General features: G+C 71.0%; 88 protein-coding genes. 40 read left to right on the top strand and 48 right to left on the bottom strand.

The window, feature by feature from the left end:
• Window positions 1-408 precede the first annotated feature (408 nt).
• Window positions 409-2160 (bottom strand): chromosomal replication initiator protein DnaA, encoded by a 1752-nt coding sequence (gene dnaA / locus C4T78_RS22400; RefSeq protein WP_093350831.1) that lies wholly within the window; start codon window positions 2158-2160, stop codon window positions 409-411.
• A 607-nt stretch (window positions 2161-2767) separates the two neighbouring features.
• On the opposite strand from dnaA, the gene rpmH reads away from it, so the two are divergent.
• From rpmH to C4T78_RS22440, 8 genes are all read left to right on the top strand, one after another.
• Window positions 2768-2911 (top strand): 50S ribosomal protein L34, encoded by a 144-nt coding sequence (gene rpmH / locus C4T78_RS22405; RefSeq protein ID WP_093150693.1) that lies wholly within the window; start codon window positions 2768-2770, stop codon window positions 2909-2911.
• A gap of 12 nt (window positions 2912-2923) precedes the next feature.
• Window positions 2924-3367, top strand: coding sequence for a ribonuclease P protein component (rnpA, locus tag C4T78_RS22410; protein WP_093350828.1), 444 nt, complete (start codon window positions 2924-2926; stop codon window positions 3365-3367).
• Entirely contained in the window at window positions 3367-3690 is a 324-nt protein-coding gene (gene yidD / locus C4T78_RS22415; RefSeq protein WP_093350825.1) for a membrane protein insertion efficiency factor YidD, read from the top strand. The genes rnpA and yidD overlap by 1 nt, the downstream gene beginning before the upstream one ends.
• A 5-nt stretch (window positions 3691-3695) precedes the next feature.
• Window positions 3696-4643, top strand: coding sequence for a membrane protein insertase YidC (gene yidC / locus C4T78_RS22420; RefSeq protein WP_093350823.1), 948 nt, complete (start codon window positions 3696-3698; stop codon window positions 4641-4643).
• Window positions 4644-4675: 32 nt separating this feature from the next.
• Entirely contained in the window at window positions 4676-5209 is a 534-nt protein-coding gene (locus C4T78_RS22425; protein ID WP_093150705.1) for a Jag family protein, read from the top strand.
• Window positions 5210-5564: 355 nt separating this feature from the next.
• Window positions 5565-6257: a 16S rRNA (guanine(527)-N(7))-methyltransferase RsmG gene (gene rsmG / locus C4T78_RS22430; protein WP_093351180.1), complete on the top strand. Its 693-nt coding sequence runs from the start codon at window positions 5565-5567 to the stop codon at window positions 6255-6257.
• 101 nt (window positions 6258-6358) lie between these two features.
• Entirely contained in the window at window positions 6359-7255 is an 897-nt protein-coding gene (locus C4T78_RS22435; protein WP_093150708.1) for a ParA family protein, read from the top strand.
• The gene (locus C4T78_RS22440; RefSeq protein ID WP_093350820.1) at window positions 7252-8247 is read left to right on the top strand and encodes a ParB/RepB/Spo0J family partition protein; all 996 of its coding nucleotides are present in this window, start codon (window positions 7252-7254) and stop codon (window positions 8245-8247) included. Before C4T78_RS22435 ends, C4T78_RS22440 begins: the two co-directional genes overlap by 4 nt.
• Before the next feature lie 211 nt (window positions 8248-8458).
• Here the strand turns inward: C4T78_RS22440 and C4T78_RS22445 are convergent, their stop codons facing one another.
• Together C4T78_RS22445 and C4T78_RS22450 are read right to left on the bottom strand one after the other, a co-directional pair.
• Window positions 8459-9409: a D-alanine--D-alanine ligase family protein gene (locus tag C4T78_RS22445; RefSeq protein ID WP_093350818.1), complete on the bottom strand. Its 951-nt coding sequence runs from the start codon at window positions 9407-9409 to the stop codon at window positions 8459-8461.
• A gap of 285 nt (window positions 9410-9694) precedes the next feature.
• Window positions 9695-11020: an aminotransferase-like domain-containing protein gene (locus tag C4T78_RS22450; protein ID WP_093350815.1), complete on the bottom strand. Its 1326-nt coding sequence runs from the start codon at window positions 11018-11020 to the stop codon at window positions 9695-9697.
• A 261-nt stretch (window positions 11021-11281) separates the two neighbouring features.
• Between C4T78_RS22450 and C4T78_RS22455 the strand changes: the two genes are divergently transcribed.
• Window positions 11282-11908 carry a GNAT family N-acetyltransferase gene (locus tag C4T78_RS22455; RefSeq protein WP_093350813.1) on the top strand — a complete coding sequence of 209 codons (627 nt, stop codon included), beginning with the start codon at window positions 11282-11284 and terminating at the stop codon, window positions 11906-11908.
• 115 nt (window positions 11909-12023) lie between these two features.
• On the opposite strand, the gene C4T78_RS22460 is transcribed toward C4T78_RS22455, so the two are convergent.
• The 9 genes from C4T78_RS22460 to C4T78_RS22500 all read right to left on the bottom strand — a co-directional run bounded on the left by C4T78_RS22460 (window position 12024) and on the right by C4T78_RS22500 (window position 23048).
• Window positions 12024-13172 (bottom strand): N-acetylmuramoyl-L-alanine amidase, encoded by a 1149-nt coding sequence (locus C4T78_RS22460; RefSeq protein ID WP_093350810.1) that lies wholly within the window; start codon window positions 13170-13172, stop codon window positions 12024-12026.
• 311 nt (window positions 13173-13483) lie between these two features.
• Window positions 13484-13810, bottom strand: a complete 327-nt coding sequence (gene trxA / locus C4T78_RS22465; RefSeq protein ID WP_093350808.1) for a thioredoxin — start codon at window positions 13808-13810, stop codon at window positions 13484-13486.
• Between the two features lie 30 nt (window positions 13811-13840).
• The gene (gene trxB, locus C4T78_RS22470; RefSeq protein WP_093350805.1) at window positions 13841-14827 is read right to left on the bottom strand and encodes a thioredoxin-disulfide reductase; all 987 of its coding nucleotides are present in this window, start codon (window positions 14825-14827) and stop codon (window positions 13841-13843) included.
• Window positions 14828-15035: 208 nt separating this feature from the next.
• Entirely contained in the window at window positions 15036-15824 is a 789-nt protein-coding gene (locus tag C4T78_RS22475; protein WP_177247530.1) for an anti-sigma factor family protein, read from the bottom strand.
• Window positions 15821-16429 (bottom strand): RNA polymerase sigma factor SigM, encoded by a 609-nt coding sequence (gene sigM, locus C4T78_RS22480; protein WP_093150732.1) that lies wholly within the window; start codon window positions 16427-16429, stop codon window positions 15821-15823. Before sigM ends, C4T78_RS22475 begins: the two co-directional genes overlap by 4 nt.
• A 231-nt stretch (window positions 16430-16660) precedes the next feature.
• A complete protein-coding gene (locus C4T78_RS22485; RefSeq protein ID WP_093350803.1) occupies window positions 16661-18232 on the bottom strand; it encodes a protein kinase family protein in 1572 nt (523 codons plus the stop codon).
• 99 nt (window positions 18233-18331) lie between these two features.
• On the bottom strand, window positions 18332-20176 hold the full coding sequence (gene murJ / locus C4T78_RS22490) for a murein biosynthesis integral membrane protein MurJ (RefSeq protein ID WP_235863444.1): 1845 nt from the start codon (window positions 20174-20176) through the stop codon (window positions 18332-18334).
• Between the two features lie 101 nt (window positions 20177-20277).
• A complete protein-coding gene (locus C4T78_RS22495) occupies window positions 20278-22494 on the bottom strand; it encodes a DUF6049 family protein (protein ID WP_177247529.1) in 2217 nt (738 codons plus the stop codon).
• Window positions 22491-23048, bottom strand: a complete 558-nt coding sequence (locus C4T78_RS22500) for an NUDIX hydrolase (RefSeq protein WP_093350795.1) — start codon at window positions 23046-23048, stop codon at window positions 22491-22493. The genes C4T78_RS22495 and C4T78_RS22500 overlap by 4 nt, the downstream gene beginning before the upstream one ends.
• A 224-nt stretch (window positions 23049-23272) precedes the next feature.
• Here C4T78_RS22500 and C4T78_RS22505 point away from each other — a divergent pair, with 224 nt between their 5' ends.
• The 3 genes from C4T78_RS22505 (at window position 23273) to C4T78_RS22515 (ending at window position 25865) form a co-directional block, all read left to right on the top strand.
• The gene (locus C4T78_RS22505; RefSeq protein WP_093350793.1) at window positions 23273-24763 is read left to right on the top strand and encodes a CCA tRNA nucleotidyltransferase; all 1491 of its coding nucleotides are present in this window, start codon (window positions 23273-23275) and stop codon (window positions 24761-24763) included.
• 161 nt (window positions 24764-24924) lie between these two features.
• On the top strand, window positions 24925-25497 hold the full coding sequence (locus C4T78_RS22510; RefSeq protein WP_093351175.1) for a YqgE/AlgH family protein: 573 nt from the start codon (window positions 24925-24927) through the stop codon (window positions 25495-25497).
• Window positions 25498-25508: 11 nt separating this feature from the next.
• Complete coding sequence (locus C4T78_RS22515; RefSeq protein WP_093350791.1) at window positions 25509-25865, top strand: VOC family protein; 357 nt, start codon at window positions 25509-25511, stop codon at window positions 25863-25865.
• A gap of 44 nt (window positions 25866-25909) precedes the next feature.
• Here C4T78_RS22515 and C4T78_RS22520 read toward each other — a convergent pair whose 3' ends face one another.
• The 3 genes from C4T78_RS22520 to C4T78_RS36145 form a co-directional block, all read right to left on the bottom strand.
• A complete protein-coding gene (locus C4T78_RS22520) occupies window positions 25910-26875 on the bottom strand; it encodes a magnesium and cobalt transport protein CorA (RefSeq protein ID WP_143185788.1) in 966 nt (321 codons plus the stop codon).
• Between the two features lie 231 nt (window positions 26876-27106).
• A complete protein-coding gene (locus C4T78_RS22525) occupies window positions 27107-27520 on the bottom strand; it encodes an SdpI family protein (protein WP_093350786.1) in 414 nt (137 codons plus the stop codon).
• Window positions 27521-27556: 36 nt separating this feature from the next.
• Window positions 27557-27781 carry a hypothetical protein gene (locus tag C4T78_RS36145; protein ID WP_143185787.1) on the bottom strand — a complete coding sequence of 75 codons (225 nt, stop codon included), beginning with the start codon at window positions 27779-27781 and terminating at the stop codon, window positions 27557-27559.
• A gap of 34 nt (window positions 27782-27815) precedes the next feature.
• On the opposite strand from C4T78_RS36145, the gene C4T78_RS22530 reads away from it, so the two are divergent.
• Window positions 27816-28883: an esterase-like activity of phytase family protein gene (locus C4T78_RS22530; RefSeq protein WP_093351173.1), complete on the top strand. Its 1068-nt coding sequence runs from the start codon at window positions 27816-27818 to the stop codon at window positions 28881-28883.
• A 220-nt stretch (window positions 28884-29103) separates the two neighbouring features.
• The gene (gene leuS, locus C4T78_RS22535; protein WP_093350783.1) at window positions 29104-31968 is read left to right on the top strand and encodes a leucine--tRNA ligase; all 2865 of its coding nucleotides are present in this window, start codon (window positions 29104-29106) and stop codon (window positions 31966-31968) included.
• Window positions 31969-32036: 68 nt separating this feature from the next.
• Here leuS and C4T78_RS22540 read toward each other — a convergent pair whose 3' ends face one another.
• Window positions 32037-33086, bottom strand: a complete 1050-nt coding sequence (locus tag C4T78_RS22540; protein WP_093350781.1) for a MerR family transcriptional regulator — start codon at window positions 33084-33086, stop codon at window positions 32037-32039.
• Between the two features lie 156 nt (window positions 33087-33242).
• On the opposite strand from C4T78_RS22540, the gene C4T78_RS22545 reads away from it, so the two are divergent.
• Complete coding sequence (locus tag C4T78_RS22545; RefSeq protein WP_093350778.1) at window positions 33243-35168, top strand: acyl-CoA dehydrogenase family protein; 1926 nt, start codon at window positions 33243-33245, stop codon at window positions 35166-35168.
• A 209-nt stretch (window positions 35169-35377) separates the two neighbouring features.
• On the opposite strand, the gene C4T78_RS22550 is transcribed toward C4T78_RS22545, so the two are convergent.
• Entirely contained in the window at window positions 35378-36205 is an 828-nt protein-coding gene (locus C4T78_RS22550) for an isocitrate lyase/PEP mutase family protein (protein WP_093351170.1), read from the bottom strand.
• Between the two features lie 153 nt (window positions 36206-36358).
• On the opposite strand from C4T78_RS22550, the gene C4T78_RS22555 reads away from it, so the two are divergent.
• Window positions 36359-37321 carry a hypothetical protein gene (locus tag C4T78_RS22555; protein WP_093350775.1) on the top strand — a complete coding sequence of 321 codons (963 nt, stop codon included), beginning with the start codon at window positions 36359-36361 and terminating at the stop codon, window positions 37319-37321.
• Window positions 37322-37369: 48 nt separating this feature from the next.
• Here the strand turns inward: C4T78_RS22555 and C4T78_RS22560 are convergent, their stop codons facing one another.
• The gene (locus C4T78_RS22560) at window positions 37370-38416 is read right to left on the bottom strand and encodes a methyltransferase domain-containing protein (protein ID WP_093350773.1); all 1047 of its coding nucleotides are present in this window, start codon (window positions 38414-38416) and stop codon (window positions 37370-37372) included.
• 319 nt (window positions 38417-38735) lie between these two features.
• Here C4T78_RS22560 and C4T78_RS22565 point away from each other — a divergent pair, with 319 nt between their 5' ends.
• Window positions 38736-39107: a helix-turn-helix domain-containing protein gene (locus tag C4T78_RS22565; RefSeq protein WP_235863442.1), complete on the top strand. Its 372-nt coding sequence runs from the start codon at window positions 38736-38738 to the stop codon at window positions 39105-39107.
• A gap of 35 nt (window positions 39108-39142) precedes the next feature.
• Complete coding sequence (locus C4T78_RS22570; protein ID WP_093351168.1) at window positions 39143-39553, top strand: VOC family protein; 411 nt, start codon at window positions 39143-39145, stop codon at window positions 39551-39553.
• Between the two features lie 63 nt (window positions 39554-39616).
• Here C4T78_RS22570 and C4T78_RS22575 read toward each other — a convergent pair whose 3' ends face one another.
• Both C4T78_RS22575 and C4T78_RS22580 read right to left on the bottom strand, forming a co-directional pair.
• Window positions 39617-40240, bottom strand: coding sequence for a GOLPH3/VPS74 family protein (locus C4T78_RS22575; protein ID WP_093350768.1), 624 nt, complete (start codon window positions 40238-40240; stop codon window positions 39617-39619).
• Between the two features lie 110 nt (window positions 40241-40350).
• Window positions 40351-41046: a TetR/AcrR family transcriptional regulator gene (locus C4T78_RS22580; RefSeq protein WP_309599290.1), complete on the bottom strand. Its 696-nt coding sequence runs from the start codon at window positions 41044-41046 to the stop codon at window positions 40351-40353.
• A gap of 196 nt (window positions 41047-41242) precedes the next feature.
• Between C4T78_RS22580 and C4T78_RS22585 the strand changes: the two genes are divergently transcribed.
• Entirely contained in the window at window positions 41243-41572 is a 330-nt protein-coding gene (locus C4T78_RS22585; RefSeq protein WP_093350763.1) for a glutaredoxin domain-containing protein, read from the top strand.
• Between the two features lie 274 nt (window positions 41573-41846).
• On the opposite strand, the gene C4T78_RS22590 is transcribed toward C4T78_RS22585, so the two are convergent.
• Window positions 41847-42107, bottom strand: a complete 261-nt coding sequence (locus C4T78_RS22590; RefSeq protein ID WP_093350761.1) for a hypothetical protein — start codon at window positions 42105-42107, stop codon at window positions 41847-41849.
• 281 nt (window positions 42108-42388) lie between these two features.
• On the opposite strand from C4T78_RS22590, the gene ptsP reads away from it, so the two are divergent.
• Entirely contained in the window at window positions 42389-44029 is a 1641-nt protein-coding gene (ptsP, locus tag C4T78_RS22595) for a phosphoenolpyruvate--protein phosphotransferase (RefSeq protein WP_093350758.1), read from the top strand.
• 284 nt (window positions 44030-44313) lie between these two features.
• On the opposite strand, the gene C4T78_RS22600 is transcribed toward ptsP, so the two are convergent.
• The 6 genes from C4T78_RS22600 to macS form a co-directional block, all read right to left on the bottom strand.
• Entirely contained in the window at window positions 44314-45081 is a 768-nt protein-coding gene (locus C4T78_RS22600) for an AfsR/SARP family transcriptional regulator (RefSeq protein ID WP_093350756.1), read from the bottom strand.
• 243 nt (window positions 45082-45324) lie between these two features.
• Window positions 45325-46689 (bottom strand): hypothetical protein, encoded by a 1365-nt coding sequence (locus C4T78_RS22605; protein WP_093350753.1) that lies wholly within the window; start codon window positions 46687-46689, stop codon window positions 45325-45327.
• A gap of 108 nt (window positions 46690-46797) precedes the next feature.
• Window positions 46798-46989 (bottom strand): hypothetical protein, encoded by a 192-nt coding sequence (locus tag C4T78_RS22610; RefSeq protein WP_093150808.1) that lies wholly within the window; start codon window positions 46987-46989, stop codon window positions 46798-46800.
• Window positions 46990-47075: 86 nt separating this feature from the next.
• The gene (locus C4T78_RS22615; RefSeq protein ID WP_093150811.1) at window positions 47076-47282 is read right to left on the bottom strand and encodes a hypothetical protein; all 207 of its coding nucleotides are present in this window, start codon (window positions 47280-47282) and stop codon (window positions 47076-47078) included.
• A 293-nt stretch (window positions 47283-47575) separates the two neighbouring features.
• Entirely contained in the window at window positions 47576-48235 is a 660-nt protein-coding gene (locus C4T78_RS22620; RefSeq protein WP_093350751.1) for a response regulator, read from the bottom strand.
• Entirely contained in the window at window positions 48232-49410 is a 1179-nt protein-coding gene (macS, locus tag C4T78_RS22625; RefSeq protein WP_235863440.1) for a MacS family sensor histidine kinase, read from the bottom strand. Before macS ends, C4T78_RS22620 begins: the two co-directional genes overlap by 4 nt.
• A 303-nt stretch (window positions 49411-49713) precedes the next feature.
• Between macS and C4T78_RS22630 the strand changes: the two genes are divergently transcribed.
• Window positions 49714-50910: a GGDEF domain-containing protein gene (locus C4T78_RS22630; RefSeq protein ID WP_093350746.1), complete on the top strand. Its 1197-nt coding sequence runs from the start codon at window positions 49714-49716 to the stop codon at window positions 50908-50910.
• A gap of 9 nt (window positions 50911-50919) precedes the next feature.
• Here C4T78_RS22630 and C4T78_RS22635 read toward each other — a convergent pair whose 3' ends face one another.
• The gene (locus C4T78_RS22635; protein ID WP_093350743.1) at window positions 50920-52083 is read right to left on the bottom strand and encodes an AI-2E family transporter; all 1164 of its coding nucleotides are present in this window, start codon (window positions 52081-52083) and stop codon (window positions 50920-50922) included.
• A 205-nt stretch (window positions 52084-52288) separates the two neighbouring features.
• On the opposite strand from C4T78_RS22635, the gene C4T78_RS22640 reads away from it, so the two are divergent.
• Both C4T78_RS22640 and C4T78_RS22645 read left to right on the top strand, forming a co-directional pair.
• Window positions 52289-53098 (top strand): hypothetical protein, encoded by an 810-nt coding sequence (locus C4T78_RS22640; RefSeq protein ID WP_093350740.1) that lies wholly within the window; start codon window positions 52289-52291, stop codon window positions 53096-53098.
• Between the two features lie 159 nt (window positions 53099-53257).
• Window positions 53258-54589 (top strand): hypothetical protein, encoded by a 1332-nt coding sequence (locus C4T78_RS22645; protein WP_093350738.1) that lies wholly within the window; start codon window positions 53258-53260, stop codon window positions 54587-54589.
• A gap of 156 nt (window positions 54590-54745) precedes the next feature.
• Here the strand turns inward: C4T78_RS22645 and C4T78_RS22650 are convergent, their stop codons facing one another.
• On the bottom strand, window positions 54746-56047 hold the full coding sequence (locus C4T78_RS22650) for a glycosyltransferase 87 family protein (RefSeq protein WP_093350735.1): 1302 nt from the start codon (window positions 56045-56047) through the stop codon (window positions 54746-54748).
• 298 nt (window positions 56048-56345) lie between these two features.
• Between C4T78_RS22650 and C4T78_RS22655 the strand changes: the two genes are divergently transcribed.
• Window positions 56346-57197 (top strand): sensor domain-containing diguanylate cyclase, encoded by an 852-nt coding sequence (locus C4T78_RS22655; RefSeq protein WP_093350733.1) that lies wholly within the window; start codon window positions 56346-56348, stop codon window positions 57195-57197.
• Between the two features lie 252 nt (window positions 57198-57449).
• Here C4T78_RS22655 and C4T78_RS22660 read toward each other — a convergent pair whose 3' ends face one another.
• Together C4T78_RS22660 and C4T78_RS22665 are read right to left on the bottom strand one after the other, a co-directional pair.
• A complete protein-coding gene (locus C4T78_RS22660) occupies window positions 57450-58547 on the bottom strand; it encodes an inositol-3-phosphate synthase (protein ID WP_093350730.1) in 1098 nt (365 codons plus the stop codon).
• 20 nt (window positions 58548-58567) lie between these two features.
• Complete coding sequence (locus C4T78_RS22665) at window positions 58568-59137, bottom strand: PadR family transcriptional regulator (protein WP_093350728.1); 570 nt, start codon at window positions 59135-59137, stop codon at window positions 58568-58570.
• 223 nt (window positions 59138-59360) lie between these two features.
• On the opposite strand from C4T78_RS22665, the gene C4T78_RS22670 reads away from it, so the two are divergent.
• The 4 genes from C4T78_RS22670 (at window position 59361) to C4T78_RS22685 (ending at window position 65122) form a co-directional block, all read left to right on the top strand.
• On the top strand, window positions 59361-59765 hold the full coding sequence (locus tag C4T78_RS22670) for a DUF5318 domain-containing protein (protein WP_218161557.1): 405 nt from the start codon (window positions 59361-59363) through the stop codon (window positions 59763-59765).
• Window positions 59766-60009: 244 nt separating this feature from the next.
• Complete coding sequence (locus tag C4T78_RS37330) at window positions 60010-63186, top strand: transglycosylase domain-containing protein (RefSeq protein ID WP_143185785.1); 3177 nt, start codon at window positions 60010-60012, stop codon at window positions 63184-63186.
• A 72-nt stretch (window positions 63187-63258) separates the two neighbouring features.
• Window positions 63259-64896, top strand: coding sequence for a glycosyltransferase family 87 protein (locus C4T78_RS22680; RefSeq protein ID WP_374703895.1), 1638 nt, complete (start codon window positions 63259-63261; stop codon window positions 64894-64896).
• 34 nt (window positions 64897-64930) lie between these two features.
• The gene (locus tag C4T78_RS22685; protein WP_177247527.1) at window positions 64931-65122 is read left to right on the top strand and encodes a PspC domain-containing protein; all 192 of its coding nucleotides are present in this window, start codon (window positions 64931-64933) and stop codon (window positions 65120-65122) included.
• 7 nt (window positions 65123-65129) lie between these two features.
• Here the strand turns inward: C4T78_RS22685 and C4T78_RS22690 are convergent, their stop codons facing one another.
• The 5 genes from C4T78_RS22690 to C4T78_RS22710 form a co-directional block, all read right to left on the bottom strand.
• Complete coding sequence (locus C4T78_RS22690; RefSeq protein WP_093350718.1) at window positions 65130-65777, bottom strand: hypothetical protein; 648 nt, start codon at window positions 65775-65777, stop codon at window positions 65130-65132.
• Window positions 65774-66589 carry an ABC transporter ATP-binding protein gene (locus C4T78_RS22695; RefSeq protein WP_235863437.1) on the bottom strand — a complete coding sequence of 272 codons (816 nt, stop codon included), beginning with the start codon at window positions 66587-66589 and terminating at the stop codon, window positions 65774-65776. Before C4T78_RS22695 ends, C4T78_RS22690 begins: the two co-directional genes overlap by 4 nt.
• A 285-nt stretch (window positions 66590-66874) precedes the next feature.
• Entirely contained in the window at window positions 66875-68290 is a 1416-nt protein-coding gene (locus C4T78_RS22700; RefSeq protein WP_093350715.1) for a M20/M25/M40 family metallo-hydrolase, read from the bottom strand.
• A 41-nt stretch (window positions 68291-68331) separates the two neighbouring features.
• Complete coding sequence (locus C4T78_RS22705; RefSeq protein WP_093350713.1) at window positions 68332-68979, bottom strand: GOLPH3/VPS74 family protein; 648 nt, start codon at window positions 68977-68979, stop codon at window positions 68332-68334.
• Window positions 68980-69037: 58 nt separating this feature from the next.
• On the bottom strand, window positions 69038-69697 hold the full coding sequence (locus tag C4T78_RS22710; RefSeq protein ID WP_177247526.1) for a GOLPH3/VPS74 family protein: 660 nt from the start codon (window positions 69695-69697) through the stop codon (window positions 69038-69040).
• 506 nt (window positions 69698-70203) lie between these two features.
• Here C4T78_RS22710 and pdhA point away from each other — a divergent pair.
• The 3 genes from pdhA (at window position 70204) to C4T78_RS22725 (ending at window position 73935) form a co-directional block, all read left to right on the top strand.
• Window positions 70204-71421, top strand: coding sequence for a pyruvate dehydrogenase (acetyl-transferring) E1 component subunit alpha (pdhA, locus tag C4T78_RS22715; protein WP_093350708.1), 1218 nt, complete (start codon window positions 70204-70206; stop codon window positions 71419-71421).
• Window positions 71421-72437, top strand: coding sequence for an alpha-ketoacid dehydrogenase subunit beta (locus tag C4T78_RS22720; protein ID WP_093350705.1), 1017 nt, complete (start codon window positions 71421-71423; stop codon window positions 72435-72437). The genes pdhA and C4T78_RS22720 overlap by 1 nt, the downstream gene beginning before the upstream one ends.
• Before the next feature lie 196 nt (window positions 72438-72633).
• The gene (locus C4T78_RS22725; RefSeq protein ID WP_093350703.1) at window positions 72634-73935 is read left to right on the top strand and encodes a dihydrolipoamide acetyltransferase family protein; all 1302 of its coding nucleotides are present in this window, start codon (window positions 72634-72636) and stop codon (window positions 73933-73935) included.
• A gap of 134 nt (window positions 73936-74069) precedes the next feature.
• Here the strand turns inward: C4T78_RS22725 and C4T78_RS22730 are convergent, their stop codons facing one another.
• A complete protein-coding gene (locus C4T78_RS22730; RefSeq protein WP_093350700.1) occupies window positions 74070-74546 on the bottom strand; it encodes a pyridoxamine 5'-phosphate oxidase family protein in 477 nt (158 codons plus the stop codon).
• A 138-nt stretch (window positions 74547-74684) separates the two neighbouring features.
• Window positions 74685-74921: a hypothetical protein gene (locus C4T78_RS22735; protein ID WP_093150912.1), complete on the bottom strand. Its 237-nt coding sequence runs from the start codon at window positions 74919-74921 to the stop codon at window positions 74685-74687.
• A 622-nt stretch (window positions 74922-75543) separates the two neighbouring features.
• On the opposite strand from C4T78_RS22735, the gene C4T78_RS22740 reads away from it, so the two are divergent.
• Together C4T78_RS22740 and C4T78_RS22745 are read left to right on the top strand one after the other, a co-directional pair.
• The gene (locus C4T78_RS22740) at window positions 75544-75789 is read left to right on the top strand and encodes a hypothetical protein (RefSeq protein ID WP_107916095.1); all 246 of its coding nucleotides are present in this window, start codon (window positions 75544-75546) and stop codon (window positions 75787-75789) included.
• A gap of 281 nt (window positions 75790-76070) precedes the next feature.
• Window positions 76071-76742: a hypothetical protein gene (locus C4T78_RS22745; RefSeq protein ID WP_093350695.1), complete on the top strand. Its 672-nt coding sequence runs from the start codon at window positions 76071-76073 to the stop codon at window positions 76740-76742.
• Window positions 76743-76784: 42 nt separating this feature from the next.
• Here the strand turns inward: C4T78_RS22745 and C4T78_RS22750 are convergent, their stop codons facing one another.
• Both C4T78_RS22750 and C4T78_RS22755 read right to left on the bottom strand, forming a co-directional pair.
• A complete protein-coding gene (locus C4T78_RS22750; RefSeq protein WP_093351163.1) occupies window positions 76785-77993 on the bottom strand; it encodes an acyl-CoA dehydrogenase family protein in 1209 nt (402 codons plus the stop codon).
• 122 nt (window positions 77994-78115) lie between these two features.
• The gene (locus C4T78_RS22755) at window positions 78116-78664 is read right to left on the bottom strand and encodes an SCP2 sterol-binding domain-containing protein (RefSeq protein ID WP_093350692.1); all 549 of its coding nucleotides are present in this window, start codon (window positions 78662-78664) and stop codon (window positions 78116-78118) included.
• A gap of 346 nt (window positions 78665-79010) precedes the next feature.
• On the opposite strand from C4T78_RS22755, the gene C4T78_RS22760 reads away from it, so the two are divergent.
• Window positions 79011-79658: a TetR/AcrR family transcriptional regulator gene (locus C4T78_RS22760; RefSeq protein ID WP_093350690.1), complete on the top strand. Its 648-nt coding sequence runs from the start codon at window positions 79011-79013 to the stop codon at window positions 79656-79658.
• A 222-nt stretch (window positions 79659-79880) separates the two neighbouring features.
• On the opposite strand, the gene C4T78_RS22765 is transcribed toward C4T78_RS22760, so the two are convergent.
• Entirely contained in the window at window positions 79881-80717 is an 837-nt protein-coding gene (locus tag C4T78_RS22765) for a MaoC/PaaZ C-terminal domain-containing protein (RefSeq protein ID WP_093350687.1), read from the bottom strand.
• A 14-nt stretch (window positions 80718-80731) separates the two neighbouring features.
• A complete protein-coding gene (locus C4T78_RS22770) occupies window positions 80732-82069 on the bottom strand; it encodes a 3-oxoacyl-ACP reductase (protein WP_093350684.1) in 1338 nt (445 codons plus the stop codon).
• 215 nt (window positions 82070-82284) lie between these two features.
• On the opposite strand from C4T78_RS22770, the gene C4T78_RS22775 reads away from it, so the two are divergent.
• Window positions 82285-83565 (top strand): acetyl-CoA C-acetyltransferase, encoded by a 1281-nt coding sequence (locus C4T78_RS22775; RefSeq protein ID WP_093350681.1) that lies wholly within the window; start codon window positions 82285-82287, stop codon window positions 83563-83565.
• Window positions 83566-83569: 4 nt separating this feature from the next.
• Here the strand turns inward: C4T78_RS22775 and C4T78_RS22780 are convergent, their stop codons facing one another.
• The 4 genes from C4T78_RS22780 to C4T78_RS22795 all read right to left on the bottom strand — a co-directional run bounded on the left by C4T78_RS22780 (window position 83570) and on the right by C4T78_RS22795 (window position 87057).
• Window positions 83570-84322 carry a class I SAM-dependent methyltransferase gene (locus C4T78_RS22780; RefSeq protein WP_093350679.1) on the bottom strand — a complete coding sequence of 251 codons (753 nt, stop codon included), beginning with the start codon at window positions 84320-84322 and terminating at the stop codon, window positions 83570-83572.
• Window positions 84323-84431: 109 nt separating this feature from the next.
• Window positions 84432-85718, bottom strand: a complete 1287-nt coding sequence (locus C4T78_RS22785) for a CoA transferase (protein WP_093350676.1) — start codon at window positions 85716-85718, stop codon at window positions 84432-84434.
• Window positions 85719-86005: 287 nt separating this feature from the next.
• Window positions 86006-86521, bottom strand: a complete 516-nt coding sequence (locus C4T78_RS22790; protein ID WP_093350674.1) for an SgcJ/EcaC family oxidoreductase — start codon at window positions 86519-86521, stop codon at window positions 86006-86008.
• Window positions 86518-87057: a MarR family winged helix-turn-helix transcriptional regulator gene (locus C4T78_RS22795; protein ID WP_093350671.1), complete on the bottom strand. Its 540-nt coding sequence runs from the start codon at window positions 87055-87057 to the stop codon at window positions 86518-86520. Before C4T78_RS22795 ends, C4T78_RS22790 begins: the two co-directional genes overlap by 4 nt.
• A 142-nt stretch (window positions 87058-87199) precedes the next feature.
• On the opposite strand from C4T78_RS22795, the gene C4T78_RS22800 reads away from it, so the two are divergent.
• Window positions 87200-88390: an ATP-binding protein gene (locus tag C4T78_RS22800; protein ID WP_093350669.1), complete on the top strand. Its 1191-nt coding sequence runs from the start codon at window positions 87200-87202 to the stop codon at window positions 88388-88390.
• On the opposite strand, the gene C4T78_RS22805 is transcribed toward C4T78_RS22800, so the two are convergent.
• Window positions 88377-88772, bottom strand: a complete 396-nt coding sequence (locus C4T78_RS22805) for a hypothetical protein (protein ID WP_093350667.1) — start codon at window positions 88770-88772, stop codon at window positions 88377-88379. The two genes, C4T78_RS22800 and C4T78_RS22805, sit on opposite strands and share 14 nt — an antisense overlap.
• Window positions 88773-89256: 484 nt before the next feature.
• On the opposite strand from C4T78_RS22805, the gene C4T78_RS22810 reads away from it, so the two are divergent.
• Together C4T78_RS22810 and C4T78_RS22815 are read left to right on the top strand one after the other, a co-directional pair.
• Window positions 89257-89637, top strand: coding sequence for a YunG family protein (locus C4T78_RS22810; protein ID WP_093351160.1), 381 nt, complete (start codon window positions 89257-89259; stop codon window positions 89635-89637).
• A gap of 137 nt (window positions 89638-89774) precedes the next feature.
• A complete protein-coding gene (locus C4T78_RS22815) occupies window positions 89775-90224 on the top strand; it encodes a hypothetical protein (protein ID WP_093350665.1) in 450 nt (149 codons plus the stop codon).
• 2473 nt (window positions 90225-92697) lie between these two features.
• On the opposite strand, the gene C4T78_RS22840 is transcribed toward C4T78_RS22815, so the two are convergent.
• On the bottom strand, window positions 92698-93186 hold the full coding sequence (locus C4T78_RS22840; RefSeq protein WP_309599287.1) for an HIT family protein: 489 nt from the start codon (window positions 93184-93186) through the stop codon (window positions 92698-92700).
• A gap of 101 nt (window positions 93187-93287) precedes the next feature.
• Here C4T78_RS22840 and C4T78_RS36500 point away from each other — a divergent pair, with 101 nt between their 5' ends.
• Together C4T78_RS36500 and C4T78_RS22845 are read left to right on the top strand one after the other, a co-directional pair.
• The gene (locus tag C4T78_RS36500; RefSeq protein WP_177247512.1) at window positions 93288-93440 is read left to right on the top strand and encodes a thioredoxin domain-containing protein; all 153 of its coding nucleotides are present in this window, start codon (window positions 93288-93290) and stop codon (window positions 93438-93440) included.
• Between the two features lie 10 nt (window positions 93441-93450).
• On the top strand, window positions 93451-93697 hold a 247-nt coding region (locus C4T78_RS22845; protein ID WP_146075834.1), incomplete at its 3' end, for a recombinase family protein.

A 93697-nucleotide genomic window follows, 5' to 3' on the forward strand; every position in this document is an offset into this window, starting at 1 on the left:
TCGATGCGGCCTACGGACGGCGCTCGCCTCGTGACCGGCCCACCTCCGGGCCGCGCGCATCCGCGCAGGAACTTTCTGCTGGAGGGGGTGCGCCGCGCGAAGGTGGCCGGGCAGAAAAGATCCGCGATGCGACCCGGGCGTCAGCACACCGGTCGGACGGGGAACGTCCGGCAGCGGCCGACCGTCATCCGGGGACGCTGAACGTCCGCACGTCGCGCGGCAGCGGCCGGGAGGTGCGGAGAGAGGTGAACGATCCGCTCGAGCCGTCGCGCGAACCGCGCGGGCGGGCAGATCAGGGAGGCGTCGTGGCGAGCGCGCGAACTAAGCCCAGCGGCGCACCTCGTGGAGTGGTCGGATCGGGGAGCACAGCGGTTCCACCGCGCGGACCAGCCGATGGGCAGCCAAGAACTACCTGGACTGCTGCTTGATCCTGGCGGTCAGCTCCTGCACGTGCTCGTACACGCGGCGCCGCTCGGCCATCTCCTTGCGGATCTTCTTGTCCGCGTACATCACCGTGGTGTGGTCGCGGCCGCCGAAGTACTGGCCGATCTTGGGCAGCGAGGAGTCGGTGAGCTCCCGGCACAGGTACATCGCGATCTGGCGCGCCTGCGCCAGCGCCTTGGTCTTGCCCGGGCCGCAGAGGTCGTCGATGGTCACGCCGAAGTAGTCCGCGGTGACCGCCATGATCGTCGGCGCGGTGATCTCCGGGGTCTGCGAGTCCGGGATCAGGTCGCGCAGCACGATCTCGGCGAGCTGCAGGTCGACCGGCTGCCGGTTCAGCGACGCGAACGCGGTGACCCGGATCAGCGCGCCCTCCAGCTCGCGGATGTTGCGCTCGATGCGGGAGGCGATGAACTCCAGCACGTCGGCCGGCGCGTTCATCCGGTCCTGGGCCGCCTTCTTGCGCAGGATCGCGATGCGGGTCTCCAGCTCGGGCGGCTGGATGTCGGTGATCAGGCCCCACTCGAAGCGGGTGCGCAGCCGGTCCTCCAGGGTGCGCAGGCCCTTGGGCGGCCGGTCGGAGGACACCACGATCTGCTTGTTCGAGTTGTGCAGCGTGTTGAAGGTGTGGAAGAACTCCTCCTGGGTTCCTTCCTTGCCCTCCAGGAACTGGATGTCGTCCACCAGCAGCACGTCGACGTCGCGGTATCGCCGCTGGAAGGCGACCTGGCGGTCGTCGCGCAGCGAGTTGATGAAGTCGTTGGTGAATTCCTCGGTCGAGACGTAGCGGACCCGCATCCCGGGGAACAGGCGCTGCGTGTAGTGCCCGACCGCGTGCAGCAGGTGCGTCTTGCCGAGACCCGACTCGCCCCAGATGAACAGCGGGTTGTAGGCGCGGGCGGGTGCCTCGGCCGCGGCCACCGCGGCGGCGTGCGCGAACCGGTTCGACGAGCCGATGACGAACGTGTCGAAGGTGTACTTCGCGTTCAGCCTGGTCTGCGAGGTCGGCGGGGCGTGCTTGGGCGCGGTGAACGGCTGGCCCTGCTGCGGCTCGGCCACCGGTTGCCCGGCGCGGCCGAAGGTCGGCCAGTTCTCCCCGCTCTTCTCCTCCGGGGTGGCTTCCTCGGCCTCCGGCTCGGCTTCCTCGGCTTCGCCGTCGGCCTCCAGCGGCTGCGGGATCTCGCCGCCGGGCCACTTGAACTCCGCGGTCGGGAAGTCGATCTCCGGCTTGGGCTCGGGGGCGGCGTGCCTGCCCTCCCCGACGCTGGGGATCGAGCCGGTGTGCGCGGTGTTGCCGAAGACCTCCGGCGGCCGGTAGCCCTCGGCGGCGCCGAAGTTCTCCGGCGCGCGGCCCAGGCCGGTCGTGGTGAAGAAGGGCTGTGCGGGCGGATCGCCGGTGCGACCGCTCCACTGATCAGCGGGAGCGGGTGCGGCGACCGGCCGGGTCGGTGCGGGAACCGCGGTGTCCACCTTCACCGCCAGCGACACGTCCCGGCCGAGGCGGCGGGACAGGGCGTCGGTGATGGGATCGCGCAGCGCGCGCTCGATGGCTTCCTTCGCGAAATCGCTCGGCGCGGCGAGCAGCGCAGTCCCGTCCAGCAGTCCGATCGGACGGGTCACGCGCATCCACGCGCGTTGCTGAGGTGAGAGCGTGCCGGAGGACAGCTCCTGCACCACCTCGCCCCAGACTCGAACGAGATCGGCCTGGTGGTCGGACACCGCCTTGCTCCCCTCCCCTCGCTCGCGCGGCCCCCGTTCGCGGTCCCGAAAGCCGGGCTCCCACAGTGCTCGGGTGCGGCGATGTCACGGGACGGTGGGGCCGAACCCCGGGGATCACCTGTTCGGGAAGATCTCCACAGAGTTGTCCACAACTTGTGTATGAAGGTACGGCAGACCACGGCGGTGTCGCCCCCAGGGTCCGTCGTACCGCTGCGATCGAGGTCAGAGCGCCCCGCGACAAGATCTCTCGGCTGCGGACTGCGCATCGCAGGGGGTGCACGCTAACAAGGTCGCGCGGCGGTCACAAGGTGAGTCCCGGGGATGCCGGCAAGATCGGGATGTGGCAGCCTGTTCGCCGGTACCGGGCGTGCGGTCGAGCTTATCCCGACCCCGGTAGTGCGAGCTCCGGAGGCACTGCGTACCCTCGTACAGTCCCCGCTTTCCTGAGCGGGCATGTCACTGCGCCGAGATTTCGGCGCCGTGCGCCGCTCGGTAACGCCGATCTTCGCACGGGTTGGCGACCGCGGCTCGGGAAGAACAGGGACACCTTGACCGAACCGTGGTTCACCGTGGCCATCGGTGCCTGTAGTAACCGGGAGATCCGACCGTGAGCAAGGGCAAGCGCACTTTCCAGCCGAACAACCGCCGTCGTGCCAGGAAGCACGGCTTCCGGCTGCGCATGCGCACTCGCGCCGGCCGGGCCATCGTGGCCTCGCGCCGTCGCCAGGGCCGCGCGCGTCTGACTGCCTGATCGCGTCCGGCCGTGCTTCCCGCGGCAGCCCGGCTGACCAAGAGCCAGGAGTTCCGCCTGGTGGTCCGTCGTGGTCGCCGGTCCGGGCGCTCCCGCCTGGTGGTCCACGTGTTGCGACCGGACCAGGCACCGGAGGCCGGGCGGTACCGCGGCGAGGCCTTACCGGAAGCCGAGGCGAATACGGCACCCACCCGGAAATCGACTGGTTCGACCCGGGTGGGTTTTGTCGTGAGCAAAGCCGTGGGCAGCGCTGTGATCCGGCACCGGGTCACGCGCCGCCTGCGCCATCTGATGCGTGACCGCTACCCGGTGCTGCCCGCTGGCACACTGGTGGTGGTCCGAGCCCTGCCTGCGGCGGGCGATGCCTCCAGTCGCGAACTCGGCGCGGACCTGGACGCGGCCTTCCGGAAGCTCCGCGTCCTCGACCCCGATGGTCCGGCGACAGGTTCCAGGTGATGGTTCAGGACCACCAGCACGATGAACGGCTCCGCGCGCCCGCTCGGCGCCCGAGCGCGTTCGCCTGGGTGCTGCTCGGTCCGGTGCACGCCTACCGCAAGGTGATCTCCCCGCTGCTGCCGCCGATGTGCCGGTTCTACCCGAGTTGCAGCACCTACGCGGTCGAGGCGTTGACCACGCACGGCCTGTTCCGCGGTGGTTGGCTCACCCTGCGCAGACTGCTGCGCTGCGGTCCCTGGCACTCTGGAGGGATCGACCCGGTGCCGCCCCCTCGTGAGCGCGCCGCCCCTGCCCGAGCACCCGAGAAACCTGCCGAGGAGTAGCCCGCGTGCTGGACTTCATCTACTACCCGGTGTCGGCCATCCTGTGGTTCTGGCACAAGGTGTTCGGCTTCCTGCTCGACCCGGCCAGCGGTTACGCCTGGGCGCTGTCGGTCATCTTCCTCGTCTTCACGCTGCGCGCGCTGCTGTTCAAGCCGTTCGTGCACCAGGTGCGCTCGATGAAGAAGATGCAGGAGTTCGCTCCGCAGATCCGCGAGCTGCAGGCCAAGTACGGCGACGACCGGCAGAAGCTCGCGATGGAGATGCAGAAGCTGCAGTCCGAGCAGGGCTTCAACCCGCTCAGCGGCTGCCTGCCGGTGCTGGTGCAGGTGCCGGTGTTCTTCGGCCTGTTCCACGTGCTCAACGGCTTCAAGCCGGGCGCACCGTCGAACTACATCTTCGACGCCAACGACGTGGCGTCCTTCGTGGCCGCGGACTTCTTCGGCGCCAAGCTGTCCAACACGATCAGCCAGTCCCCCGAGGTGCTGGCCTCCTTCGGCACCGACCGCATCGAGATGATGCTCGTGGGCGTGCCGCTGATGATCGCGGCCGCGATCGCCACGCACTTCACCGCGCGCCACTCCGTGCAGCGCCAGACGGCGGATGCCGCCGCTCAGCCGCAGACGGCCGTGATGAACCGGATGACGCTGTGGCTCTTCCCGACGTTCGCGATCATCGGTGGTCCGTTCCTGCCGCTGGCGATCCTGATCTACTGGCTGGCCAACAACTTCTGGACGCTGGCCCAGCAGCGCCTGGTGTTCAGCCGGATCGACCGCGAGGAGGCAGCGCAGGCAGGCGCGCCCGCGGTCGTCGAATCCACCGTCGTGGACACCGCCCCGGCGCCGGAGTCCGGCACCGACGAGGCCGCGGACACGACCAAGGACCAACCCGGTGAGATCCCCGGGGTGATCGAAGACCGTTCTCGCGACACGGACAAGCCGGGCGAGACCCGGTGAGTGCGGCGCGAACCCTGGAGAGGAGACACCCAGTGTCCGAAACCGTGCAGGAGTCGAGCCCGGCTGCACCCGAGACCGATGCTGCCGAGGCCCCTTCCAACACCGAAACGCTGCTGGTGCAGGAGGGCGACATCGCGGGTGACTACCTGGAGCGGCTGCTGGACCTGCTGGACTACGACGGGGACATCGACCTCGACGTGGAGGCCGGCCGCGCGGTGGTCAGCATCGACGGCGGCGACGACCTGGAGAAGCTCGTCGGCGGTCGCGGCCAGGTGCTGGAGGCGCTGCAGGAGTTGACCCGCCTCGCGGTGCAGCAGGAGACCGGCGTGCGCAGCCGGCTCATGCTGGACGTCGCCGGCTGGCGCGCCGCTCGCCGCCAGGAGCTCAGCGAGCTCGGCCGCACCACCGCGGAGGAGGTCCTCTCCAGCGGCAAGGAAGCCCGCCTGCGTCCGATGACCCCGTTCGAGCGCAAGATCATCCACGACGCGGTCGCCGCCGTGGACGGTGTTCACAGCGAGAGCGAAGGCGAAGAGCCCAACCGCAAGGTGGTCGTCTTCAAGAGCTGACCGCTCCCCGACCGCGTTTCCAATGCCCCCGTTTTCGGACGGGGGCATTGTTGTTTTCCGGTGCGGATCGCGGTAGACCTTGATCCGGGCCGCTCGTCGGTCGTGTTTCACGTGAAACGTCGGCCGACGAGAAACGTCACCGTGACATTAGTCCCCGGAGTGGTTGGACGGGGCGATTCGATCGGTTGTGACCCCCTCTCCCCTGCCTGTCGGCACGGGGCACGTAGCGCCATCGTCCGAACCGGTGGAAGACGTCCTCGGACGCGCCGGAGGGGTTGATGGTGATTGCGGAGTGCTATCCGGCAGGCTTGGTCGGAGATTCCTTGGTTCCACGTGAAACATCGGGGTGAATGCTTTGACCGAGCCTGCGGCGGCGCGGGTCGTGTTCGGTGATCGGCTGGACCTGGCCGAGCGGTTCCACGAGATGCTCCAGGAGCACGGGATCCGCCGCGGACTCATCGGTCCGCGCGAGCTGGACCGGCTCTGGGAAAGACATCTGTTGAACTCTGCGGTTATTGCGGAGTTGCTGCCACCGAATTGCCGGGTGTTGGACGTAGGCTCTGGGGCGGGGTTGCCGGGCATCCCGCTGGCGATCGCCCGCCCGGATCTCAACCTGACCCTGTTGGAGCCGATGGCTCGACGGGTGACGTGGTTGCAGGAAGTCATCACCGAGTTGGAGCTCACCGTCGAGGTGGTGCGCGGACGTGCCGAGGAGGGCCCGGTGCGAGAGCGGCTGGCCGATCAGGACGTCGTGACCGCGCGCGCAGTCGCCCCGATGGAACGGCTCGCGAAGTGGTGCCTCCCCCTGCTCCGGCAGGGCGGTCGGCTGCTCGCCATGAAGGGCGAGAGCGCGGCGGAGGAGCTGGAGCGGGATGCGGCGGCCATCGCTGCGGTCGGTGGCGGTCGTGGCGAAGTGGTGTCGTGCGGTGTCGGTGCGCTCGAAGTGCCGACGACCGTCGTCGTGGTGGAACGGGTCGCGGCGACCCGAAATGCGTCCGGTCGGCGTCGTGACGGTGCACGTCGAACGAGAAAGGATCGTGGACGGTGAATCCGGAGTCAAACGGAGCGGGTCGTGTTTCACGTGAAACGAAGGGCCGTGCGGTGGGCGGTATGCGGTTCCCCTCCGGTCCGACGAGCGGGGATCCCGCGATGAGCTTCGGGAAGGACGACATCGGCTGGACGCCGATCATGGAGGAGGCCCAGCGGGCGACCCGGGTGCTGCACCCGGAGACGCTGGAGCTCCCCCGCCCCAGCCATCGGCGCATCATCACCGTCGCCAACCAGAAGGGCGGCGTCGGCAAGACGACGAGCACGGTGAACCTCGCGGCCGGGCTCGCGCTGCACGGGCTCAACGTGCTCGTAATCGACCTCGACCCGCAGGGCAACGCCAGCACCGCGCTCGGCGTCGAGCACCGCTCCGGGACGCCGTCGGTCTACGAGGTGCTGCTGGGCGAGATGAGCATCGCCGACGCGGCGGCGCAGAGCACCCAGTCGAAGAACCTCTGGTGCGTGCCCGCGACCATCGACCTGGCCGGGTCGGAGATCGAGCTCGTCACCATGGTGGCTCGGGAAGGCCGGCTGAAGGAGGCGCTGAACTCCGAGGCGGTCAACCAGCTCGCGCCGGACTACGTCTTCATCGACTGTCCGCCGTCGCTCGGCCTGCTCACGGTGAACGCGATGGTCGCCGCGCACGAGGTGCTGATCCCGATCCAGTGCGAGTACTACGCGCTGGAGGGGCTCGGTCAGCTGCTCCGCAACATCGAGCTGGTCCAGTCGCACCTGAACCCCTCGCTGTGGGTGTCGACGATCCTGCTGACCATGTACGACGGGCGCACCAAGCTGGCCGATCAGGTCACCGCCGAGGTGCGCGGTCACTTCGGGGACCTGGCGCTGCGCACCGTGATCCCGCGCAGTGTGAAGATTTCCGAGGCGCCGGGCTTCGGGCAGACGGTGCTGACCTACGACCCGGGCTCGCGCGGTTCCATGAGCTACCTCGACGCGGCGCGGGAGATCGCCGAGCGGGGTGTGGAGAGGACGACGGCATGAGCGAGCGCAGAGGCGGTCTGGGGCGCGGCATCGCCGCCCTGATCCCCAGCGGTCCCCCGGCGGGTGCGGACGGAGCCGCGTTGAGCGGCACGACGGTGCGCGGCGGCCCCGGACTGCGCCGTCCGGAACCGCCCGCTCCCGAGGTTTCACGTGAAACCAACGGCGGTGAGGTGGCGGGGGCGGTCTACCGCGAGATCGCCATCTCCTCGATCACGCCGAACCCGAAGCAGCCGCGGCAGGTGTTCGACGAGGAGGCGCTGCAGGAGCTGCAGCACTCCATCCGCGAGTTCGGCTTGATGCAGCCGATCGTGGTGCGCGAGCTGGAGACCGACCGGTTCGAGCTCATCATGGGCGAGCGCCGGTGGCGCGCCTCGCAGCTGGCCGGGCTGGACGTCATCCCGGCGATCGTCCGCAAGACGCAGGACGACGCGATGCTGCGGGACGCCCTGCTGGAGAACATCCACCGCGTCCAGCTCAACCCGCTGGAGGAGGCGGCTGCCTACCAGCAGCTGCTGGGCGAGTTCGGCGTGACGCACGACGAGCTGGCGGACCGGATCGGTCGCAGCCGCCCGGTCATCACCAACACCATCCGGCTGCTGAAGCTGCCGCTGGAGGTCCAGCGACGGGTGGCCGTCGGTGTGCTGTCGGCCGGGCACGCCCGCGCCCTGCTCAGCCTGGAGGACGTCGGTCAGCAGGAGGAGCTGGCGAAGCGGATCGTCGCGGAGGGGCTCTCCGTCCGGGCGACCGAGGAGCAGGTGACGCTGCTCAAGCGGGAGGCGCCGAAGAAGAAGGCGGAGCCGAAGAAGCCGATCCAGTCCCCCGGGCTCGACCGGCTCGCCAACCGGCTGTCCGATCACTTCGACACGAGGGTCAAGGTCGAGCGCGGTCGCCGGAAGGGCCGGATCGTCGTGGAGTTCGGCTCGGTGGACGACCTCGAGCGAGTAGCGGAGTTGATCTTGGGTGAACAGGCCCGCGGCCTCAGCGAGGAATGACACCGACCCCTTTTGTCACGGTGACGATGACGCTGCGTGATCAGTTTCGCAATTTCAATTGAAATTGGACCTCTGATTTCAATTGAAATTGCACCCCTCCCCGGCCGGGGGACTCGGCTGCGGGAGGGGTCGGACAGACGACGAGGGTCGACAGACGACGAGGTCCGGTCTCCCGCGGGAGACCGGACCTCGTTTCACGTGAAACATCGCGTCAGTGCGCGCGCGAGATCGCCCGCTCGACGAGTCCGGCGAAGACCTCCCCCAGCGACCGGCCCGCGGCCTCGACCGCCATCGGCAGCAGCGAGGTCTCGGTCAACCCGGGTGACACGTTGACCTCCAGGAAGTGCGGCGTACCGTCGCGGTCGATGATCGCGTCGGTCCGGGAGACGTCGCGGAGCCCGAGCAGGCGGTGCGCGGAGATCGCGAGCTCGGCCGCGGCCGCCGCCGCTTCCGCCGGGATCTCGGCGGGCGTGCGGTAGCTCGTGAGACCGGCGGTGTAGCGGGCGGTGTAGTCGTAGACGCCGTCGGCCGGTTCGATCTGCACCGCGGGCAGCGCCTCCGGACCGTTCGGCCCGTCAATGACGGTGATCGCCACTTCGGTGCCCTCGACGAACTGCTCGACGAGCACGGTGTCGCCGTACGACAGCGCCCCCACCATCGCCGACGGCAGTTCGGCGGCATCGCGCACCACGTGCGCGCCCAGCGCCGAACCGCCCTGGTCCGGCTTGAGCATCAGCGGCAGACCGAGCTTGGCCACGAGCGCGTCCAGGACGGCCTGCGCGCCCAGCTCGCGGAAGGTCGCGTGCGGCAGGGCGACCCAGTCCGGGGTGGCCAGGCCGGCGCGGGCGAGCTCCGCCTTCGCGGTCGGCTTGTCCCACGCCCTGCGGCACGCGTGCGGGCTGGTGCCGACGTACGGGACGCCGAGCATGTCCAGCACGGCCTGCACCGCGCCGTTCTCACCCTCTCCCCCGTGCAGCGCGACGACGACCGCGTCGGGGCGTTCCTGCTCGACGCGGGAGAGCAGGCGGGCGTCGGCATCCCACTCGGCCACGGTGACGCCGACCGAACGCAGCGCCGCCGACAGCCGGCGCCCGGAGCGCAGCGACACCTCGCGCTCGTGCGAAAGCCCACCTGCGAGCACGGCGACCCAGCGATCAGACACTCAACAACACCCCTGGAAAGTAGTAGTCCACTGTGCACCGCGGAAATCCCGTGCACAGTGGACCGTTTCGGAAACCGGGAAACCCTCAGAACCTGTCTCTGATCTTAGTTCTGCTCTTCGTCTCGAAGCGGCGCAGCCGCTTAGCCCACCCTCGCAGCTCCCACCGCCGCGGGCAGCCCGAGCGCCGCTTATTGGTCATACGTAAGTCCGAGCTCCCGGAGTCCGTGCGGGCGCTGAGAACCCGCCACCCGCACCGCCACGCGAAACGCGTTCGTCAAAACCGTTCTACGCCGTGTCGGGAGACGGGGCCTGCGGTCCCGGCACGCTGCGCTGCGGCACGGTGCCGAAGGTGCGGACCAGCTCCATCTCCTCGGTCAGCGTGTTGGCCAACCGGCGGACGCCCTCGCGGATCCGCTCCGGCGTCGGGTAGCAGTAGGACAGTCGCATCTGGCGGCTGCCGAATCCGCCGCGGTAGAAGCCGGTTCCGGAGACGTAGGCGACCCGTTGGGTCACCGCGCGCGGCAGCATCGCCTTGGTGTCCACGCCCTCGGGAGTGGTCAGCCAGACGAAGAACCCGCCGTCCGGCCGGGTCCACGTGCAGCCCGCGGGCATGTACTGCTCCAGGGCGCTGAGCATCGCGTCGCGGCGCTCCCGGTACTGCTCCTGGAAGATCTTGATCTGGCCCTGCCAGTCGTGCGTGCTCAGGTAGCGCGACACGATCATCTGGTTCAGCGTGGGCGGGCACAGGGTGGCCGACTCGGCGGTCAGCACCAGCTTCTCGCGGATCGCGTGCGGCGCGAGCACCCAGCCGACCCGCAGGCCGGAGGCGAAGGTCTTGGAGAACGAGCCGAGGTAGACCACGTTGTTGGTGTCCATGCTGCGCAGCGCGGGCAGCGCCTTGCCGTCGAAGCCGAGCAGGCCGTACGGGTTGTCCTCCACCACGAGGATGCCGTGCTGGGCGCAGATCTCCAGGATCTCGGCGCGCCGCGGCAGGGCCAGCGTGATGCCGCCCGGGTTGTGGAAGTTCGGGATCGTGTAGAGGAACTTGATCCGCTTGCCCTGCGCCGTCACGTCCGCGATGGCCTGGCGCAGCGCGGCCGGGTCGAGTCCGTCGTCGTCCATCGCCACGTGGACCACTTCGGCCTGGTACGCGGCGAAGGAGCCGAGCGCGCCGACGTAGGACGGGCCCTCGGCGAGGATGACGTCACCGGGATCGCAGAAGATCCGGGTGACCATGTCGAGGGCCATCTGGGAGCCCGAGGTGACCACCACGTCGTCCGGGTGCGCGGAGATGCCCTCCAGCGCCATGACGTCGCAGATCTGCTCGCGGAGCTCCGGCACGCCGTGGGCGGAGCCGTACTGCAGCGCCACCTGCCCGTCCTCGGACACCAGGCGGGCCACCTCGGCGGCCAGCGAGTCCAGCGGGAGCGCGGCCAGGTTCGGCATGCCGCCGGCCAGCGAGACCACCTCGGGGCGGCTGGCGACGGCGAAGAGAGCTCGGATCTCGGAAGCGGTCATCCCTGCGGTCCGCTCGGCGTAGTGCGCCCGGTACGCGTCCAGGTTGCGTGCGGGCTTCTCCGGCGGGTTCGGCTGACTTCCGTGATCCGTCATATCGCGCTCCGGTTTCGGTTGTGCGCACTGCTCGTCCCCGGCCGGGCCGGGAGCGATTCCGGCGATTCTATAGGTCCTATCGCCAGGACCCCGCTCAGATGTAACGAGCGCCTCCTGCAAACCGACCCGTCGGTAACCCATCTCACCCCATCGGGTCGCTGTCGGTGCTCGGCGGAGCTTCCGGTGCCGGGGCGCGGGCGCTTATCCTGGCCACATTCCCGCCGGTCGGTGCGGGTTCGTGCGGGTTCTCCAGGAGGTCAGGTGTCGCGACGTGTCGTCGGCGTCACGCTGGACAACCTCGACGACCTGCCCAAGCGGTGTCGCCGGTGCGTCTTCTGGGAGCTCGCGCCGCACATCCGGGAGCAGGCCGAGGAGTTCGGCGAGACCGAACTGGAGAAGGAGGCCTGGGTCTCCAGCGTGCTGCTGGAGTGGGGCTCCTGCGGCCGCGTCATCTACGTCGACGGCGTTCCGGCGGGCTACGCGATGTACGCCCCACCCGCCGCGGTGCCTCGCGCAGCTGCCTTCCCCACTGCCCCGGTGAGCGCGGACGCGGTGCTGCTGACCGCGCTGCGCGTGCTGCCGGAGTTCGAGCACGGCGGCCTGGGCCGGGTGCTGGTGCAGAACGTGGCGAAGGACCTGACGCGTCGCGGCGTGAAGGCCGTGGAGGCCTTCGGCGACCTGCAGGGCACCGCTGAGAGCTGCGTGATCCCTGCCGGGTTCCTGCAGCAGGTCGGGTTCAAGACGGTCCGCCAGCACCCCAAGTGGCCGCGGATGCGCCTGGAGCTGCGCACGGCGATCTCCTGGAAGGAAGACGTCGAAGCGGCCCTGGAGCGCCTGCTCAGCTCGGTGACCATCAAGACCGCCGAGCCGGTGATCGGCGGCGCCTGATCGGCGAGCCGACACATCGACAAGTCGACAAATCGCCCACGGCCGTCACCCCGGAACGCGATTTCAATTGAAATCAGACGTGCAATTTCAATTGAAATCGCGCAGGACTCGGGGGTCAGGCGCCTTCGGCTCGGGCGAGTTCGTGGCGGAGGAGGTCGTCGAAGGTGAAGGTGCCGGTCGGCTGGTCGTCCTTGCCCAGCAGGTACAGGCGCTTCACGGCGACCAGCAGGCCCTCCGCGATGACGTCGCGGAACGCCGGGTCCAGCAGGCGGGAGCGGTCGCGGGCGTTGGTCAGGTAGCCCAGCTCCATGCGCACCGCGGGCATCCGGGTCAGGCGCAGCACGTCCCAGGTCTTGGCCTGGGTGTGGCAGTCGCGCAGGCCCGTCCGCGCGACGATCTCGCGCTGCAGGAAGCCCGCCAGCGCCTCCCCCACGGTCGAGGTGGTGCCGTTGCCGGTGCCGAAGTGGAAGCTCGCCACGCCCTCGGCCAGCGGCGAGTGGTTGGCGTCGATGTGCAGCGACAGGAACATGTCCGCGCCCGCCTCGTTGGCGAACCCGGCGCGGTCGGCGTCCGGCGGGCAGGCGTTGGGCCCGCGGGTGATCAGCGCCTCCATGCCGGTGGCCACCATCCGGCCCTCCAGCCGGCGGGCCAGGTCCCAGGTGAGGTCGGCCTCGCACACGTCGCCGATGCAGGCGCCGCGGTCCGCGCCGCCGTGCCCCGGGTCGATCACGATGCGCTTGCCGCGCAGCCGCGGCCCGGCGCGCCGCACCTTCTCCTGCTCGCGGAGGTACACCGGGCGGCCACCGCGGACCTTCGGCGCGAGCTGCCGGAGCGCCCGCAGCGTGCCCGGCCCGCAGATGCCGTCGGGGTTCAGGCCGTACTCGCGCTGGAAGCTGCGCAGCGCCTGCTCGGTCTCGCGGCCGAAGATGCCGTCCGGGCGGCCGGCGTCGAAGCCCAGCTCCAGCAGCCGCTCCTGCAGCGCGAACACGTCGTCGCCGCTGATCGGCTTGGACACCAGGAATGCCAGCGACCGGTCGCCGAGCCGCCAGCGGGCCTCGGTGAGCGCGCGGTAGGTCGCCGGGCCCACCACGCCGTCGGTGATCAGCCCGCGTTGTTGCTGGAAGACCCGAACCGCCTGTTCCACCGCGTCGTCGAACAGCGCCGGATCCGTCCGGCCGTTGGCCGCCAGCAGACCCAGCGCTGCAAGGGTGTTCCTGATCTCGGCAACGGCCGGACCGACGTCACCGCGGTGGAGCAGCTGCATGCACTCCTCGCTCGATTCAGGCGCCGGGTGCACCGGCGCGGAGGATGGTCGGGTACGTCCCGCTGTCGGGTTCGCGTGGCGGGTCGCAGAACTCGAACCCGTCGGGTAATTGTGCCTTGTGCGCCGGGACTCGGCGCTGCGGCCCACGGCCACCGGGCGGACGTGCGACAACGGTGCGTGGGTGCGCGATCTCTCCTGGTGCGCAAAAACACGGTCCCGCCGTCACTGTCATATCGACATGACGGCGGGACCGCGTTATTCGGTTGCCTCGGATCGAGTCCGATTTCACAGACCCCGCGCGGCGCGCGACCTCACAGGTAGTCGGCCAGGTCGTTGAGCAGCGCGGCCTTCGGCTTGGCGCCGACGATCTGCTTGACCGGCTCGCCGTCCTTGAACAGCAGCAGGGTCGGGACGGACATCACCTGGTAGTCGCGCGAGATGCTGGGGTTCTGGTCGATGTCCAGCTTGGCGATGGTGATCTTGTCGCCGTGCTCGGCGGCGATCTCCTCCAGGACCGGGGCGACCATCTTGCACGGGCCGCACCAGGTGGCCCAGAAGTCCACCAGCACGGGCTTGTCGCTCTTCAGGACGTCGGCCTCGAAGCTCTTGGCGTCGACGGTCACGGTGTTGCCGGCCATTTCATCTCCCTACTTGTTGGTCGAGTCAGCTCAGTTCGCCGGGCCGTACCCGCCGCCGACGAGCTCGGCGACGGTCTCAGCGGCGGGCGTGTCGTGCTCGGCGAGCCAGCGCTCGGCGTCGATGGCGGCGGAGCAACCCGAACCGGCGGCGGTGATGGCCTGCCGGTAGGTGTGGTCCACCAGGTCGCCCGCGGCGAACACACCGGGGATGCCGGTGTGCGTGGTGGGCTGCTGGACCTGCACGTAGCCCTCGTCGTCGACGGTGACCTGGTCGCGCACCAGCTGGCTGCGCGGGTCGTGGCCGATGGCCACGAACATGCCCGTCACGGCCAGCTCGGAGGTCTCGCCGGTGACCGTGTCGCGCAGCTTGAGCGCGCTGACGCTGCCGTCGCCGACGACCTCGGTGACCGCCGCGTTGGTCAGCCACTTGATCTTGTCGTTGGCGCGGGCGCGCTCCAGCATGATCTTGGAGGCGCGGAACTCCTCGCGGCGGTGGACGATCGTCACCGAGCGCGCGAAGCGGGTCAGGAAGGTGGCCTCCTCCATCGCCGAGTCGCCGCCGCCGATCACGGCGATGTCCTGGTCGCGGAAGAAGAAGCCGTCGCAGGTCGCGCAGGCGGACACGCCGTGGCCGAGCAGCCGCTCCTCGCCCGGAACGCCCAGGTAGCGGGCGGCGGCGCCCATGGCCAGGATGACCGCCTTGGCGCGGTACTCCACGCCGTTGGCCAGGACGGTCTTGACCTCGCCGGTCAGGTCGAGGCGCTCCACGTCCTCGGCGCGCAGCTCGGCGCCGAAGCGCTCGGCCTGGGAACGCATCTGCTCCATCAGGTCGGGACCCATGATCCCGTCCTTGAAGCCGGGGTAGTTCTCCACGTCGGTGGTGGTCATCAGCGCACCGCCGAACTGGGTTCCCTCGAAGATCAGTGGTTCGAGTTCCGCCCGCGCGGCGTACACCGCTGCGGTGTACCCGGCCGGGCCCGAGCCCACGATGATCACGTTGCGGACGTCGCCAGTCACCGCGCCCCTTCCGTCGTAGCGTCCCCGCCGCGCTCGGCGCGCGACCGTATCCGGCACAACGCGATCCTATTCGGCTCTGTTCCCGATCAACCGAAGCCGGTGCTCCAGGGCACAGCGAAGCGCCCCGTACCACCAGGTGGGGGCTGGGAGGGGCATGCGCGGGAGGTGGCGCTTCCCGTGGAAACGCCACCTCCCGCGCAGTGCGCCGCTAGCCGCCGAAGGTGCTGTCGGAGATCTTGGCCGGGTTGTCCGGACCGCAGTCCGGGGCGACCGTTAAGAGGCGGAACTCGCCGAGTGCGCCGGCCGGCAGGACCATCAGCTGGGCCGGCTTGCCGTCGAGCGTGATCTCCCGCGCGCCGAGCGGTTTTCCGCTGGTCACGCCGTTGGCCTGCAGACAACCGAGGAGCTGCTGCGGATCGCTGAGCGAGCCGAGGTACTGGTTGCTGTTGAGCGCATCGGCGAACTGCTGGCCGTTGAGGCTGACCTGGCCGCCCTGCAGCGCCAGCGGTGGTTTCGCGCTCGGTGCCGGGCTCGGCGGTTGCTGGGCCTGCGGCGTCGAGCTCTGGGTGTTGGCGGGCAGCACCGAGAACACGACGGCAGCCGCCGCCGCGGCGACGCCGACCATCCCGGCACCGAGGGTGAAGCGCCGGCGGCGGCGCTGCTTCGCAGCCGCGAAGTCGATCACCTGACCGCCCTGCTCGGCGGCCGGAACCGCCGGTTGCTGCTGCTCGGCCCAGGCCCGGACCTCGTTCTCGAGCGCTGCGTCGATGCGAGCCGAAACATCGTCCGGGATCGTCAGCGGCGGCAGCTCTGCGAGTTCCGCGCTGGTGGCGTCCAACGCCGCCAGGATCTCCCTTGCCTCCGGGTCGTCCTGGACCTGGCTGCGGAGCTCCTCAGCCGTCTGCTCGTCCAGCACTCCCGCGTGGAGATCGGCTAGCAGGTCCAGAGACCACGGTGGCCCCTGCGGCGCCCCCGTGCGCCGGTGTTCGCCACTCATCGTCCCTCCCGTCGACGCATGGCCATCGCGTCATCTGGGACGTTCGCATCTGCACTTGGGTTCCGCAGGTGTCCCAGAAGTTTGGCGAGCTTGGCCCGTCCCCGTGCGCAACGGCTCTTCACGGTGCCGTCGGCAATGCCCAAGATCGACGCCGTTTCGGCCACCGAGTAGCCCTCGACGTCCACCAGCACGATCGCCGACCGCTGGTCTTCGGGGAGTTCGGCCAGCGCGTCCTGGACCGCCATCTTGGTGTCCTGCTCGGCGATGGCGTCTCGGGGCACGGCCGGCTCGGCGGGACCGGTGTCCGGCAGTGGCACGGTCGGGCGGGCCTGCCTGCGCCGGATGCGGTCCAGGCAGGCGTTCACCACGATCCGGTGCAGCCAGGTGGTCACCTGGGATTCGGCGCGGAACGACGAGGCGTTTCGGAAGGCCGAGATCATCGCGTCCTGAAGCGCGTCGGCGGCGTCTTCGTGGTCGCGCATGGTGCGCAGCGCAACAGCCCACAGCCGATCCCGATGTCGGCGGAAGAGCTCGGAGAACGCGTGCGGATCTCCGTTGGTATGCGCCGCGATGAGGTCGGCGTCCGATCTCACGGGGACAGACACGAGTCAGCACTTTACTGATCGTGAGTTCGAACAGGGACACAACCTGTCATCGGGTGGTTTTGCGCAGCGGTGCGCCAGGTGGCACCTCAGACGCCGCCTGGCAGCGGAATCCCGTCCGGTGCACGGTGACGGGCTGTCCTCGCCGGACGACACCTGAGAACCCGCGGGCGGCGGCGAGCTGCGAGGGCGGGGCAAGCGCCTTCGCAGCTTCGGTCAGCGGGCCCGGCCTGGTCAGGCCGCGCTGCCGGACACCTTCACCTCGTTGATCCGGGCGCCGAACCCGCCGCCGCTGGACGGCAGCTGGGTGATCAGGACCAGGATCTCCTGCGACGCCGAGTCGGGGCTGAGCTTGATCGTGGTCGCCCCCGCGGTCAGCACGCCCTGGCCGATCACCTTGGTGTCGCCCAGGTTCTGCGTGCCGTTGACCTGCCGGACCTCCACCTTCGCCCCCGCGCTCGGCGAGTCGACGACGAGCTCCTGCAGCACCGACGGGTGGGCGAGCGTGAGCACCGCGCCGGTGCCGTTGCTGATGCCGCCCGGGCCCAGCTGCTGGCGATAGTCCGCCGTCGCCCAGTAGGTGCCCGGGTCGCCGTCGAACAGGTACGGGATCCGGCCCGGGGTGTCCGGGGTGCCGTTGGTGTTGTACGACTCCGCGCCGGTGATCTGCACCGGGGTGGCCTGCGCCGGCGGGGGCTGCTCCTGGCCGCCCGGGTGGTTGCCGGTCTCACCGATGACCTGTCCGGTGCCGCTGTCGCGGCCGGACTCGGTGAACACGCCGATCAGCGAGGTCGCGATCCAGGCGACGACCAGCAGGGTGGCCACCGCCAGCACGCCGACGCTGACCATCAGCTTCTTGCGCTTGGCCTCGTCCGGCTTGGGATCCTCCCGGCGCCAGACTTCGTTGCTCTCACTGCTCGAAGCACCTTGACCGCTGGTGCTCGGCGTTTCGTAGGTGGCGTGCTGCTCCAGCACGCGGAGCACCGCAGCGCCGGTGCGGACACCGCCGGTGGTACCGGTGGCGTCCGGGTTGCCCAGCGCGCGCACCGCCACGGTGGACAGCTCCAGCGGAACGGTCGGCCGCAGCGTGCGCGGGGCGACGATGGTGCCGTCCGGCCCCGTCGGTGCGGTGGGCAGTCCTTCCGGCGCGTCACCGAGCGCCCACCGGCCGGTGAGCAGCAGGTACAGCGCGGCGCCCAGGCCGCGCACGTCGTCGCTGGAGGTGGCCTTGGCCATCGGGCCGGGGAAGGCCATCCGGATCTCGCCGTCCGGCGTCACCCGGATCCGCTGCGGGTGGTCGGCGCCGAGCACCAGCCCGGCGTGGTGCGCCGCCTCGACCGCGGCGGCCAGCGGCTGCAGCAGCCGGGCCGCGGTGCCGGGCGGCAGCGGGCCTTCGGCGACCAGGTCGAGCAGATCGGTGCCGTGCGTCCACTCGGCGATCACGATGCCGAGGACGCCCTCCGGATCGTTCGAGGACTGGGTGACGACGTCGAGCACTCGGGCCACGCCGATGTGGTTGAAGGTGCTCGCGTGCATCGCGCGTTCCAAGGTGCGCCGCGCGTTGGAAGCCGCCTCGGCCTCCGAGCGGTCGCCGACGAGGATCGTCAGTGCGACATCACGGCCCAGCACGCCGTCCTTGGCGCGCCAGAGCTGGGCGTTGCAGCGATCGTCCACGCCGACCTGGGAAAGGAGCCGGTATCGGCCGTGGTCCAACACCCGGCCAGGGGTCAGCGCCTGCTCGGCCGAACCCTCGTCGCCGGAATCGTCGCGGTCCGCAGCGATCTGCTCGGTGGGTTTGCTGGTCACCTTCCCTCTCCCGCTCCTCCCGGTCCGCAAGGGGATGCGTACCACCCCTCTTCCCCGCACAGGAGGAGACTTCGACACCGAGGGTACGTGACGCGAAAGTCAGCGACGACGCAGCAAACCGGTGAGCCGTCCGATGGCGGGCTGCAGTTCGGCCACTCGCAGGATCGACATCAGCCCGAAGATCGCCGCGAAACCGACCGCGCAGCCCACCAGCAGCTGCAGCCAGCCGGTGCCCAGACCCGGCGGCCCGGGGATCAGCGCGTCGACGCCGAGCGTGCTCGCCCAGCACAGCAGGCCACCCGCGACCGACGCCACCAACGTCTTCGCCAGCGTCTTGGTGAACCGGCGGCTGCCCAGCGCGCCGAGCCGGTGCCGCAGCCAGATCTCGCCGATCAGCCAACCGACGACGTAGGTGAACGAGTTCACGAAGGTAAGGCCGAACACGATCTGGTCGGGCTCCAGCACCAGCGGCAGCGCGACGGCCATCAGCACCTTGGCCGCGGTCATCAAGGTCACGATCAGCGTCGGGGTGCGCGCGTCGTTCAGGGCGTTGAACGTGCGCATCTGCATCATCGTCAACGCGTAGGGCAGGACGCCGAAGGCCGACACGGCCAGCGCCAGCCCGAGCGTGGTGGCCTGGCCGGACATGTCGGACTTCACCGCGAACAGCGCCAGCGACAGCGGCACGCCGAGCGCGGTCATCACCGCGCTGACCGGCAGCAGGGTCACGGTGGACAGCCGGTTGCCCAGCGACAGGTCGTCGATGACCCGCTGGTAGTCGCCGTCCGCGGCGGCGGCGCTCATCCGCGGCAGGATCGCGGTCATGATCGAGAAGCCGATCACGCCGTACGGCAGCTGCAGCAGCATCCACACGTAGCTGTAGGTCGACCAGGCGCCCTTGGCGTTGTCGGTGGCCACCCGGCTCAGCGCGATCAGACCGACCTGGCTGACCGCGACGTAGGCGAGCATCCACAGCGCGAGGCCGCCGAACTCCGAGAGCCTGCGGTCCCAGCCCCAGCGCCAGCGCATCCGGAACCCGGTGCGGCGCAAGGCGGGCAGCTGCACCAGCGCCTGGCAGAACACGCCGAGGGTGACGCCGATGCCGAGCACGAGCAGCTGCGGGTCGGTCATCGAGACCGGGTCCTCCGAGATCGCTCCCGGCATCAGCGCGAGCACGCTGATGGTGGCGATCACGACGAGGTTGTTCACCACCGGAGCCCAGGCCGGTGGGCTGAAGATCTGCTTGGACTGCAGGACCGCGCCGACCAGCGCGCTGAGCCCGTAGAAGAAGATCTGCGGCAGCAGCAGGTAGGAGAAGGCGGTGACCAGCGCCCGGTTCGAGGCTTCGGAGTCCGAGACCAGCGCCATCGTCAGCAGCGGAGCGGCGACCATCGCCAGCAGCGTGCCCACGGCGAGCACCACGGCGGCCAGCGTCATCAGCTGCTGCACGAACCGCTCGCCGCCGTCGGCGTCTCCCTTGCGGGCGCGCACCAGCACCGGCACCACGACGCTGGTCAGCACGCCGCCGATGAGCAGCTCGAAGAGCATGTTCGGCAGCGTGTTGGCCACGTTGAACGAGTCGTTGACGACGCCGAAGCCGACCACGCCCGCCAGCATCAGCTTCCACAGGAAGCCGGTGATCCGGCTGATCAGGGTGGCGATGGCCATCGAACCGCTGGCCTTGAGCAGCGACGGCTTGCCCTTGCCCGGCGAGACCGGGCGGATCACCTGGGTCTGCTCGGCGGCCTGCTCGGCCGCCTGGTCCATGCCGGGTTCCGGCGGGACCGCGGGGATCGGCTGGGTCTCGGCGACGTGCCACCCGCCGTGGACGGGCGGTGGTCCCGGGCGCGGGGCGGTGGCCGGTCGCCGGATCGGCTCGGTGGGGCGCGTCCCGGGGTGCGGTGCGCGACCGCTCATCCGCCCGGCATCCCTGTCTCGGTTCACTGCCTCAATCCTTCGCCCGCGCGGGAGTTGCCCGCCCGATCCTGTCGATTACGCGGTGCGCCGCCCCGAAAGTGTGATGGCACGGCGTTCCGCCCAGGATCTCAGCCCGGGTTTCGATCACCTTCAGTGGTGGCGACCTGCGCGGTTTCCGGTGTGTCCGGGGTCTCCCCGGACTGCTCCGCCGCGCGCCGCCGCTGCCTGGCGCGCAGGCGCTTGAAGATCCGGCGCGCGGACATGAGCACCAGCAGCGCCGCCGCGCTCAGGGTGATGATCAGGATGAGCGGTCCGTAGTTGCCGGACTTGTAGGTCAGCCGCTTCGTCTCACCGAACTGGGTGCCGGCCTGGGTGCTCACCTTGACGTCGAGGGTGAAGGTCCCGGCGCGCTGCGCCGTGGTCTGCAACCAGAACACCCGCCGCGACTTGGCCGGGACGGTGCCGAACCCGCCGAAGTCGGTCTGCACCTGCACGCCCGGCACCTGCGGGATGTGGAACACCACGCCCACCGTGATCGGCAGGTCGTTGACCACGGTCAGCGGCGTCGGGCTGTCCGGCGAGGCGCCCACCAGCTGGGTCGAGGACTCCTCGATGCGGACCATGCCGAAGATCTCCTCGACGGTCCCCGTGGCCAGCCGCACCCAGTGCTCGGCGGCGCCCGGGTTCCCGCGCCACGCGCTGGACGCGGCGTGCAGCAGCCCGTTGACCAGCGGCGTGGTGATCCGGCCGCGCTCCACGTCGGAGGCCGGGTCCCGCTCCGAGGACCGGTACAGGTCGCCGACCTTGAAGTTCTGCTCGGCCAGCTGCTTCAACACCGGCTGCGGGATCTCCGCCGAACCGGCTTCCACCGGGTAGCTGAGGTCGGCCTCGGGCAGCGTCGCCGGGTCGAGCTCGGGCAGCGAGCGGGGGCGGATCAGACCGGCTTCGGTGAGGTGCCGCATGCCGTCGAGCAGTTCGCGAAAGTCGTCGCCGCGGAGGTTCCAGCGGCGCGGCGGCGCCAGCACCGAGGTGGCGTCGCCGACGGAGCCCTGGGTCGCCCGGAAGGTGAGCGCGCCGAGCGCGTTCTGCGCCGACTCCAGCTGCGCGACCGGCGGCGAGAGATCGGTGGTCTTCCTCTCGGTGTCGCGCAGCGGGTCGAGCGCGCTGGTCATCAGCGGGTCGATCGGGATGGCGGTCATGTCGCGGCCGCGGATGCGCACCGGGTCCAGCGAGCCGGCCGGGATGTTCAACGACTGCGGCTCCAGCAGCGCGGTGCCGGGCAGGTCGCCGCTCGCCGGATCGGCCAGCGCTCCTTCGACCGGCCACAGCACGCTGCGCGGTTCGACACCCAGCACGTTCTTGTCCTTGAGCAGGTCGGCGCCGTCCAGCGCGATGTCTACCAGGTCGGGCAGCCCGGCGCGGGCGAGCGCCGCCACGTCGGCGTCGGCGTAGGGCAGCGCGATCACGCACCGGCCCGAGGTGACCTCCCGCAGCTTGCTCATCCAGAGGTTCGCGGCACCGGTGCCGATCCCGTCGGCGAGTCTGCCGTCGGGCTGTTGCACCTGGTACGGCGTCTGCATCGCGCGGACCGTGATCAGCAGGTCCGGGTCGATGGCGAAGCACAGCGCGCTGCCCATCGGCGAGCCCGCGGGCGCGCTGTCGGCCACCGCCTGCAGCAGGTCGTGCAGCCGTCCGCCGGGCGCCAGCGAAGTGGACAGCGTGTCGTCGACCAGCACCGGGCGCATGCCGGGCAGCGGCTCGCGCACCAGCCGCGGGTAGTCGACGAGCGGCACCAGCATGCTGACCTCGGTGGGGTGCGCGGGCGGCGGCGCCGGACTGCCCGGGGTGCTGAGCACCGGCAGCAGGAAGCGGGATTCGGCGATCCGCGCCCGGCCGCCCACCGCGGGCACGCCGTTGACGTTGACCAGCAGCGGGTAGACGCCGGGCTGGGTGAGCTGCAGCGAGTTCGGGCCGGTCAGCGGGATGCGCAGCTCGATGTCGATCCGCTGGCCGGGAGCCAGGCCGTCCGCGACCGAGGTGAACGCGGGTTCGGTGACCGTCGGGGTGGCGCTGCGCATGGCGCGCTGCACGGCGGGTTCGTTGGTGGCCGGGTTGCCGCGCTGGACGCGGGCCTCGATGCCGTTGATCGGGGTGTCGCCGGTGTTGGTCAACCGGCCGGAGATGACCACCTCGCCGGGGCCGCCGTCCGCGACCACCGACGGGGTGACTTTCGTCACGTCAAGATGGGCGGGGCTGTCGCCCTGCGCCGCGGCCGGCGGCGCCAAGGCCACCGGGAGACCTGCGAAAACCAGCACCGCGACCATCGCGGCCAGCAGAAACCTCAACCCGGCTCCGTCCCGCTACCTCGCACCGGACGGGCCCCGAGCCGATCGCCCGCCCCGTCCGCACCGTCGCCGCGCATGCTCAGCGCGCGGCGCACCAGCCGACGCTCGTCGGCGTAGGCCAGCACCTCGTCCAGTTCACCAAGCGGCACCCACGCCACCTCGGTGACCTCCACGTCCTCGTCGGAAAGCTCACCGCCCACCGCATCCAGCAGGAAGTGGTGCACGGTCTTGTGTATGCGCCGGTTGCCCGCGACGAACCAGTAGTCGATGGTGCCGATCGGGTTCACGACGCGACCGATGATCCCGGTCTCCTCGGCGACCTCGCGCACCGCGGTCTGCTCCGGGGTCTCACCGGCCTCGATGTGCCCCTTCGGCAGCGACCACAGCAGTCGGCCCTTGCGGTCCAGCCTCCCGATGATCGCAGCGCGCTCTTCGCTGCCGTTGACCACCAGCCCGCCCGCGGACGTCTCGTCGACGGTCCGCAGCCTGCGCCGCCGGCGTCGGTTCCGACGCCCCGGCTGAGCACCGCCGGAGCGGCCGGGCGACGGGGGCATGCAGCCGATGGTAGTGCGTGCGTGTTTCCAGCGGCCGACTTGCGTGGCGGTGCGGGTGGCGGAATCACCGAGGTCACCTGAATGCGCCGCGGGCTTCGGCGGCGGGGCCCGTTTTGGCTGCTCATGGGCCTTGAGCGTGTTGGAGCGCCGTAGCGCGGCGAAACGCTCGCGGGCGGACATGCCGTCGCTCGGGCGTCGTGCGGCGGCCGATATCCTGGTAAATCGTGTCCTCTCCTTCGCACCACGACCCCGCTTCGTCCGCCGAGCTGCAGGCGCGCGAGCGCCAAGCGCAGCGCAACGCCGTGGTCGAGCTCGTCCGGGTCGCACCCGTCGCGGAGGAGCTCGCCGAGCGGTTCACCGCTGCCGGGCACCGGTTGTTCCTGGTCGGCGGCAGCGTGCGGGACGCGCTGCTGGGCAGGCTGGGCACCGATCTGGACTTCACCACCGAGGCCCGGCCGGAGCAGGTCCGCGAGCTGCTGAACGGCTGGGCCGAGACGATCTGGGACACCGGGATCGAGTTCGGCACCCTCGGCGCCTACCGGCACGGGACGACGGTGGAGATCACCACCTTCCGCGCCGACACCTACGACCGGGTGGGTCGCAACCCCGACGTCGCCTTCGGCGATTCCATCGACGGCGACCTGGTGCGCCGCGACTTCACCGTGAACGCGATGGCCATCGAGCTGCCGAGCCGGACGTTCGTCGACCGGCACGACGGGATGGCCGACCTGGCGGCGCGGCGGCTGGACACCCCGGCCGCCCCGGAGGACTCCTTCGCCGACGACCCGCTGCGCATGCTGCGCGCCGCCCGGTTCGTCTCCCAGCTCGGGTTCACCGCCAGCGACCGGGTGGTCCGGGCGATGACCGACATGGCCGCCGAGATCGCCCGGATCACCCCGGAGCGCGTCCAGGTCGAGCTGTCCAAGCTGCTGTGCGGCGAGTTCCCGCGGCGCGGTGTCGAACTGCTGGTGGAGACCGGGCTGGCCGATCACGTGCTGCCCGAGGTGCCCGCGATGAAGCTGGAGATCGACGAGCACCACCAGCACAAGGACGTCTACAGCCACTCGCTGACCGTGCTGGACCAGGCGATCGACCTGGAGCGCGCGGCGGACCCGGACGGCGAACCGGACCTGGTGCTGCGGCTGGCCGCGCTGCTGCACGACATCGGCAAGCCCGGCACCCGGCGCTTCGAGTCCGGCGGCGGGGTGAGCTTCCACCACCACGAGGTGGTCGGCGCGAAGATGGCCCGCAAGCGGCTGCGCGCGCTGCGCTACCCCAAGGACGTGATCAACCAGGTCGCCGACCTGGTGTTCCTGCACCTGCGGTTCCACGGTTACAGCGACGGACAGTGGACCGACTCGGCGGTGCGCCGCTACGTCAACGACGCGGGCCCGCTGCTGCCCCGGCTGCACAAGCTGGTGCGCGCCGACTGCACGACCCGCAACAAGCGCAAGGCGGCGGGCCTGCAGCGCGCCTACGACGATCTCGAGGAGCGCATCGCCCGGATCGAGGCGGCGGAGGACCTGGCGAAGGTCCGGCCGGATCTGGACGGCAACGAGATCATGCGGCTGCTCGGCGTCGAGCCCGGTCCGGTGGTCGGCAAGGCCTGGAAGCACTTGAAGGAGCTGCGCCTCGACCGCGGGCCGATGTCTCACGAGGAAGCTGTCGAGGAGCTCTACAAGTGGGCCCGCGAGCAGGGCATCGACGTTCCCTGATCGGGAATCCGCAGGTCAGAGCTTCAGTAGTAATACTGCGTGTTAACTCTCGCTGTTAGCTGTGACTGCTGAGCATTGAGTGCTGCAGATTTCGGCGGCCGGTGCGGCAATGTTCGGTCCAGGTGGGTCCGTGCACGGGCAACCAGTGAGATCATGTGCAGGTGGGATCAGACGCGGACGTGGAACCGGGGACGCTGCTCGTCGCCGCCCCACAGCTGCTCGACCGGAACTTCCGGCGGACCGTCGTGTACGTCATTCACCACCGCGCCGAGGGCACCCTGGGCGTCGTGCTGAACCGGCCGAGCGAGGTCACCGTGGGCGAGGTGCTGCCGAAGTGGGGCGAGCACGCGAGCGAGCCGCAGTCGTTGTTCGTCGGCGGCCCGGTCGAGCAGCGCACCGCGATCTGCCTGGCCGCGCTGCGCGCCGGTGAGGACACCGGGACGGTCTCCGGCATGGTCGGCGTCCGCGGCCCGGTCGGGCTGGTCGACCTCGACGGCGATCCGGCGGACCTGGTGCCGAAGGCGCGCGGGCTGCGCTTCTTCGCCGGGTACGCGGGCTGGGAGCCCGGCCAGCTGGCGGGCGAGATCGAGCGCGGCGACTGGATCGTGGTGCCCGCGCTGCCGGACGACGTGATCGCCGACCCGGGTGCCGAGCTGTGGGGCCGGGTCCTGCGCCGCCAGGGGCCGCCGCTGGCGTTCCTCGCCACCCACCCCGGAGACGTCCGCCTGAACTGAACGGGGAAAGCATGGACTTGCGAAGCGTGACGGTCGGGATGCCGGTCAGCGACCTGCGCCGCGCCGTGGAGTGGTACCAGCGCGTGTTCGACCTCGCCGAGCCGGATCTCGAACCGGCCGACGGAGTGGTGGAGTTCCGGCTCGGCTCGATCTGGCTGCAGCTCGGCGAGGAGCCGACCGCCCGCTCCGGCGCCGAGGTCGTGACCCGCTTCGACGTCGCCGACGTCGCGGCGGAGCGGGAGCGGCTGGCCGGGCTCGGCGTCGAGGTCGGAGCGCTCGAGCACGTCCCCGGCGCGGTGGACTACTTCGACTTCGCCGATCCCGACGGCAACCGGCTCAGCTTCTACACCGAGCTGCCCCAGGGCTGAGTTGTCCCCAGGTTCTGGCAGTTGTCCACAGGCCTGTGGACAACTCAGAGCCAGTGGTTGCGGCGGAGGGCCGCGTAGAGCCCGCCGCAGACGCCGACGATCACCGCGATCGCCAGCGGGTAGCCGAGCCCCCAGTGCAGCTCGGGCATGTGCTCGAAGTTCATCCCGTAGATCCCGCCGACGATGGTGGGCACCAGCGCGATGGCGCCCCACGCCGAGATCTTGCGCATGTCCTCGTTCTGCCAGAGACCGGCCCGCGAGAACTGGGCGTCCAGCACCGAGGTCAGCAGCTCGTCGCAGGACTGCAGCTCGCGGCCGGCCCGGAGCACGTGGTGGGCCACGTCCCGGAAGTGCTGGCGGAGCAGCCCCGGCTCGCCGTTGTCCGGCTGGACCAGCCGGTGCGCCACCGGCAGCAGCGGCTCCACGGCGTCGCGCGCTTCCAGGACCTCCCGCTTCAGCGCGTACAGATCCGGCGTCACGTCGTCCCGGCCGGGAGCGAACACGCGGTGCTCCAGCCCGGTGAGGTCGGAGCGGAGCTCGGCGGAGATGGACAGGTAGGCGTCGACGACGGTGTCCGCGATGAGGTAGGCCGCCGCGCGCGGCCCGGCGCCGAGCAGCTCCGGGTGGTCAGCGGCGCGGCGGTGCGCCTCGGCAGCCGGGTCCCCGGTGCCTTGCACGACGGTGACCAGCACCTTCGGGGTCAGGAACAGGGTCACCTCGCCGGTGCTGACGGCCGAGGTCGCCTCGGTGTAGCCGAGCACCTTGAGGACGACGTGCTCGCAGTTCGAGTAGTGCTCGACCCGGGCGCGCTGGTGGTCGTGCGCGGCGTTCTCGACGGCCAGCCGCGGGAGGTCCAGCACCCGGGCGGCATCGCGCAGCACGTCGAGCCTGCTCGGTGGCACCTCCAGCCACACGAAGCCGTCTTCCGGCACGTTCCGCAGGGAGTCGAGCACGTCCTCATCGGCGATCGCCGAAGAACCGCCGGCGTGGAAGCGGGTGCACCTCAGCATGATGAGCACGGTGCCACGCGGGCGGTGGCCCGGCGAGCACCGCAGCCGCCGCGCTCGACGAGACCGGCTGGCGGCCCTTCTCCCGGCGCACCGGCCAGCAACCGGTGATCGCCATCGAGAACGCGGTGATCACCGGGGGCGTCGATCTGCCCCCTGTTGGAATCCGTCCGCTGGCGGTGTCGAACTCGTCCCCGGCCTCCGGCAGGCGTGCGCTGCCGGGCCGTGTCGCGGTCAGCCGCGCGGCAGGGCGCTGCAGCAGCCACCCGCGCAGCCGCTGCAACCACCGGCCGCAGCCGGAGCGGGCATCGCCTCGGCGGCGCGGTTGCCGAGCACGCCGCCGGCGGTCATCAGGACGAACGCCCCCACCAGGCCGAACACCGAGATCATCACCACGGAGAACGTCGAGGCCAGCATCGGCAGCGACGCACCGGCCAGCACGGCCGCCGCGCCACCGGCCAGCATCGCGGGCCCCGCCGCGCGGTTGGCGACCTCGAACGCCTGGTCGCTGCTCATGGCGGCGGGAGTGCGGACACCGACGTAGCGGTTGCGGGGAAGCTGCCCCCGCAGCCCCCGGAAGCCGAGCAGCATCAGCGCCGCTCCGCCGAGGACCAAGATCGCGCAGAGGATCACCTGAACAGCGAGCACCCCACCAGAGTAGGAGAACACCGGACTTGACCTGCGTCACGGTGCGGCTACGACCACCCCGCGGCCCCCCGAACCTCCCCCACCGCGCTCCGTCCCGCCAAGAACACGCAATTTCAATTGAAATTGGCGGGCTGATTTCAATTGAAATTGCGGCAGGTACCCGCAGCCGTCGGTGTGTCGGGCGGCCGACACGCCGACGTCGGATGCGATTTCAATTGAAATTGCGCTGCGCCGGGGGTCGAGGCGCAACTTGATCGCCACCTGCCGGACACCCTGATCGGGTGTGCTGTGGCGCATGGCGAAGAAAATTGCGCTGAGCGGGGTGCTGGCCGCGGGGCTGCTGGTCGCGGCCGCGGCCCCGGCGACGGCCGGGCCCGACCGGGTCGAGCTGGTCGGCGAGACCACCCTGCCGCACGCGATGCAGTTCGACGGCACCACCGTCGGCGGGCTCTCCGGGATCGACTACAACCCGCAGACCGGGGAATGGGTGCTGATCAGCGACGATCGCTCCGACAAGCAGCCGGCGCGGATCTACACCGGCCGCTTCGAGGCCGGCGAGTTCCGGCTGACCGGCACGAACCCGCTGCTGCGCCCGGACGGCACCACCTACCCGCAGGGCACCGTGGATCCCGAGGACGTGCGCTGGGACCCGTGGACCGGCGAGATCTGGTGGACCAGCGAGGGCGAGCGCGCCCAGCAGCTGATCGACCCGACGGTCCGCCGCGCGAAGGCGGACGGCTCCTTCGCCGGTGACCTGCCGATCGCCGACAACCTGCGGATGCGGCCGGAGACCGGCCCGAAGCAGAACGAGGTGCTGGAGGGGCTGACGCTGGCGCAGGGCGGCTCCCTGGTGGTCAGCGCCATGGAAGGCCCGCTCATCGAAGACGGCGAGTCGCCGACCGCCGAGCACGGCGCGCTGTCCCGGATCACCGTGCAGACCCGCCACGGCCGCGTCCTCGGACAGTACGCCTACCCGCTGGACCCGGTGTTCGCCGAGTCGCCGACCGGCGGTTTCGCCAACAACGGCGTGACCGCGATCCTGGCCGACCGGGGAGGCGACCACCTGGTGCTGGAGCGCTCGTTCGTCACCGGCGTCGGCAACTCGGTCCGCCTCTACCGGGTCAACCCGCGCAGCGCCACCGACGTGCGCGACGTCGACTCGCTGGCCGGCGCCGACGTCCGCCCGCTGCGCAAGGAGCTGGTGGCCGACCTGGGCGACTTCGACCTGAGCACGGTGGACAACGTGGAGGGCATGACCTGGGGCCCGTGGCTGCCGGACGGCCGCCGCAGCCTGGTCCTGGTCAGCGACGACAACTTCTCCCCCACCCAGACCACCCAGCTGATCACCCTCGCCCTCCGGTGAGCTGACGGGCAAACCGCTTGGCGTCTTCGGCTACCCTGGGTGCATGTGCGCCGCGAGGCTGCTTCTTGCGAGGCCGCGTTGACCGTCCGTTAGGCGACGTCAGCGCGGCGACCCCTCATGCCCGGCAGGGCCTGGGGGGTTTTCCATTTTCCGCAGGCGGCACACTAGGAGCGCACGACTCGCGCGTTCGAGGGCGATAGGCAGGGAAGGACACAAACCGATGAGTGGCCAGGCAGAGACCTCGACCGAAGAGGTTCCGCAGCACCGCTACACCGCGGAGACGGCGGTCGAGATCGAGCAGCGGTGGCAGCAGCGGTGGGAGGAGCGCGGCACCTTCCACGCGCCCAACCCCGCCGGGGCGCTCAAGGGTGACGTGCCCGAGGACAAGCTGTTCATCCAGGACATGTTCCCCTACCCCTCGGGCGCCGGGCTGCACGTCGGGCACCCGCTGGGCTTCATCGGCACCGACGTCTACGCCCGCTTCCACCGGATGCTGGGCCACAACGTGCTGCACACCATGGGCTTCGACTCCTTCGGCCTGCCCGCCGAGCAGTACGCGGTGCAGACCGGCACCCACCCGCGGACCACCACCGAGCAGAACATCGAGCGCTACCTGGGCCAGATCCGCCGCCTGGGCCTGGGCCACGACGAGCGCCGCCGGATCGCCACCACCGACATCGAGTTCTACCGCTGGACGCAGTGGATCTTCCTGCAGATCTTCAACGCCTGGTACGACACCGAGGCGGGCCGGGCGCGGCCGATCGGCGAGCTGGAGGAGCAGTTCGCCAACGGCGAGCGCGCGACCCCGGACGGCCGCCCGTGGGCCGAGCTGACCCGCGCCGAGCAGCGCGAGATCATCGACTCGCACCGGCTGGCCTACGTCTCCGAGGCGCCGGTCAACTGGGCGCCGGGCCTGGGCACCGTGGTGGCCAACGAGGAGGTCACCGCCGACGGCCTGACCGAGCGCGGCAACTTCCCGGTGTTCCGCCGCAACCTGAAGCAGTGGATGATGCGGATCACCGCCTACGCCGACCGCCTGGTCGACGACCTGGACCGGCTGGACTGGTCGGAGCAGGTCAAGACCATGCAGCGGAACTGGATCGGCCGCTCGCAGGGCGCGAACGTGGTGTTCCCGCTGGACGGCTCGGCGCAGCGCGTCGAGGTCTTCACCACCCGCCCGGACACGCTGTTCGGCGTGACCTACCTGGTGCTGGCCCCGGAGCACCCGCTGGTCGACGAGCTGACCGCGGCGGCGTGGCCGGAGGGCGCGGACGACCGCTGGACCGGTGGCGCGGCCACCCCGGCGGAGGCCGTCGCGCAGTACCGGCGCGCCGCGTCGATGAAGTCCGACCTGGACCGCCAGGAGAACCGGGAGAAGACCGGCGTCTTCACCGGGGCCTGGGCCACCAACCCGGTCAACGGCGAGCAGATCCCGGTGTTCATCGCCGACTACGTGCTGATGGGCTACGGCACCGGCGCGATCATGGCGGTGCCCGGCGAGGACACCCGCGACCACGAGTTCGCCGAGGTCTTCGGGCTGCCGATCATCCGCACCGTGCAGCCGCCCGCCGACTTCGACGGCGGCGCCTACACCGGCTCCGGCCCGCGGATCAACTCCGCCAACCCGGAGATCGGGCTGGACCTCAACGGCCTGGACCTGGACGACGCCAAGAAGGCGATCATCAGCTGGCTGGAGGAGCACGGCCACGGCCGCGGCACCGTGCAGTACAAGCTGCGCGACTGGCTGTTCGCCCGGCAGCGCTACTGGGGCGAGCCGTTCCCGATCGTCTACGGCGAGGACGGCCTGCCGCAGGCGCTGCCCGAGGACCAGCTGCCGGTGGTGCTGCCGGAGGTCGAGGACTACTCGCCGCGCACCTTCGACCCGGAGGACGCCGACAGCCGCCCGGAGCCGCCGCTGGCCAAGGCCACCGAGTGGGCGAACCTGGAGCTGGACCTGGGCGACGGGCTCAAGCACTACCACCGGGACACCAACGTGATGCCGCAGTGGGCCGGTTCCTGCTGGTACCAGCTGCGCTACATCGACCCGGACAACTCCGAGCGGTTCGTCGACCCGGCCAACGAGCAGTACTGGATGGGCAAGCGGCCCGAGCTGCACGGCCCGCGCGACCCGGGCGGCGTCGACCTGTACATCGGCGGCATGGAGCACGCGGTCCTGCACCTGCTGTACTCGCGGTTCTGGCAGAAGGTGCTGTTCGACCTGGGGCACCTGTCGGCGGAGGAGCCGTACCGGCGGCTGTTCAACCAGGGCTACATCCAGGCCTACGCCTACACCGACTCGCGCGGCGTCTACGTCCCGGCGGAGGAGGTGGAGGAGCGCGACGGCAAGTACTTCTACCAGGGCCAGGAGGTCCGGCGGGAGTACGGGAAGATGGGCAAGAGCCTGAAGAACTCCGTCTCCCCGGACGAGATGGTCGACAGCTACGGCGCGGACACGCTGCGGCTGTACGAGATGGCGATGGGACCGCTGGACTCCTCGCGGCCGTGGGCGACCAAGGACGTCGTCGGTTCGCACCGGTTCCTGCAGCGGTTGTGGCGCAACGTCGTCGACGAGAACACCGGTGAGCTGCGGGTGACCGACGAGGAACCGGACGTCGAGGTGGTGCGCGCGCTGCACAAGACCATCGCCGGGGTCCGCGAGGACTACGCCGAGCTGCGGTTCAACACCGCGGTGGCGAAGCTGATCGAGTTCAACAACCGGATCACCAAGACCTACTCGGCCGCGGCGGGCACGCCGCGCTCGGTGGTGGAACCGCTGGTGCTGATGGTCGCGCCGCTGACGCCGCACCTGGCCGAGGAGCTGTGGTCCCGGCTGGGGCACGCGGAGAGCCTGGCGCACGGGCCGTTCCCGGTGGCCGACGAGCAGTACCTGGTCGAGGACACCGCGGAGTACCCGATCCAGGTCAACGGCAAGGTCCGCTCCCGCGTCGTGGTGCCGGCATCGGCGGACCAGGACGCGGTGAAGGCCGCGGCGCTGGCCGACGAGAAGATCGTCGCGGCTTTGGACGGCAAGGAACCGCGCAAGGTCATCGTGGTCCCGGGCCGCCTGGTCAACGTCGTCGCTTGAGTTCCGCCCGTGAGCGGTTTGGGGCGCTGTGGCACCCCAAACCGCTCACGGCCTTCGTGCCGCTGACGTCAGGCGCGCGCCGCGGTGTCGATGACGACGCAGGCGATGTTGTCGGGAGCTCCCGCGTCGTGAACCTGCTGCGCGAAGCTGTCGACCGCTTCCTGCGGGTCGGCGGCTGAGCCGAGGACGTCGTGCACGGCCTGTTCGCCCAGCACCGCGTGCAGACCGTCCGAGCAGAGCAGGTACCGGTCTCCGGCACGCGCTTCGCGCAGGTGCAGGTCCGGTTCCACCGCGCCGCCGCGGACCAGCGCGCGCAGCAGCTGGGCGCGCTTCGGGTGGGCCGCCGCTTCCTCCGGGGTCAGCCTGCCCTCGTCCACCAGCGACTGCACGAAGGTGTGGTCGTGGGTGATCTGCGTCAGCTCGCTCCCGCGCAGCAGGTACGCGCGCGAGTCGCCCACGTGCGCCAGGGCGAAGCTCGTCCCCGACCACAGCATGGCCGTCAGCGTGGTGCCCGCGTGATCCTGCGCGACATCGTCGACGGCCCGCTGCGCTTCGCCCGTCGTGCCGCCCAGCACGCTCAGCAGGTCATCGCCGGGCTCTTCGGCGTCGAGCGGTTCGAGCGCGGCGAGCGCTGCTCGTCCCGCGCCCTGGTCGCCGAATCCGTCGGCTACCGCGAACAGCCGCGTGCCCGCGAGCACCGCGTCCTCGTTGCTCCGCCGCACCAACCCGCGGTCTGTGCGGGCGGCGTGGCGCAGTTCCAGCTCCGGCATCCTGGTCATCTCAGCGTCCTTTCTGGACAGTTCCTCGACGAGGGCGGCGGCCAGTTCGCCGCGAGCCGCGGTTTCGGCCTCGATCTGGCGCCAGTACGAGGAGATCTCCGCGGCCGCGGCCAGCGGTGGCAGGTCGAGCACCACCCGGATCCTGGCCAGCGGCATGCCGAGCGCGCGCAGCCGCGCGACCAGCTGCGCCGTCGCCAGCTGGGCCGGGACGTAGGTCCGGTAGCCCGTGCGCGGGTCGACGTGCGCCGGTGGCAGCAGCGCGAGCTCGTCGTAGAGCCGCAGCGCCTTGGGCGTCAGGCCCGACGCGTGCGCGAAATCGCCGATGCTCAGTTCGTCCACGATTCCCTCCTCGTGCCGGGTCCGCCGCCCGGTGGCCGGACTCTGCAGCTTTCCCCAAGGTGAAGGTCAAACGCGGTCGGCGAGGTAGCTCACATGGCGGGGTTACTCGTCGGTAACTACGCTTGGAGCAGTCGGTACCGACGAGTGGAGGCCGCGATGGCATTCGACGCAGGCGAGCTCACGACGCTGCTGGACGGGCGCTGGGCGCACGTCCGCGACCAGGTCCGGGAGGCGCTGGAGGGCATCGACCTGGCGCCCGCCGACGACCTCGACACCGAGAGCCACCGCGCGCACACCCTCGAACAGCTGCGCCAGCTGGCCAAGACCGGCGTCCCGGCCCTCGGGTTCCCGACCGCGCACGGCGGCAGCGGCGACACCGGCGGTTCGGTGGTGTCCCTGGAGATGCTGCCCGGCAACCTGTCGCTGATGGTCAAGTCCGGCGTCCAGTGGGGACTGTTCGGCGGGGCGGTCGTCGCGCTGGGCACCGAGCGCCACCACGAGCGCTACCTGCGCGACATCATCAGCCTGGAGCTGCCGGGCTGCTTCGCGATGACCGAGACCGGCCACGGCTCGGACGTGCAGAACCTGCGCACCACCGCCACCTACGACCCGGAAGCGCAGGAGTTCGTGGTGCACACGCCGCACGAGGCGGCGCGCAAGGAGTACATCGGCAACGCCGCCCGCGACGGCCGCATGGCGGTGGTCTTCGCGCAGCTGATCACCGGCGGCGAGAGCCACGGCGTGCACGCGCTGCTGGTGCCGATCCGCGACCAGGACGGCAATCCGCTGCCCGGCGTGGAGATCACCGACTGCGGGCGCAAGGCCGGGCTCAACGGCGTGGACAACGGCCGGATCGTCTTCGACCAGGTCCGCGTGCCGCGCGAGGCGCTGCTCAACCGCTACGGCGACGTGGCCCCGGACGGCACCTACAGCAGCCCGATCGCCAGCAAGGGCAAGCGTTTCTTCACCATGCTCGGCACCCTCATCCGCGGCCGGGTCTCGGTGGCGGGCACCGCGGGCAGCGCCGCCAAGCTCGCGCTGGAGATCGCGCTGCGCTACGGCGACGCGCGCCGCCAGTTCGGCCGTCCCGGCACCGAGGACGAGGTCGTGGTGCTGGACTACCTGGCGCACCAGCGGAAACTGCTGCCCGCGCTGGCCAAGTCCTTCGCCCTGCACTTCGCGCAGGAGGAGCTGGTGTCGAGCCTGCACGAGGGCTCGGACGACGAGCGGGCGCAGCGCGAGCTGGAATCCCGCGCGGCCGGGCTGAAGGCGATCACCACCTGGCACGCCACCAGCACCATCCAGACCTGCCGCGAGGCCTGCGGCGGTGCCGGCTACCTGGCGGAGAACCAGCTGGCGCAGCTGAAGGCCGACACCGACGTCTTCACCACCTTCGAGGGCGACAACACGGTGCTGCTGCAGCTGGTCGCCAAGGGGCTGCTGACCAACTACAAGGACCAGTTCGACGACCTCGGCACGCTCGGCATGGCCAAGTTCCTGGCCGACCAGTTCGTCGGCTCGGTGATCGAGCGGACCGCGACGCGCTCGCTGGTGCAGCGGATCATCGATGCCTCGGGCAAGGACGACATCCTCGACCGCGGCTGGCAGCTCAAGATGTTCGACGACCGCGAGCGCCACGTCCTCGACGGCCTCGGCCGCCGCCTGCGGAAGTCCAACCGCAGCAACGCCTTCGAGGTGTTCAACAGCGCGCAGGACCACGTGCTGCGCGCGGGCCGGGTGCACGTGGATCGACTGGTGCTGGAGGCGTTCGTCGCGGCGATCGAGCGCTGCCGCGACCGGAAGACCGCGGCACTGCTGAACAAGGTGTGCGACCTCTACGTGCTCTCCACCATCGAGGAGGACCGGGGCTGGTTCCTCGAGCACGAGCGCATCTCGCCGCGCCGCTCGAAGGCGATCACCGAGGCGGTCAACGACCTGTGCGCCCAGCTCCGCCCGCACGCGGTCGACCTGGTCACCGCGTTCAACCTCCCGCGCCAGTGGCTCACCGCCCCGATCGCCACCGGAGCGGAAGCCGACCGCCAGCAGGCCCAGCAAGCCCACGACCGAACCCTCCGCTCGTAAGGCCCGGGCTCGGGGCGGTGCGATTTCAATGGAAATCAGACGTCTGATTTCCATTGAAATCGCCTAGATCCCGACACTCCGTCGGCGCGTCGGGCGCCCGACACGCCGACCAGGTGTGCAACTTCAATTGAAATCTCGGGTGTGATTTCCATTGAAATTGCCGGAGTCTTCCCGCCGGTTGCGCTGGGTGGGGTGTCGGTGGTCGGGGATCAGGTCTGGAGCAGGGCGTTGAGCTCGCGGAAGTCCAGGGCGTCCGCGATCGATTCGTAGCCGCCGGTGGTCAGGACTTCGCGGATTCCCCGCTGTGCCACGGCGTACGCGGCTTGGGCCAGCGCGGCGCCGATGCTGATGCGGGACGCACCGGCCGCGGCCAGCTCCGCGACCGCCGGAGCTCCCGGCCCGGCCAGCACGTTGAGCGGCCGGTCGATGGCGGCCGAGAGTTCGCCGATCACACCGAGGTTCGTGGTGCCCGGCACGAAGATCCCGTCGGCACCGGCCTCGACGTAGGCGGCCGCCCGATCGATCGCATCGCGCAGCCGCTCCGCCGGGTCGTCGTGCACCGGCCGCAGGAACGGATCGGTCCGGGCGTTGACGTACAACGGGATTCCCGCCGCGTCCGCCGCGGAGCGGGCGGCGGCGATGCGGGCGACCTGCTCGTCGACCGGCCGCAGCGCCGGGCCGGTGCTGTCCTCGATGTTGACGCCGATCGCGCCCGCGTTCAGCACCAGCCGGACGGTTTCGGCGACACCGTCCGGGGTGTCGGCGAAACCGCTCTCGATGTCTGCGGTGACGGGGAGTTCCACCGCTGCGGCGACGCGCGCGATGAGGTCGATGGCGAGCTGCCGGTCGAGCTGGTCGCCGTCGGGCGCACCGAGGCTCCAGGCGACGCCCGCGCTGGTGGTGGCGACGGCTGCCGCCCCGGCGTCGGCGACCAGCCGCGCGCTGGCCACGTCCCAGGCGTTGGCGAGGACCAGCGGGGTTTCCGCGCGGTGCAGGGCGTGGAACCGCTCCGCCTTGTCGTGCTGGGAGATCGTCATGATCACAGTCAAGCAGGCCCGGCTCCCGCCGGCTCGCGTATTTCCGACGCGTTCAACTCCTCCGGTCGGATGAAGATGGATCGACGTGGAACCGATCCGGCTCGCGTGCGTCACACCTGGGACGAGCCGATGCCGAGATGGTTGCGAGGCACGATGAAACCCCTGCTCCGGAAGGTCACCACCGCCGCGTTGAGCGCCGCGCTCCTGCTGAGCACCGCCGCGGTGTCCACAGCGGCGGCGGAAGGCGTTGTCAGCCCGAGCATCGAGTGCGCGTCCGCGGCCAGCGGTCAGGGCCCGTTCTACCCCGGCCCGTCGGCTTCGCACGTCTACGACAAGGCTTTCGGCAAGGGGCCTGCGGTGCCGGAGCTGGGCAGTTCGACGCCGCAGGGCCTGGCGACCTGGACCGGCTGGGACGGCGCGGGCAAGGACCTGCTGCTGGTCACCTCCTACGGGAAGTCCGGCCAGGACGCGCTGATCATCGGCATCGACCCGAAGACCGGCGCGCACGTCGGCACGGTCGCCATCGCCGAATCGCACGTCGGCGGCATCGCGGTCAGCAACGGCTGGGCCTTCGTGCAGGGCCGCCCGTCCGGGAGCACGCCGACCATCCGCAAGTACAAGCTCACCGAGCTGCGGGACGCGATGAAGAAGAGCGGCACCCCGTACCTCAAGCAGACCGGCGAGGCCCAGAAGGTCACCGCGGCGTCGTTCCTGACCTCCGACGGCGGAACGCTCTACGCGGGCAAGTTCAACGAGACCGGCCGCGGCACCATGCAGTCGTACAAGGTCGGCGACGACGGCTCGCTGACCGAGCAGAAGACCTACGAGGTCCCGATGAAGACCCAGGGCCTGATGGTCACCGAGGACCACTTCGTCTACAGCACTTCCTACGGCCGCACCAACCGCAGCAACCTCTACGTGGTCGACAAGGGCGCGACCGACATCGACATCCCGTCGACCAAGTGCTATCGCGCGCCGAGCATGACGGAGGGCATCGCGCGGTACGGCGACCAGGCCTTCCTGCTGTTCGAGTCGGGCTCGTACAAGTACCCCGACGCCCGCAACGTCATCAAGAACCTGCACAAGGGCACGGTCTCGGCGGTGACGAACCCCTGACGGAAGCGGCGGCCCGAGCACCCCACGGGCCGCCGTTCTCCTTTCCCATCAGGCTCGCAGCCGGACCACCTCCGGGTGCGAGCCGAACAGGCTCACCGGCCGCCGGTCGAGCAGCGCGAGCCCGGCTGTTCCCGCGCCGCCCAGGTCGGGTTCCGGCAGCAGCAGGACCGCGCGGCCACCCGGCCGCAGGACCCGGCGCAGCTCCCGCCAGAACCGCGCGGGCTCGCGTGCGAGCACCCCGGCAGGCGGGATCTGGCGGTCCCACGGCGGATTGCTCACCACCAGATCCACCGATCCCGTCGCCACCGGCAGCCGGCCGGCGTCGGCCACCGCCCAGCGCCCGGTGGTGCTTCTGCCGTTGACGGCCGCGGCGGCCACCGCCCGCGGGTCCCGGTCGCAGCCGATGACCGACAGCGAAGGCCTGCTCAGGGCGGCTTCGATCGGGATCGTGCCGGTTCCGCAGCACGGATCGAGCAATCGCGCGCCGTCGAACGGCTCGGCCAGCCGGACCAGAGCGCTCGCCAGCGGCGGGTGCAGGCTGCCGGGACGCGAGATCTGCCGGTACTCCCGCCGGTGCGCCGGGCGGGCGCCGATCCGCAGGGCCAGCACGGCTCGGTCGTCGACGACCGTCACCCGCCAGGAACATCCGCCTTCCGGCGGTGCGACACCGCCTCGCCTGCTCCGGTACGGCACGCCCAACGCGGCACCGAGCGGAACGCCGACGGCGTCCTCCAGGTCGTACCGGTTGTAGTTGCGCCGTCCGACGAACGACGCCGTGACGTCCACGTGCGCCGACCGCGCCGGCCCGCCGAAGCGCTTCCGCAGGGCCAGCATCCGGTGTCCGGGAACCTTCGCGGCGGCTTCCGCCAGCAGCCGAAGGTCGGCCCGGCGCCTGCCGACACCGGTCAGCTCCGCTGCCACGAGCAGCACGTCGTCCGCGCAGCGCAGCTCCGCCACCTCCGGAACCGGCTCGGCGCAGTCGAAGAACACCTCGCGGTGCCCGATCCGCCGAACCCGCCCGAAGGCCCGGACTTCCGCGGCCACCAGGGTTTCCACACCTCGCACCGATCGCGCCACCAGGCGCGCGGCCGTCACAGCGCGACGGCGATGCCAGGACGTGGTTCAGCTCCGGCGCGCGACGGCGCCGGTGCGGAGGAGATCATCCGTTTTCTCCCACGTCGCGACCCGGGACGGCGGACCAGCCGTCCCGCATCGCCGGCGAGGGGATGTCCGCAACCCGCCAGCGGTCGCGTCAGAATCGGAAGAAGAACTTCATGGCGGACATGCTAGGCGCGCGTTCGCAGCGGCTCGACCGATTTTTCCGGCGGAGCCGACCGTTCGCCCGGGGCCGCGATGTCCGCCGTGTGCTTGGATGTTCCTCGTGAGCCGAGCGTCCGAGCAGACGAACAGATTGATGCTTCGCGCTCGCGATGCGATGGACCGCGCATACGCCGAACCGCTGGACGTGCCCGCGCTCGCGCAGATCGCGCACGTCTCGCCGGGGTACTTCAACCGCAGGTTCCGCGCCGTGTTCGGGGAAACACCGCACCGCTACCTCCAGCGGCGGCGGGTGGAGCGCGCCATGTGGCTGCTGCGGGAGGACCCGCGCAGCATCACCGAGATCTGCTTCGCGGTCGGTTTCTCCAGTCTCGGCACGTTCAGCCGAACCTTCCACGACATCGTCGGCGTCTCGCCGACCGACTACCGCGAGCGCAACCGCGGCGGCGCGACCGGCGTCCCGACCTGCTTCACCAAGAGCTGGACGCGACCGGTCAGTTCTGGATAAGCACTCCCGCGGTGCGGCCGCATAGCGTTGTGACCATGTTCAACGCAGTGACCCTCTCCCAGATCTACGTGCTCGACCAGGCCGAGGCGTACGACTTCTACGTGGGCAAGCTCGGCCTGGAGGTCGGCAGCGACCAGGACCTCGGCTTCATGCGCTGGCTCACCGTCCACGCGCCCGGCGACCCCGGACGGCAGATCCTGCTGGAGCGGCCCGGCCCGCCCGCCATGTCCGAAGAGCTCGCCGAGCAGGTGCGCGACCTGATCACGAAGGGCGTCATGGGCGGTTGGCTCGGGTTGACCACCGACGACTGCCAGAAGACCTACGAAACCCTGCTGGCCAAGGGAGTCGAGTTCACCGACGAGCCCACGGAGCGCCCGTACGGCATCGACTGCGGCCTCCGCGATCCCTTCGGCAACCGGATCCGCTTCACCCAGCCGAAGCAGTGACCAGTCCCGCGATCGGCCCGGCCCGGGCCGATCGCGGGGCCGGGTACGACCTGGTCGGCAGGTTCACATCACCGCCGCTGACTGCGCGTTGACGGCGCGCCGGACGGCCTCCCCGAGCGGAGTGCTCCGGCTGATCCGCTTCAGCTGAGCGCGTTCGGGTGCGGTGAGCGGCAGGGACTGGTGCAAGCCGGTGCTGTGCACCAGCGCCGCGAGGGAGATCAGGCGGGCATCGGGCGCCACTTCCTGGCGGGCGAAGGAGCGCACCCCGTGCAGCACCGCGTTCCAGACCGCCGGGTTCGGGTACCAGCAGTCGTGCGGGACGAGTCCGAGCAGGCGCTTCTCCCCGCGCCGCAGGTGGTCCCGTTGCTCGAGGACGGCCCGGTGCGCGGCGAACGCGGAATTCCAGCCGCCCGACAACGGGTTCCGGGCCTGCAGGTACTTCAGCACGGACAGCGGCTTGCGCTTCGTGGTCGCGTGCTGGTGGAGCAGCGCGAGCCCACCGTCGAACGAGGGCGATCCGGTCGGTGCGGGATCGAGCACCCGGATCTTCCCGCCGACGAAGTCGATGCGCTGCCAGAGGAGGAAGTCCGCCAGCTCAGCCGCTCCCGCGTGGTCGGCCGCCCTGACCCGACCGCCGGTGGGCTTGTGCGTCAGTAGCACGAACTGCTCGGACAGCGAAAGATCCATGCCGCCATCTCTACCGCAGCAGGAGAGCGCACCGGGCGGGATCGCCCGCACTCACGAAGTTCGGCGTCGTGGTTTGCGCCTCCTCCAGCACCGGCGTCTGGCGCCGAGGCTCAGGCGAAGCCGGTTTCCCGGGTCAGCTCGTGGAGCATCGCTTCGAAGAGGCGGTCGGCGTGCTTGAGGTCGAACGGGAAGCGCCCGAAGACCTCCAGCGCCACGTGGCCGTAGAGGCGGACCCACCAGCGCAGCAGGAAGTGCATCACGTCCGGGCGCAGCGCTTCCGGCGGGAGCTCGATGCCCGCGGTGGAGAACGCCGCCGCCAGCGATTCCTGGTGGGAGCTCAGGTCGGGCAGCTCGACCGGCAGTGCGGCGGGCTCCACCAGGATCGCGCCCTCGGCCAGGAACGGGCCGACGATGCCGAGGAAGACGTCGGCGAAGCGGTCCGGCCGGCGCTGGTCGGCGTCGGCCCGCGGGCTGGCGAAGACCAGCGCGAACTCCTCCGGGTGCGCCAGCGCCCAGCGGCGGAACTCCCGGCACACCGCGAAGATCTTGTCCAGGAACGCCGCGCCGACCTCGTCGGAGACCCGGTGCAGTTCCGCCGCCAGGTCGGTGCAGATGTCGTCGCACAGCTGCCGGAGCAGGTCTTCGCGGGATTCGTAGTAGCGGTACAGCGCCGGGGCGGTGATGCCCAGCTCGCGCGCGATGGCCCGCAGGGTGACCGCGTCGCTGCCGCGGTCGACCAGCAGTGCCCGCGCGTGCTGGCGGATGTCCTGTTCGGTGGCGGCGCGGAGTCGCTCGCGCCGAGTCACCCCGGTCAAGTGGCACCTCCTGTGGACGCCGGTGGGGCCCTAGCGATTGTGGCCCATCCGGCCGCCGGGCCGGGTGCCTTCTTCGCATTCGCACCGGATGCCGCGCGGCCGCGAATGATCCCGGCGTCCGCCGCGTTGCAGTCCGTGGGCAGACTGATCGGGCCCGCACCGGATGACCAGCGAACTTGGAGGCACCATGACCGCCGGAGTGCAGGAAGTCGTCGTCTACACCCGTCCCGGCTGCCCCTTCTGCACCTCGTTGCGCGCCGGCCTGCGGCGGCAGGGGCTGGAGTTCACCGAGGTGAACATCTGGGAGGACGCGGAGGCGGCGGCGATCGTGCGCGGCATCGCCGACGGCAACGAGACCGTCCCGACCGTGGTCGTCGGCGAGTGGCAGGCGGTCAACCCGTCGGCGAGCAGCGTGCTGGAGGCGGTCGCCGAGCACGCCCCGGACCTGGTGCCGGAGTCGAAGCCCGGGTTGATCGACGGTGCGCTGAAGGCGGTCGGGCTGCGCAAGGAATCGTGACCGGAACACACCGAGGGCCGACCGCACGGGGGGCGTTGCGGTCGGCCCTTGGGCGGTTGCGATCGTCGGTGGCGCGATACCGGCGAGCAGCAACCTGTTCAGTCTGACGCCGGACAATGCGGAAAAGATCCGCATCTGGCCGCAAGTTAGCTCGAACGGTGGACCCCCGGAAGCTCCACAGTGGCCGCCGGAACGACGAACGGCCCGCTCTCCTCGATCGAGGTGAACGGGCCGCTCGGGTTCTGATCGGCGTTGTCGGGTCGGCATCTGTCGGTCAGTCCACCGCCCGGGCCGCCCCGGTCCCGGCGACCGGGGAGTGTTCCGGGGTGGCCTGGCTGGTGTCGACGGTCTCCCCCGCCGTCGGGGGTGCCCAATCGCGCCACCCGCTCGTCGGCGGCGGGAGCGTCGTGGCGGAGTCGGGGGTCTCCGCGCCGTCCGGGAGCTGTGCGGCGAAGAGGCTGCGGATCGCGGCCAGCGGCTCGGCGAACCAGTCGGTCGTCGGGGTCGGGTCGAGGATCTGAGTGCTCATTGCCATGCCCCACAGCCTGGTGTTCAGGGGGTATTTGCGGGATCCGTACCTCTACTCAGCTGTTACTCATCGGTAATCAGCGTGCTGCGACGTTCGGGTGACGTAAGAACCACTGAGGTCACCGCGCGTGGGGGCGCTCGCGACCGCACCGCGCCGAACGGTGTAGCGGTGCCTACGATCGCCGCAGAGGACGTTCTGACGCGCTGTGTTGGTCTGAGGTTCCCTTCCGCGCCACAGCGCGTCGATGCGGCTTATGCAGAAGGCTTCGGAAAGGTATGGTCTAGACCATGTCGCGTTTGACTGGTGTCGGAGTCAGCTCCGGCCGCGCCTCGGGGCCGGTCGCCCGGGTCGCCGATCCACTGCCCGAACCGCCCGCCACTCCCGCGCCGACCGATCCGTCCGCCGAGGCCGCGCGCATCCGGCCCGCCGCCGACGCGGTGGCCGAGCAGCTGTTCCAGCGCGCCGCGCGCGTCGAGGGCGATGCGAAAGCGGTCCTGGAGACCACCGCCGCGATGGCGATGGACCCGGCGCTGATCTCGCAGGCCGAACAACAGGTCACCACCCGCTCGCTGCCCGCCGCGCGCGCGGTCTTCGAAGCCGCGAACGGGTTCGCCGATGCGCTGCGCGCAGCGGGCGGCTACATGGCCGAACGAGCCCGCGACGTGCAGGACGTGCGGGACCGGATCATCGCCGAACTGCACGGCGTGACCCCGCCCGGAGTGCCCGAGCTGGAGCGCCCGAGCGTGCTGCTGGCGCGCGACCTCGCCCCCGCCGACACCGCCGACCTCGACCCGGCGCTGGTGCTCGCGCTGGTCACCGAGGAGGGCGGCCCGACCAGCCACACCGCGATCCTGGCGCGCGCGCTGGGCATCCCGGCCGTGGTCGCGGTCCGCGGCGTGCTCGGCTCCCCGGACGCGATCGGTGCCGTCGTCGACGGCGACAGCGGCGCGGTCGAGCTCAGCGATCAGGACGTCCCGGTGCGGGCCGCCGAGCGGGCCGAGGCCGTGGAGTGGAACGGCGTCGGTGAAACCGCCGATGGCGAGCCGGTCAAGGTCGTCGCCAACGTCGGGTCCAACGCGGACGCGAGCGCGGCGGCAGCGGCCGGCGCGCAGGGCGTCGGCTTGTTTCGCACCGAGTTCTGCTACCTGGGGGCCGACGACGAACCGGGTGTCGAGACCCAGCGCGCGGCGTACCACGAGGTGCTAGCGCCGTTCGCGGGCAAGCCGGTCGTCGTGCGCACCCTCGACGCCGGCGCGGACAAGCCGCTGGCGTTCCTGGACATGGGCGACGAGCCGAACCCGGCGCTCGGCGTGCGCGGCCTGCGGGTGGCCTTCGACCGGCCGGAGGTGCTGGACCGGCAGCTGACCGCCATCGCCGGTGCGGCCGCCGACTCCGGCGCGGAGGTCTCGGTGATGGCGCCGATGGTCGCCACCGCCGCGGAGGCCGCCTGGTTCGCCGAGCGGGTCCGCGCCGCCGGGCTGCCCCGGGCCGGCGTGATGATCGAGATCCCGGCGGCCGCGCTGAGCGCCCGGGAGATCCTGGCGGCCGTCGACTTCGTCAGCATCGGCACCAACGACCTGGCCCAGTACGTCTTCGCCGCGGACCGGATGGCCGGCGCGCTCGCCGAGCTCAACGACCCGTGGCAGCCCGCGCTGCTGCGCCTGATCGAGATGATCGGCCGGGCCGGGCGCGAGCTGGGCAAGCCGGTCGGCGTGTGCGGTGAGGCGGCGTCCGACCCGCTGCTGGCGGGAGTGCTGGCGGGCCTCGGCGCGACCAGCCTGTCGATGGCGGCCGCGGCGGTCCCGGCGGTCGGCGCGGCGCTGGCCAAGCACCCGATGGCGACCTTCCAGAAGGCGGCGGAAGCGGCCCTCGCCGCGGCCGACCCGGCCAAGGCCCGAGAGGCCGTCAAGTCCGTCCTCACTCACTGACCAACAAATTCAATTGAAATTGCACGTCAGATTTCAATTGAAATTGCACGTGTGATTTCAATTGAAGTTGCGGACCGTCGGCGTGTCGCGGGTCGACACGCCGACGGTTGTGGAGGGGTCTGTGCGATTTCCGTGGAGATCGGATGTTCGATTTCCACGGAGGTCGTACAGGTCGTACAGGGCGTACAGGGCGTACAGGGCGTACAGGGCGTACAGGGCGTAAAACTCGCACAAGGTGCACAGGTCGCGCAGGTTTGCACAGGGTGCACAGGGTGCGGAGGGTGTTAGGCGAGGACTGGGCGGACCAGGTCGCGGAGGTGGGCCGAGGGCCGGATGCCCAGCTCCCGGTCCAGGAGCCTCTCGTAGCGGCGGTAGTGGCGGACCGCCTGCGCCGGGTTGGCCTGCTGCAGCAGGACCTTCACCACCGCGCAGTGCGCCGTCTCGCGGAACGGCTCCACCTGGGTCGCCGCCTGCGCGATCTCCAGGGCGCTGGCCAGGTGCCGGGACTGCACCAGCCGCTCGGCCGCGACCTCCAGCGCGTGCACCTGGAGCTGCTGCAGGCGCTCCCGCTCGGTGAGCACCCAGTCGTCGTACCAGCCCGGCAGCAGCGGCTCGTGGCCCGCCAGGTCGCGACCGATCTCCGCGCAGTCGGCCGGTGAGTCGCCCGAACCGTCCGCCAGCAGGTAGCGCCCCGCGGCGACCAGTCCGTCGATGTCCAGCGAAACCAGCGGTGCCAGCTCGATCTCGTGCTGCGTGCTGATCAGCGCGCCCCTCGCCCGCTGGCGCACCCGCCACAGCGTGGTCCGCAGGTTGGCCAGCGCGTTCTGGTCGTCGCTCTCCGGCCACAGGACGCCGGCGGCGTAGTCGCGCTGGGTGCGCCCGCGCAGCGCGAGCAGTGCGAGCAGGCGCTGTCCGCTGCTGGACATCGCCACCGCCTCGCCGCCCGCCTGCAGCTCCCAGCCGCCCAGCAGCGTCAGCCGGAACGGCTGATCGGGCTGCGCTGGCGTGCGCATCCGTCGGCGTTCCGCCTGCTGCACCGTGCCACCGCTCATCGTTCCCCCCTCGACCGGACTGAAACGGGCTCTTCCCCTCCCGATCACCGGCTTCGCGCACCGGCACCGGGGAGCCCACACCAGCTCCCATCGGGTGGTTCCGGTCGGCTGTTACGGAACTACTCAACGTGACCAAAGGCCCGGTTTTCGCTGGTAGATCACCTGGTCGTGGGCAGCGCGAAAAGACGAACCCCGGTCCCGCCGCGCGGTACCGGAGCTCGTCCTCCCCCCTTGGAACCGGACTCACGCCGCCGTCGGCGGGCGCCACCGTCCGGAGTGCTTGCGGTGCCGGGCGTGCGGGCGGGTCGCCCGGCGGCGGGCCCGCACCTTGCGCACGACCCGGGTGAGCCGCCGTCCCGTCCGGATCGCGAACGCGGTGCCGCCGACCCAGGGCACCAGCAGGATCAGCATCGACAGGATCGCCAGCAGCAGGATCCCCACGTTGCCCTGGCCGCCCGCGCCCAGCGCGATCTCGCCGTAGTGCAGGGCTCGGTCCGTCCCGGTCGCCAGGTAGTACGGCAGCCGGATCAGCAGCAGCGTCAACCCCGCGATCAGCAGCGGCACCACGATCAGCACCCAGGTCGTGACCAGCAGCTGCACCCGCGGGCGCAGCGCCTGGTGCACCGTCGTGCCGTCGTCGGGCTTGCCGCGCATCCGGCGCCACACCGGGCCGACGAACGCGAACAGGTTCGGCACGCCCACCAGGTCGCCCAGGATCAGGTAGCCGTCCAGTCGCAGCAGCGGCACCAGCTGCTGGAGTATCTGCAGGTGGTTGAGCACCATGAACACCACCAGCGCCGGGATCCCGGTCACCTGGTAGAGCCCGAACATCGCCACGATGAAGATCGCGTTGAAGTAGATCCCGCCCAGGTCGGTGCGCAGCCGCCCGCGCCGGTCGAGCCGGTAGGCGTCGGTGACGTTGGTGTAGAAGGCCGGATAGAGGATCAGGATGCCGACCCCGATCCCGCCCGGTCTCGCACCGCCGTAGTGGCAGCCCGCGGCGTGGCCGAACTCGTGGAACAGCGTGGCGAAGACCCACAGCGCCATCAGCGTCAGCATCAGGATCGGATCGCCGACGGAGCGGTGGAACGCGGCGTCGATGCCGCCGGACATCACCAGCCACACGTCGACGCCGACGAACATGGCCAGCATCAGCGCGATCACCGGCGGCCGGTAGAACGGCGCGAAGATCGCCGCCGCGACGCGGACGAAGCCCGGCGGCAGCAGCTGGGTGTTGAACACCAGCGACAGCAGCGGGTCGGAGCGCGGCGGGTCCGGCAGCGGCTCGGTAGTGGTGGCGATGCCCATCGGGTGCAGCTTCTGGTCGACGAGGAACGCCACGTCCGCGGGCGTGATCTCCGTGCCCAGGTCCCGGTTCAGCTGCTCGGCGACCTCGCGGAGGTTCCGGTCCCCGTCGAGCCGGCTCGCCACCTCGTGCAGCAGCGGGGACACGAGCACCATCTGCCCGTCGGCCCGCGAGACCAGGTAGCGCGGCTCCTCGTACCCGCCGCCCTCGTACTCGCCCAGCAGCGCCACGCCCTCGACGAGCCGGGGGACCGCGTTCTCATCGGTCGAGTCCACGGCTTCGACCTCGGTAGCTTCTGACATGACATCCTCCGGGGCAGCACAGCCCTGAGCCCGCCCGCGGGCAGGCCCTGATCGCGTTCGCGCACCTGGCCGGGAACGGGTCCACTCCGTTCCCGGCCTGGCGGCTCATCAGTCGTTGAATTCGATGTTGGCCACGTTGCTGGCATCGATGTCCTGCCCGATGTCACCACCGATGTTGACCGCGACGATGATGTTGAACTGGTTGACGATGGCGATGTTGCCGACGCCGAAGTTGCCGCTGAGCGCTTCCCGCGAGGGCAGCAGCTCCACCGACTGGCTCGACAGCTCGAATCCGTGCATCTCTGTCTCCTCCGTGGCTGTGGACCCGGGCCGCTCACCGCGCGCAGCAGCGGTGAGCGGCCGGGAACTCATCAGCTGGTACCGGGTCAGTGCTTGGCGCTCTGGTCGACGTTGGCGTTGTTGAACGCCGTCACGTCGACGTCACCGGCGAAGGAGTCGTTGTCGACGTCAACGTCGACGTCCTGGTCGACGTCGATGTCCTGGTCGATGTCCCCTCCGAAGTTGTCCCACCAGCAGCCACCGAGGGCCTTGCGCTCGGGAAGCAGTTCTGCGAACTCGTGGGTCTCGAACATGGTTGCTCCTAGTTCGTTCGACGGAATTTCGACTGCGGCTCAGCCGCTGGGGACGAGTACGCCAGAGACCCGTCACCAGGCCGTCACCAGCGCGTCACGCTGCGCTGCCACCCCCGCCGCCGACCCGGCGATGACGCTGCGTGTCCGCGCACGACCAGGGGAAACCCGTCCTGACAAGAGCTTTCCTAGATGGATCGGGTGAATCCGGAAAATCCTGCACGGATCCGCCCTCACCCAACGAAAAGCCCCGCGCACCTGGAGCGGGTGGCGGGGCTGATGGCCTGCTCGGAGTGCTAGGCCTCCTGGTCCAGGCCGTGCTCGATGGCGTAGCGCGCCAGCTCCACCCGGTTGTGCAGCTGGAGCTTGCGCAGCGTGGACTGCACGTGGTTCTCCACGGTGCGGTGCGAGATGACCAGCTTCTTGGCGATCTGCCGGGCGGTCATCCCCTTGGCGACCAGCCGCAGCACCTCGGTCTCCCGGTCGGTCAGCTGCGGGGCCTGCGCGTCGGAGTCCGGGGTGATCGCCATCCGCCGGTACTCGCCGAGCACCAGACCGGCCAGCCCGGCGGTGAACACGGCGTCGCCTGCCGCCGTGCGCTGCACCGCGTCCACCAGCTCCGCCGCCGACGCCGACTTGACCAGGTACCCGGACGCCCCCGCCTTCACCGCCTCCAGCACGTCGCTGTGCTCGCCGCTGGCCGACAGCACCAGCACGCGGGTGCCGGGGATCTCCTGGGTGATCTGCAGGGTCGCGGTCACCCCGGAGGTGTCGCCGAGGTTGAGGTCCATCAGCACCACGTCGGGCTTGACGGTCCGCGCGATGCGCAGCGCGGACGCGGCGTCGCTGGCGGTGGCCAGCACCTCGAAACCGCGTTCGGCCAGGTCGCGGGCGACCCCGTCGCGCCACATCGGGTGGTCGTCGACGACCATCACGGACACGGGCGGCTCGCTCATCGCTCTCCTCCTCTGCGGCGCTTGGCCGGTTTCGCAACGGGCAGGGGAACCCGGATCTCCCACTCGGTCCCTTCGCCGGGCTCGGTGTCCAGGGTGATCGTGCCACCAAGACCGTCCACCCGGCCCCGGATCGACTTGGCCACGCCGAGCCGTCCCTCGGCCGCGGCCTCGTCCAGCCGGCCCTCGGGGATGCCCGGCCCGTCGTCGCGGACGCTGAGCACGACCTCGTCCGGCAGCTCCTCCAGCAGCACCCAGGCCTGGGCGTCCGGGCCGGCGTGCTTCTCGACGTTGGCCAGCGACTCGCGGACCACGGCGAACAGCTCGGAGCTCAGCGGTTCTTCCAGGAGCACCGGATTGCCCGGCACGGACACGTGGATGCGGCCGGTGCGCAGCACCTGGAGCCGTGCGGCCAGGTCCGTCGCGCCGTTCTCGGTGGGTTCCTGCGGGGTGGTGGCGACCAGCGCGCGCAGCGCGATCTCCTGCTCCCCGGCCAGCTTCGCCAGCTCGGCGGCCTCGCCGCCCAGCTCCGTGCCGCGGCGGCGCACCCGCGCCAGCACCTGCAGCACGCTGTCGTGGATGTCGCGGGCCAGCCGCTCGCGCTCGGCGGTCGCGGCTTCCGCGCGCAGCGCGCGGGCCAGGCGCGCGGTGGTGCTGCGGGCGCTGTTGGAGGCCAGCCCGATCACCGCTCCGACGCCGATCAGCAGCACCGTGTCCAGCACCATGTCCGGGGACGTCTTCCACCGGAGCAGGAAGTTGCAGCCCGCCGCGAAGATCCCGGAGGCGATGCCGCCGGACATGCCCCACTGCGCGGCGGCCGCGGTGATCATCGTCGGGTGCCAGGCCGTCACCACCGTCGGCCAGCTCTCCGTCATCTGCTCCTCGGTGAGGATGAACTCGCTGCTCATGAACAGCACCGTCACCACGACCTGGTCCAGCGCGACGAGCAGATCGGTGCGGCCGCAGCGCTTCGAGTAGCGCCAGACGGTGAACGCGGTCCACAGGCCCATCAGCACGAGGACCACGACGGCCAGCCACGGACGCGCGTAGGAGTCGAACTGGAAGATGACCCATGCGCACGCGTAGAAGAACGTCACGACGCGGAAGACGTTGTGCCCACGCCAGAGCGGCGAGCGGCCATCGGTCACCCGCGGTTCGTTCGACAGCGGACTGCTCAAGTTCGCTCCTTCCCAGCGGACCATCCTGCCGTACCGAGAGGTTCACGGAGACCGCCGGACCGACCACCCCAGGTGTTTGTGATCACCAGCATCGTGCCGAAGAACCCGCGCTCGTGGTCGGTCCGCGCGGCGGCGCGGGTGGCGGAATCTCGGGCTTCGCCCGGCTGCGCGGTCCGTTCTGGCCGCGGCGGTGCGAGCTGCGGGATGGACCGAGCGGCTTCGAAGACGAAGACGACAAGACTCCGGGTGGCGGGCAACCAGGAGGCCACTCGCTGTGCAAGGCTGCGCACGGGAGGTGATCGAATGGGCGGCTGGCTGCTGTGGCGACTCCGGCCGGCGGCGATCGCCTACGTGCTGCTCGTCCAAGCGGTGGCGCTGGCGCTGCTCGGACTGGTGGTCGCGACCAGCCGCGATCCGGCGCCCCGGGAGCTGCTGACCTTCGTCATGCTGGCCGCCACCGCGGGCACGGTCATCGTGGTCACCTCGGTGTCGATCAACGTGAAACGCCAGATCAGGCGCAACCCGTGGACGCTGCACATCGCCTACCTGGCCACCGGCACCCTCGTCCTGCCGCCGAACCTGCTGGTGCTCCTGCTGCTCGGGCCGACCCTGCACGGGGTGCTCGACGGCCGCCCGGAGCTGCACCGCTGGCTGTTCACCACGGCGGCGACCACGATCGCGACGCTGTCCGCGCGGTGCGCCATCGGCTGGTCGGAACCGGCGTGGGGTGCGGTGCAGTTCGTGCTGGCCGGCGCGATCCTGCTGCTGGTGCGCGCCTTCCTGGTCGCCATCGGGCTCCGGCTGCGCAACCCGGAGGCGCCACGCCAGCACGTGCTCGGCGAACCGATCGACGTGCTGCTCGGCATCGTCGCGGCGAGCCTCGGCGGGCTGCTGGCGGTGGCGATCACCCACGAGCCGGCCAGCGCGCTGCTCGCGGGGCCACCGCTGGTGCTGCTGGACCTCGCCGGGCAGCTGCCGCAGTGGCGGCGCTCGGCGCAGCACGACGCCAAGACCGGCCTGGCCAACGTGGCCCACTGGGAGCGCCTGGCGCGCACCGAGCTGGCCCGGGCGCGGAGCCGCGAGCAGGCGGTCTCGCTGCTGCTGCTGGACCTGGACCACTTCAAGCGGGTCAACGACGAGATCGGCCACCTGGCCGGGGACACCGTGCTGGCCGCGGTCGCGATGATGCTGCGCAGCAGCGTGCGGCGGGAGGACGTGGTCGGCCGGTTCGGCGGCGAGGAGTTCGTGGTGCTGCTGCCCGCCACCGGCGCCGACCTGGCCTGCTCGGTGGCCGACCGGATCCGGCGCTCGACGGCGGCCCTGTCGGTGCCCGCTCGCGACATCGAGGGCGAGCCGCGCGAGATCGACGACCTGACGGTGAGCATCGGCGTGGCCACCACGACCCGCTTCGGCTACCAGCTCCCGGACCTGCTGATCGCGGCCGACGCGGCCCTCCTCGCGGCGAAGTCGGCGGGCCGCAACGCGGTCACCCTCGCCTGACCGCGCCGGTCAGCGATCGGCGGTGGGCTCGGGTTCCTTGTCCTCCGGAGGATCGGCGGGTTCGTCCGGAGCCGGTTCCAGGGGCACTTCGGGCTCCGGCTCGTCCTCGTCGACCAGGGAACGGATCGAGGCGTTCAGGACCGCCACCAGCGGCACCGCCAGCAGCGCGCCGACGATGCCGGAGACCACCGCGCCGATGCTGATCGCCAGGACCACGGCCAGCGCGTGCAGCTGCACCGCGCGGCCCAGCAGCAGCGGCTGCAGGACGTTGCCCTCCAGCTGCTGCACCAGGAGCACCACGCCGACCACGATCAGCGCCGTCACCCAGCCCTTGGTCACCAGCGCGACCAGCACCGCGACCGAACCCGAGGCGACCGCACCGACGATCGGCACGAAACCGCCCAGGAACACCAGCGCGGCCAGCGGGATCGCCAGCGGCACCCCGAGGATCACCAGGCCCAGCCCGATGCCCAGCGCGTCGACCACCGCCACCATCGCGGTCGCCCGCACGTAGCCGACCAGCGATTCGAAACCGCGGCAGCCCGCCCGGTCCACCTTGGCCCGGACGTGCTTCGGGGCCAGCTTGATCACGAACAGCCACACCCCGCGGCCGTCGTGCAGGAAGTAGATCAGCGTGAACAGCGCCAGCACCAGGCCGGTCAGGAAGTTGCCGAAGGTGCCCGCGGTGGACAGCGCGCCGCTGGTCAGCATCGCCTGGTTGGCCTGCAGCCAGTCCTGCGCCTGCTGCAGGTAGTTGTCGATCTGGGCGTCGTTGATCTGCAGCGGGCTCTCGGCCAGCTGCGTCTTGAGCGCGGTGAGCGAGGCGATGACCTGCCGCTGCAGGTCCGGGAAGCCGTCGATGAACGCGCTGATGACGAAGGTGAGCACGCCGCCGACCACGGCCAGCCCGCCGATCAGCACGAGCGCGGTCGCCAGCGCGCGCGGCACCCCGCGCCGCGCCAGCCCGGCGACCAACGGGGCCAGCAGCGCGGACAGCAGCATCGCGATGGCCACCGGGATCACGACGACGTAGATCTGCCCGAGGACCAGCCCGAGCACGTACACGGCGCCGAGGATGACCAGTGTCCGCCAGCTCAAGGCGGCCGAAACGCGCAGCGCGCGCGGGAGCGCACTGACCGCATCGTCCCGTTCGGCGATCTTGAAGTCGTTCACCCCGTCACCGTAGCGCCGTGCGGGGCCACGAGGCGGCATATGACGACAGCCAGCGACGTCGCCCGGACGCCAGTAACCCGATGTAGCGAACCTGTCGCCCAGCGCTTACGTCCGCGGCGGTTGCTTTGAAAGAGTGCGCCACGGCAAGCAGGAGATCCAGTCCTGTGGGGAGTCACCGCTGAGCCGAGGAGGTTCTGGCCCCGAGATGTCCCGCCGCGACCGCACGACGGGAGCCGCCCGACCGTGGCGGCTGTTCGGTCGTGCCCTGGTGGTGGCGGGCGCGACGGTCGCCGGAACCTCCGCGGCTTGGTTGCTCGGCCACGGTCCCGCCGACGCGGCGGACCTGCCCGCGGCCGAGGACGCGGCCGAACGCCCCGCCGCCGAGGCGCAGGAGGGCGACCAGCCCGGCCCGACGGACTTCTCGCTCACCCGGCTCGACCCGCTCCGGCTGGTCAGCTCCGGGCCGGCCGGGAAGCTGCTCGACGCCGCGCAGCCGGTCACCGACGCCGCGCAGCCGGTCACCGAGGTGCTGCGGCAGCCCGCCGCCGAAGTCGGGCAGGTCGCCGGCGAGGCGCTAGAGGTGACCGAAACCCAGACCAGCGCTCCGGCGCCCGTCGCGGCCGACGGGCCCGAGGCGCCGCCGCAACCACCGGCGGAGACCGGTCCGCCACCGCTCGTCGTGCCACCACCAGCGGTCGAGAGCCCGGCGCAGGACGTCACCGAACCCGTCCGAGCACCGCGCCCGAGCCAGCCGCTGCGGCTGGAGCCGCCCGCGCCGGAACCGCCGGCGCAGCCGAGCGCCCCGACCCGCTCCGCCCCCTTCGTGCTGCCCGCGCCGCCCGGCGCACCCGGCTTCGGGAGCCCGACCGACGGGCCGCACCACAACACCACCGCGCTCGGCTGGTACCCGGCCGCGCCGGTCCGCGTCCCGGCCTTCGCCGGGGCGCCCGCCTGCGACCTCGCGGGAACGCCGGTCGGCGTCCCGGAGCCGCAGCCCGGGACCACTCCCGACTGATCGCGCTGCGCCGGTCGGCGCGGCGAGCACCCCGCCGCGATCCGGCCGCGCGAACTCGAAGCCGATTCCCGCAATGCCCGCTGCCGCGCCGCACGCACCCGGCCGGCGGTGCGGCGCTCGAAATCTCCCCGCAGGGGAAACCTCGTTAAGGAGCGATCCATGCAGACTTGGGCGAAGCGCGGCGTGCAGGCCGCGCTGGTCACCGGTGGGATGCTGGCCGTCGGCAGCGGCGTCGCATCCGCCGAGCAGGCCTGCCCCGAGCGCCCGAACTCGCCGCTGGGCGAGTCGGCGAACGCGCTCGACCAGCTCGGCACCGGCGGGCGCTGCCTGTCCGGTGACCTGTTCCCGGAGAACGCGCAGCTGAACGCGCCGCTCGTGGAGTCGCGCGCCGCGCACCAGGTGACCGCGCTGGCAGGCACCATCGACCCGGTGCGGGACCTGCTGCCCGCGGTCGAGAACGACATGACCCGGGAGATGCCCGCGCTGCGCGACTGGCACACCGGAGCGCCGGTGGCCCCGCTGCACCTGGCGGGCTGGATCGCCGACCCGGCGGACGCGCGCCCGCTGGAGCTGGCGGGCCTGCCGCCCTTCGACGGCGACCGGCCGGTCACCCCGGCCGAGGGCTTCCACCGCTCGCTGAGCTGGGCCGGGCCCATCGGCGAGGTGATCCGAGGAGGTGCGGCTGCCCTCGATGCGGGGGCGTTTCGCCCGGGTGCGCTCCTGGATGTCCCTGCAGATCTGCTGACCCCGCACGACGACCTGGTCTACTTCGACGGCTTCGGCCAGGCGGACGGCATCGTCGAGCTGTGGGAGGGCGTGCTCGCCGCGCCGCAGGGCGGCCTGGTCACCCCGGACCGCGTCGACCTCACCTCCGCCGAGCTGCCGGGCCTGCGCAACCAGCTGCACACCGTCCCGGGCGAGGTGCTGGCGGGCGCGCTGTCCGCGGTGGCCGCCCAGCCGACCCCGCGCAACGACTTCGTGCCGCTGGAGGTGCCGGGCGAGCTGCAGGCCAAGGCCGCCGAGATCCCGGACCTCACCGGCCTCTCGCTGGTCGAGCTGAGCCGCACGCCGGGCACGACGCAGCGCAGCGAATCCCCCGGCGTCCAGGCTCCGCTGCCGGTGCTGGGCGAGCTCAACGCGCTCGGCGGCGGGCAGACCTCGGTGCCCACCGTCAGCCGGATCACCTCCGCCTTGGACGCGCCCGCGCCGCGCACCGTGAACTTCACCGCCGCGCCGCTGGAGTCGGCCGTCGCGGTCGAGGTGGTCGACGAGCTGCGCGCCGCGACGCCGGAGCACAAGCTGATCACCGAGAGCCCGCTGCGCCCGGCCCCGGCCCCGCGCGCCGGCGGCATGTCCCTGCCGGTGCTCGGCGGCGGCGTCCCGGACATCACCGCGGTGCAGGACCAGACCCTGCCGCTGCCCGGCCTGACCCAGCAGGGCACGCCGCGCGGCTTCGAGAACGCGGACACGATCATCTTCAGCCGGATCTGATCCACCGGACGAGAACCGGGGCGGGAGCGCACGAGCTCCCGCCCCGGTTCTGCGTTGGCGGTGGGGATCGTTCGGTGGTGGGCCGTGAGTGCTTTGCGGGGCAACGACACCCCGATGCGCTCACGGGCATCTACCAGCGCCGTCCGCGGCCAGGTATCAGCGGGCTGGGGCCGGGAGCGGGGGCTCGTGGGTCGGGACGGTCGCGACCGGCGCGGTTCGGCGGGCGCGCCACCACAGGACCGCGTTGTAGAGCAGGAAGGCCAGCCCGAAGTAGACGTAGGCGTTGCCGATCAGGTTCTGCGGGAGGTTCCAGGTCAGCTCCAGGCCCTTGCCCTGCGGCACCTTCCAGTGCGGACCCATCATGAAGAACCCGGTGACCATCGCGGTCGCCAGCAGCAGCGCCCAGTTCCGCTGCGTCCAGGCGGCGCCGAGCAGCAGCATCAGCCCCGGGATCGCCCAGACCCAGTGGTGCGACCAGGAGATCGGCGACACCAGCAGCCCGAACACGCCGTTGAGCACCACCGCGGTCGGCAGGTCCCGCCGCTGGATCGCGTGCCGCATCCCGAGCACCACCAGCACCAGGGCGAGCACCGCCAGCACGGCGAAGACCAGCGTCAGGTGCGGCACGCCCACCTTGGTCAGCAGCGACCGCAGCGACTGGTTGCCCGCGTAGATCGAGGCGTCACCGGTGAACTTCGGCCCGAAGGACACGTTGCTGCTGGCGAACATCTCCTGCAGCCAGAAGCGGCGCGCGTTGTCGAAGGTCAGCGCGAAGCCCAGCAGCGCGGTGCCGAGGAAGGTCAGCAGCGCGACGGCGATCGTCCGCACGTCCCGGCGCAGCAGCGGCAGCAGCAGGAACACCAGCGGCGTGAGCTTGATCCCGGCGGCCAGCCCGATCAGCAGCCCGCGCGGGTAGGGCAGCTTCTTCGCCCCGTCCACCCGCCACAGGCAGTCCACCGCGACCAGCGCCATCAGCACGATGTTGATCTGCGCGTAGGTGATGGTCTCCAGCACCGGTTCGCTGATCGTGGCCAGCGGCAGCACCGCCGCCGTCACCAGCAGCACCCGTTCCCGGTGCTCCTGCAGGAAGGGCGCCGCCCGGAGCACCACGTACAGCGTCGTCAGCAGCGCGAGGTGGCTGACCAGCATGATCACCGCGGTGGACGCGGCCTTGGGGATCAGCCCCAGCGGGGCGAACACGATCGCCGCGAACGGCGGGTAGATGAACGGCAGCTCCAGGCCGGACTCGGTCGCGGGCAGGTCGTTGTAGAGGTCCCGGCCGCCCAGCAGCGCCTTCGCGCCCAGCCGGTAGACCTCGCCGTCGATGTGGTCGTGGGTGTTGACGGTCGACACGACCATCACCGCGATCAGCTCGGCGACCGCGATGACCGCCAGCAGCGACCGGTGCTCGCGCAACCGGTCGGCCAGCCGTGCTCGCGCGCTACCGGTCACGGGCATTCGGGGTCCTCCTAGCCTGAGCTCCTCGCCCCGACAAGCGTAGAGATCCGGGTGTCCGCGGGGCGCGATGCGGGGCCGGTTTCGGACCGGCACCACGTCGCATGTTTCACCTGCTCGAATCATCAAGTTCCGATCGGCGAGGTGAACCGTCGGGGGATGCATCGCCAATGTCTCACTGAGCGTTATCTGCCCAGCGTGAATACCACCATTACGGGTGGTCGCCGTGCTCTTGAAAAGGGGCTTGCTGGCAGGGGAGGCTCAGACGGACTGCTCCGTTTGGTGGGGAGGAGGGGGCCGAATGAGTGTCGTCGAGGTAGCCGCATCAGCTCAGTTGGCGTCGGTGTGGGACGACTACATCAGCGGGCTCAACGTCGGCGTGCTGCTGACCGATGAGCGCGGGCAGGTGCTGGCCACCAACGACGTCGCCGCCGAACTCATGCAGTTGGCCAAGTCCGATCTGCTCACCGGCGTCCGGCCCGCGGGCTGGCGCCTGCGCGACGACACCGGCGCGGCGATGCCGGACTGGGCGGAGCTGGCCGGTCAGGTGCTGCGCGCGGGCAGCCCGCTGTCCATCCCGATGGTGATCGCCCGCAGCGGCCAGCCGCTGAGCCGGATCTGGGCGGACTACCACGCGGTGCAGGTGCAGGGCCGCCGCCGCGTGCTGATCCTGCTGCAGCCGGTGCACACCGACGTTCCGCACAGCCGGGGGCTGCTGGATCCGCTGACCGGGCTGCCCGGTCGCGTGCTGCTGCTGGACCGCCTGGAGCAGTCGCTGGTGCGGGCGCGCAGCCGCGGCACGCTGTCCACGCTGGTGCTGATCGACGTGCAGCAGCTGGCGGCCTTCAACGCCGAGCACGGCTTCGACCGCGGCGACGACCTGCTGACCACGCTGGCCGACCGGCTCCGGGAAGGGCTCAGCGACGAGCACACCGTGGCCCGCTACGGCGGCGACGAGTTCGCGGTGGTCGCCGAGCACCCGAGCGGCACCGGCGAGACGATCGCCGAGCAGGCCCGCGAGGTGGCCGGCTGGCCGCTGCGGATCGGCCGCAAGCAGGTCCGGCCCGGCCTCCGCGTCTCCTGGGTGACCACCGACGGGCAAGCCCCGGTCCACTCGGTCCTGGCCAGGGCCGAGCAACAGCTGCAGCACTGAGTGCTCCGGTTCGCGTGGCGGAACCCCAGCGCCCTCGTGGACTGCTGATGCTTGACCGACACGGCGCACGGGCTGTCCTCGCCAGGCGAACGCTGGGAACCCGCGGCGGTGCGGGCTGCGAGGGCGGGCTGTGCGCCGCGCAGCAGCTGCCGGAACTCCCATGGGCGGGAGGTACCGCGTGGGCCTGGAGACCCCGAGCGGAAAAAGGGGCACCCGCGCCGCGCGGGTGCCCCTGTCGTCGGTGCGGTGCGCTCAGCGCTCCACGTTCCCGGCGATGAAGTCCTCGACCGCCTGGTAGGCGGCGGAGTCGGCGTACTGCTCCGGCGGGGACTTCATGAAGTAGGAGGAGGCCGAGAGGATCGGGCCGCCGATGCCGCGGTCCTTGGCGATCTTGGCCGCGCGGATCGCGTCGATGATGATGCCCGCCGAGTTCGGCGAGTCCCACACCTCCAGCTTGTACTCCAGGTTCAGCGGGACGTCGCCGAAGGCGCGGCCCTCCAGCCGGATGTAGGCCCACTTGCGGTCGTCCAGCCACGGCACGTAGTCCGACGGACCGATGTGCACGTTGCGCTTGCCCAGGTCGCGGTCCACCTGCGAGGTGACCGACTGCGTCTTGGAGACCTTCTTCGACTCCAGGCGCTCCAGTTCCTTCATGTTCAGGAAGTCCATGTTGCCGCCGACGTTGAGCTGCATCGTGCGGTCCAGGTGGACGCCGCGGTCCTCGAACAGCTTGGCCAGCACGCGGTGCGTGATGGTCGCCCCGACCTGCGACTTGATGTCGTCACCGACGATCGGCACGCCGGCGTCGGTGAACTTCTGCGCCCACTCCGGGTCGGAGGCGATGAACACCGGCAGCGCGTTGACGAACGCCACCCCGGCGTCGATCGCGCACTGCGCGTAGTACTTGTCGGCCTCCTCGGAGCCCACCGGCAGGTAGGACACCAGCACGTCGACCTCGGCGTCCTTGAGCGCCTGCACGACGTCCACCGGCTGCTCGTCGGACTCCTCGATGGTCTCCCGGTAGAACCGGCCCAGGCCGTCGAGGGTGTGCCCGCGCTGCACGGTGACGCCCAGCGGCGGCACGTCGGCGATCTTGATCGTGTTGTTCTCGCTGGCGACGATGGCCTCGGAGAGGTCCCGGCCGACCTTCTTCGCGTCCACGTCGAAGGCCGCCACGAAATTCACGTCCCGCACGTGGTACTCGCCGAACTCGACGTGCATCAGGCCGGGCACCCTGGTGCTCGGGTCGGCATCGGCGTAGTAGTGGACGCCCTGCACCAGCGATGCCGCGCAGTTCCCGACGCCGACGATCGCCACTCGCACCGTACGACCGGGCCGATCTCCGCCCATGGCAGGGCCCTCCTTCTTGGTCATCTGTCGTGTCCTTGCAGTTCTTGCTCGCGCGCCGCAGCTGCCTGCTCGGCGCGTTCGTGTTCGATGATCTCGTCGAGCCAGCGAATCTCCCGTTCGCTGTGGTCGAGCCGGAGGCGGTGCAGCTCCCGGGTGTAGCGGTCGAACCGGTCGCGGTCGGCCAGCGCGTTGCGCAGGCCTTCCCGGCGTTCTTCGACGCGCCGCCGCCTGCCCTCCAGGATCCGCAACCGGGCCTCGGCCGGGGTGCGGGAGAAGAACACCACGTGCACGCCGAACGCGTTGTCGTCGCACGCCTGCGGTCCGCAGTCCCCGACCAGCTCGGCGAAGCGGTACTCGCCCGCCGTGGTCACCCGGTACACGCGACGCGCCCGCCGACCCCAGCCGCGCGCGTCGGGGGTCTCGGGCTGTTCCTCGATCAATCCGGCGCGCTGCAGCCTGCGCAACGTCGGGTACAAAGTTCCGCAGGACAGCGCGCGGAAGGCACCCGGTGCGTCGTGCAACCGCTTCCGCAGCTCGTAGCCGTGCATCGGGGCCTCGTGCAGGAGACCGAGCACGGCGAGTTCGAGCATCCGCACCCTCCTCGGACAGGATCACCGGTGGCCTCGTGCGGAACCGGCTCGCGCTGCCGCGCACCACCCGCTAGACCACCTGGCGGATTATATCGCGGCGATATATCGGGGACCACGATCGAGCGGCGCTGAGGTGGCCGTCGTCACTGCACGTGGCGGTCGGTGGGCACGCCTGCCCTGAACGGCGCATGGAGTAGTCGTCACCGCCACGTACCCTGTGGTCGTGCGGACCCAACGGCAAGTGGTCGACTACGCGTTGCAGCGCAGGGCGCTGCTCGCGCAGGTCCACGCTGGCCGCGTCGGGGTGATGGAGGTCTGCGACGCCGATCCGTACCTGCTGCGGGCGGCGAAGTTCCACGGTGAGCCGAGCGGGGTGACCTGCCCGGTGTGTCGGAAGGAGCCGTTGACCCTGGTCTCGTGGGTCTTCGGCGATGCCCTCAAGCACGCGTCCGGTACGGCGCGAGCGCCCGAGGAGCTGGACCGGATGGCCGCCGTGTTCGAGGAGTTCAACGTCTACGTCGTAGAGGTATGCCGCACATGTAATTGGAACCACCTGGTGCAGTCGTACGTCCTGGGAACTGGCGGCTTGAACGAGCGGCGTTCCCGGCGCAAGACTGCTGCGGAGTGAATCCGGTCGTGCCCCGACTCACGACCGCGCGCCCCGGTGCGGCGCAACCCCGACGTGAACGCATCACATGGCGTCGCCCGACGCCTGTCCTGGAGGCCCACTCGTGAACGACGAGCGTGACGACCACCCCCGAGGCCGCCACTCAAGGCAATCCCAGCCCGATGGTCGTGGCACGCCACCCCCGCCGCCTCAGCGCCCCGGTCCGCCGCATCCCGGCGACCAGGCGCGGCCCCCGCAGCGCCCGATGACCGGACCGCCGCCGGGGCCGGGCGGACCGGCGTGGCCGAGCGAAGAACCGCGGCCGGGGCCGAGGCAGGGCCCGCCGCCTCCGCCTCCGCGACCGGGGCCGCCGAACCAGCAGTGGCCGAACGGCAACCCGGACGCGCAGGAGACCCAGCAGCAGCCCGCGGTGCCCTCCGGCCCGGACGCGAAGTGGCCCGAGGGCGAGTCGGCGCAGGAGCGCACCGGCGCGTGGACGCCGTCGTTCGACGATGACGACGATGACGACTCCGCGCTGTCCAAGCGGCTGAGCGGTGATTCCGGCGATTCGGGGGACAACGGGCGCGGCAAGCTCGACGTGCCGACCGCGTACACCCCGGTGCCGCCTCCGCCGCCCAACGGCGGCCGCGACGGCGCACCGCCCGGACCTGGCCGGGAGGGCCCGCCACCGCCGCCTCCGGGTGGCCGTCAGGGCCCGCCGCCACCGCCTCCGGGCGCGCAGCAGACCCGCCAGGGCCCGCCGCCCGGTCGGCCGCCGCAGCCGCCGAGCGCGGAGCAGCCGACTCAGAACATCCCCCAGCCGGGGCGTGACGACGACCGCCGTCGCGCTGGTGGCGCAGCCGCCGCGGGCGCTGCGGCCGCAGGTGCGGCTGCCGCCGGCATGGCCGCCGGATCCGGAGCAGCTGGTGCTGCCGGTGCCGCTGGCGCAGCGGCCGGTGGTGCCGCTGGCGCAGCGGCCGGTGGTGCCGCTGGCGCCGCAGGTGCGGCCGGTGGAGCGGCGAACGGCGCGGGTAACCCCCGCGAGCCGCAGCTGCTCACGCACCAGGAGCAGGGCAGCTACAACTACTACGCCGACGACCAGCTCGACGACGACCCGTACGACAACTACGACGACGGGCGCGGCTACGACGACGGACGTGGCGACGCCCGCAACGGGGATGATCGCGATGGCGACGACCGTTTCGACGACTTCGGCCCGGCCGACGACGACCCGGACGACGAGATGAGCGCCCGTCGGAGCAAGCGCAGCGTGCTCTGGCGGCGGGTCCGGCGGACCTGCTACGTCGGTGCCGCGATGGCCGTGCTGGCGCCCGTCGTGGTGTTCCTCTACGGCTACATGGCCTGGGCCGCGCCGGACGAGGCGCAGGTGATGGGCATGAACCGGCCGATCGAGCTGCGCTACGCCAACGACGAGGTGATGGCCCGCGTCGAGCCGCCCAAGTCGCGGGAGATCGTGCACAGCCTCAACGAGGTGTCGGAGCCGCTGCGCAACGCCACCATCTCGGCCGAGGACGCCTCCTTCTACGACAACCCCGGCTTCGACTTCAAGGGCATCGCGCGGTCGGTGTACTTCCTGCTCACCGGGTCCGGTGTCGGTGGTGGTTCCACCATCACGCAGCAGTTCATCAAGCTGGACCTGGAGCTGAACAAGAAGGACCCGGGTTATGTGCGCAAGGTCAAGGAGGTCGTCCTCGCGTACAAGATGACCAACCAGCGCTCCAAGGACGAGATCCTGCTGGCGTACCTGAACACCGCGTACTACGGCCGCGGTGCGAACGGGATCACCGCTGCGGCGAAGGCCTACTTCAACAAGAAGCCGAGCGAGATCAACGAAGCGGAAGCGGCGGTCCTGGCGGGCGTGGTCCAGCGCCCGCGGGACAACGACCCGCGCGTTGACCTGGAGCAGGCGACGACCCGCTGGAAGTACGTCATCGGGCAGATGGAGGAGAACAACTACCTCCAGCCCGGCCAGGCGGACACGCTGCAGATGCCGGAGACCCAGCCGCGGACGGACTGGCAGACCGACAACCGGCTCACCCCGGAGCAGGACGCGATCTGGCAGGCGATCCAGAAGGAGCTGGAGTCCAAGGGCCTGGAGCAGAGCGTCCTGTACCGCGGCGGCTTCACCATCAAGACGACCATCGACCCGGACGCGCAGAACAAGGCCGAGGAGGCCGTCCGCTCGGTGATGGCCAGCCAGCCGCCGACGCTGCGGACCTCGCTGGTCGCGGTCGATCCGGAGACCGGCGGAGTGCTGGCCTACTACGGCTCGAAGCTGAACAAGGGCGACCTGGACTGGGCAAGCACCAGGCAGGAACCGGGCTCCTCGTTCAAGCCGCTCGTGGTGGCGGCGGGGCTGCAGCAGGGCATCGGCATCGGCGAGTACTACGACGGCAGCGACAACCAGGTGATCGCGGGCACCCCGTTCCGGAACTCCGAAGGCGTCGCGTGCGACGTCCCGACGCACTGCGGGATCCGCGAGGCGATGACCAAGTCGGTCAACACCGTGTTCGTCCACCTGGCCAACAAGATCGGCACCCCCAAGGTCGCCGATGCCGCGCACGCGGCGGGCATCGGAGAGTCGACCAAGCTGGCGAACATCGAGAACGGCGTCGTCGAGGCCGGTATCGCGCTGGGCATGTACCCGGTGTACCCGGCCGACATGGCGGCGGCGTACGGAACCTTCGTCAACGGCGGTCAGCGGGTCGAGACGCACTTCGTGTCCGAGGCGATCAGCTCCGAGAGCGGCGCTTACAACCTGGAGATCGAGAAGCCGAAGCCGGCGTACAGCACCGATGCCGAGGAGAGCTCGGACATCGCCGCCGACGTCGCCGAGTCGATGAAGAACGTGGCCTCGAACGCCAAGGTGCCGCTGAACAACAACCGTCCGGTGGCGGCCAAGACCGGTACCCACCAGTGGGGTGCCACCGATCTGAACCGCAACGCCTGGATGATCGGCGCGACCCCGCAGATCTCCACCGCGGTGGCGATGCTCAACGACGACGGCGGGCCGAAGCCGCTGAAGGACTCCAGCGGCAAGACCTTCTACGGCAGCAAGTACCCGTCGCAGGTGTGGCAGAAGTTCATGAACTCCTACCTGCAGGGCAAGAAGGTGGAGAAGCTGCCGGCGCCGGGCAAGATCGGGCAGTTCGAGGACACCCCGCCGCCGCCCCCGCCGACGAGCGAGGCGCCGAGCGAGTCGATGCCCCCGAGCGAGTCGATGGACCCGAGCAACTCCCGGGACCCGGACGAGTCGGAGGACCCGACCTCCAGCGCCGGTCGGCCGAGCCGCGACTGCGGTGGCCTCTTCAACCCGCCGTGCCCGCCGGGACAGGACAACGGCGACGGAGACGGCGACGGTGACGGGGGCGGCGGACCCAACAACGTCGCTCCGACGGACCGACCGAGGTACTACGGCTGACGATCGACCACGAGGGGCATCCGCTGCGGCGGGTGCCCCTCGTGCGTTGTTCGCGCCAAGTAGCATCCGGGCGTGTCCCCCACGACCGAGCCCGCCAGCAGTGAACCGCCGACGCCCCACCGGCGTCCGGATTCGGCGGTGGACAGCGACTCGCTCGGGCCCGAGGACCGCGTCGCGCCGACCTGGTCGGAGCCGCTGGCGCAGCAGATCAGCCGCCCGTTCGGCGGCAGGCTGGGCAGGCACGCGCAGGTCGGCAGGCAGTGGTTCTGGACGCCGTTGCGGGTGATCCTGCTGTTCGCGGTGCTGGTGCTGGCCGCGGCGTGGCTGTTCAAGGCGCCCTGCCAGCTCACCTACGACACCGGCAGCGGACCGCAGCTGGACTGGCGGAACAACAAGCAGTACACCGCCATGTGCTACACCGACATCATCCCGCGCTACGGCATGGGCGACCTGGCCCGCGACGACGCGTTCCCGTACAAGACGCCGTGGCTGGAGAACGCGGGCACGCCGCAGGAGAAGGTCCGGTACATGGAGTACCCGGTGCTGACCGGGGTGTTCCAGTGGATCAACGCGCGGGCCGCCGACGGGTGGGCGACGCTGGCCGGTCTCGGCTTCCTGCCCGGCGGCCTGACCAGCGTGCTGTACTTCAACCTCACCGCCTTCTGGCTGGCCGCGGCCTGGCTGGTGACCATCTGGGCGCTGGTCGGGCTGTGCCGCAGGCGGGTCTGGGACGTCGCGATAGCCGCGCTCTCCCCGCTGGTCCTGGTGCACGCCTTCACCAACTTCGACGCGCTGGCCACCGCGCTGGGCACCGCCGGGCTGCTCGCCTGGGCGCGGCGCCGGCCGGTACTGGCCGGGGTGCTGATCGGTCTCGGCGGGGCGGCCAAGCTCTACCCGCTGTTCTTCCTCGGCCCGCTGCTGGTGCTGGCCTGGCGGGCGGGCAAGGTGCCGGAGGCGGTGCGCGCGGTGCTGGCCGCGGCGCTGGCCTGGCTGGCGGTGAACGTGCCGGTCCTGGTGCTCTACCCGGCCGGCTGGGGCGAGTTCTTCCGGCTGAACAACGAGCGCGCGGCCGATCCGGACTCGCTGTACAACGTGCTGATGCACTTCACCGGGTGGGCCGGTTTCGACGGCGAGCTGTCGCCGGGCGCGACGCCGACGGTGCTGAACTCGGTGAGCCTCGCGCTGTTCCTGCTGGCCTGCGCGGCGATCGGGTGGCTGGCGCTGGCGGCGCCGACCCGGCCGCGGCTGGCGCAGCTGTGCTTCCTGGTGGTGGCGGCGTTCCTGCTGACCAACAAGGTGTGGAGCCCGCAGTACTCGCTGTGGCTGGTGCCGCTGGCGGTGCTGGCGATCCCGCGCTGGCGGCTGCTGCTGGCCTGGATGCTCGTCGACGCGGCGGTGTGGGCGCCGCGGATGTACTACTACCTGGGCACGGCCAACAAGGGCCTGCCCGAGGGCTGGTTCCTGGGCGCGGTCGTGGTCCGGGACGTCATGGTGGTGGCCCTGTGCGTGCTGATCGTCCGGGAGATCCTGAACCCGGCGCGCGACAAGGTCCGGACGACCCTCTCGGTGCGACCGGGCCGCGTGCCGGACGCGCTGGACGACCCGTGCGGCGGCTTCCTCGACGGCGCCCACGACCGCTTCGTCCTGCCCGCGCCGCGCTCCTTCGGCAGGACCACGGGTGTTCAGGGGGAACTAGGGGTTCGCCCCTGACGTGCGGCCGCCGCCCGGCGCGGATGCTGGAAGCATGACGAGCTACCGAATGCCCCTGGCCCGCCCGAAGGACAGCGCGATGATCGCCGGTGTGTGCGCCGGGCTCGCCCAGCGCTTCGGCATGAAGCCGTCCACGGTCCGGATCCTGTTCCTGGTGTCCTGCCTGCTGCCCGGCCCGCAGTTCCTGGTCTACCTCGTCCTCTGGGTGCTCATCCCGAAGCGCTGACCGGCTCTCAGGTGCGGCGGGTGACCCGCGCGGCGACCAGCACGGTGCTGACGATCAGCGCGCCTGCGGCGGTGAGCGTCGACTGCACGAGCAGCTGCGGCGGTGCGGACGACGAGCTCAGCGCGAGCAGCAGCGGGTGGGCCAGCGGCAGCCACTCGGCCAGCAGCGTGATCGTCAGCAGCGCCGCCGCGGCGATCACCGAGTAACCGGTCCGCCGGACGACCAGGCCCGAGCACGGCAGCGCGACCGCGATGCCGAACGCCGCGCACACCAGGTGCCCGAGCAGGCCGACGGCGAGATCCGCTGCCGGGTGGGCGAATCCGGACGCGACGTGCGACCACGCGGTGGACAGCACCGCCAGCCCGCCCGCGCAGCACAGCACGGTCAGCACGGTGCCGGACAGCATCCGGTGCACCGAGCCGGCGTGCGCGCGGGTGACGGTGCGCTGCACGACGTCCTCCACGTCGACCAGCGCGATCGTCAGCCAGCCCGAGACCACCAGCAGCGCGGCGGCGGTCACCGCATGACCCGGCAGCGCCGGGCCGGCGCCGTCGCTGTAGAAGACCGCCAGCAGTCCTATGTGGAGCAGCACCGGCGGCAGGTAGCGCTGCGAGTGGCCCAATTCCGCGAGCCGGTAGCGGATCAGCGCGATCATCGCCCCACCCGCGAATCCACCGAGATCACCGCGCAGCCGCGCCGGATCGCTTCGAGCAGCAGAGCTTCCCGTTCCGCCACCGCGACTTCCAGCTCCACGTCGTCGCCGCGCCGCGCCACCACGCCGTTCCACTCCTCGTCAGCCCCGCCGCGCAACAGGATCCGGCAGGTCGGCACCTCCGCGCCGAGCGGCTGGAGCCGCCCGTCGAGGAGCCGGTGCGCGCGGGTGGCCGTGGTGCGCACGAGGTCCGGGCGGTGGTCGGTGAACACCACGGCGGCGCCCCGCGCCGCGGACTCGCCGACGACCTCGGTCAGCACCGCGCGGGTTCCGGCGTCCAGCCCGGACCACGGTTCGTCCAGCACCAGCAGATCCGGTTCCGGCAGCAGCGCCTGCACCAGGCCGACCTTCTGCGCGTTGCCCTTCGACAGATCGCGCAGCGGCGCGTCCGGGCCGCCGGCCAGCGCGAAGCGCTCCAGCCAGCCACCGGCCCGCCGCCGCGCTTCGGCGGTGGACAAGCCGCTGATCCGGCCGAGGTGGCAGAGGTAGGAGAGGGCGCTCATCCGCTGCCGCGCCGGAAAGCGGTCGGGCACGTACCCGGTTCGCGGCTTTCCGGAAGCGGTGCCGCCGGACGGCTTGGACACGCCCGCGAGGATCCGCAGCAGCGTCGACTTGCCGGAACCGTTGGTGCCCAGGACCCCGATCACCTCACCGGCCGCCACCGAGAGGTCGACGCCTCGCAGCACCGGTCGCGCCCCGAAGTTCTTGACCACCCCGGCGAGTTCCCGGACCACCACCCAGAACCCCCTGCCCACCAGTGGAAACCGACTCCACAGGTATACCTGCCCGCACGATGCCGCCGCTGCGACGGGAACAAGCGGACGGCGACGGCGGGTTGTGCACGACGTGGATCACGAGACGAGGCCCGGTGCGCTGGTGTCGCAGCGGGAGCGCCGAAGTGCGCGTCGGCGATCAGCGGTGGTCGAGCTGGCCGGGAGCGGCCACCCGCTCGGTGACCGCTTCCGGCCAGCAGGCCGGATCTTCCGCCCGAACCGCATCCGCCCAGCGGACGGTCGATTTCGCGGGAAATCGACCAGTGCTCAGCGGGTGGCGTGGGCGTCCAGGACGTAGGCGATCGCCGAGGTGATCTTCGCCGCGAACGGGAAGTTCAGCGACTCGTCCGGGACGTGCGCGTTGCTGTCCGGGCCGAGCGCACCGGTCACCACGAACTGGGCCTCCGGGTAGGCGTCGTGCAGCAGGCCCATGAACGGGATCGAGCCGCCGAGGCCCATCGTCAGCCACTCCGCGCCGAAGATCTCCTTGCCGGCCTGGTCCAGCGCGTCCGACAGCCACGGCGCGAGGTCGGGCGCGTTCCAGCCCAGCCCGGCCTCGGTGTGCCCGATGATCACCTTCGCGCCGTAGGGCACGTCGGTGGTCAGCTTCTCCCGCACCGCGCGCAGCGCGGCCTCCGGATCGGCGGTCGGCGGCAGCCGGAAGCTCAGCAGCGCGGTGGTGTAGGGCCGGAGCACGTTGCCCGCGTCGGGCAGCTCGGGCAGGCCACCGGCGCCGATGATGGACAGCGTCGGCCGCCAGGAGTTGTTCAGCGCCAGCTCGACCTCGTCCTCGGCGACCGGCCGCAGGCCCTCCGGCCACGGCACCGAGTTGCGCACCAGACCGGGCACCGCCTCGATCGCCGACCGCGTCTCGGCGATCCGGTTCTCCGGGATCTCCACGTTCAGCTCGGACACCAGGATCTCGCCGGTGGCGGAGTCCTCCAGCCGGTCCAGCAGCTGCCGCAGCACGCGGAACGAGCTCGGCACGATGCCGCTGGCGATGCCCGAGTGCAGGCCGCTCTCCAGCACCTGCACGGTGACCTCGATCGAGACCATGCCGCGCAGCGACGTGGTCAGCCACATCCGGTCGTAGTCGCCCGCGCCGGAGTCCAGGCACACCACCAGCGACACGTCGCCGAGCCGCTCGGACAGGTGCTCCAGGTAGGCGGGCAGGTCCGGGCTGCCGGACTCCTCGCCGGTCTCCAGCAGCACCACGCTGCGCGCGTGCGCGCCGCCGTGCGCGCGGACCGCCTCGATCGCGGTGATCGCCGCGTACCCGGCGTAGCCGTCGTCGGCCGCGCCGCGCCCGTACAGCCGGTCGTCGCGGACCACCGGCGTCCACGGGCCCAGGCCCTCGGACCAGCCCTCCATCGGCGGCTGCTTGTCGAGGTGCCCGTAGAGCAGCACGGTGCCCTCGGCAGCGCCTTCGGTGGCCGGGACGTCCACCAGCAGCAGCGGGGTGCGCTCGGGAAGCCGCACCACCTCGACGGTCGCGCCCTCGACACCGCGCTCGGCGATCCACCGGCGCACGTGCTCGACGGCGGCGTCGAGGTGCCCGGACTCGACCCAGCCGGCGTCGAAGGCGGGGGAGACTGCTGGGATCTCCACCAGCTCCGAGAGGCTCGGCAGGACGGATTCGTCCCACACCCGATCAACGGTCTTCGCTACGGCAATACGATCCACGTCGCGATCCTATGCCCGCGACCAGCACTGGTGGGGAGAGCTCAGCTCCCGCCGCCCATCGCGGCCGAGCTCGCCGCGACGGTGCTGGCGGTGATCGCCGCGGTCGCCGCCGCGATCACCGCGGCGACCGCCTTGCCGAGCTCCTCGCCCTTGCTGATCTCCTTCAGCCGCTTGCGCTCGGCGCGCTCGAAGCCGAAGTGCCGGACCAGGCCGGTCGCGTGCACCAGGGCCGCGAGCAGCGCCGACCGGTTGTCCAGCTCGCGCTCGGCGCGGGCGATCGAGCGCAGCTCGTCGATCAGCGCGGTGCGCGTCGCCTGGTCCGGGAAGTACTTGTCGTAGGGGATGAGCAGCGCCGTGCGCTGCTCGTGCCGCATCAGACCTCGCTCGACCAGGGCGGCGCAGTGCTGCTTGCGCACCTTGCGCCGGTGCTGGATGAAGCTCGTGGCCGCCACCGGCTTGGCCTTCGGGCCGCCCTTCTGCTGCAGGTAGGCGATGCACTCGTCGGCCCAGCCGAGGCCGGTGGGGCTCGGATCGTCCACCTGGACCTTCTTGCCGGTGAACGAAACGCGGTTCCGCAGCACGAGCTCGCCGAGTTCGGCCGCGCCCGCGTGGTCCGACGCCGCGTAGTAGGAGCCGTTCTCCCGCTGCAGCATGAGGACGAACTCTTCCGGCAGGGTGAGCGAGGTCATGGCCCACAGTCTGGCAGCGATCACCGCCTCGCGGCCGCGATCTGCCCGAATCCCCGGGTCAGCCGCCTGCCATGGCGATCGCGGTGGGCATCGTCGCCATGGCCCGCAGCATCGCCGCGACCGGCGCGGGCACGGCGTCGCCGAGGTCTTCGCGGTCGGCGATCGCCTTCAGCCGGGTGCGCTGCTCGCGGTCGAAGTCCAGCGCGTGCTCAAGGCCGCTGCGGTGCACCAGCGCGCCCAGCAGCGCCAGGCGTCCGTCGGGCGGGAGTTCGCCGCGCGCCATCCCGTGCAGCTCCGCCAGCAGCGCGGTCCGGATCGAGCGGTCCGGGTGGTAGCGGTCGTCGGGCAGCAGGCCGAGGAACTTGCGCCGCTCCACCCGCAGCACCCCGCGATCGACCAGCACCGCTCGGTGCGCGAAGAACGCGTTGGAGCGCAGCTGGAGCCACCAGCTCAACTCGACCGGGTGGTTCTCGCGCCCGGCGACCTGCTGGAACTGCGTCAGCAGCTGGTCCATCCACGGATGGCCGCTGGATGCGGCGTCGAGCAGCTGGACCGCGGTGCTCTGCGGCACCATCCGGCCGCGCAGCACCAGCTCACCGATCTCGGCCGCCGCGGTGCCGGTGTTCAAGTTCGCGCCGGCGACGTGCGATCCGCTGGGCTTGTGCAGCAGCAGCGCGAACTCGTCCGGCAGCGTCAGCAGGTTCGCGTACTCGCCCACCTGTCCAGTTTGTCGCAATCCTGCCGGGTCAGCGCTCTGCCGAGGCTGCTGATGATGCGGGCGAGGTCGTTCAGGTCGCTGGTCGTCGGCGAGTTCCGCCGCTGCCCTTCGGAATCCCCCATGGCGCCGACCCTTCCTCGACGGGAGCAGGTGGCGCTCAATGTAACAAAACGGACAAAGAACGAGAAGGGTTCGCGCAATATCGGTACTGCGATGGTCCAGAAAGCGTTAGTCGGACCTCCATTACTTCGATGACCTGCGATTTTGCCCTGATCGACGGCGAACTACGGTGATCCGGCGGGAGCAGGCAGGCCGCACCGCGGCAGGCCCGGCCCCCTGTGGCAGGGCTCACGATGAGGGCCGGTTTCGTGCCAGGATGGCGGGGAGCGATCCAACTGCCCAGGCCGTGCAACCAGGCGACCCACCAGGTCGTCGGCGGTCACGACCAGGGCTGTCGGCCACGGCGCCACAAGCGGCGTGGTCGGCGCGAGACGAGGAGATCACGCATGTCCCCCGAGCAATGGACGCGACCGGAAACCGACGGCACCACCGGCCCCCCTGCCGCTATCGCAGCGAAACCCACACGGGAGCAGGTGATCGCCGGTTTGCGCGCCACGAGCGAAGGCGGAGCTGACTTGGTTCAGCTCCTCACCCCAGAAGGTCAGCGGGTCGAGCACCCGGACTTCGACCTGGACATCTCCACCGCGCAGCTGCGCGACCTGTACCGGGACATGGTGCTGGTCCGCCGCGCCGACCGCGAGGGCAACGCGCTGCAGCGGCAGGGCCAGCTGGGCATCTGGGTCCCGCTGCTCGGTCAGGAGGCCGCCCAGATCGGGGCCGGCCGCGCGCTGCAGCCGCAGGACATGGCCTTCCCCAGCTACCGCGAGCACGGCGTCGCCTGGTGCCGCGGCATCGACCCGACCGAGATCCTGGGCATCTTCCGCGGCACCGACCACGGCAGCTGGGACCCGATCGACAAGCGGTTCCACCTCTACACGATCGTCATCGGCAACCAGTGCCTGAACGCCACCGGTTACGCGATGGGCCAGCGCTTCGAGGGCAAGGTCGGCGACCAGGGCGGCGAGGCCACCATGGTCTTCTTCGGCGACGGCGCCACCAGCCAGGGCGACGTGCACGAGGCGATGGCGTGGTCGGCGGTCTACGACGCCCCGGTGGTGTTCTTCTGCCAGAACAACCAGTGGGCCATCTCCGAGCCGGTCGAGCGGCAGACCCGCGTCCCGCTGTACCAGCGCGCCAGCGGCTACGGCTTCCCCGGCATCCGGGTGGACGGCAACGACGTGCTCGCCAGCCTGGCGGTCAGCCGGTGGGCGCTGGAGGAGTGCCGCCACGGCAACGGCCCGGTGCTGATCGAGGCGTTCACCTACCGCATGGACGCGCACACCACCTCCGACGACCCGACCCGCTACCGGCTCGCCGACGAGCACGAGGCGTGGAAGCTCAAGGACCCGATCGAGCGGCTGCGGGTGCACCTGGTCCGCGACCAGGGCGTCGAGCAGGACTTCTTCGACGGCGTCGACGCCGAGGCCGACGAGCTCGCCGCGCGCTTCCGCGACTTCTGCTTCAACATCCCCGAACCACCACCGGAGCGGATGTTCTCCGAGGTCTACGCCGAGGAGACCCCACAGCTGGCCGCCCAGCGCGAGTCCTACCTGCAGTACCTGGCCGGATTCGCCGACGAAGCGATGGCAGGAGGTGTGCGCTGATGGCCGCGCCCGCATTGGAACGCCCGACCGCGACGGCAGGCACCCAGACCGTCACCATCGCCAAGGCGCTGAACATGGGCCTGCGCTCCGCGCTGGAGCGCGACCCGAAGGTGCTCGTGATGGGCGAGGACGTGGGCAAGCTCGGTGGCGTCTTCCGGATCACCGACGGCCTGCAGAAGGACTTCGGCGAGCACCGCGTGCTGGACACCCCGCTGGCCGAGTCCGGGATCATCGGCACCGCCGTCGGCCTGGCCATCCGCGGCTTCCGCCCGGTGTGCGAGATCCAGTTCGACGGGTTCATCTTCCCCGGCTTCGACCAGATCGTCTCCCAGCTGGCCAAGCTGCACTACCGCAGCCAGGGCAAGGTCAAGGTGCCGGTCGTGGTGCGGGTTCCCTTCGGCGGCGGCATCGGCGCCGTCGAGCACCACTCGGAATCGCCGGAGTCGCTGTTCGCGCACGTCGGCGGGCTGAAGGTGGTCTCCTGCGCCAACCCGGTGGACGCCTACTGGATGCTGCAGCAGGCCATCGAGTGCGACGACCCGGTGCTGTTCTTCGAGCCGAAGCGCCGCTACTACGAGAAGGCCGAGCTCGACCCGACCGCGTCGCCCGCGCCGCTGTTCGCCTCGCAGGTGGTGCGGCCGGGTTCCGCGGTCACGGTGGCCACCTACGGCCCGATGGTGCGCACCTGCCTGGACGCGGCGAGCGCCGCCGCCGAGGACGGCACCGAGCTGGAGGTCGTCGACCTGCGCACGCTGTCCCCGCTGGACCTGGAGCCGGTGTTCGAGTCGGTGCGCCGCACCGGTCGGCTGGTGCTGGCCAGCGAAGCTCCCGCGGAATCGTCGATCACCTCGGAGATCGCCGCCCGAGTGCAGCAGGAGTGCTTCTACTCGCTGGAAGCACCCGTCCTCCGGGTGACCGGGTTCGACACCCCGTACCCGCCGAGCAAGCTGGAGGAGGGCTACTTGCCCGACCTGGACCGGGTGCTGGATGCAGTAGACCGCTCGCTGGCGTACTGAGACTTTCGGAGGGACTCGCTTTGCGCAGGTGGTCCCGCAGCGGAACCTCGCAGCGCCGCCTGGACCGCGGGAGCCCGTAGCCGATGCACGGCGAACGGGCTTTCCTCGCCAGGCGACGTCTGAGAACCGCCGGTGGTCGACCTGCGAAGGTGGGCTAAGCGGCTGCGCCGCTTCTAAGACTCAAGGAGTCGTTTAGATGGCCATCAAGCAATTCCCGCTGCCCGACGTCGGTGAGGGGCTGACCGAGGCGGAGATCCTCGGCTGGCGCGTCAAGCCCGGCGACGCGGTCACGGTCAACCAGGTGATCGTGGAGATCGAGACCGCGAAGGCCTCGGTGGAGCTGCCCTGCCCGTGGGCGGGAACGGTCCGCGAGCTGCTCGCCGACCCGGGGGCGACCGTGGAGGTGGGCGCGCCGATCATCGCGATCGACATGGGCGGTGCCGAACCGGCGGACAACGGCGGCAAGACCGACGAGGAGTCCAACGGACGCGTCGCCAACCTGGTCGGATACGGCCCGCGCGCGACGAGCACCAAGCGCCGGCCCCGCAAGGGCCGGCCCGCGGCGGCGGTCGTCGAGGCCCCGCCCGCTCCGCAGGCCGAGCCGGTGGTGCGGGCCGAGCCGGTGGTGCAGGCGGGCGGGTACGTCCCGCTGGCCAAGCCGCCGGTGCGCAAGCTGGCCAAGGACCTCGGCGTCGACCTGACGAACCTGGCGGGCACCGGTACCGGCGGCGTGATCACCCGCGAGGACGTGCAGTCCGCGGCGGGCGCTCCGCCCGCCGCGCCGACCGCCGCACCCGGTGCGCGCGAGCGGCGGGTGCCGATCAAGGGCGTGCGCAAGGCGACCGCGCAGGCGATGGTGACCAGCGCGTTCACCGCCCCGCACGTCACCGAGTTCCTGACGGTCGACGTCACGCCGATGATGGAGCTGCGCGAGCAGCTCAAGTCGCACCCGGAGTTCCGCGACGTCAAGATCACCCCGCTGGCCTTCGCGGCGAAGGCGGTCTGCCTGGCGGTGCGCCGGACGCCCGACGTCAACGCCACCTGGGACGAAGCGGCCGGCGAGATCGTCTACAAGGACTACGTCCACCTCGGCATCGCGGCGGCCACGCCGCGCGGCCTGGTGGTGCCGAAGGTCCGCGACGCCGACCAGCAGTCGCTGAAGGAGCTGGCGCAGTCGCTGGAGCAGCTGACCAGCACCGCGCGGGAGGGCAGGACGGCTCCGGCGGACATGCTGGGCGGCACCTTCACGATCACCAACGTGGGCGTCTTCGGCGTCGACACCGGAACGCCGATCCTCAACCCGGGGGAGTCGGCGATCCTCGCCCTCGGCGCGATCCGCGACATGCCGTGGGTGGTCGACGGCCAGGTGGTGCCCCGGAAGGTCTGCCAGCTGGCGCTCAGCTTCGACCACCGCGTGGTCGACGGCCAGCAGGGCTCCCAGTTCCTCGCGGACGTGGGCGCCCTCCTCGCCAACCCGGCGATGGCCATCACGTACTGATCCGCCTTCCCACCGCTGTCTCGGCGGTGGGTGCTGGTTCCGCAGGTCATGGCCCGTAAGTGCTTTGGGGCGCTATGGCACCCCAAAGCACTCACGGCACCTGCCAGCGGAAACGCCCTGGTTCCGAGGTCTCGTCAGGCGCGCTTGTACACCCGGACGCCCTCGGTCGGCGTCCAGCGGGTGATGACCAGGTGGGTCTGGTCCTCGGCGACGCCCGTCGTGGTGACCTCGGTGAGGTCCAGGCGGAACAGGTGCGAGTCCGGGGACGGGGGCTTGACCTCCTCGACCCAGGCGCGGTGCTCATCGCCGGTGACCTCCACGGCCCGGCCGGCCACCTTCGCGTCGACCCCGCCCACCATGTCCTCCGGCGCGCCGGTATTGGCGTGCAGCGCGAACCGGGCGTCGCGCTGCAGGTCCACGGCCTTGCGCGATCTCGGCATCGACCCGAACACCAGGTCGGGGCCGCGCCAGGCGACCTCCGTCCCGCTCACCCGAGGCGAACCGTCGCGCCGCAGCGTCGCCAGCACGTGGTGCTGGAACGCCTCCAGCCGTGCCCGCACCTGGGCGGCCAGCTCCGGGGCCTGCTCTGCGAATTCCTGCCACGTCGACATGCGCGACATGGTGGCACCGGCCTCCGACAGCCACCGGCCCGAAAGCGCCGAACAGCCCTGCCCGCCTCGTCGGAAGGAGGCGGGCAGAGCTGTTCGCGCAGGTCTGCGGGCCGAGCCGGTCAGCGGGCTCGGCGGATTTCAGTCGCCCTTGCGGCGGCGGCCACCGCGGCGGGAGCCGGACTTGCCGCCCGAGGCCGCGGCGACCGGCTCGGCCGCTTCCTCGGCCTGCTCGCGCTCGGCGTTCGCGTCGTACTCGCGGAGGAAGTCGAAGGCGTGCTCGTCGAAGTCGTGCACGTCGATCTCCGGCAGCGCGCCGAGTTCTTCGTTCAGTTCCCGGAAGATGGGTGTCTCCAGGTCAGGGGTGGTCTTCTTCACCGCTTCGCCCTCCCGTTCACTCTCGAAGCTGTGGCCGGGCCGCCGCCAGCTCTCGCTGCTCGTCGCCCCGTTCCGAGCCCTCCCCGCGGAGCTCGTGGGGTGCAGCCCGGTACCACTTCCGGCACCGCGCTGCGCCGTTGTGACGCCCACCGTCCCCGTTGGTGATGCGGTCAGCGCCGACATTCATCCATTCGGACTAGCGTCATGGTGCACCTGCCCAGTAGTGCCCGGGGCAAGGGCCCACGAAATCGTGCCTCGCAACACTCCAACCCGCGCACACTTTGTGCAATTCCGCACCGTGTCGAGCACCACTCCAACGGGTGGGGCGCGGTCCGGTCGTCGCCCGATCGTCCGGTTCGGCCGGGTTTTCCGGCGCGGACGCCACGCGCGGCCACCGGAAGTGCCAGCCGCAGGGCGATCGAGCGGCCGTCAATCCCGCCTCATCGGCTGGTCCTCCGGCGCGCGCCGACACGGTCGGACACGTTCTGCCCGGCGGCCGGGCGCCCGAGCGCGGGTAACCCGCTCGACCGGACCAATCGCCCGGCGGCGGGCGGGTGCCGGTGTTGACCCTCGAAGGGCCGGGGCACCGCGTCCCGGCATCCCCCGAAGGGAGACGGTGATCATGGGCAACCGCGTCAAGAAGGCAGTCGTCGCTTCCGGCTTCGGACTCGGCATGCTGCTGGCCACGGCCGCACCCGCGTTCGCGGATTCGTGGGGCGTCACCGCGTCCGACTGCGAGTGGGCCGGCGGCGAGGTCGTCTACGACGAGTACGGCAGCCTCGCGTGCTTCGGCGGCTGGTACGACGGCGAGCACGTCTACGACGACGAGTACGCGTACGACGGTGAGCACTTGATCGACTGGAGCTGACCCGAGGACAGCCGCGGGCCGCAACCCCTCCCACGGCCTGCGGCGCCCTGGCACCGAGCGGCCCCGACCACCGGTCGGGGCCGCTCGCGTCATCGCAGCTGGCCCAGGGATCTGGCTGTGGTCCCCGGGATGACCTGCAGCTTCTGCTTCGATTCACCGCACCGGCAGAGTGCCGCGTCGATCGTCGTCCGCGCTCGGGCCGGGCTGGAGGCGATTGACCGGTTCGCGATGATCGGTCAATCGCCGCCGAGTCGGCCGCCGCAGCTCCAGGAGGACCAGAGATGACCAGCCATGACGACGGTGAAGCCCGGGACCCCTTCGGCACCTTGCGCCGCGCGTTGTGGATCGGCGGCGGTCAGTGGGCGGGCAAGTCGACCGTCGCCCGGCTGCTGGCCGTGAACCACGGCGTCACCGCCTACCACTACGACTACCACGATGCCCGCGGTCACAACGACCGCCGGATCGCCCGCCGCGTCGCGCTCGGTGAGCCCGCCACCGAGCCCGACGCGGACGCGGTATGGGTCCGCACCACCCCCGAAGAGATGGCCGCCCAGACCCTGGCGGGCTTCCCGGAGCGGTTCCAGTGGGCGCTCGACGACCTCCGCGCACTCGTGTCCGGCCGCCCGATCATCGCCGAGGGCTGGGGTCTGCGGCCCGAACTCGTCGCACCGATCATCGACTCACCGCGCCGGATGGTCGTCATGGTGCCCGCCCCCGAGTTCCGCGACCGGCAGGCCCGCGAGCTGCCCCGGGCCGCTTCGCTCGGGCACCGCGTCAGCGACCCGGCCCGGGCGCAGGCCAACCGGCTGGCCCGGGACCGGCTAGTCGCCGATGACGCCGTCCGCGCCGCCCACCGGCTCGGGATCCGCGTGATCGAAGTCGACGGTTCCCGCGATGCCGCTGGGATCGCCGAGATCGTCGCCGACCACTTCAGCCCCTACCTCGACGCGTGATCGCCGCGGGCCTTCGGCGGCGCCGTTCTCGAACGCGGCGCGTCAGGCGATGTGCTTGCCGGAGATGGCTCGGGCGATCACCAGCTGCTGGATCTGCTCGGTGCCCTCGAAGATGTCGTAGATCTTGGCGTCGCGGTGCATCCGCTCCACCGGGAACTCGCGGGTGTAGCCGTTGCCACCGAGGATCTGGATCGCGCGCTCCGTCGCCCAGGTCGCCACGCGGCCCGCCTTGAGCTTGGACATCGAGCCCTCGCCCGCGGTGAAGCCGCCGTTGCGGCCCAGCCACGCCGCGCGCCACACCAGCAGGCGGGCCGCGTCGATCTCCATCCGCATGTCGGCCAGGGTGAAGGCGATCGACTGGTTCTCGATGATCGGGCGGCCGAAGGTCTCGCGCTGCTGCGCGTACTCCAGCGCCGTCTCGTAGGCCGCCCGCGCGATGCCGATGGCCTGCGCGCCGACCGTCGGGCGGGAGAGCTCGAAGGTCTTCATCGCCGCCTGCGCGCCGCCCTTGGTGCCTTCGCGGGCGCGGGCCAGCCGCTCGTCCAGCTTCTCCTTGCCGCCCAGCAGGCAGCGGCCCGGAACGCGCACGTCGTCGAGGAACACGTCGGCGGTGTGCGAGGCGCGCAGCCCGTGCTTCTTGATCTTGCTCGGGGATTCCAGGCCCTTGGTGCCCGGCGGGACCACGAACGCGGCCTGGCCGCGGGAGCCCAGCTCCGGGTCCACGACCGCCTGGACGACGTGCACGTTGGCGATGCCGCCGTTGGTCGCCCACGCCTTCTGGCCGTTGAGCACCCACTCGTCGGTGGCCTCGTCGTAGACCGCGCGGGTGCGCATCGCCGCGACGTCGGAACCGGCGCCCGGCTCCGACGAGCAGAACGCCGCGACCTTCGGGTCGTCGGCGTCGCCGTAGCACTGCGGCACCCACTCGGCGAGCTGGTCAGGGGTGCCCACGGCGAAGATCCCGGCCACCGCGAGGGTGGTGCCGAAGATCGCCATGCCGATGCCGCCGTCGCCCCAGAACAGCTCCTCGTTGGCGATGGGCAGCGACAGCCCCGTGTCGTCGGCCCAGAACGTGGCCAGGCTCTCGAAGCCGTAGAGCCCGACCTTGGCCGCTTCCTGGATGATCGGCCAGGGCGTCTCCTCGCGCTCGTCCCACTCGCGCGCGGCCGGGCGGATGGTCTGCTCGGCGAAGCCGTGCACCCAGTCCCGCAGCTCCTGCTGCTCCTCGCTCAGCTCCAGGGAAAAAGTCATCGTCTTCCGTTTCTCTGCGAAGTCGTCCCGATCCAGCCGCACCGCGCCAGTGCAGATGTCGATCATGGCTTGCGCCGCTCCGAGCGACACCGCCGCTCGGAGCACTCCCGCCGAGCGGCGGCTCAGGCCTTGGGGATCTGGAAGAGCTTGGTCAGCCCGGCGGCGAAACCGAGGTCGCCGGCGACCTTGAGCTTGCCCTTCATGAACAGCATCGGGGCGGAAGCGTTGCCGGAGGCCAGCTTCAGGAATTCGGCGGGCGTGACCGTGATGGTCACCCGCGGCTCGTGCTGCGGGTCCTTGCTGACCTCGCACTTGCCGTCGGCCAGCACGCACTCGTAGCGCAGCAGGTCCTCGTCGGTGCCGATCCGCCAGCGCACCACGGCCTCGGTCTTGCCCGCCTTGTCGGACTTGTAGTGCTCGCCCATCCGCCGGAACACCTCGTCGAGGATGCGCTCGCGCAGTTCCGGCCGGGCCATCACGGCTTCGACCTGATCGTCCGAGGCGCGCGAGATCAGCCGCGCGAACTGCTCCGGGCGCAGCGCGCTGAGGTCCACCTCGGTGCCGCTGTCCGCGATCTCGGAGGCGGCTTCCAGCAGCATGACGAACTCGTCCTTGCCGATCTTCTTCGGATCGACCTCGCCGAGCGCGGCGATCGGATCGGTCTCGGGCATATGTCGCCACCTCTCAGGGCCTGTTGGCGGTTGCGTTGCTCGGGCGATCGCCTGCCGGGACCTGCTTGCTCCCCGGGCCTGCGGCCGCTCCTCCTGCTGTATGAACGAATACACGGTGGAGGGGTCGTGCTGGCCGGAAACCACTCAGAACCCGCGGGTGGTCGCCCTGCGTAGGTGGCTCGAGCGGCTGGCGCCGCTGACCCGGGAGCGGGCGGCTTCGCCGACGGTGCTCCCGCGCTTACCTACTCGCGAGTAAGACTACGTTCGAGTAGGTTCGAAGGCAAGCGACCTGCGGCGACCTGTTTTGATCTAGCCTGACCGGGAGCAGATCAGCGTGCGAGGTGAAATGGTTCAGGACAACGGCCGCCCCCGGTCGCGGCGCCTGCCGCGGGAGGTCCGCGAGCGGCAGATCCTGGACGCCGCCGTCGAGGTGTTCGCCGCGCACGGCTTCCACGCCGCGTCGATGGACGAGATCTCCGAGGTCGCGGGCATCTCCAAGCCGATGCTCTACGCCTACCTCGGGGCCAAGGACGAGCTGTTCGTCGCCTGCATCCGGCGCGAGGCCGCGCGGCTGATCGAGGCGATCGGCACCGCGGTGGAAGCCGGGCTCAGCCCGGCCGAGCAGCTGTGGCGCGGTCTGCGGGTGTTCTTCGAGTACGTGCAGGCAAACCAGGCGGGCTGGACGGTCCTGCACCGGCAGGCCAACGTGCAGGGCGAACCGTTCGTCAGCGAGCTCTCCGAGTGGCGGGAGCGGGCGACCAGCCTGATCTCGGCGCTGCTGGCGCGCGCGACCGAGGGTTCGGTGCAGCCGATGCAGGCGGAGCAGACCGAGCCGTTCGCGGCGGCGCTGGTCGGCGCGGGCGAAGCGCTGGTGGAGTGGTGGTTCGAGCACCCGGAGCACGCGGCCGACGGCATGGCGATGCGCCTGATGAACATGGTCTGGATGGGCTTCGGCGACCTCGTGGAAGGCCGCTCCTGGACACCGGACTCCTGACCGGGCGCAATTTCAATGGAAATCGCACGTCTGATTTCAATGGAAATCGCACGGAGACGGCGTGTCGCACTCCGACACGCCGACGCCTGTGGGCAACTTCCGCAATTTCAATGGAAATCAGAGGTCTGATTTCCATTGAAATTGCGTGTCCGTCACCTGGTTCGGCGAGCCGTCCGTCGGTGTTGGTGGGTCGTGCGCCGGACGCGCCGATGGCGTGTCGGGTCAGCGGACGGTGCCGAGGAGGTGCGGTTTGCCTGAGCGGGCGCGGAGTTCGAAGTCCCAGCCGGTTTCCGCGGGGTGCGCCGCGAAGTCCGCGGTGGCGGGCAGCAGGAGCGGCTTGCGGAACTCGACGTCCACCGCGCACTGGTCCGGCAGGCGTTCGGCGATGGCCGCCAGGCAGCGGGCCTTCGACCACATGCCGTGGGCGATCGCGCGGCGGAAGCCGAATGCCTTGGCCGGCAGGGCGTGCAGGTGGATCGGGTTGCGGTCGCCCGACACCGCCGCGTACCGGCGGCCGATGTCGCCGGGAACCCGCCACTTCGCCGTCGGCGCCGCTGCGACGTCGGCCGGGCGCTCCGCCGCGGGCGCGGCGTCCGCGGGCTTCCCGCCGCGGCGCAGGTAGGTGCTGACCTCGCGCCACACCACTTCGCCCGCCACCTCGGTCTCGGTGATCACGTCGAACTGGCGGCCCTTCGGGTGCGGGCGCAGGTCCGCCAGCCGCACCCGCTGGGTCAGCTCGTCGGTCACCAGCAGCGGCCGCTGCTGGTGGATGCTGTTGGCCACGTGCACCAGTCCGACCAGCGGGAACGGGAATCCGGGATCGGTCATCAGGCGCACCGACAGGCCGAACGACAGCACGTGCGGGTAGGTGACCGGCAGCTCGTCGCGCAGCCCGAACCCGCACACCCGGTCGTACTCGGCGAGGTGGTCGCGGTCGATCGCGATGCCGCGCCGCACGTACTCGGTGTCCGGCAGCCGGTCGCCGCGCCGCGCGGGCCCGGTCGCGACGGCCTTCGCGTACAGCGCGACCAGCGAAGGCGAGTTGCTCACTTCAGGCATGGCATTCCCTCCGCTCAGGCGCCGAGCAGGCTCTGGCCGCAGACGCGCACGACGTTGCCGTTGACCCCGGCCGACGCGGGATTGGCGTACCAGGCGATGGTCTCGGCCACGTCCACCGGCAGGCCGCCCTGGGACATGCTGTTCATCCGGCGACCCGCCTCCCGCACGAACAGCGGGATCGCCGCCGTCATCCGGGTCTCGATGAACCCGGGCGCGACCGCGTTGATCGTGGCGCCGCGGCCCGCGGCGATCGGTGCGCTGGACTGCACGTGCCCGATCACCCCGGCCTTGGAGGCCGCGTAGTTGCCCTGCCCGACGTTGCCCGCGATGCCGCTCATCGAGGACACCCCGATGATCCGGCCGCCCGGCCGCAGCGGGGAGCCGTCCGCGAGCAGGACCTCGTTGATCCGCTCCTGCGAGGTCAGGTTCACCGCGAGCACCGAGTCCCACTGCTGCTCGGTCATCCGGCCGATCGTCTTGTCGCGGGTGATGCCGGCGTTGTGCACCACGACGTCGAGCCCGTCGTGGCGCTGCGCGAAGTGCTCGGCGATCCGCTGCGGCGCGTCGTCGGCGGTGATGTCCAGCTGCAGCGTGGAACCGCCGATGCGGTTGGCGACCGCGGCCAGTTCGCCGCCCTGCGCCGGGATGTCGAGGCAGACCACGTGCGCCCCGTCGCGGGCGAGGGTTTCCGCGATGGCCTCGCCGATCCCCCGCGATGCGCCGGTGACCAGCGCGACCTTGTCCCGCAGCGGTTTCTCCCAGTCCACCTCCGGCACCTCGGCCTGGCCGATGCGCACCACCTGGCCGGAGACGTAGGCGGACTTCGCGGAGAGCAGGAAGCGCAGCGTCGAGTCGACCGCGCCCTCAGCGCCTTCGGCGACGTAGACCAGCTGGGCGGTCGCGCCGCGCTTGAGCTCCTTGCCCGCAGTGCGGACGAAGCCTTCGAGGGCGCGCTGCGCGGTCGCCTCCCGCGGATCGTTCAGGGCTTCCGGCGGTGTGCCGAGCACGATCACCCGGCCGCAGCGGTCGATCTGCCGGATCGTCGGGCCGAAGAACTCGTGCAGCGCCCGCAGCCGTTCGCTGCTGCGGATGCCGGTCGCGTCGAAGACCAGCCCGGCGTAGCGCTCACCTTCCGCGGGTTCGTGGTGGACCTGGGCCTGGACGTCCTTGGCGACGGCGGCGACGGTTTCGCCGAGCCGGCCGTTCGGGGCGCCGCCGAGCAGCACCGGACCGGCGACCACCGGCTCGCCCGGCCGGTGGCGGCGCAGCGGTGTCGGCGCGGGCAGGCCGAGTCGCTTGACGACCTGCCGCCCGAGCGCGGACGAGGTGAACTGCTGGTATCGGTCGGCCATTGCCACTCCCACGGATGTCCGGTAGCTCGACGTCTGAGCCTGTAAGTGGTTGTTCTGCTTGGTCGCTCGGCGGAACCCGCCGGTGGTCGCCCTGCGTGCTCAACGCGGCTGCCGCCGCTCGCGAGACGCGGACGGCATCCGTCGACAGGTTCCTAACCTACCCGCGGGTAGGTTAGATTGACCAGGGAACATCGCAGCAACCAGGGAGTCAGGCCATGGCCACCGCTCGACGAGTCGCGATCATCGGCGGCAACCGGATCCCGTTCGCGCGGTCCGGCGGCCCTTACGCCCGCGCCGCCAACCAGGACATGCTGACCGCCGCGCTGGACGGACTGGTCGCGCGCTTCGGCCTGCAGGGCGAGCGGATCGGCGAGTTCGTGGCGGGCGCGGTGCTCAAGCACAGCCGCGACTTCAACCTCGCCCGCGAGACCGTGCTCGGCTCCAAGCTGGATCCCCGCACTCCCGCGCACGACGTGCAGATGGCCTGCGCGACCGGGCTGGAAGCCGTGGTCTCGGTGGCCAACAAGATCGCCCTCGGGCAGCTCGACGTCGGCATCGCCGGTGGCGTCGACTCGGCCAGCGACGCGCCGATCGCGGTCAACGACGACCTGCGTCGCGTCCTGCTGCGCGCCAACCACGCCAAGACCGCGGCCGGTCGGCTCAAAGCGCTGAGCGGCGTCCGCCCGCAGCACATCGTCCCGGAGATCCCGCGCAACGCCGAACCGCGCACCGGGCTGTCCATGGGCGAGCACGCCGCGAAGACCGCGCTGGCCTGGGAAATCAGCCGGGAAGCGCAGGACGAGCTGGCCGCGCGCAGCCACCAGCGGCTCGCCGCCGCCTACGAGCGCGGCTTCTTCGACGACCTGCTGACCTCCTACCAGGGCGTGGCCCGCGACCAGAACCTGCGCCCGGACAGCACCGCCGAGAAGCTCGCCAAGCTCAAGCCGGTGTTCGGCCGCGGCGAGGACGCGACCATGACGGCGGGCAACTCGACGCCACTGACCGACGGCGCGGCCACGGTCCTGCTGGCCAGCGAGGAGTGGGCGGCGCAGCGGCGGCTGCCGGTGCTGGCCTACCTCGGTGACGTGGTGTCGGCGTCGGTGGACCACGTCAGCGGCGACGAAGGGCTGCTGATGGCCCCGGCCTACGCGGTCCCGCAGCTGCTCGACCGCACCGGCCTGGGGTTGGGCGACTTCGACTTCTACGAGGTGCACGAGGCGTTCGCCTCGCAGGTGCTGGCGACGCTGAAGGCCTGGCAGGACCCGGAGTTCTGCAAGGACCGCCTCGGCCGCGCCGAACCGCTCGGCGAGATCGACCCGGCGAAGCTCAACGTGGTGGGCTCGTCCCTGGCGGCGGGGCACCCCTTCGCCGCGACGGGCGGCCGGATCGTGGCGACGCTGGCGAAGCTGCTGGCCGAGAAGGGCTCCGGCCGCGGCCTGATCTCCATCTGCGCGGCGGGCGGCCAGGGCATGACGGCCGTCCTCGAACGCCCCTGACCGCTCACCTGCGGGCTTCCACGAGCGTCCGCGTGGCGTGGGCGATGAACGCGCCGTCGCGCCGGATCTGCTCGTGGAGGTCGCGCAGGCGGTCGAGGTGCGCCTCGACGGTGAAGCCGGGGACCGTCCAGATCACCTTGCGCAGGAAGTAGACGACCGCGCCGATGTCGGCGAACTCCGCGCGCAGCCGCTCGCTGCGGATGTCCACCACCTCCAGGCCCGCGGCGCGGGCGTCCGCGGCCTCCAGTTCCGGGTGGCGCTTGCGGCGCGCTTCGGGCTGCGGGCCGAGGAAGTGCTCCACCAGCTCCCACATGGTGCCCGGGCCGACGTGCTGGGCGAAGTACGTCCCGCCCGGCTTCAGCACCCGGGCGATCTCCGACCACCACACGGTGGCCGGATGCCTGCTCGTCACCAGGTCGAAGGCCGCGTCGGCGAACGGCAGCGGCGGCTCGTCCGGGTCCGCGACGACGACCGCGCCCAGCGGGTGCAGCAGCTCTGTCGCCACCGCCACGTTCGGCGGCCAGGACTCGGTGGCCACCATGACCGGCGGGAAGCGCGGCACCCCGGCCAGCACTTCCCCGCCACCGGTCTGGACGTCCAGCGCCGCGGACGCCAGCGCCAAGCGCTGGCCGAGCAACCGCTGGTAGCCCCACGAAGGCCGCTGCTCGGTCGCCCGGCCGTCCAGCCAGGAGAAGTCCCAGCCCTCGACCGGAGCGGCCTCGGCCTCGGCCACCAACTCCTCGAACGAACGCGACATGCCCCCATCGTCCCGCCCAACGCCACCGAATTTCCGCTCGGGCGCTGCGGGCGTCTGAAGTTGGCCAGGGTCTGGGTGACGTCGCGCGGCTCGGGAGCGAGGCCCTGCGTCACCAGGCGGGTGCGGCTGCGCCGTAAGGGTGCGGGGACGGCCAGGTGAGGGCGCGGCCGTCGAGTCGGCCGGGTGGAGCGACGGCGGTGATGCCGCCTCCCGGCGAGGTCAGCCACGGCTCGACGTTCACCGGGGCCGCTGGGCGTTCGGTGCGGGGTCGGTCCAGGAGCCAGTGCGCGGTGCGGGCCAGCGAGAGCTCTCGCAGCCAGGTTCCGCCGTGCTCGGACTGGCGGCGGAGGCCGTCCAGGGCCGCTGCCGCGCAGAGGTATCCCGTGCCGTGGTCCAGGAGTTGGCAGGGCAGCGCGCCAGGTTCGTCCGAAGTGGACTCCGCGGTCGCGATCCCGGAGGCCGCCTGCACGATGCTGTCGAAACCGCGCCGGTCGCCCCACGGGCCCGAATTCCCCCACGCGGACAGGGAGACCACCACCAGGCCGGGGTGCCGCTCGGCCAGCGACTCGAAGTCCAGCCCGAACCGGTCGAGCGCACCCGGGCGGTAGCCGTGCACCAGCACGTCCGCCCCGTCGAGCAGTTCGTGCAGCTTCGCGAGGCCTTCCGGCGCGCGGGCGTCGAGCACCGCGCTGCGCTTGCCGAGCAGCGCGTCGTAGCTGCCCGGTCGTTCCGGTCGGTGCGGCGGGTCGATGCGCAGGACGTCCGCACCGAGCGCCGCGAGGAACCGGGTGCACACCGGACCGGCGATCACCCTGGTCAGGTCGAGCACCTGGAACCGGCCGCGCCGGGGCGACGCATCGCCGACCTGGCGAGTGCTCACGAGCGGCTGCGCGTCCACCGCCCGCCCCGGTGGTTCGGCGCGCCACTGCTCGGGGCCGCGCACCGCGGCGGCGATTCCGCCGGCTGCGACCACGCGGGCCTCCACCTCCCGCGCCGGCAGTTCCGCGATCACCGATCCCACCGCGGCGACGTCGTCGGACGTGCCGAGCGCGCGCTGCAGGGCTTCGCGATGCCACGGGTAGTTGCCGTGCGTCCGGACCCAGCCATCGGATGCCCGCCAGAACCGGGACATCGGCGCGAAGCCGTCCTGCGGCGGCTGGCCGTTCAGGCGGAGGTGGGCCTCGCTGCGCACCGCGGCGGCGACGTGCCCGGTGGCGAGCTCCGCCGGGCCTGCGGCCAGCAGCGCTGCTCCGATGCACGCGATAGCGGTGTCCTCGACCGGGAGCCTGGCCGACAGGTGCCCGAGTTCGCCGGTCACGACCAGCTCGTCCGCGCTGCGCTCGATGCCCAGCGCTTCCAGAGCTCCGGCGAGTGCCCGACGCCATTCCGCTGCCATGCCCAGATGTTCGGCGCACAGCCCGCGGCCCGCAGCAACCGACGGGGAAGATCACAGTGCGCGCATCGGAATCTCTAGCGGCCTGTACCTCCTCTGCTAGAAAGTCGGATACTCGGCGATCTGGTGATTTGTCGACTTCTCGCTAGATCTGCAGACCCGGCCCGGCTCCGCCGGGCGTGCTCACGAGTCGGGGCGCCCACGTCACCGCCCGGCGCTCCGTTGAGCAGGGAGTGCGCGGCGCTGCTGGTGGTGAGTCACAGCGCTGCGGTGGGGTGCGGCAGCGGCAGTCACGACCGCCTGGTTCCGCTGGAGGCCCGCCCCGGCGCGGCTGCGCGCCCGAGGCCGAGTCGCCGAGAGGCGTGGACGAGGGCTCGGGCCAGTCGAGCGGGCGGGGAATCCGGCTCCGGCGGGTGCACCGGCCGGATCCGTCCGTTGTGGATCGCGGTGAACTGCCACCCGCCCGCACCGCGGACGGCGACGATCGTGTTCCGGGTGAGGCGCCGCTTCGGCAGCTTGGTCCGCCAGGCGGTGAGCACGGAACCGGTGGCCTGGACGACCGCAACACCGTCCGAGACGTGCCGGATCGACTCGATCCGGCCGACCAGGGCGGAGTCGTAGAGCACGCCGCGGAAGAGCTTGTCGTGGGAGGCGATGACCGGTTCTCGCCCCTGCGCGCGGGTGCCGTCGTAGGAGATGTAGTCGCAGTCGGCCGTGAAGCACTCGCCGTAGGCGCGGGCATCACCGCCGGTCCAGGCGGTGCACATGCGCTCGAACAGCGCGGTGATCTGCTCGTCGTCGGTCATCGCTGCTGCTCCGGGTCCTGCTCGGGAGAAGCGGTCGCTCGGTGGCCGCCCGGCGAGAGCGCCTGTGCGCGCAGCAGCGCACCGCGCTGGTAGGCGAAGTCGGTCACGCGGGTGAGGAACTCGGAGATCGCGGTCAACTGGTGCGCGTCGAAGCCCTCGACCAGCGCGTCGGTGGCGACCGGCAGCGAGTCGAACACCGCCTGGACCTCGCGCACCGCCTTGGCCGTGGGGCGCAGCACCTGCTTGCGCCGGTCGTGCGGGTGGGGTTCGCGGGCCAGCAGCCCGGACCGCTCCAACCGCGCGACCACGCCGGTGGTCGCACCGGTGGTGAGCCCGGTGATCGCGGCGAGCTCGCTCGCGGTCATCGGGGCCCGTTCGTGCAGCAGGTCCAGGCACTTGAGGTCGGTCGGGCCGAGCCCCAGGCGTTCGGCCAGCGCGTGGTGGTAGAGCACGGTCGCGGTGCTGTACCTGCGGGACAGCGGGCCGGTGATCTCCGCGGCCAGTGCGGCGCGATCCGGGCGTTCTTCGGTGCCCATCGGCAACTCCCTTCTAAACTCGCTTAGTTGCTAAGCTAATTCGACGGCCGCGAGTGGTCAAGAACGGAGGTGCAACACGCCGATGGGGACTTCTCGCCGAATATCGGGACAGCGCTAGACGGCTGGATACAGTCCGAGAGCTATGGACCCGGTTCGCAATCCCTTCGCCCCCGGCGCCGGGCAGCGGCCGCCCGAACTCGCCGGACGGGCCCGCGAGCTCGACGCCTTCGAAGTCGTGCTCGAACGCGTCGCCCGAGGTCGGCCCGAGCGCAGCCTGGTGCTCACCGGCCTGCGCGGCGTGGGCAAGACGGTGCTGCTCGGTGAGCTGCGGTCGATGGCGCTGCGCCGGGGCTGGGGCGCGGGCAAGGTCGAGGCGCGACCGGAGGCCGGGCTGCGGCGGCCGCTGTCCGCTGCGCTGCACCGCGCGATCCGCGACCTGGCCGTGCGCCACCGCGCGCCGGACCGCGTCGAGCAGGTCCTGGCCGTGCTCAAGGCCTTCGCGCTCAAGACCAATCCCGACGGCGCCAAGCTCCGCGACCGGTGGCAGCCGGGCATCGACGTGCCCGCCGCGCAGGGCCGCGCCGACTCCGGCGACATCGAGATCGACCTGGTCGAGCTGTTCACCGAGGTCGCCGAGCTGGCCGCCGACGTCGGTTCCGGGATCGCGCTGCTGATCGACGAGATGCAGGACGTGCCGACCGAGGACGTCTCCGCATTGTGCGCGGCCTGCCACGAGCTGTCCCAGTCAGGTGCGCCGCTGGTGGTGGTCGGTGCCGGCCTGCCGCACCTGCCCGTGGTGCTGTCGGCGAGCAAGTCCTACTCCGAGCGGTTGTTCCGGTACGTGCGGATCGACCGGCTGGACCGCTCGGACGCCGACCGCGCGGTGCTCGCGCCCATCGAGCGCGAGGAAGCCGAGATCACCCCGGAGGCCCTGGACGCGCTGTTCGACATCTCCGGCGGCTACCCGTACTTCGTGCAGTCGTACGGGAAGGCGACCTGGGACGCGGCGGTGCGCAGCGAGATCGGCGCGGAGGACGTGCGGCTGGCCGCGCCGGAGGCCGAGTCGGAGCTGGCCGTCGGGTTCTTCGGCTCCCGCTACGAGCGGGCCACCCCGGCCGAGCGGGAGTACCTGCGGGCGATGGCGGAGCTGGTGGAGGGCCGCGACGAACCGGCCCCGACCGCTTCCATCGCGCAGTACCTGGAGCGCCGCCCGTCCTCGCTGTCCCCGGCGCGGGACAGCCTGATCAAGAAGGGCCTAGTCTACTCCGGCGAGCGCGGCCTGATCGCCTTCACCGTGCCGCACTTCGGCCGCTACCTGCTCACGCAGGACTGAAGAACCGGTTGGCGGCGGGCCGGAACATCGCGATCACCGCGCCGACCACGGCGAGCACGTGCGCGCTGCGCACGACGAGGAAGACCCAGTCGGCAGGCCCGGCGGGCAGCTCCATCCCGCCGACCAGCGCGGGCCCGACCATGCTCAGCAGGCCGACGCCGCCCAGCAGCACGGCCAGCGTGGTGCGGGCCCAGTTCCGGCCGTGGCGCAGCTGGAGGACCAGCGCCACCAGCGCGGCGTAGACGAGCATCCGGACCGCGCCCGCCGGCAGCAGGTCTTGCGGCGAGGACAGGACGTTGAGCAGCGTTTCCAGGACGCCGGCGCCGATCGCGATCAGCCAGAGCAGGATCGGGGTCCGCACCGCTTCGGGGGCCTTCGGCATGATCCACCTTCCAGAGCGATCCTCGAAGTGTGGACGCGTGATAGCCGCAGGTCATCGGGGGAAAGCCTGGACATCGCCCCTAGGTGATCGGGTTCTATAAGCAAATCTAGTGATCTGGCTATACATCCGGATACAGGGCGATCGGGCCCGCCCGCGGAGCGACTTCAGGGTGACGTGGAACACATGTTTGTAAGGGTGTAACGAGCGGGCGGTGGGTGTCGATATGCATCATGACCCCGCGGTGCTGTCGGACCCCCGACCTGGCAGCATCGCGGGGCTTTCCAACTCCGGCACTTCTGCCGCCATCCAGTTCACGTCCGCCGCACCCGGCACCGTTCCCGGGCATCGCTGCGCGAAGGGAGTCGAAAATGGAAATCGTGATCGTCCTGCTCGGCGCTCTCGTGCCGGCCCTGGCGGCCGCCCCGTACTACGTCCGGGACCGCAACCGGCGGTGATGTCGGTGGTCCCGGGCAGGGTGCCCGGCATGATCGCCTTCACGTTGACCGACATCGAGCGCGCCATCCGCTCGTCCTGGGGCGCGGACACCTGCGCCCCCGAAGACCTGCCCAAGTGGCACGAGGGGAACCCGGCGCGCGGCCAGTGCGGGACCACCGCGCTGGTGATCAACGACCTGCTGGGCGGCGACCTCGTCCGCGGCGAGGTGCACGTCGACGGCCGTCGCGTCGACTACCACTGGTGGAACCGCTTCCCGGGCGGCCTCGAGCTCGACCTGACCCGGGAGCAGTTCGATCCGGAAGAAGTCGTCACCGGCGCCGTCGTGATCGAGCGCCCGGCCGAGATCAACCGACTCCGCGAGGAGTACGAACGCTTGCGCACCAGGACCTTCGCGGCCCTGGAAGCTTGACGCGAGCCACCGGCGCGCAGCCGGAGGTTGCGGAATCGCGACGGTGAGCGGGTGATTCTTGTTCGGCGCCGGTGCGCATACCTACTCTCCTCGCGTGACAGCGCAGCAGGACGACCGGCCGAAGGGCCCCCGCAACGGTGGCCTTCGCATCGGTGCTCGGCATCGTGGTGCCGAGCCTCTCGGGGCTGCTGACGGTCATCAGCTACGTGGCCTTCGCGCTGGAGATCATCAGGTATCTCGACGACGCGGTGGGCCCGCTGCTGTTCAACACGGCCAACACGCTGGGCACCCTCGTGCTGGTCGGGCTGTGGGTGTTCTTCTCGCTCCGGATGCGCGCGGGCCGCAGCCGGGCCCGTACCACTCTCGCGGTCGTCGCCGGAATCTGGCTTCTCTACGCCCTTTTCGGCCTCTTCGTGACGCTCAGCACGGCCGACTACCAGCTGTCCGTGATCTTCAACCAGGCAGGCACGGCCACGGTCCTCGTCGAACTGCTGATGGTGGTCCTCGCAATGCCCCTGTTCCTGGCCCTGATCTTCCTCACCCCGTCCAACCAGTACTTCAAGGCCAACCAGCAACCGACGACCTGATCGCCTCGTTCTGCCCCGGCGGTCCCGTGCGCGACTCGACAATGAACGCATGATCGAGCACACCGCGACCGAGCGCCGGGTCCTGTCGGCGGTGCGGGATCGAGCGCGCGTCGAGGTGGATTTCGACGGTGAGCAGCGGCTTCGCGGTGCGGTACTGGCCGATGCGCTGGCCGGGACGAAGGCGCTGCGTTCGGTCCGGATCACCGGGGCTCGCATCGATGGCCGGGTGGACCTGGCCGCGGCGCGACTGGACTTCCCCGTCGAGTTCCGCGACTGCCACTTCGGCGATGACGTGGTGCTGACCGAAGCGCAGGTGGTCTCGGTCCGGCTGCCCGGCTGCCGGATCCCCGCTCTCGAAGCCACGCAGCTCCACGCGACGGGTGACGTCGATCTGGACGGCGCCCGGTGCGGTCCGGTCGTCCTCGACGGAGCCCGGATCGGCGGGCGCTTGCGCTTCGAGAGAGCTCGGTTGACCGCCTCCGGAGAGCCCGCTCTGCGCGCGAGCCGGGTCCAGGTCGAGCAGGGGATCTTCGGCTACAAGTCCACAGTGGATGGCGGGCTGGTGCTGAACCACGCACGGGTCGGCGGGCCGGTGACCCTCAACGACTCCCGCCTGAGCGGACCGTCCTGGGCGCTCCGGGCGAACGACCTCGCCTGCACCGCTCACCTGGGCATGCAGGACGTCGTCGCGCGAGGGGCGGTCCACCTGCCGGGTGCGCGCATCGGCGGTTCGCTGGTCCTGCTGAACGCGGTGCTGCACAACCCCGGGGACTGGGCGCTGCTGCTCATCGACGCCGAAGCCGGTCTGGTCACGCTCCGCCCCGCCGCCGACTCCGCGGGCTCGATCAGCCTCCGCGACGCGCGGTTCAAGGGCATCACCGACGATCCGCCGAACTGGCCGGAGAACTGCCGCATCGAGTTGACCGGCCTGACCTACCAGCGCCTCACCCGGCGGAGCACCGACCTCGCGCCCTGCCCCATCGCCACCCGCCTGGAGTGGATGAAGCGCTGCTCCACCACTTCCGACCGGCGGGCGTTCTCGCCAGCGCCGTACGCCCAGCTGGCCACCGCACTGCGAGCCGATGGCATGGACCGCGAAGCACGCGAGGTGCAGCGCTTCAAAGAGCGCCACCGCCACCGGACCCTGGGGCCGCTCGGCCAGCTGTGGGGCGCTTTGCAGGACGTCACCTTCGGTTTCGGCTACCGCCCGGCGCTCGCCCTCGCCTGGGTCACCGCGCTGCTCTGCGCGGGAACCGCCCACTTCGCGCTCACCGGCCCGCTCCGCGCGATCAAGAAGGACGAGGCTCCGACCTGGGATCCGTTCCTGTTCAGCCTCGACCTCCTGGTCCCGCTGGTCGACCTCGGCCACGAGAAGGCCTGGGACCCCACGGGCTGGAACAAAGCCGTGGCACTGACCCTGATCGTCGGCGGCTGGATCCTGGTCACAGGTCGCAGGAGCAGCCAGAATCCTCAACCGCAACGCCCCCTGACCAGCCCGACCGGACACCTGCGCCCGGGGCCGCCGACCGCCACTGGGTCACGGTCGGGGAAGCAGCACCGCGATCTCGGCCATTCCGTCCAAGACCTCGGGCGCGGGACTGCCGCTCACCGGTGCGGCTTCGGCGCGTACGAACAGCGTGCCCTTCACGTCGGATTCGTAGTGCTCGCCGGTGAAAGTCACTCCCTGCGAAGCGAGGGCACTGTGCCCGAGCGCCGTGACGTCCCCGGTTCCGTCGCGGTAGTCGAGCCGGTCGAGCGCGCGGGCCTCACGCGCATTCGGCATCTGCACCCAGGCGACCGACACGACCGCCGTGTTGCCCTGCTCATCGGCGAGCGGGATCAACGTCCTGGTGAGGGAACGGCACCGATGACGGACGAAGAAGTCCTGCACCTGTCCGAAGGAGTGCGTCGCGCAGTCGGGTCGGTGCTCTGGGGCTCGGCCCCGGGTGACCCGCAGCCGCATCCGTTGCCACGCCTTGCCCGCCTGCCCGTTGCGCGCCGCCTGCTTGGCGTTGCTGATGCGGATCGTGACGCTTTCGCCGGCCACCGAGCTCATACCGCCGGTGGTAGTGGCACCACCAGTGGAAATAGCGGTCATCGCGAGTGCGGTCGCGCCAGCCGCCGCAACGACTCCGCCACGCCCCTTCTTGCCGTTGAGCGGACGTACTCGGCCTTGCTCGTCCGTGTAGAAGCCACCTGCCACTGTCTCTCCCCTCTGCTCCAGCAGGAGCCGATCTTCGTCAAGTGGGCCGGTGCTGACTGCGTTCAGCGCTTGGATCACCTGAAAAGGTCAATTGCGGAGCGGTGGCGATTCGGACGGATTCAGCCGCAGAAGTCGAGCAGGCGCGCGGGTTCTGCTCCGAGGTGCTCGGGATCGGGGGTCGTCTCGTGGAGCGGGACGGCAGTGGTTGAGCACCGGTGCCGAGAGCTTCGGAGCCTTCCCCTCGGCTTCTGGGTGTTCCAGAGCGAAGTGTCAGTTCTTCCGCTGTGCGCCGTCGGTGAGGTTCGCGAGGGTTTTCCGGAGGGCGGCAGCCGTTTCGTCGAGTTCGCTTCGTTCGTGCTCTCGCCAGTCGGCGCTGATGCGGAAGGTGTCTCCGGCGAAGCGGGGGAACACGTGGAGATGAACGTGGAACACCTCCTGGGACGCCGCTCTTCCGTCCGCCAGGAACAGGTTGATGCCCTCGCACCGGAGCTCTGACCGGCGAAGGGCTTTGGCCAGCCGGTGGCCGACCGCCCAGAGCTTCTGGCCGTCTGCCACGTCGAGGTCTTCGAGGCCCACGGCGTGCGTCTTCGGCACCACCAGCAGGTGACCAGGTGTCACCGGTTGGAGATCCATGAACGCCAGGACGTCGGCGTCGTCGTGGACGACGCTCGATTCCGCTTCTCCGCGCACTATTGCGCAGAACACGCACTCGTCTTCGCTCATGTCGCGCTCCTCGTGCCCGCCGCGAGTCCGGATCATGATCGCAGGCCTGCTGGGCGCGGGACCGCCGTTCCGGGCCGCGGGGCGGCGGCCGGCACCCCCTCGGAACAGCTCACGGCCCGGTGTTGTTGACTCCGGGTGTGAGTGAGCAGCAGAAACGTCGTGCCCGTGTTCGCGCTCCCGAGCTGGTCGGGCGGCAGTGGTTGAACACCGGTGGGGAGGAGCTCCGGCTCAAGGACTTCCGGGGCAAGGTTCTCGTCCTGGACTTCTGGACGTCCATGACAGAAGAGTAAACTCGCTGGCATGGCCCACGAGCTGGCAGACCTCTACCTGCGGTTGTCCCTCGACAGGGAGGGCAAGACCGCGATCGAGCGGCAAGACGCAGACTGCACCGCGTGGTGTGAGCGCCAGGGGATTCGCGTCCGTACGCGCCACATTGACCGAGGGCGGTCGGGGTACAAGCGCCGGACTAAGCGCGCGGCGTTCACCGAGGCGATCAGGGCTGCGACGTCCGGCGAGGTCTCGACTCTCGTGGTCTGGAAGCTCGATC

The organism is Saccharopolyspora kobensis (genome assembly GCF_900108315.1).
Lineage (GTDB): Bacteria > Actinomycetota > Actinomycetes > Mycobacteriales > Pseudonocardiaceae > Saccharopolyspora > Saccharopolyspora kobensis.

What these genes read in the sequence shown, in the direction of transcription:
- yidD (WP_093350825.1), top strand. Translation starts at nt 3,367, where the DNA reads ATGGTTCAGGACCACCAGCACGATGAACGGCTCCGCGCGCCCGCTCGG.
- C4T78_RS22435 (WP_093150708.1), top strand. Translation starts at nt 6,359, where the DNA reads ATGAGCTTCGGGAAGGACGACATCGGCTGGACGCCGATCATGGAGGAG.
- C4T78_RS22440 (WP_093350820.1), top strand. Translation starts at nt 7,252, where the DNA reads ATGAGCGAGCGCAGAGGCGGTCTGGGGCGCGGCATCGCCGCCCTGATC.
- C4T78_RS22450 (WP_093350815.1), bottom strand. Translation starts at nt 11,020, where the DNA reads ATGACGGATCACGGAAGTCAGCCGAACCCGCCGGAGAAGCCCGCACGC.
- C4T78_RS22460 (WP_093350810.1), bottom strand. Translation starts at nt 13,172, where the DNA reads ATGCAGCTGCTCCACCGCGGTGACGTCGGTCCGGCCGTTGCCGAGATC.
- trxA (WP_093350808.1), bottom strand. Translation starts at nt 13,810, where the DNA reads ATGGCCGGCAACACCGTGACCGTCGACGCCAAGAGCTTCGAGGCCGAC.
- C4T78_RS22475 (WP_177247530.1), bottom strand. Translation starts at nt 15,824, where the DNA reads ATGAGTGGCGAACACCGGCGCACGGGGGCGCCGCAGGGGCCACCGTGG.
- C4T78_RS22500 (WP_093350795.1), bottom strand. Translation starts at nt 23,048, where the DNA reads ATGCCCCCGTCGCCCGGCCGCTCCGGCGGTGCTCAGCCGGGGCGTCGG.
- C4T78_RS22515 (WP_093350791.1), top strand. Translation starts at nt 25,509, where the DNA reads ATGGACTTGCGAAGCGTGACGGTCGGGATGCCGGTCAGCGACCTGCGC.
- C4T78_RS22520 (WP_143185788.1), bottom strand. Translation starts at nt 26,875, where the DNA reads ATGCTGAGGTGCACCCGCTTCCACGCCGGCGGTTCTTCGGCGATCGCC.
- C4T78_RS22530 (WP_093351173.1), top strand. Translation starts at nt 27,816, where the DNA reads ATGGCGAAGAAAATTGCGCTGAGCGGGGTGCTGGCCGCGGGGCTGCTG.
- leuS (WP_093350783.1), top strand. Translation starts at nt 29,104, where the DNA reads ATGAGTGGCCAGGCAGAGACCTCGACCGAAGAGGTTCCGCAGCACCGC.
- C4T78_RS22545 (WP_093350778.1), top strand. Translation starts at nt 33,243, where the DNA reads ATGGCATTCGACGCAGGCGAGCTCACGACGCTGCTGGACGGGCGCTGG.
- C4T78_RS22550 (WP_093351170.1), bottom strand. Translation starts at nt 36,205, where the DNA reads ATGACGATCTCCCAGCACGACAAGGCGGAGCGGTTCCACGCCCTGCAC.
- C4T78_RS22555 (WP_093350775.1), top strand. Translation starts at nt 36,359, where the DNA reads ATGAAACCCCTGCTCCGGAAGGTCACCACCGCCGCGTTGAGCGCCGCG.
- C4T78_RS22565 (WP_235863442.1), top strand. Translation starts at nt 38,736, where the DNA reads ATGCTTCGCGCTCGCGATGCGATGGACCGCGCATACGCCGAACCGCTG.
- C4T78_RS22570 (WP_093351168.1), top strand. Translation starts at nt 39,143, where the DNA reads ATGTTCAACGCAGTGACCCTCTCCCAGATCTACGTGCTCGACCAGGCC.
- C4T78_RS22575 (WP_093350768.1), bottom strand. Translation starts at nt 40,240, where the DNA reads ATGGATCTTTCGCTGTCCGAGCAGTTCGTGCTACTGACGCACAAGCCC.
- C4T78_RS22585 (WP_093350763.1), top strand. Translation starts at nt 41,243, where the DNA reads ATGACCGCCGGAGTGCAGGAAGTCGTCGTCTACACCCGTCCCGGCTGC.
- C4T78_RS22590 (WP_093350761.1), bottom strand. Translation starts at nt 42,107, where the DNA reads ATGGCAATGAGCACTCAGATCCTCGACCCGACCCCGACGACCGACTGG.
- ptsP (WP_093350758.1), top strand. Translation starts at nt 42,389, where the DNA reads ATGTCGCGTTTGACTGGTGTCGGAGTCAGCTCCGGCCGCGCCTCGGGG.
- C4T78_RS22600 (WP_093350756.1), bottom strand. Translation starts at nt 45,081, where the DNA reads ATGAGCGGTGGCACGGTGCAGCAGGCGGAACGCCGACGGATGCGCACG.
- C4T78_RS22605 (WP_093350753.1), bottom strand. Translation starts at nt 46,689, where the DNA reads ATGTCAGAAGCTACCGAGGTCGAAGCCGTGGACTCGACCGATGAGAAC.
- C4T78_RS22610 (WP_093150808.1), bottom strand. Translation starts at nt 46,989, where the DNA reads ATGCACGGATTCGAGCTGTCGAGCCAGTCGGTGGAGCTGCTGCCCTCG.
- C4T78_RS22615 (WP_093150811.1), bottom strand. Translation starts at nt 47,282, where the DNA reads ATGTTCGAGACCCACGAGTTCGCAGAACTGCTTCCCGAGCGCAAGGCC.
- C4T78_RS22620 (WP_093350751.1), bottom strand. Translation starts at nt 48,235, where the DNA reads ATGAGCGAGCCGCCCGTGTCCGTGATGGTCGTCGACGACCACCCGATG.
- C4T78_RS22630 (WP_093350746.1), top strand. Translation starts at nt 49,714, where the DNA reads ATGGGCGGCTGGCTGCTGTGGCGACTCCGGCCGGCGGCGATCGCCTAC.
- C4T78_RS22640 (WP_093350740.1), top strand. Translation starts at nt 52,289, where the DNA reads ATGTCCCGCCGCGACCGCACGACGGGAGCCGCCCGACCGTGGCGGCTG.
- C4T78_RS22645 (WP_093350738.1), top strand. Translation starts at nt 53,258, where the DNA reads ATGCAGACTTGGGCGAAGCGCGGCGTGCAGGCCGCGCTGGTCACCGGT.
- C4T78_RS22650 (WP_093350735.1), bottom strand. Translation starts at nt 56,047, where the DNA reads ATGCCCGTGACCGGTAGCGCGCGAGCACGGCTGGCCGACCGGTTGCGC.
- C4T78_RS22655 (WP_093350733.1), top strand. Translation starts at nt 56,346, where the DNA reads ATGAGTGTCGTCGAGGTAGCCGCATCAGCTCAGTTGGCGTCGGTGTGG.
- C4T78_RS22660 (WP_093350730.1), bottom strand. Translation starts at nt 58,547, where the DNA reads ATGGGCGGAGATCGGCCCGGTCGTACGGTGCGAGTGGCGATCGTCGGC.
- C4T78_RS22665 (WP_093350728.1), bottom strand. Translation starts at nt 59,137, where the DNA reads ATGCTCGAACTCGCCGTGCTCGGTCTCCTGCACGAGGCCCCGATGCAC.
- C4T78_RS37330 (WP_143185785.1), top strand. Translation starts at nt 60,010, where the DNA reads ATGACCGGACCGCCGCCGGGGCCGGGCGGACCGGCGTGGCCGAGCGAA.
- C4T78_RS22685 (WP_177247527.1), top strand. Translation starts at nt 64,931, where the DNA reads ATGACGAGCTACCGAATGCCCCTGGCCCGCCCGAAGGACAGCGCGATG.
- C4T78_RS22690 (WP_093350718.1), bottom strand. Translation starts at nt 65,777, where the DNA reads ATGATCGCGCTGATCCGCTACCGGCTCGCGGAATTGGGCCACTCGCAG.
- C4T78_RS22705 (WP_093350713.1), bottom strand. Translation starts at nt 68,979, where the DNA reads ATGACCTCGCTCACCCTGCCGGAAGAGTTCGTCCTCATGCTGCAGCGG.
- pdhA (WP_093350708.1), top strand. Translation starts at nt 70,204, where the DNA reads ATGTCCCCCGAGCAATGGACGCGACCGGAAACCGACGGCACCACCGGC.
- C4T78_RS22720 (WP_093350705.1), top strand. Translation starts at nt 71,421, where the DNA reads ATGGCCGCGCCCGCATTGGAACGCCCGACCGCGACGGCAGGCACCCAG.
- C4T78_RS22725 (WP_093350703.1), top strand. Translation starts at nt 72,634, where the DNA reads ATGGCCATCAAGCAATTCCCGCTGCCCGACGTCGGTGAGGGGCTGACC.
- C4T78_RS22730 (WP_093350700.1), bottom strand. Translation starts at nt 74,546, where the DNA reads ATGTCGACGTGGCAGGAATTCGCAGAGCAGGCCCCGGAGCTGGCCGCC.
- C4T78_RS22740 (WP_107916095.1), top strand. Translation starts at nt 75,544, where the DNA reads ATGGGCAACCGCGTCAAGAAGGCAGTCGTCGCTTCCGGCTTCGGACTC.
- C4T78_RS22745 (WP_093350695.1), top strand. Translation starts at nt 76,071, where the DNA reads ATGACCAGCCATGACGACGGTGAAGCCCGGGACCCCTTCGGCACCTTG.
- C4T78_RS22750 (WP_093351163.1), bottom strand. Translation starts at nt 77,993, where the DNA reads ATGACTTTTTCCCTGGAGCTGAGCGAGGAGCAGCAGGAGCTGCGGGAC.
- C4T78_RS22755 (WP_093350692.1), bottom strand. Translation starts at nt 78,664, where the DNA reads ATGCCCGAGACCGATCCGATCGCCGCGCTCGGCGAGGTCGATCCGAAG.
- C4T78_RS22760 (WP_093350690.1), top strand. Translation starts at nt 79,011, where the DNA reads ATGGTTCAGGACAACGGCCGCCCCCGGTCGCGGCGCCTGCCGCGGGAG.
- C4T78_RS22765 (WP_093350687.1), bottom strand. Translation starts at nt 80,717, where the DNA reads ATGCCTGAAGTGAGCAACTCGCCTTCGCTGGTCGCGCTGTACGCGAAG.
- C4T78_RS22770 (WP_093350684.1), bottom strand. Translation starts at nt 82,069, where the DNA reads ATGGCCGACCGATACCAGCAGTTCACCTCGTCCGCGCTCGGGCGGCAG.
- C4T78_RS22775 (WP_093350681.1), top strand. Translation starts at nt 82,285, where the DNA reads ATGGCCACCGCTCGACGAGTCGCGATCATCGGCGGCAACCGGATCCCG.
- C4T78_RS22780 (WP_093350679.1), bottom strand. Translation starts at nt 84,322, where the DNA reads ATGTCGCGTTCGTTCGAGGAGTTGGTGGCCGAGGCCGAGGCCGCTCCG.
- C4T78_RS22785 (WP_093350676.1), bottom strand. Translation starts at nt 85,718, where the DNA reads ATGGCAGCGGAATGGCGTCGGGCACTCGCCGGAGCTCTGGAAGCGCTG.
- C4T78_RS22790 (WP_093350674.1), bottom strand. Translation starts at nt 86,521, where the DNA reads ATGACCGACGACGAGCAGATCACCGCGCTGTTCGAGCGCATGTGCACC.
- C4T78_RS22795 (WP_093350671.1), bottom strand. Translation starts at nt 87,057, where the DNA reads ATGGGCACCGAAGAACGCCCGGATCGCGCCGCACTGGCCGCGGAGATC.
- C4T78_RS22800 (WP_093350669.1), top strand. Translation starts at nt 87,200, where the DNA reads ATGGACCCGGTTCGCAATCCCTTCGCCCCCGGCGCCGGGCAGCGGCCG.
- C4T78_RS22805 (WP_093350667.1), bottom strand. Translation starts at nt 88,772, where the DNA reads ATGCCGAAGGCCCCCGAAGCGGTGCGGACCCCGATCCTGCTCTGGCTG.
- C4T78_RS22810 (WP_093351160.1), top strand. Translation starts at nt 89,257, where the DNA reads ATGATCGCCTTCACGTTGACCGACATCGAGCGCGCCATCCGCTCGTCC.
- C4T78_RS22840 (WP_309599287.1), bottom strand. Translation starts at nt 93,186, where the DNA reads ATGATCCGGACTCGCGGCGGGCACGAGGAGCGCGACATGAGCGAAGAC.